The 114,274-nt window shown below is 52.6% G+C and carries 64 protein-coding genes (1 of these 64 only partly in view); 41 read left to right on the top strand and 23 right to left on the bottom strand.

The window, feature by feature from the left end; genetic code table 11:
- Nucleotides 1-304: 304 nt before the first annotated feature.
- Nucleotides 305-1,843, bottom strand: a complete 1,539-nt coding sequence (locus EG028_RS17750) for an acyl-CoA carboxylase subunit beta (RefSeq protein WP_120517707.1) — start codon at nucleotides 1,841-1,843, stop codon at nucleotides 305-307.
- A 23-nt stretch (nucleotides 1,844-1,866) separates the two neighbouring features.
- Nucleotides 1,867-2,322, bottom strand: a complete 456-nt coding sequence (locus EG028_RS17745) for a hypothetical protein (RefSeq protein ID WP_120517708.1) — start codon at nucleotides 2,320-2,322, stop codon at nucleotides 1,867-1,869.
- Nucleotides 2,323-2,432: 110 nt separating this feature from the next.
- Between EG028_RS17745 and EG028_RS17740 the strand changes: the two genes are divergently transcribed.
- From EG028_RS17740 to EG028_RS17725, 4 genes are all read left to right on the top strand, one after another.
- Nucleotides 2,433-3,410, top strand: a complete 978-nt coding sequence (locus tag EG028_RS17740; protein WP_120517709.1) for a LuxE/PaaK family acyltransferase — start codon at nucleotides 2,433-2,435, stop codon at nucleotides 3,408-3,410.
- A 53-nt stretch (nucleotides 3,411-3,463) separates the two neighbouring features.
- On the top strand, nucleotides 3,464-4,321 hold the full coding sequence (locus EG028_RS17735; protein ID WP_120517710.1) for a hypothetical protein: 858 nt from the start codon (nucleotides 3,464-3,466) through the stop codon (nucleotides 4,319-4,321).
- 665 nt (nucleotides 4,322-4,986) lie between these two features.
- Nucleotides 4,987-5,625 carry a YceI family protein gene (locus EG028_RS17730; protein ID WP_120517711.1) on the top strand — a complete coding sequence of 213 codons (639 nt, stop codon included), beginning with the start codon at nucleotides 4,987-4,989 and terminating at the stop codon, nucleotides 5,623-5,625.
- A 444-nt stretch (nucleotides 5,626-6,069) separates the two neighbouring features.
- Nucleotides 6,070-7,395 (top strand): DEAD/DEAH box helicase, encoded by a 1,326-nt coding sequence (locus EG028_RS17725; protein ID WP_120517712.1) that lies wholly within the window; start codon nucleotides 6,070-6,072, stop codon nucleotides 7,393-7,395.
- 222 nt (nucleotides 7,396-7,617) lie between these two features.
- Here EG028_RS17725 and EG028_RS17720 read toward each other — a convergent pair whose 3' ends face one another.
- Complete coding sequence (locus EG028_RS17720) at nucleotides 7,618-9,816, bottom strand: B12-binding domain-containing radical SAM protein (protein WP_120517906.1); 2,199 nt, start codon at nucleotides 9,814-9,816, stop codon at nucleotides 7,618-7,620.
- Between the two features lie 66 nt (nucleotides 9,817-9,882).
- Here EG028_RS17720 and EG028_RS17715 point away from each other — a divergent pair, with 66 nt between their 5' ends.
- Entirely contained in the window at nucleotides 9,883-11,907 is a 2,025-nt protein-coding gene (locus EG028_RS17715) for a TonB-dependent receptor (protein ID WP_120517713.1), read from the top strand.
- Between the two features lie 106 nt (nucleotides 11,908-12,013).
- Here the strand turns inward: EG028_RS17715 and EG028_RS17710 are convergent, their stop codons facing one another.
- The 3 genes from EG028_RS17710 to EG028_RS17700 form a co-directional block, all read right to left on the bottom strand.
- Entirely contained in the window at nucleotides 12,014-12,643 is a 630-nt protein-coding gene (locus tag EG028_RS17710) for a response regulator transcription factor (protein ID WP_120517714.1), read from the bottom strand.
- Nucleotides 12,644-12,731: 88 nt separating this feature from the next.
- Entirely contained in the window at nucleotides 12,732-15,683 is a 2,952-nt protein-coding gene (locus EG028_RS17705; RefSeq protein ID WP_123864707.1) for a sensor histidine kinase, read from the bottom strand.
- A gap of 96 nt (nucleotides 15,684-15,779) precedes the next feature.
- Nucleotides 15,780-17,687, bottom strand: a complete 1,908-nt coding sequence (locus EG028_RS17700; protein ID WP_120517716.1) for an AAA domain-containing protein — start codon at nucleotides 17,685-17,687, stop codon at nucleotides 15,780-15,782.
- Nucleotides 17,688-17,755: 68 nt separating this feature from the next.
- Here EG028_RS17700 and EG028_RS17695 point away from each other — a divergent pair, with 68 nt between their 5' ends.
- The 4 genes from EG028_RS17695 (at nucleotide 17,756) to EG028_RS17680 (ending at nucleotide 22,945) form a co-directional block, all read left to right on the top strand.
- Nucleotides 17,756-18,322, top strand: coding sequence for an RNA polymerase sigma factor (locus tag EG028_RS17695; protein ID WP_120517717.1), 567 nt, complete (start codon nucleotides 17,756-17,758; stop codon nucleotides 18,320-18,322).
- Between the two features lie 57 nt (nucleotides 18,323-18,379).
- The gene (locus EG028_RS17690; protein WP_120517718.1) at nucleotides 18,380-19,372 is read left to right on the top strand and encodes a FecR family protein; all 993 of its coding nucleotides are present in this window, start codon (nucleotides 18,380-18,382) and stop codon (nucleotides 19,370-19,372) included.
- An 82-nt stretch (nucleotides 19,373-19,454) separates the two neighbouring features.
- Nucleotides 19,455-22,076, top strand: a complete 2,622-nt coding sequence (locus EG028_RS17685) for a TonB-dependent receptor (protein WP_120517719.1) — start codon at nucleotides 19,455-19,457, stop codon at nucleotides 22,074-22,076.
- A gap of 2 nt (nucleotides 22,077-22,078) precedes the next feature.
- Nucleotides 22,079-22,945, top strand: a complete 867-nt coding sequence (locus tag EG028_RS17680; RefSeq protein ID WP_120517720.1) for a DUF4249 domain-containing protein — start codon at nucleotides 22,079-22,081, stop codon at nucleotides 22,943-22,945.
- A gap of 63 nt (nucleotides 22,946-23,008) precedes the next feature.
- Here EG028_RS17680 and EG028_RS17675 read toward each other — a convergent pair whose 3' ends face one another.
- Complete coding sequence (locus tag EG028_RS17675; protein ID WP_120517721.1) at nucleotides 23,009-23,392, bottom strand: VOC family protein; 384 nt, start codon at nucleotides 23,390-23,392, stop codon at nucleotides 23,009-23,011.
- Between the two features lie 206 nt (nucleotides 23,393-23,598).
- Here EG028_RS17675 and EG028_RS17670 point away from each other — a divergent pair, with 206 nt between their 5' ends.
- Nucleotides 23,599-24,432, top strand: a complete 834-nt coding sequence (locus EG028_RS17670; RefSeq protein WP_120517907.1) for a sugar phosphate isomerase/epimerase family protein — start codon at nucleotides 23,599-23,601, stop codon at nucleotides 24,430-24,432.
- Between the two features lie 48 nt (nucleotides 24,433-24,480).
- Here the strand turns inward: EG028_RS17670 and EG028_RS17665 are convergent, their stop codons facing one another.
- Together EG028_RS17665 and EG028_RS17660 are read right to left on the bottom strand one after the other, a co-directional pair.
- Entirely contained in the window at nucleotides 24,481-24,882 is a 402-nt protein-coding gene (locus EG028_RS17665) for a hypothetical protein (RefSeq protein ID WP_120517722.1), read from the bottom strand.
- A 37-nt stretch (nucleotides 24,883-24,919) separates the two neighbouring features.
- A complete protein-coding gene (locus EG028_RS17660; RefSeq protein ID WP_120517723.1) occupies nucleotides 24,920-25,486 on the bottom strand; it encodes a hypothetical protein in 567 nt (188 codons plus the stop codon).
- A gap of 114 nt (nucleotides 25,487-25,600) precedes the next feature.
- Here EG028_RS17660 and EG028_RS17655 point away from each other — a divergent pair, with 114 nt between their 5' ends.
- The 10 genes from EG028_RS17655 to EG028_RS17610 all read left to right on the top strand — a co-directional run bounded on the left by EG028_RS17655 (nucleotide 25,601) and on the right by EG028_RS17610 (nucleotide 60,676).
- Nucleotides 25,601-26,503, top strand: a complete 903-nt coding sequence (locus EG028_RS17655) for a glycoside hydrolase family 43 protein (RefSeq protein WP_120517724.1) — start codon at nucleotides 25,601-25,603, stop codon at nucleotides 26,501-26,503.
- 164 nt (nucleotides 26,504-26,667) lie between these two features.
- Nucleotides 26,668-27,603 carry a DNA alkylation repair protein gene (locus tag EG028_RS17650; protein ID WP_206614468.1) on the top strand — a complete coding sequence of 312 codons (936 nt, stop codon included), beginning with the start codon at nucleotides 26,668-26,670 and terminating at the stop codon, nucleotides 27,601-27,603.
- Between the two features lie 74 nt (nucleotides 27,604-27,677).
- The gene (locus EG028_RS17645) at nucleotides 27,678-28,199 is read left to right on the top strand and encodes a hypothetical protein (RefSeq protein WP_120517725.1); all 522 of its coding nucleotides are present in this window, start codon (nucleotides 27,678-27,680) and stop codon (nucleotides 28,197-28,199) included.
- Between the two features lie 129 nt (nucleotides 28,200-28,328).
- Nucleotides 28,329-28,622 (top strand): DUF1330 domain-containing protein, encoded by a 294-nt coding sequence (locus tag EG028_RS17640; RefSeq protein WP_120517726.1) that lies wholly within the window; start codon nucleotides 28,329-28,331, stop codon nucleotides 28,620-28,622.
- A gap of 388 nt (nucleotides 28,623-29,010) precedes the next feature.
- The gene (locus EG028_RS17635; protein WP_120517727.1) at nucleotides 29,011-31,698 is read left to right on the top strand and encodes a GH116 family glycosyl hydrolase; all 2,688 of its coding nucleotides are present in this window, start codon (nucleotides 29,011-29,013) and stop codon (nucleotides 31,696-31,698) included.
- Nucleotides 31,699-31,809: 111 nt separating this feature from the next.
- A complete protein-coding gene (locus EG028_RS17630) occupies nucleotides 31,810-32,364 on the top strand; it encodes a TetR/AcrR family transcriptional regulator (protein WP_120517728.1) in 555 nt (184 codons plus the stop codon).
- A gap of 12 nt (nucleotides 32,365-32,376) precedes the next feature.
- Nucleotides 32,377-33,618: a beta-ketoacyl-ACP synthase II gene (fabF, locus tag EG028_RS17625; protein ID WP_120517729.1), complete on the top strand. Its 1,242-nt coding sequence runs from the start codon at nucleotides 32,377-32,379 to the stop codon at nucleotides 33,616-33,618.
- A 527-nt stretch (nucleotides 33,619-34,145) separates the two neighbouring features.
- Complete coding sequence (locus EG028_RS17620; protein WP_185096823.1) at nucleotides 34,146-57,791, top strand: Calx-beta domain-containing protein; 23,646 nt, start codon at nucleotides 34,146-34,148, stop codon at nucleotides 57,789-57,791.
- 38 nt (nucleotides 57,792-57,829) lie between these two features.
- Nucleotides 57,830-58,831, top strand: a complete 1,002-nt coding sequence (locus EG028_RS17615) for a PorP/SprF family type IX secretion system membrane protein (protein WP_120517909.1) — start codon at nucleotides 57,830-57,832, stop codon at nucleotides 58,829-58,831.
- Nucleotides 58,832-58,849: 18 nt separating this feature from the next.
- Nucleotides 58,850-60,676, top strand: coding sequence for an OmpA family protein (locus EG028_RS17610; RefSeq protein ID WP_120517731.1), 1,827 nt, complete (start codon nucleotides 58,850-58,852; stop codon nucleotides 60,674-60,676).
- Nucleotides 60,677-60,802: 126 nt separating this feature from the next.
- On the opposite strand, the gene EG028_RS17605 is transcribed toward EG028_RS17610, so the two are convergent.
- The gene (locus EG028_RS17605) at nucleotides 60,803-61,285 is read right to left on the bottom strand and encodes an SRPBCC family protein (protein WP_120517732.1); all 483 of its coding nucleotides are present in this window, start codon (nucleotides 61,283-61,285) and stop codon (nucleotides 60,803-60,805) included.
- Nucleotides 61,286-61,380: 95 nt separating this feature from the next.
- Here EG028_RS17605 and EG028_RS17600 point away from each other — a divergent pair, with 95 nt between their 5' ends.
- The gene (locus EG028_RS17600) at nucleotides 61,381-62,634 is read left to right on the top strand and encodes a thioredoxin family protein (protein ID WP_162946553.1); all 1,254 of its coding nucleotides are present in this window, start codon (nucleotides 61,381-61,383) and stop codon (nucleotides 62,632-62,634) included.
- 1 nt (nucleotide 62,635) lies between these two features.
- Here the strand turns inward: EG028_RS17600 and EG028_RS17595 are convergent, their stop codons facing one another.
- Nucleotides 62,636-63,577 carry a DUF5996 family protein gene (locus tag EG028_RS17595; RefSeq protein ID WP_120517734.1) on the bottom strand — a complete coding sequence of 314 codons (942 nt, stop codon included), beginning with the start codon at nucleotides 63,575-63,577 and terminating at the stop codon, nucleotides 62,636-62,638.
- Nucleotides 63,578-63,738: 161 nt separating this feature from the next.
- Between EG028_RS17595 and EG028_RS17590 the strand changes: the two genes are divergently transcribed.
- From EG028_RS17590 to EG028_RS17575, 4 genes are all read left to right on the top strand, one after another.
- Entirely contained in the window at nucleotides 63,739-64,323 is a 585-nt protein-coding gene (locus EG028_RS17590) for an RNA polymerase sigma factor (RefSeq protein ID WP_120517735.1), read from the top strand.
- A gap of 86 nt (nucleotides 64,324-64,409) precedes the next feature.
- Nucleotides 64,410-65,540 (top strand): FecR family protein, encoded by a 1,131-nt coding sequence (locus EG028_RS17585; protein ID WP_120517736.1) that lies wholly within the window; start codon nucleotides 64,410-64,412, stop codon nucleotides 65,538-65,540.
- Between the two features lie 148 nt (nucleotides 65,541-65,688).
- Entirely contained in the window at nucleotides 65,689-69,069 is a 3,381-nt protein-coding gene (locus EG028_RS17580; protein WP_120517910.1) for a TonB-dependent receptor, read from the top strand.
- Between the two features lie 12 nt (nucleotides 69,070-69,081).
- Nucleotides 69,082-70,665: a RagB/SusD family nutrient uptake outer membrane protein gene (locus tag EG028_RS17575; RefSeq protein ID WP_120517737.1), complete on the top strand. Its 1,584-nt coding sequence runs from the start codon at nucleotides 69,082-69,084 to the stop codon at nucleotides 70,663-70,665.
- A gap of 182 nt (nucleotides 70,666-70,847) precedes the next feature.
- Here EG028_RS17575 and EG028_RS17570 read toward each other — a convergent pair whose 3' ends face one another.
- On the bottom strand, nucleotides 70,848-72,341 hold the full coding sequence (locus tag EG028_RS17570) for a glycoside hydrolase family 28 protein (RefSeq protein WP_120517911.1): 1,494 nt from the start codon (nucleotides 72,339-72,341) through the stop codon (nucleotides 70,848-70,850).
- A gap of 27 nt (nucleotides 72,342-72,368) precedes the next feature.
- Nucleotides 72,369-74,555 (bottom strand): alpha/beta hydrolase family protein, encoded by a 2,187-nt coding sequence (locus EG028_RS17565; protein ID WP_241559163.1) that lies wholly within the window; start codon nucleotides 74,553-74,555, stop codon nucleotides 72,369-72,371.
- Between the two features lie 1,027 nt (nucleotides 74,556-75,582).
- Between EG028_RS17565 and EG028_RS17560 the strand changes: the two genes are divergently transcribed.
- The 7 genes from EG028_RS17560 (at nucleotide 75,583) to EG028_RS17530 (ending at nucleotide 89,778) form a co-directional block, all read left to right on the top strand.
- Nucleotides 75,583-78,954 (top strand): SusC/RagA family TonB-linked outer membrane protein, encoded by a 3,372-nt coding sequence (locus tag EG028_RS17560; RefSeq protein ID WP_120517739.1) that lies wholly within the window; start codon nucleotides 75,583-75,585, stop codon nucleotides 78,952-78,954.
- A gap of 58 nt (nucleotides 78,955-79,012) precedes the next feature.
- Complete coding sequence (locus tag EG028_RS17555) at nucleotides 79,013-80,701, top strand: SusD/RagB family nutrient-binding outer membrane lipoprotein (RefSeq protein WP_120517740.1); 1,689 nt, start codon at nucleotides 79,013-79,015, stop codon at nucleotides 80,699-80,701.
- A gap of 85 nt (nucleotides 80,702-80,786) precedes the next feature.
- Nucleotides 80,787-81,344, top strand: a complete 558-nt coding sequence (locus tag EG028_RS17550) for a redoxin domain-containing protein (RefSeq protein WP_120517741.1) — start codon at nucleotides 80,787-80,789, stop codon at nucleotides 81,342-81,344.
- Between the two features lie 5 nt (nucleotides 81,345-81,349).
- Entirely contained in the window at nucleotides 81,350-82,645 is a 1,296-nt protein-coding gene (locus tag EG028_RS17545; RefSeq protein WP_206614469.1) for a c-type cytochrome, read from the top strand.
- 35 nt (nucleotides 82,646-82,680) lie between these two features.
- Nucleotides 82,681-83,898, top strand: coding sequence for an ROK family protein (locus EG028_RS17540; RefSeq protein ID WP_120517743.1), 1,218 nt, complete (start codon nucleotides 82,681-82,683; stop codon nucleotides 83,896-83,898).
- Between the two features lie 25 nt (nucleotides 83,899-83,923).
- Complete coding sequence (locus EG028_RS17535; RefSeq protein WP_120517744.1) at nucleotides 83,924-86,392, top strand: carboxylesterase family protein; 2,469 nt, start codon at nucleotides 83,924-83,926, stop codon at nucleotides 86,390-86,392.
- A gap of 347 nt (nucleotides 86,393-86,739) precedes the next feature.
- Nucleotides 86,740-89,778: a M60 family metallopeptidase gene (locus tag EG028_RS17530; RefSeq protein WP_162946554.1), complete on the top strand. Its 3,039-nt coding sequence runs from the start codon at nucleotides 86,740-86,742 to the stop codon at nucleotides 89,776-89,778.
- Nucleotides 89,779-89,903: 125 nt separating this feature from the next.
- Here EG028_RS17530 and EG028_RS17525 read toward each other — a convergent pair whose 3' ends face one another.
- Nucleotides 89,904-90,458 carry an RNA polymerase sigma factor gene (locus EG028_RS17525; protein ID WP_120517746.1) on the bottom strand — a complete coding sequence of 185 codons (555 nt, stop codon included), beginning with the start codon at nucleotides 90,456-90,458 and terminating at the stop codon, nucleotides 89,904-89,906.
- Nucleotides 90,459-90,628: 170 nt separating this feature from the next.
- Here EG028_RS17525 and EG028_RS17520 point away from each other — a divergent pair, with 170 nt between their 5' ends.
- From EG028_RS17520 to EG028_RS17505, 4 genes are all read left to right on the top strand, one after another.
- Nucleotides 90,629-91,603 (top strand): FecR family protein, encoded by a 975-nt coding sequence (locus EG028_RS17520; protein ID WP_120517747.1) that lies wholly within the window; start codon nucleotides 90,629-90,631, stop codon nucleotides 91,601-91,603.
- Nucleotides 91,604-91,691: 88 nt separating this feature from the next.
- A complete protein-coding gene (locus tag EG028_RS17515; protein ID WP_120517748.1) occupies nucleotides 91,692-95,048 on the top strand; it encodes a TonB-dependent receptor in 3,357 nt (1,118 codons plus the stop codon).
- A gap of 10 nt (nucleotides 95,049-95,058) precedes the next feature.
- Complete coding sequence (locus EG028_RS17510; RefSeq protein ID WP_120517749.1) at nucleotides 95,059-95,907, top strand: DUF4397 domain-containing protein; 849 nt, start codon at nucleotides 95,059-95,061, stop codon at nucleotides 95,905-95,907.
- Nucleotides 95,908-95,923: 16 nt separating this feature from the next.
- A complete protein-coding gene (locus tag EG028_RS17505) occupies nucleotides 95,924-97,519 on the top strand; it encodes a hypothetical protein (RefSeq protein ID WP_120517750.1) in 1,596 nt (531 codons plus the stop codon).
- A 340-nt stretch (nucleotides 97,520-97,859) separates the two neighbouring features.
- Here EG028_RS17505 and EG028_RS17500 read toward each other — a convergent pair whose 3' ends face one another.
- The 3 genes from EG028_RS17500 to EG028_RS17490 form a co-directional block, all read right to left on the bottom strand.
- Nucleotides 97,860-98,678 (bottom strand): hypothetical protein, encoded by an 819-nt coding sequence (locus EG028_RS17500; RefSeq protein ID WP_120517751.1) that lies wholly within the window; start codon nucleotides 98,676-98,678, stop codon nucleotides 97,860-97,862.
- Nucleotides 98,679-99,182: 504 nt separating this feature from the next.
- Nucleotides 99,183-100,019 carry an SRPBCC family protein gene (locus EG028_RS17495; RefSeq protein ID WP_120517752.1) on the bottom strand — a complete coding sequence of 279 codons (837 nt, stop codon included), beginning with the start codon at nucleotides 100,017-100,019 and terminating at the stop codon, nucleotides 99,183-99,185.
- Nucleotides 100,020-100,209: 190 nt separating this feature from the next.
- Nucleotides 100,210-100,806, bottom strand: a complete 597-nt coding sequence (locus tag EG028_RS17490; protein WP_120517753.1) for a 2OG-Fe(II) oxygenase — start codon at nucleotides 100,804-100,806, stop codon at nucleotides 100,210-100,212.
- A 171-nt stretch (nucleotides 100,807-100,977) separates the two neighbouring features.
- Between EG028_RS17490 and EG028_RS17485 the strand changes: the two genes are divergently transcribed.
- Together EG028_RS17485 and EG028_RS17480 are read left to right on the top strand one after the other, a co-directional pair.
- Nucleotides 100,978-102,192 (top strand): TlpA family protein disulfide reductase, encoded by a 1,215-nt coding sequence (locus EG028_RS17485; protein WP_120517754.1) that lies wholly within the window; start codon nucleotides 100,978-100,980, stop codon nucleotides 102,190-102,192.
- Between the two features lie 22 nt (nucleotides 102,193-102,214).
- Nucleotides 102,215-102,898 (top strand): hypothetical protein, encoded by a 684-nt coding sequence (locus tag EG028_RS17480; protein WP_123864706.1) that lies wholly within the window; start codon nucleotides 102,215-102,217, stop codon nucleotides 102,896-102,898.
- Here EG028_RS17480 and EG028_RS17475 read toward each other — a convergent pair.
- Both EG028_RS17475 and EG028_RS17470 read right to left on the bottom strand, forming a co-directional pair.
- The gene (locus EG028_RS17475; protein ID WP_120517756.1) at nucleotides 102,880-106,884 is read right to left on the bottom strand and encodes a chemotaxis protein CheB; all 4,005 of its coding nucleotides are present in this window, start codon (nucleotides 106,882-106,884) and stop codon (nucleotides 102,880-102,882) included. The genes EG028_RS17480 and EG028_RS17475 overlap by 19 nt on opposite strands.
- A 5-nt stretch (nucleotides 106,885-106,889) precedes the next feature.
- Nucleotides 106,890-107,342, bottom strand: a complete 453-nt coding sequence (locus EG028_RS17470) for a response regulator (RefSeq protein WP_120517757.1) — start codon at nucleotides 107,340-107,342, stop codon at nucleotides 106,890-106,892.
- A 359-nt stretch (nucleotides 107,343-107,701) separates the two neighbouring features.
- On the opposite strand from EG028_RS17470, the gene EG028_RS17465 reads away from it, so the two are divergent.
- Nucleotides 107,702-110,311 (top strand): DUF7133 domain-containing protein, encoded by a 2,610-nt coding sequence (locus EG028_RS17465; protein WP_120517758.1) that lies wholly within the window; start codon nucleotides 107,702-107,704, stop codon nucleotides 110,309-110,311.
- 332 nt (nucleotides 110,312-110,643) lie between these two features.
- On the opposite strand, the gene EG028_RS17460 is transcribed toward EG028_RS17465, so the two are convergent.
- Genes EG028_RS17460 through EG028_RS17450 form a run of 3 tightly spaced genes read right to left on the bottom strand, consistent with a single transcriptional unit; the run spans nucleotide 110,644 to nucleotide 112,027 of the window.
- Nucleotides 110,644-111,096 (bottom strand): DUF1569 domain-containing protein, encoded by a 453-nt coding sequence (locus tag EG028_RS17460; RefSeq protein WP_120517759.1) that lies wholly within the window; start codon nucleotides 111,094-111,096, stop codon nucleotides 110,644-110,646.
- On the bottom strand, nucleotides 111,093-111,515 hold the full coding sequence (locus tag EG028_RS17455) for a VOC family protein (protein ID WP_120517760.1): 423 nt from the start codon (nucleotides 111,513-111,515) through the stop codon (nucleotides 111,093-111,095). Before EG028_RS17455 ends, EG028_RS17460 begins: the two co-directional genes overlap by 4 nt.
- A 38-nt stretch (nucleotides 111,516-111,553) precedes the next feature.
- Entirely contained in the window at nucleotides 111,554-112,027 is a 474-nt protein-coding gene (locus EG028_RS17450; protein ID WP_120517761.1) for a helix-turn-helix domain-containing protein, read from the bottom strand.
- A 138-nt stretch (nucleotides 112,028-112,165) separates the two neighbouring features.
- On the opposite strand from EG028_RS17450, the gene EG028_RS17445 reads away from it, so the two are divergent.
- Nucleotides 112,166-113,704, top strand: a complete 1,539-nt coding sequence (locus EG028_RS17445) for an MFS transporter (RefSeq protein WP_120517762.1) — start codon at nucleotides 112,166-112,168, stop codon at nucleotides 113,702-113,704.
- 57 nt (nucleotides 113,705-113,761) lie between these two features.
- Nucleotides 113,762-114,070 (top strand): hypothetical protein, encoded by a 309-nt coding sequence (locus tag EG028_RS17440; RefSeq protein WP_123864705.1) that lies wholly within the window; start codon nucleotides 113,762-113,764, stop codon nucleotides 114,068-114,070.
- Nucleotides 114,071-114,208: 138 nt separating this feature from the next.
- On the opposite strand, the gene EG028_RS28090 is transcribed toward EG028_RS17440, so the two are convergent.
- Nucleotides 114,209-114,274, bottom strand: the 3' portion of a protein-coding gene (locus tag EG028_RS28090; protein ID WP_394364027.1) for a carbohydrate-binding protein. The gene runs 132 nt beyond the window's last position; the window shows 66 of its 198 coding nt (coding positions 133-198); its start codon lies off the right edge, out of view; its stop codon occupies nucleotides 114,209-114,211.

The raw sequence follows: 114,274 nt of genomic DNA, 5'->3' as shown, positions 1-114,274 counted from the left end.
TCTGGCGCTTATAGCAGTAGCCAATAAACTGATTAAACAAGCCTTTGCAATAGCCACTACCCATACAGTATATGATAAAAATTATCTAAATAATAGTTGTTTTTAAACACAGTTCATTGCGAGGAGCAGCAGGGGATTTGTGCAGGAGCCGCGACGAAGCAATCTCCATATATTGGAGTACGTCACCTCAATGAAGGAGATTGCTTCGTCGCCCACCCGCTTTAGCGCTGCTGCTCCTCGCAATGACGGGCTTTGCGCGTAAAAACAAAAAAGCCCCGGCATATCGCCGGGGCTTTTCTAAATATTATAACGGGATGTTCCCGTGTTTTTTCTTCGGCATGTTCACCACTTTATTCTCCAGCATCTTATACCCCCTGATGAGTTTTTCCCTGGTTTCTTCAGGGCTCACCACTTCGTCGATATATCCTTTTTCAGCTGCGAGGTAAGGATTAGCGAAACGTTCGGTATAGTCAGCCACGAGTTCGTTCATGCGGGCTTCTTTGTCCGTGGCGGTATCGATCTCTTTTTTGAAGATGATCTCCACGGCCCCTTTCGGCCCCATTACGGCGATCTCCGCCTGCGGGAAGGCAAAGTTCAGGTCCGCCCCGATGTGTTTGGAATTCATCACGCAGTATGCGCCGCCGTAAGCCTTACGGGTGGTCACGGTGATCTTGGGCACGGTGGCCTCGCTGAGGGCGAAAAGCAGTTTGGCGCCGTTTGTAATGATGCCGTTCCACTCCTGGTCCGTGCCGGGAAGGAAGCCGGGTACATCCACGAGTACGAGCAGCGGGATATTAAACGCGTCGCAGAAGCGGGTGAACCGCGCGCCTTTCACGGAAGCGTGAATGTCCAGCACGCCGGCCAGCACAGCGGGCTGATTGGCTACGATGCCGATGCTCCTGCCCGCGATACGCGCGAAACCTACGATGATATTGTCCGCAAAGTCTTTATGTACTTCCAGGAAACTGCCCGCATCCGTCAGTTCCGAGATCACCTCCTTCATATCGTAAGGCTGGTTCGGATTTTCGGGGATCATGTTATTGAGCGCGGGACGGCTTTCGTTGCCGCCTTCGTAAGGGTACACGGGAGCGGTATCTTCACAGTTCTGCGGCATGTAACTCAGCATCTCCTTGATGTTGCGGATGCACTCCACTTCATTGGCGCAGGCAAAATGCGTGACGCCGCTTTTGGTGGCGTGTGTATGCGCACCGCCGAGTGCTTCGCTGGTCACTTCTTCATGCGTAACGGTCTTTACCACGTTGGGGCCGGTTACGAACATATAGGAAGTGTTTTCCACCATCAGGATAAAGTCTGTAATAGCAGGGGAATACACGGCTCCGCCGGCGCAGGGCCCCATAATGGCGGATATTTGGGGGATCACGCCGGAAGCGCGGGTATTGCGGTAAAAGATGTCCGCATAACCGGCAAGGCTCACCACGCCTTCCTGGATGCGCGCACCGCCGCTGTCGTTCAGGCCCACGAGAGGTGCGCCGTTTTCCATGGCAAGGTCCATCACGCGGCAGATCTTGCGGGCATGCGGCTCGGAAAGGCTGCCGCCGTATACGGTGAAATCCTGGGAAAACACATACACCAGCCGGCCGTTCACGGTGCCATAACCGGTCACCACCCCGTCTCCGGGAAACTGCTCCTGGTCTGTGGTCATACCTTTATTGCGGTTGTGCACAAACATGCCCAGTTCTTCAAAAGAGCCCTCGTCCAGCAAAAGCGTTAATCTTTCACGGGCCGTCAGTTTACCTTTTTTGTGCTGGGAATCGATGCGTGCCTGTCCGCCGCCGAGCTGTGCTTCGGCGATCTTGGACTGTAGTTCCTGGATTTTGCTCATTATGTAAAAATACGGAAAGCGCCTTAATAGTGGATCGCCACTTTAGGCAGGCGGAGAGTATCGGATACGTTGCCCGCTTTGTCCACGATATACACCTTCAGCTGGCTGGTATCGGGATTGGTTACCGGGTTGGGATTGTTGCCGCGAAGGCGCAGGAAATTGCTTTGGTTCACATCGCTTACGATGAGGGTAAGCTCTGCTTTCAGCTTGGTGCCGCTATGGCTTTCCAGGCCGGGCATCAGCATGTAATCATATTTGGTGGAATCCTGGCGGTAAATGTCGGTTACGAAAAATTCGCCTTCCGTATCACCATCGCCATCCTGGAGGTCGAAAAGATAATGGATCTCGTTCACGTCCGTGGGAATGTCTTCCATCGTCACTGATTTGAACGTCAGGATCGGTCTTTTGCCGCTGTCCCCTTCTTTTTTGCAAGCGAAGAAACCAAAGGCTATAGCGGATAAAAGTATTATTTTCTTCATATAACAAACCTACATTAAAATGACCAAAAGGCAAAACACCCTGAATTATAAACGTCAGGACCGCCGGTTTGTTACATATACCTGCCGGTATTCGTAAATTTGCTCCCCAGATGAAGGACGCATTCGCAGACAGGATATTTTCAGCAAAGGACCCGATGGCCCTGGCACCCGAGCTTTTCCGCTACCAGTACGGGCAGAATGCCCTTTACCGGGCGTATGTGGACGCCCTGCGGGTAAACCCCGCCGGGGTGCATACCCCGGAGCAGATCCCCTTTTTGCCCATCCGCTTTTTTAAGACCCATCCCGTCGTGTGCGGGGAGTTTGAACCGGAAGCCGTATTTGAAAGCAGCGGCACCACGCAGACGCAGAACAGCCGGCACCTGGTGAAAGACACGGGCATCTATACACGCAGCTTTATGGACGCCTTCCGCCGCTTTTACGGCCCCGTGGAAGACTTTGTGGTACTGGGTCTGCTGCCTTCCTACCTGGAGCGGCGGCATTCCTCGCTGGTGTACATGGTGCAGGAGATGATCACCCGCAGCCATCACCCCGAAAGCGGTTTTTACCTGTACGAACACGATAAACTGGCCGATACCTTACTGGCCCTCGAAGCCCGCCGCCAGCCCGTGCTGCTCATCGGCGTCACCTTCGCCCTGCTGGATTTCGCGGAAGCTTTCCGCCTCGGCCTGCGCCATACCATCGTGATGGAAACCGGGGGCATGAAAGGCCGCCGGGAAGAATGGACGCGCGAAGAACTGCACGCCTTCCTCATGGAAAGACTGGGCGTGCCCGCCATCCACGCGGAATACGGCATGACCGAACTGCTCAGCCAGGCCTACTCCAAAGGCCAGGGCCGCTTCAGCTGCCCGCCCTGGATGAAGGTGCTGGTGCGGGACGAAAACGATCCTTTCGACCTTTCCGCCGCTTCCGCCTCCGGCGTGATCAACGTTATAGACCTCGCCAATATCCATTCCTGCGCCTTCATTGCCACGGACGACATCGGCCGGCTGCACGCGGACGGCAGCTTTGAAGTACTCGGCCGCCTGGATCACTCCGCGCTCCGCGGTTGCAGTTTAATGGTTAGCTAGTATGGCGTTTTAGAATAATATGTTTACCTTGCCGGGAGAATTCACCAGCACCTATGAAAAGACCTATCCTCCTGGCATTGGTAATGTTCCTCTGTATGCCGGCCCTTCACGCCCAGCTGCTCAAAAAACTGACCGGCAAAAAGAAACAGCCCGTGGAAACGGAAGAGGGCATAGACGACACTTTCCCGCAGGCGCGAAGCAGCTCCAAAAAAACAGCACCGGACCCTTCCCTGGTCATCGGCGGGGAAGAAGGCGTGGAAATAGATTCCTCCTATGAATACGACTGGGCCGTATACCAGGAAAGCGAGGCCTTCCAGGGCAGCCAGCGGGTGATAGACGGCGGGGAAGATATCGTGATCTATTACAGCAGCACCCAGGCGGCGTTCAGCATCCAGCTCAAAAGCCGGAGCACCGGCACCAAATATCATTTTTACGGGGACTTCGGGAAAGAATCGCAGCTGATGCTGGCCGGTGTGGGCGGCATTGCCAGCGGGGACAAAACGAAACTGCAACTGGACGGCATGGAGCCTGTGTATCCGGGCGAGATAGGGTACCTCAGCCAGCTGAAGCGGACGGGCAGTAAAAAAGTGATCGCAGGGGTGGCCTGCGAGGAATACGTGGCGCACAATCTCCGGCAGGATCCACGGGTGGTGAATACCAATCATTCCAAAGTAACCGCCTATGTATGGATACCGATGGACCCGCACGCCGTGTTCCCCGGGTACAGCCTGATGCCGGATCATTTTAAGATACAGATAGAACGGATGCGCATAGCAGGGTCCTACCCGCCGGTGGTGATGCCGCTGGAAATGTTCCTGGAATACGGTAACGGGGATAAGGTATTTACCCACACCACACACATCATCGTGAATGAAAGGAGGAAGGTGGAGCTGGGGGACATCAACAAATAAACATACCCTGTACGCTCACCCGGAGGGGCGTCTGAAGAGGCATTCTTTCATGGGGGATGCGGACAGACCTTCGTGTTAACTCGCATATTGATCAGCAAGATATTTGCAGCAATTAGCGAACTGTTTATATGAAAAAGTTATGGGTTTGCGTTGGTTTCTGCTGGTTTCACGGAATGGCCACAAAAGAAGGCGGAAGTAGCGCGACATATTTGTGGGGGTGTACGCAGTAAACAGTTTTTGGTATGATATGAATATAAAAAGATCGGGGCGTATAAACTATTTTATCTTAGCCGTTTTTTGCTTATATTTTAGAAGACGGCAAAAAGCCGGTATCCGAACCGGCCATTTGCACTTAAGCTGATCAAAAGGTTTCCGTTTTTAATGCTTTTAAAAGAAAAATAAGGGCGTTCCCGGGATGATACGTTCAGGGGCAAACGAATGGAAGGAAGGCCGGCCCCGCATGTTAAGATTGGCGGAAAAGAACATGCGGATTGACAGCTCTAAAGTATACGCTGAAGTGTAAAACTTATGTGAAATGTTTGTGAAGCAAATGCTAAAAATAACAGCCGCCTCCGGGTTAGTCCACTTATATTGTAGGGAATTAGGTAATTTGAGCCGGATTCATCAACTTACACGCACTATCAACATTTAAAACCAAACCACACATGCGACGTTTAGCCACTTTATTATTTATCAGCGGGGCCACCATCCTGATGTCCTTTGCCGTGCCCGCCAGTGAAAACCCTGTAAAGACCGCCGCACATGCCAAAACAGCTTATGCCGTTTACCAGGTAGACAACACACAGAGCAAACTGGCCTGGAGCGCCAAAAAGGTAACCGGTTCGCACGCCGGCGCCATCAACGTATCCGCCGGCCAGCTGGATATTGACAACAACGTATTAAAAGGAGGAAGTTTCACCCTGGATACCCGTACCATCACCGTTACCGATATCACCAATGCGGATATGAACGGCAAGCTGGTAGGCCACCTGAAAAGCGATGACTTTTTCTCTGTTGAAAAACATCCCAACGCTACATTCGTGATCACCAGCGCCACTTCCAAAGGCGGCGGCAATTACGATGTAACCGGCAACCTCACCATCAAAGGCATTACCAATCCCGTTTCTTTCCCTGCTACCGTAACCGTAGCCGGCGGCAAAGCCACCGCGAAAGCGACCGTAACGGTAGACCGTACCAAATTCGACATCAAGTACCGCTCTAAGAATTTCTTCGAAAACCTGGGAGATAAGGCCATTTATGATGACTTTACCCTGGACGTGACGCTGGTAGCCAACGCGAAATAAATTGGAAGGAACGGCCTTAAAACCGCTTTTTTACTGAAAAGGGGATCATACTCAATAACGTATGGTCCCCTTTTTCTTTGGGTTAAAATGAGAAAATAACACCAGTGCCCTCCCCCGAATACCCTTATTTCACCGCCATTCCCTACTAAATCACTAGGAAATAAGCCTCCCTCAGACCGGCCATGGGACTGCATTTGACTGGCAAGCCTACTGACATCCTACTGACATCCTTCGGTCATCCTTCGGTGGTGTTCGGTCGTGGCAAGGGTTTGAGGGTGTTTCACCGAAGGATGGCCGAAGGATTGCCGGAGGATCACCGAAGGATAAAGGGAAGTTGATGGTTGGCCACTGGTAGGATTTTCAGTTTTTAACCCTCTTTCCCGCCGCCGGGCCATATTCCGCCTAAATTGGCGTACTTTTGCGGCTTAATTCTACCGGCACAATATGACTTTCAACGATCTGAACCTTAACAAACCACTGCTTTCCGCCCTGCAGGACCTGCAGGTAACCACCCCCACCACCATCCAGCACAAGGTGTTTTCCGTGGTGATGAGCGGCCAGGATGTATGCGGCATCGCGCAGACGGGCACGGGCAAAACCTTTGCTTACCTGCTGCCCTGCCTGCGCCAGTGGGTGTTTACCAAAGACCGTTTCCCGCAGGTACTGATCGTAGTACCTACCCGTGAACTGGTGGTGCAGGTAGTGGAGTCCGTGAAAAAACTCACGACCTATATGAACGTGGAAGTAGCCGGTTTTTACGGCGGTACGAATATGAACCCGCAAATGGCCACCGCAGAAGGCAAGCTGGACGTAGTGGTAGCCACCCCGGGCCGCCTGGTGGACATCGTGCTGAGCGGCGCCCTCAAACTGAAGAATATCAAAAAACTGGTGATAGATGAAGTGGACGAAATGCTGAACCTCGGCTTTCGCACACAACTGAAAAACATCCTGGACCTGCTGCCGGTAAAACGGCAGAACCTCATGTTCTCCGCCACCATCACCCCCGAGGTGGAAGCCCTCATTACAGAGTTCTTCAACCATCCCGCCGTGATAGAAGCGGCGCCCGCCGGCTCACCGTTGACGAACATTGCGCAGAGCGTTTACCATGTGCCGAACTTCAACACCAAGGTGAACCTGCTGGAACTGATGCTGAAAGAGGAAACGGACATGAGCAAGGTGCTGCTGTTCGTAAGTACCAAACAACTGGCGGACCAGCTGTTTGAACGCCTGGAAGCGGATATGCCGGGCAAAGTAGGGGTGATACACTCGAACAAGGAACAGAATTACCGTTTTAACTCCGTAAACCAGTTCCAGGCGGGGAATTTCCGCCTGCTAATCGCAACGGACATTATTGCGCGCGGGCTGGATATTTCCGAAGTGACGCATGTGATCAATTTCGATATGCCGGAGCAGCCGGAAAGTTACGTGCACCGCATCGGCCGTACGGGCCGCCAGGACAAACGCGGCAACGCCATCAGTTTTGTGACGGAAAGTGAAATAGAACAGCTCGGGAAAGCGGAAGCGGTGATGAATTACAAAGTGCCGGTGGCGCCGTTGCCGGAGCACCTGGAGATCTCCACTGTGCTTACCAAAGCGGAGATACCGGAAGTGATCGTGCCGAACATTGTGCTGAAGAAACCCAAACGTGAATCAGGCGCGGCGTTCCACGAAAAGTCCGCGAAGAACCAGAAGGTGAACGTAAAGATCAGCCACAAGGATAAGATGATGAAAAAATACGGTAAACCGAAAAGTCGCGGTAAAAAGAAATAAGATAAGATCGTCATTGCGAGGAGCAGCAGGGGATTTTGTGCGGGAGCCGCGACGAAGCAATCTCCAAATATTGGAGTACGTCACTTCGGCGAAGGAGATTGCTTCGTCGCCCCACCCGCTTTAGCCCTGCTGCTCCTCGCAATGACGAATATTTCCGCATGACGAATATTCCCCACATGACGGATATTTCTCGCAATGACGAATATTCCTCGTAATGACGGATCATAGATTCAGCAGCCCGAATTTATACAGGTTATTCACCGGTTTGTTGTCCCAGAACAGCTCAAAGTCTTCCAGCCCCGCCGCCGCGTAATTGTCTTTTACTTCCTGTAAAGTGAGCGTTTTGGGCTGGCTCACGGACACTTTTTCCAGTATCCCCGCCAGCCAGAGGCCCTGCTGCTGGTCCACGCTGATATTGATCTTTTCTTTCCTGTTCTGGAAAGTGAGGGAAGTTACTTCCCAGGTATTGCCTTTTTTGCTTTTGGTATAGGTCTCCACCTGCGGCTTTTTGCCGAGCCATACGATCTTGGCGGTGGGTTTGGCGGAAGCGAGTTGGTCTTCCATCAATGCATTCACGATATAATCGGGGGCGATCTTTGTTTTGGGTACTTTGAACTCGAACCACTTCTGCAAAGGATCGTCCAGGCAGAGGCCGTGCATGTAGTTGAAGAGCGATTTTTTCAGACCGAAACTGAAGGTCTCGTGATCCGCGCCGGTTTCGTCTATATGCTGGAGGTCGTTGTTTGCAAAGGCGCCCATGGCTTCGGTTTCTTTTCTCACCTTAAACTTGGCCGGTTCCAGTCCCACGGGGCTGTGGGCGGTCATGGTGAAGAGATGCCAGAAGGCGGATTGAAGAATGCCTGCTTTGAACATCTGCCGCACCATTTCCAGCGAATCGATGGTTTCCTGCGCGGTCTGTGTGGGGAAGCCGAACATCAGGTAGGCGTGCACCATGATGCCTGCTTCTGTAAAATTGCGGTTCACCTGCGCTACCTGCGCCACGGTAATGCCTTTTTGTATCATCTCCAGCAGCCTGTCCGAGGCCACTTCCAGCCCGCCGCTCACGGCGATGCAGCCGGATTCTTTCAGCAGGAAGCAGAGGTCGCGGCTGAAACTTTTTTCGAAACGGATATTGGTCCACCAGCTCACGGTGAGTTTCCGCCGGATGATCTCCAGCGCCAGCGCGCGCATGAGCGCGGGAGGGGCGGCTTCGTCCACGAAATGGAAACCGGTTTCCCCGGTCTGTTTAATGATCTCTTCCATCCGGTCCACCAGCAGCGAAGCGGCTACGGGCTCGTAAAGGCGGATGTAATCCAGCGAGATGTCGCAGAAGGTGCATTTGCCCCAGTAACATCCGTGCGCCATGGTGAGTTTGTTCCAGCGGCCGTCGCTCCACATGCGGTGCATGGGGTTCACCACTTCTATCGCGGAAATATATTGATCTAAAAGGAAATCGCTGTAATCGGGCGTGCCTACCTGGCCTTGTTTGTAATCGGCGCAGCTTTGGTTGTTGAAGTAGGTCACTTCGCCGTTTACCAGTGTAAAAGTGCGCTTCAGATCCTGTTGCGTTTTAGCCCCGGTGATGTAGCCGTAAAGGTTCTCGATGGGGGCCTCGCCATCGTCCAGTGTGATAAAATCGTAAAATTCGAACACGCGCGGGTCCGTGAGCGAGCGTAGTTCGGTATTGGCAAAACCGCCACCCATAGCCACTTTTACCTGCGGGTAATGAGCTTTGATCCACTGGCCGCAGCGCAGGGAAGTGTACAGGTTTCCCGGGAACGGCACGGAAATGGCTACCATAGCTGGTTGTACCATGGCCATCCGTTCCGAGAGAATGCGGATGAGTATTTCGTCTATGTATGTGTAAGGCTGCTGAAGGGCGTCATACAGTTCGTCGAAACTGTTGGCGGAGCGGGCGAGTTTTTCAGCGTACCGGCTGAAACCGAAATGTTCGTCCACGCACTCCATGATCAGGTCGCTGAGGTCTTCCAGGTACATGGTGGCCAGGTGTTTGGCCTTGTCCTGGGTGCCCATGGAGCCGAATGCCCAGCCAAGGTCTTCCAGCTGCGCAAAACGGCCTGCTTCGGGCAGGAAGTCGCGTTTGCAGATACGGTGCGCCAGGGTGGGGTTGTGGCCCTGGAGGAAATGGATCACATCGTCTATGGTATGAATATAGTCGTCTTCCAGGGCAAGGATGCGGGAAATATTGTCGGAGAAGGTATCACCGCCCTGGTGGATACGTTCGAACAGCTGCTGTAAACCGTTTTTGGAGAAGAGCGCCACGGTCACCTCGATACCCAGGTCCGCCTGGAAAGCGGGGATGTTTTTGGTATTCAGGAAACCTTTCAGGTAGGCTGTGGCCGGGTAAGGCGTGTTCAGCTGTGTAAAAGGTGGTGTGATCAGGAAAACGGAAGCGCTCAAATCAATCAGTTTAAACAGCAAAAATATCACTAATTCATTAAACAGGGATTTCCTATTTTACGGACTATGTTTTCCATCCGAACCTTGACGGCCCTTTTTGCCCTGGCTTTTTCCCTACCGGTTGTGGCCCAGACCGATACTACCACGCTCGGCGGCATAACCGTGCATGGTTACTCACAACAGCGGGAGCTGGTGAAGGTGCCGGCGGCGGTGAGCCTTGTGCGTCCGCAGGACCTGCAGCGGCTCTCCGGCCAGTCTATCCTGCCCGCGCTCAATGCTTTGCCCGGTGTGAGGATGGAAGAACGTTCGCCCGGCAGTTACCGGCTCAATATCCGTGGCAGTTCACTGCGTTCGCCTTTTGGGGTCCGGAATGTGAAGACGTATTACAACGGGTTGCCTTTCACGGACCCGGGTGGCAATACTTACCTGAACCAGTTTGCGGTAGGCAGTTTTACAGATATGGAAATTCTGAAAGGCCCCGGCAGCAGTTTGTACGGAGCGGGCACCGGCGGCGTATTGCTGGCGGACAACGATTTTGGGGAAACGGACCATTTTACCGCGGGGTATACCGGCGGCAGCTATGGCAGCCATCTTGTGGCGGGAAGGGGCAATTGGGGAAATGAACAGTTCCGCCAGCAGGCGATGCTGAGCTGGCAGGAATCCAACGGTTACCGCGCGCAGACCTATATGCACCGCAGTGTGGCGGGCTGGGGCGGTCAGTGGAAACCCAATGACAAAGCAACATTTGAAGGCCATGTGCTGTTCGGCGATCTTTTTTATGAAACGCCTGGCGGGCTCACACTGGCGCAATACGAAGCAGATAAAAGACAGGCAAGGCCGGCAGGCGGGGGATTCCCGTCTGCCGCGCAGGCACATGCGGCCATTCACCAGCAGACGCTTTGGGGCGGGTTGCAGTTTGGTTATAGATGGAATGAACACTGGCAGCAAACTACCGGTGTGTACGGCGCATTCAGCACGCTGGAAAATCCCACGATCCGTAATTATGAAAAACGCAGGGAGCCGCATTTCGGTGGTAGAACAGTATTCACCTATGCCCGTTCCATCCTGCGCGTAACGGCGGGCGGAGAGATACAGCACGGCAATTTCTCCACGAAAGTATTTACGAATGCAGACGGTGAGCCGGGTACATTGCAGACAGACGATAAGATCAACAATACCCTATACTCGCTTTTCCTGCAACCGGAACTGCTGCTTCCGCATGGCTGGACCATCACGGCGGGCATCAGCATGAACAATACACGGACCGCATTTACCCGCGTATCCGAAACGCCGGTATTCAAATTCACCAGCCGGTATAAAAACGAATGGGCGCCAAGGTTTGCCGTGATGAAACAGATACATCCCTGGGCAAATGTGTACGCGGTGGTGTCTAAGGGGTTCAGCCCGCCCACCGTGGCGGAACTATTACCAAGCACCAGCGTGATCAACACCACTTTGCAGGCCGAGAAAGGCTGGAATTACGAAGCGGGTGTGCGGGGTGGTGGTAAAGGAGGATTCTGGTATGACGTGAACGTGTTCTGGTTCCGTTTGCAGGATGCCATTGTGCAGCGCAGGGATGCCTCAGGCGCGGATTACTTCGAAAACGCGGGTGCTACGACGCAGAAAGGATTTGAGGCGCTGTTGCAATACCGGTTCAATACATTGCTGGCGCTTCGCGGAGCCTATACCTATTACCATTTCCGCTACGACGAATTCCGCCAGCAGGATAAAGTATATGACGGCAACGTACTGCCAGGCACGCCTGCGAATACAGTGTCCGCAACTGCGGATTTCGGCTTTACGCCGGCCATTCACCTTTTTCTCACTTACCAGTATAACAGTGATACCTGGCTGAACGATGCGAATACAGACAAGGCAACTTCCTTTCACCTGCTGGGTATAAAGGCGCAATACACGTACTCACGGCAGAACAAATGGTGGGCGGAGATATTTGCCGGAGCTGAAAACCTGCTGGATGAAACCTATAGCCTTGGCAACGATATCAACGCGGCAGCCGGGCGTTATTACAATACCGCGCCCGGCCGCAACTTCTACGCTGGTTTCAGGATAGGGATAGATGGGAAAAAATAAACCGCATAAAATAACAAACCCGGACAAACTTTCATTTGCCCGGGCTGCACTTTGCTATACTAGGGAATATAGGACGTAATGCATGATTTCCGTTCATGCGTTATAGTTATGTGTGTTTTCTGTACTTGCCAGAGATCAACGCATGGCGGCTGTTCACTTCCAGTTTCTGGTAAATATTCTTGATATGCGTCTTGACTGTTTCCAGTGAAATATCCAGGCGAATAGCGGTTTCTTTGTTGGTAAGGCCTTCTTCTATGGCCTGGAGTATCTGTGATTCCCTCGGTGTGAGGTTCTCTTCCAGGTTTTCGGCGGACCTGGGATTAAAATAAGCCACTACTTTACGGGCTACTCCGGGAGACATGGGAGCGCCGCCGTCGCGGAGGCTTATCAGTCCTTCCCTGATCTTTTGCAGGGGAGTTTGTTTCAGCAGGTAACCGGTGGCCCCGGCGCAAAGGGCCTGGAATATCTTTTCAGGATCGTCGTATACCGTGAGCATCACTACCTGGCAGCGCGGGGCGCGGCGTTTGATGCGGTGGATGCCCTGGATGCCCGATTCGCCGGGCAGGCCGATGTCCGACAATACCATATCGAGATTCACCTGCCCGTCCCATGCTTCCATGAAGGCGGCTACGTCTCCCGCGCTGACGGCGCAGGTAAAGCCGGGCTGCCGTGAGAAGTAATCGGTCAAGGTATGCCTGATCTCTGCGTCGTCTTCCAGGATTCCCAGGTAAATCATGTTGTAAAGATGTATAATACGGTTGAAAGAAGCACTCCCTCTTTTGGGGGAGGGTGTATTATGAAAATGTTCCCCCGGCAAGTGCCGTTCACCAGGGTACGGAAAGCGTCACTTCAAAAGAACCCTGCCGCGCGCTGGTTTTTACTTCGCCTTTCATACGCCCCGCCCGCAGCTGCATATGATGCAGGCCCTGGCCGCCCTGATAGGTGCCTATGGAGCGCACCGGCTCCTCGCAGGGATTCTGTACCCGGAGTTCCAGCCGGTTGCCGAAGTGAAGGTCAATATTGATCTTCCCCGCTGAAGTATACCGCGCCGCGTTGTTCACCGCTTCCTTAAAAATGAGAAAAAAGTTCTGCCGCACCATCTGGCTGAGCGCGCGGTCCGCATACTCTCCTGACACCTGGAAGGTGCAGGAAAGTTCCAGCTCCTGCTGCAGCTTCATGACGTAGTCGCGCATACGGCTCACGAGGTCCGCCGCGGTGTCGAACCGGGCGTCTATGGACCATACCATATCGCTCATGGTGGTGAGCGCATCGCGACTGGTATCGGCTATTTTCTGAAGGGCGGAGGCATGTTCTTCTTTCATGCGCAGCAGGTCCGCCTGGAAATAAATACGCGTGAGCGAGCTGCCTACTTCGTCGTGAAGATCGCCGGCTATTTTGGTGCGCAGCTGTTGCTCCCGGAGCATTTGCCGCATGCGGTAGCTGTAAATGAGCCATACGGCGCCCGCTGCCAGCAGCAGGGCCAGCGTGCGGAACCACCAGGTCTGGTACCAGGCGGGGAACACGGTGAGCGGCATGGACAGCAGGGGATGTATGGCACTGCCCGGAGAGATGCGGGCGGCGAGCTGCACGAGGTATTGTCCCGGGTCAAGGCCGGCAAAACTGATCTCCGGCAGCCTTCCCAGTTCTTTCCATCCTTCTTCTCCGAGCCGGTAATAATATTGCAGCTGCCGCCACTCCTGGTCCGGCCCGCCAAAACGCAGGGAGAAATATTCCGTGCCTGGCGCTACTTCCAGGGAACTCATGGTTTTATAAGGAAGGGTATAATCCTGCGACTGCCCTTTGCGGCTGCTGGTGGTGAAGGCGGTGAAATACAGGGTGGGGAAGGCTTTGGTGGTATCCGCCGCCAGCAGCTGCCGTGGGTCGAATGCGGTGAAGCCGTTGATGGTGCCGAAATACATCCGGTCCCCGTCCTGCAGGGCTGCGGAGTGATTAAATTCGTTGGAAGGCAGCTTGTCCAGCCGGGTATAGTTGCGCACGGCATAAGTATCCGTCTGTACCAGGCTCAGGCCATAATCGGTGCCCGCCACTACCTGCCGCCCGGCTAACAGGATCGAATACACGGCATTGCCGGCGAGGCCGCCGGAGGTGTTCACCGTCGCTTCCAGCTTGCCTTTTTCATCCAATACCAGTATGCCGCGCCCGTTGGTGCCCGCCCAGATGCGGCCGTTCACTTCACTGAGACAATACACGCCGGTTTCCGGCTGGCCGGCCAGCGCTTTGTATACTTCACCCGCGGCGGCGTTGTATATAAAAAGCCCGGCGGTGGTGGCGATAAACTTCAGCGGACCTTTAGCAAGCACCTGGTACACCTTTGCGTTCATGATGCGCGCATGGTTGTAGAGCGCGGGCAGCGGCACAATATGGCCTTTGCGGATATTCAGCAGGAACAGGCCACTGTAGGTGCCTGCCCATACCAGCGAATCGTTTTCCCTGTAAAGGCTGGTGGTGTATTTTGCCTGCGACGCAAAGCCGCCGGCAGGAGCGCTTTGTAAGGGGGTAAGGCTACGGCGGGAGATGTTCAGCCACAGCAGCCCGTCGCCTTCAGAGGCGGCCAGCAGCGAATCTTTGCCCCAGGGTAACATAGTGTAAATAAAACGCGGCGCGATAGGCTGGGTACGGCCTGTCTTTTCATCCACAAGGGTGAGCCCGTCCCGGTAATTGCCGATGATCCAGGTGCTGTCCGTATGCCGGTAGATGCAGCGTACGCTGTAAGGCACCGTTTCGGAGGACACAGTGCCCATGTAGTTGTGAAAGGGCGTGTTGGCGGGTTCCAGCACGGCGATGCCTTTACTGAAACTGAAATAGGTCTTTTCGTCCCGGCCGGGGAACATCAACATGCCGGCATTGGTAAAATGCTGCATCACTTCAGGGTCTGTTTCCCGCGTCTGCCCCGTGACAGGGTTAAAGGCGACAAAACCGTATTTATTGACGTAGATGGCCACGTTGCCGTTTTTCATCCGGAAGAAGTTGATCTTCCGGTGAGCGGTGAGCGAATCGTTCACCGGGTGTTTCCACCGGGTGACAGCGCCGGTGGCCATATCGCCGATGTACACGCCGTTGTTCGCCACATTAAAGAACACTTTGCCGCTTTCATGGAAAAGCGCCCTTTCCACAATGGCGTCATCCAGCGCTACCGCCGGGAAGGTGCGGATGATCCGCTGCTGCCGCAGGATGACAAAGCGGCCGTTCACCAGTACCCAGAGTTCTCCTTTTACAGGCTCAGACAGGCCGCCCAGCTGCGCGTTGCTCCCGGGCATCAGTACATTGAAGTCCAGGGCTGGCACCAGCCTGCCTTCGCTGACGCGGTATAATACAGCAGAGTTGGAGATGATATAGATCGTGCCGTCCTGTCCTTCGCTGATGTATTTCACCACCAGGTTCTCCTTTGAATCGGGATGATATTGCCAGGAGGTAGACTTCCAGGTGTGAAGGTCTATCATGGTAAGCCCGTTGGGAGAGCCGGCCCAGATACGGTCCTGGCCGTCCGCCAGCAGGCAGCTGATGGCGTTGCTGATCAGCGCGGGTTTACTGAAGAGGTCGAAAGTAAGGAGGCGGTTGCCGTCGTAGCGGTGCAGGCCGCTGCTGGTGGTGAACCAGATCATCCCTTTGCGGTCTTCCGTTACATGCAGGATGTTCACATCGCGGAGGGATGCCGGCAGGTCCAGAAAACGGAACCGCAGGCCCTCGTGCGCAAACAGCAGGCACGGGCACAAACACAGGCAGCAGAATATCCAGGTACGGATCATAGTATGCATGGTTTGCTGAAAGCGTTCCGGGAATTCACGCGGCGTCTGGGAAGGCCGGTATAGGAGCGTCACCGCTTTCTATGAATAAAAATACGATTTAGCGCTCTAATTTTCCATGTATTCCCATGCGCTGCGGTAGGCGTCCCTCGCTTCGGCATAGGCGATAAAATCGGCGTAAAAGGGCAATTGCGAGAGCGTGGCGCTGTCGCCTATCACCACCAGCTTTTTCCGCGCCCTCGTCATAGCCACATTCATGCGACGCACGTCCGAGAGGAACCCGATCTTGTTTTCCGTATTGCTGCGCGTCATGCTGATGTATACGATATCGCGCTCCTGCCCCTGGAAACTGTCTATCGTATTCACGGAGATCTTGTCGCTGTATGCTTTCAGTACCGGCGAATGTTCCAGCTGTTCCTTCAGCAGGTAGATCTGTTCCTTGTAGGGCGAGATTACCGCGATGGTGGGGAAGTTCTCTTTCTGGTAATGCTGATGTAACACGCCCACCAGCTGTGTGAGGTGTTTAAAAAGGAATGCCGCTTCTTCGGGATTGCTGGTGCTGGTACCTTCTGTTTTTTCATCAAAGCCGCAACCGGCGGTGTCCACAAAAGCCAGCGGGCTTTCATCGGGGTGCAGCAGGTGGCTGGCCACGGAGGCGTGCGCCCTGAGCCTGTCTTTGTAAAAAATGGAAGAAGAATAACCCATGATCGTCTCATGCATACGGTATTGTTCTTCCAGCATTACGACGGCTTCGGGATAACGCGTGGAGCATTTCTCGAGCAGGGTGGTGCTGAGGCCTTTGCGCGCCGCTTCATCCGATTTGATGGTGGGGGACAGCTGGTGATGATCTCCCGCGAGCACTACTTTCTGTCCCTTGAGGATCGGGATCCAGCAGGCGGGCTCCAGGGCCTGGCCGGCTTCGTCTATCACCACCGTCTGGTACTGGCGGCCGCGCACGGTGTAATGGCTGGCGCCTACCAGTGTGGCGGCGACCACCTGCGCTTTGCTGATCACATCGTCTATGATATACTGTTCCGTGTTCTCTACAGACTTCATGATATTCCTGGATTCGGTGAACAGGGCTTTGCGTTGTTCCCTTTCGGACTTGCCGAAGCTGCGTTTGTATTTATGCGCCATGTCGCGGAAGTCATTGGCCTGTTTCTTCAGGCGTTTGATCTCTTTGATACTGGGATGCGCGGATATTTTGCTGTCCAGCGTAAGGGCGCTGAGCCTTTCGGATACGCGGGCGGGGTTGCCTACGCGCAGCACGTTCAGGCCTTCTTCGGAGAGTTTTTCGCTGAGCAGGTCCACCGCGGTATTGCTGGGCGCTACCACCAGCACCTGTTGCGGCTGCTGTGCGATCAGGGCTTTGATGGCCTGTACCAGCGTGGTGGTTTTGCCGGTGCCGGGAGGGCCATGTACAACGGCCACATCGTTGGCGGAGAGTATTTTTTGTACGGCTTCTTTTTGGGAAACGTTCAGGCGGGGATGTTCGAAAGCGGGGGTATCCGTATGAAAAGAGGGCGCCTGCGCGCCGGTGAGGATACGGACCAGCCTGCCTTCGTTTGGCTTCTCCGCCAGTGCGGCGGCCTGTTTGAGGGCGTTCTGCATTTCTTCGTAACTGTTGTCGTCAAAAAGCAGATCGATGCCCAGCTTGCCGCCGTCCGCCCAATCCGGCAGCTCGTCCGTGCGTAGGGTGAGCTTCAGGCGGTTGCCGCTTTGCCATGAAATGACGCCTTCCACATGGTCTTCTTTGGGATTATGATTGGAGAACAGCATGGCAGACGCGCCGAAACGCAGCTGGTGTACGATCTCCTGGTGGGTGGTGCGTTCCAGCTCCACGGTCAGGTAATCTCCCCGGCTCATTTCGGAGCCACGGATGGCAATCGGGTACCAGGTAAGCCCGTTGGCCCTTCTGGCGGTCACGGGGGAGGTTTCCGTAAGCTGGCGGTAGTTTTTTCTGTCTTCTTCCTTTTCTGTTTTCAGCAGGTCCTGCAGCCTTGCAAAATAATCCATCGGGCAAAGGTACGATTAATACTGCCAGCGTTTTACTAACTTCGGCGCCAACTGTTATCACCTTTTACATGACCTTAAACGGCCTGAAAAACATTCCTGATACCGACCTTTGGCAGCTGGCCAGGGAAGGAAACGTGCATGCTTACGGCGAGCTGTACGAGCGGCATTGGGAAGCATTGTACGAAGCCGCTTTCTGGCGTCTGTATGACAAGGACGCGGCAAAAGACATTGTGCAGGAGGTGTTTATTTATTGCTGGCGGAAAAGGGAACAGATAGCGATCAACGAATCCGTGGCGGCATACCTGCGCGCCGCCGTACGTTTTAAGGTGCTCAATTACCTGAAATCGGAAGACGCGAGGGAAAAATACCGCCTGCTGGCAGGGCGGGAATTGCCGCAGATCACTCACTCCACCGAAGAATCCATGGCCGGGGCGGACCTCCGGGCCAGTTACCGCCGCGAGCTGGAACGCCTGCCTGAAAAGATGCGGGAGGTGTTTATAGACAGCAGGGATCATGGCCTCAGTATCCAACAGATCGCGGAGAAACGCTCCATATCCCCGCAAACCGTTAAGAACCAGCTTTCCGGGGCGCTGAAAAAACTGCGTGAAGGGCTGGGGAACTTTTTTATAGAATAATTTTTTCCTCCGCATAGTACTTACCCATTTTAAGGATTGTCTATTACACAACAGCACATGAAAAGACCCGAAGAGCATATTCTGCAATCGCTGCTGGAGAAGCACGCGCTCGGCATTACCACCCCGGAGGAAAGGGCGGTACTGGAGGAATGGTATGCCGCTTTCCCTGAAAAGGGTGCGGTATGGCAGGATGCGGGCGAAAAAGCTGCGGTGAAAAGTGCGCTGAAGGCGGGGATATTTGATGTGATAACGGAGGAGAAGGGAACCGGAGCGGCAGAAGTGACGGAACTCCGGGTTGTAAAACCCCCGCGAAGTATTTACTGGCAGGCGGCCGCCGCGGTGCTGGTATTGCTGGCCACGGGTTTGTTTTTCCTGGCACGCACCGGTACCGAAAGGCCGGGCGGCTATGCGGAAGTAACAGCTCCCGCGGGCAAAGGGGTGATGAAAGTGCAATTGCCGGATCAGTCTGTGATGTGGCTGGAGCCCGGGAGTAAAGTACGTTACCGGCAGGACTTCGGGAACGCGGGCCGTGAAGTGGAGCTGACGGACGGGATGGTGTATTTCTCCGTTTTAACAGAAACGGAACATCCCTTTATCGTGAGCACGACACCGGGCATACAGGTGAGAGTATTGGGAACGGCCTTTACGGTAAAGGCTTACAGCGGGCTCAGGGACGTGCAGATAGCGGTGGAATCCGGCGCCGTGCAGGTGTCTGACAGTAGCGATAAAGTATTGGGCATCCTGAAAGCCGGCGAACAGATCGTATACGAAACCGAAACGCATAACACCCGCAAAACTGCAGGCCCGCGGGAAGACTGGCGAAACGGAAACCTTTTGCTGAACAATGTATCCTTTGCCGAAGTAGCGCGCATCCTGGAGAACCGGTATGGCCTGGAGGTGGAATATGACGAAACCATCATGGCGCCTTACCGTTTTAACCTGCACGCCGGCAGGCAGGCCACGGCGGAAGAAGTGCTGGAGATGCTGAAAGACATCAGCGGGCTGGAATACACGATCGTGAACGGCAAGGTGATCATCAAAGGACAATAATCATTCATTAATTTTTTATATACCATGAAAGGCCGCTGAAAAGCGGTGGGGGAAACCATGCCTGTACTTTTAAATCCGAACTATGCGTTATCGTTTAACCTCTTTATTATTACTCAGCTGGCTCTGGGCAACTGCCCAATCCAATCCGAAGCTCAGCATCAGCATTCCCGCCACCACGCTGGAAGCCGCGCTGAAACTGCTGGAGCAGGAAAGTAAGATCCCGTTATCCTACGAGTACACCCGCATAAAAAACATCAGCGTAAAAGCGCGCACTTACAAGGAAGTTCCGCTGGAGACGATTCTCAAAGATCTGCTGGAAGGAACGTCTCTTATTTATAAACGAAAGGCGGGTAACATCCTCATTGGCCCGCGCACAAAACTCAGCGGCACGCTCAGCGGATTTGTGGAAGACGCGGCTTCGGGGGAGAAACTGATCGGTGTATCGCTAACCGCGCCGCGTGAGCAGGCAGGTACCACCACGAACAATTACGGTTTTTACAGCCTGACGCTGCCAGGCGATTCCATACAGGTGCAGATCTCCTACATCGGTTATCAGCGGCTGGATACCGTCATAGCCCTTGGGGAAGACAAACGCGTGAATTTCCGCCTGCAAAGCGGCAGCAGGCAACTCGGAGAGATCACGATAAGGTCGGGGCGCACGCAGCGGATCCAGGAAACCTCGCAGATGAGCGCCATCAACCTGCCGGCCCGGCAGGTGCGTGCGCTTCCGCGGCTGCTGGGGGAGCCTGACCTGTTTAAGGCCTTGCAGATGCTGCCGGGCGTTAAACAGGGGACCGAAGCTACCAGCGCGCTATTGGTGCGCGGCGGCACACCGGACCAGAACCTCATCCTGCTGGATGGAGCGCCGCTGTATAATCCCATGCACCTGCTGGGCGTGTTCTCCACCTTTAATACCAGCATGCTGAAAGACGTAACGCTTTACAAAGGCGCATTCCCCGCGCGTTATGGCGGCAGGCTTTCATCCGTGGTGGACGTATCCACCAAAGACGGCGATATGAACCAAGTTCACGGCGATTTCTCCGTCGGGCTATTGTCCACCCAGCTAACGGTCGAAGGCCCCTTAAAAAAAGGCAAAACATCTTTCGTGGTATCCGGCCGCCGCTCTTACCCGGACCTGATCATCACGCCCATAGCCAAAAATGCAGCGGACGGCCCGGAGAAATTCAGCCTGTACTTTTATGACCTGAATGCCAAGCTGCATCACCAGTTTTCCGACAGGGACCAACTGTATTTCAGCTTTTACACGGGAAAGGACAGGCTGCGGATACTCGAAAAATACACCCCTACCGGCATCGACCCTTCGCAGGTATACAATATTTCAGACCTGGGCATGCAATGGGGCAACCTGACGGGCACACTGCGGTGGAACCACATCTATTCCCCGAAACTGTTTTCCAACACCATGCTGATCGGCAGCCGGTATAAGTTTAATACCAGCGTCTATTCGGAAGATAAGTACGGGAATGAGATCACTACCAACCTCCTGAAGCTGAATTCAGGCATACAGGACTACGGCGCAAAAACAGATTTTGATTACCGCCCCGCACCAGCACATTCCATAAAAATGGGCGCTGCGTATATGTTCCGCGTATTCACGCCGGGCACGCTGCGCACGCGGCAGACAGACAACAATGCCGTGACATTGGATTCCATGAACAACAACCGGAACATCCATGCATCGGAGATAGACCTGTACGCGGAGGACGACTGGGAAATAACCCGCCGCCTGAAGCTGAATGCAGGCCTGCACTGGAGCGCTTTTATGGTGCAGAACAGTTTTTATCACAGCCTGCAGCCACGCATCAGCATGCGTTATCTGCTGCCCTGGGACTGGGGCCTGAAAGCATCCTACACCCGCATGACGCAATACATCCACCTGCTGGCGAACAATTCCGTGTCGCTACCCACGGACCTTTGGGTGCCCGCTACCCAAAAGATCAAACCGCAGCAGGCGGACCAGTATGCGCTCGGGCTTTCACGTAATTTATTCGGCAACCGCTTCGAGTTCTCGGCGGAAGCCTATTACAAAAAGATGCACAACGTGATCGAATACCGCGAAGGGGCGGACTACCTGACCAGCAGCAAGGGCGATACCTGGCAGGAACAGGTGGCGTCCGGCACGGGAGAAGCGTATGGTTTGGAGCTGCTGCTACAGAGAAAAACCGGCAGGCTTACGGGCTGGCTTGGTTATACACTGGCATGGTCCGAAAGGAATGTTCCCGACGTGAACTTCGGAAGACCGTTCCCTTACAAATACGACCGCCGTCACGACCTGCACATTGTAGCGGCTTACAGGCTGCGGAAAAACATTGAACTGTCCGGTGCATGGACGTACCAGACGGCGGCACCTTTCACCATCCCCGTGGCGGAATATGAGGGAATAAGCGGGCCGTTGACGCCGGACGCCGGCAATATCAACAGGCCGCGCGTGGAACGTATCAACAGCCGGAACAATGTACGTATAGAAGCCTATCACCGGCTGGACCTCGGTATCAGTTTCATCAAAGAAAAAAAGAACGGCAATGTACGCACCTGGAACATCAGTGTGCTGAATGCTTACAACCAGCAGAACCCGTTCTTTTATTACGTGAATAAATATTCGGAGCACAGTTCCAGCGTTGAGCTGACGGGCGATGTGTTATTGCCTTTTATGCCCAGTTTTTCTTACAGCTTAAAATTCTGATCATGCGTTTGACTATTCTGATATTATTGGTGCTGGCGGCCAGCAGCTGCGAAAAAAAGATCACCATCCCCATCCCGGAGGAAGCGAACAAACTGGTGCTGAACCTGCTGATGAACAAAGACAGCATCATGGTGGCGAGAGTAACACTATCCGGCCGCCTCACGGGTAGCGGCGGTACCCGGGATACCCTCGATGCCACAGTCGGGCTGTATGAGGACGGTGTGTTCAGGGAAAATATGACCGCCTTCAGGATGAACGGCCTCAACTATTTTAAAAGCACTATCAAGGCAAAGCCCGGCGCGACATACCGCTGTACGGCCGCTGTGCCTGATTACGGGGAGGTGGAAGGCTCGGACAGGGTACCGGACAGCGTGAAGACAGGCGATATGAAACTGGCCGTTTCACCCGTGGACCAATCGTCCGGCAAACTGACGGTGACCGTGAAGCTGGAAGATGACCCGGCAGAGCGGAATTATTACCGCATCAGGCTGTTCACCCTCACGACCTATACAGACAACTCCGGGGAGGTTCGTACCGTTCTGACACAGCAATATTTTGAATCGGAGGAAACGGCGCTGGGGCTCTTTTCGGATCCCATACAGTCCGAATACTTTACAGATGATGCTTTGTATAACGGCCGTAGCCCGCGGTTTACGCTGAGGGCGACCTTTGGGATCTTAAATAACGATAAGGTTATGCTGGAAGTCACTTCGCTTACTTATCACAGTTACAACTACCTGCACAGTTTGTACCTTGCGCAGGACATAAACGAAGACCCTTTGTCTGAAAAAGTTATCGTATACAACAATATTCAAAACGGCCTGGGTATTGTGGGAGGCGTGGCGCAGAAAAGATATATACTCCATTAACCTTATTACAGTGTCTGACAGCAATTAAAAAAGAAGCCCTGTTTCCGGGGCTTCCTGCATTTGTTATTTTTCTGCTTCCTGCAATACGGAAAGGAAGTTGCCCGCGGGGTCTTTGAACCATGCTATCAGCGGCCCTTCGCCGCGGAATATTCCTTTTTCATCCGTTTTCAGTTCGCCTTCAAATTGTTCGAAACGAACGCCTTTTTTCGTGAGGCCGTCCACTGCCTGTTCGATGTCTTTTACCGGGAAGTTGAGAATAGTAAAAGTCGCGGGCTCGTGGTTCGGTTTCTCGTAAACCATGATGTTCGTGCCGCCGTTGATCTTAATGGCCAGTGTTCCCATGTCGCCATCTTCCACATTGAGGCCGAGCGTTTGCCCGTAGAACTGTTTTGCTTGTTTGATGTCATTCACGGAGAAACCGCTGAATGCCTTGGTGTCTTTAAACATAAGCCGGTTTTTTATTAAAGTTAAGCCCTTTTGCCGGGCCGGAGGAGGGGGTATTGCGGCAAATGTTATGGGGAAAATGGCCACGGCAGTGGGCTACGGCTGTTGTATAAAACAAGAGCCGCTTAAGATAATTACCGGCCGTCAATATTTTTAAGAAAAAAATCAGAAAAATGACCAACTTGGGTCACCATCAAATCAGTTATAATATGTCTTCAAGAAGGAGTTTCCTCCGGAATGCCGCACTGGGCGTGGCTGCAACCACGGTTTCGCCAGTCCTGGCCAGGGCGGGCTATACAACTAAAATGGCGCCTGAGAGTTTCCCTGTAGGGATGGCCGGCTATACCTTTGCCAAATTTGACCTGGAAAAGGCCATTGCCATGATGAAACGCGTGGGCATCAAATTCATCTCTGTAAAAGATATTCACCTGCCGCTGAACGCCAGCCCGGAAAAGATCAAAGAGGTGCTGGACCTGTTCGCCGCCGCGGAGATCAAAGTATATGCCGTAGGGGTGATCTATATGAAAACCGAAAAAGCGGTGGACGAAGCGTTTGAATATGCCAAACGCGTAGGCGTGCCCCTGATCGTGGGTGTGCCAAACCCGGAACTGCTGGATTATACCGAAAAGAAAGTGAAGGAGTATGATATCCGTATCGCGATTCACAACCATGGCCCGGAAGACAAACTCTACCCCGGCCCGAAAAACGTATACGATCTCATCAAAAGCCGCGATCCCCGCATGGGCATCTGCCTGGACATCGGGCATGCCATGAGGGCGGGAGAAGAGCCTGGTAAAGCTATCCGTGAATACAAAGGCCGTATTTTCGACCTGCACATCAAGGATGTGACTGAGGCATCCAACAAAGGCAAAGCAACGGAAATAGGCCGTGGCGTGATAGATTTTGCGGGCCTGGTGAAAGCTATGGAGAAAGTGAAATTTGCGGGTGTTGCGAGCATTGAGTATGAAAAAGACATGAACGATCCGTTGCCGGGCATTGCCGAATCGGCAGGCTTCTTCAGGGGCGTGATCAAAACCGTGTAGGAAAATAACTGTACTGCTGAAAAGCCCTTCCGGTTGCCGGGAGGGCTTTTATTTTTTGAGACGGCGCAGGGTGCCTTTCAGTACAAAATCTGCCCCCTCCGCCCGGGAAGAATATTCGTAGAAGTCTTCGCCCGTCCTGGTAATGGTGGTTTTCAGCACCATGGCTTTCTGTGCGGCCTGTACGGAATCAGGCTCCGCAGGCATGGAAGAGATATATCTCAGCTCGTATTCGCAGGGGCTGATCCATTTCACGGAAAGGGTGACCATTTTGCCACTGGTATGCTCTATTTCCTGCTGTATAGAATCTTTCCTGATGATGCTATAACGGCTCTGACCTTCGTGCTGGTACCAGAATTCACCGTTCCTGAACTGTTCACATTCATTTTGCTGCTGTTCTGGCGCGCTGTTGCAGGAGGCAAACAGGAGCATGGAAAATAAAAGATAACGCATAGGGATAATTATTCACCCCAAGATATAAATTTTTACATCAGGGATTGATAAATAACCGCAGGATATACGACACCTCGTACAACAGGAATGCAATCACCAGTATGCCGTGAAACCTTGGATTGTTCGTGAACATCGCTATTATACACAGTACAAAATGCACCGAATTGCGGATGGGGTATTCCGGGCCAAAATGCCGGTAATAATCCACACCCTTCATCAGCGTATCTATCACATCCAGCACAAAACTCGCCCCGAGCAACCCGAAGAACCATTTTTTCCGGGAATAAAAATAGTCCCGGAAACCCGTGTAGTCCTTGAGATCATCCGGGTACAGCAGTGCGCATATGACGTAGTACACGATAATGTAAATGATGATAAAAAAGTATTCGGGAAACATCCAGTGGGTGATGCGGGTAAGATGCCATTCCCACCACCAGAAATGCACCATCAGCAGGAATATGTAAAAAGACCAGGTAAAATGCACCCAGTAAAAAGGATTGCGGTCCGGGTGTTGTACCAGTTTGATGGCGCCGTTCAGCAGCTGCCTGATGCTGAGGCCCAGCAAGATGCCGAGGATCACTTTGATGTGCGCAAATGAATCCATGAAGCGGTTTTTGGGTGAGGGGATATATAAAAATAACGGATAATGGTTTAATTACAAAGGCGGTATGCGTATGGCTGTTACCGCCATGGCCTCTTTTTTGCGGGCCTGGTAAACATGAAACCGTATATCTCTCCCGGCAACCCGGTGATCAGGCACAAATACACGGCGGACCCCGCTGCCATCGTACATGAAGGCACCGTGTACCTGTACACCGGCCACGACGAAACGCCCGAAGGCGAATACAATTACCAGATGCACGATTGGTGTTGTTTTTCATCCACGGATATGGTGAACTGGAAAGAACACCCCGTACCCCTGCGCGCCGCTGATTTTGAATGGGTGAAACAAGGCGCCTGGGCCTCGCAGGTCATATCCCGCAACGGCCGTTTTTACTGGTATGTAGCGGTGGAACATAACACCATTCCCGGCAAAGCGATCGGTGTGGCGGTGGCGGACAGGCCGGAAGGGCCGTTTGAAGATGCGCGCGGCTCCGCCCTGGTGAGCAACGACATGACGCCCGGTGAAAGTGACAAGGATGACATTGATCCCTCCGTGATCATTGATACGGACGGGCAGGCTTATCTTTTCTGGGGCAATGGCCAGTGTTATTATGCCCGGCTGAAAGAAAACATGACCGAGCTGGACGGGCCCATCCGGAATATTGCCCTGCCCGAGTTTTCCGAAGGCACATGGATACATGAACGCGACGGCTGGTATTACCTGTTGTACGGCTACCAGTTCCCCGAAAAAGTGGCCTATGCCATGGGCAGGAGCATACATGGCCCCTGGGAATTCAAAGGTATTGTAAACGAGCTGGCGGGCAACTGCCAGACCAATTCCCCCGCTATCCTGGGCTATAAAGGCGCTACTTATTTTATCTATCACAACGGCGGCCTGCCCGGTGGTGACAGTTTCCGGCGCTCCGTGTGTATAGACCGGCTGTACTTTAATACAGACGGCACTATCAGGCGGGTGATCATGACATCCGAAGGCACGGGCCCTGCAAGGGAACAATAAATGAGATAAATCCCACTGTCTGAATCATACCGGGAGCAGTTTTACAGGATGATCGGATATCCGGGTAAATGATGTCGCAATAGCCCCTATGAAAGACGTAACAGCCCCCGGTGATCTGAGGAAGGAGGCATACATTTGTATTGCTTCACCCATATTTGCCTCAAATGAAAAAGACAACCGCCGGCGCTGCAAAATCCGCCACGAAGAAAACGGCTCCCGCCAAACCGGCGGTGAAGAAATCCGCCGCGAAGAAAATTACTCCCGCTAAGGCTGCCGTGAAAAAAGCCACTCCCGCTACTGCCAGCCCGAAGAAAACCGCTTCCGCGAGGTCGGACATTTCCGGGCTCCGGAAAACACCCGCGCCTCCGGCCATCCGCATACCGGATGTACCAAAGGAAGCCACGGCGGACAACTTTGTAAAAGCAATGCAGCCATACATTTCGCCCACAGAACGCGACAAACTGATGCGTTATTTCAAACAGGATGAAGGCGATCAGTTCATCGGCATCCGCATGGGCCAGCTGTTCGCCCTTGCCAAAGCTTTCATCGCCATGCCCCCGGCGGAGCTGGACAAACTGCTGCAAAGCCCCGTTCACGAAGTGCGCGCGGGCGCCCTCAGCATTATGGACAAACAGGGCCGCAATAATAAAACCCCCGAAAGCCGCCGCAAAGAACTTTACGACCTGTACCTCAAACGCCACGACCGCATCAATAACTGGGACCTGGTGGACCTTGCCGCCCAGTTTGTCATCGGCCGTTACCTCTTCGATAAACCCCGCGCCGTGCTGGCAAAACTGGCAAAATCAAAAAACGAGTGGGAGCGCCGCACCGCCATCACCGCTACCGCTTATTTTATCCGGCAGGGTGAAGTGGAGGACACCTTCAGAATTGCTGCGATGCTGGCGCATGACCGGCACGACCTGGTGCAGAAAGCTGTGGGCGGATGGATCAGGGAAGCGGGTAAAAGCCGCCACCGGCAGGAACTGCTGCTTTTCCTGGACCAGTACGCTGCTACCATGCCCAGGACCGCTTTACGGTATGCCATTGAACATTTGGGAGAAAAAGAACGGAAACATTACATGGGGCTCAAAGAAAAATAACCGGGAAGCAGGTGCCTGCTGACACAGGGTTGTCATGCACCCCCCTTTATTTTGTATCCTAATCTTTTTCATCTATGAGTATCAACCCCCAACGCCAGGAAGCAGGCGCCACGCCCCTGCCCGGCCAGCCAACATCATCCGCTTCGGATTTCGATTTTTTCACCGGCAACTGGAGCATCCGGAACCGGAAACTGAAAACCCGCCTGCAGCAATGCACTGAATGGGAAGAGTTTACAGCAACAGACACAGTTATTAAAGTCCTCAACGGCCTGGGCAATTTCGGCCAATGGGGCGCCCTCATCAACGATGAGCCGTTTGCCGGCCTCACCCTTCGTCTTTTTGACCCTCAAACCCGTCTCTGGAGCATTTATTGGTCGGACAGTAATACCGGCACGCTGGACACGCCTGTGCAGGGTTGTTTTAGCGGCGGCGTCGGCACCTTCTACGGCAAAGACGTCCTTCGCGGGCAGGAAGTAGACGTACGGTTCACCTGGGATGCTACAGACCCGCAGCATCCGGTGTGGAGCCAGGCATTTTCTGAAGATGGCGGGGAAAACTGGGAAACCAACTGGTATATGTATCACAGCAGGCTGTGATGCCCTTGTACGGAGAAAAGGCTGAGGTGTAACTTCAGCCTTTTTTTATGGCATCCTGAAAATAGCAGGTTTCCTTAAGCCATTGCGGGACGGTAAGGGTAGTTTTGAGGGAACATAAAACCATGTGTTATGACAGTCTATTATATCAATGCTTACGACATTACCGACCCTGAATTGTTCGCCCGGTACGCGCCCGGTGTACTGGCCTTACTGCGGAAATACGGCGCTGAAGTGCTCGCCTCCGATACGGAAGGCATTGCGGTGGAAGGAGCGCCCAGGAAAATGAACGCGATCATCCAATTCCCTTCGGAAGAAGCGGCCATGACCTGTTACAACGACCCGGAATACCAGCCGTTGAAAAGTATCCGCCAACGCGCTACCGCCAACTGTACGATGGTGCTGGTAAAAGCATTTCAGCATTAATGCCGGCGCGTAGTGCGGGCAGCGGCTCTTCGGCTGATTCCAGGAACTGCCGGTGGTTCCAGCCCCAGGACACCATGGCTCAATAAAGGTGGTGAGAAGCCTGAAACGGGACACCTGACAGGCATGTTATTTTATCATTTTATGCCGGTATATTGCCTGAAAGTTGCGGGTTAGAAGGATATATGCCTACATTGCCGCGTAATGACCGCAGGAGAAGGCTGCCAGTACGTTATGAGCCACGCTACAGGGATTTTGTTTGCCACGGGTGTAATGATCAGCCGGTTGTTTTTTCCGCGGAGTATGAATAAGCGTTAATTTACTTTTTATTGTTGCTGAACGGTGAACAGATCTTCCATTCACCATTCATCATAAAACCCGAACCGGCAATATGCACAGAAGAAAATTTATTACACAGACAGCGGTTTCAGCCGCCGGCCTGCTCAGCCTGCAAATGCCCGCATGGGCGAAAGGCTGGCTGCCGGGAGCGGAGCGGTATCCTTTGCACAACATTCCGGCGGATAAAAAACTGGATGCCGCATGGGTGAAGTCGCTCTACCAGCGGGGACTGCCTACCGCATACCTGAAAACCAAAAACGAGCTGAAGTATATCGGCATGCCAGCGGGCGGCCTGCACGCGGGTACCGTGTACCTCGGTGGCGACGGCAGGCTCTGGCTCTGGAGCGTGTACAACGATGAGCGCGAAGGCATTGACCCCAAAACGATATTGTGGAATGACGGCAGCAGTGAAAGAAAGATACGCAACCGCGACGGCGCTTCTTACGTTGAGCCCGCCATTGCGTCGAACAAGCGGGTGCTGGAGCAGGGCTTTGCCATCCAGGTGGAAGTGAACGGAAAAAAGATCATCAAAGAACTGAAGGAAGAAGACTGGGACGAGATCATTTTTGAAGCCACCTATCCGGTGGCGAATATCCGGTATATCAGCAAAGACTTTCCCCTTGAAGTGACGGTAAAAGCGGGCGGTATATTTATCCCGCTGGATGCGGACAATTCATCGCTTCCTGCTTCCATGTACGACATCAGCGTGCGCAACCGCGGCAGCGTGCCGGCGACGGTAACGGTGGCCGGCTGGCTGGAAAACGGGGCGAGAAAGATCACGGCAAAAGAAGGAGAAGGAAGCAGGCGCAATGCCATTGTTTCCGGAGACAAATACAGCGGCGTTTATTCGGATTTTAAGTATACGGCGCAACCGGAGAAAACCAAAGCAGACGACGGTTCCACCTGCATACTATACCTGGGCGCGGGAGGAAAGCCGGATACCAATGCCTCACCATGGCCGGTTACGCCCGCGTTTTTCACAACTCCCGGCAATGATGTGGCTACCGCGGATGTTTCAGAAAAGCTGACTGGCTCTGTTTGCGCGCCTGTCCAGACATTGGCCGCAGGCGGATCATTGCAGGCGAAGTATGCGCTGAGCTGGCATTTTAACCAGCCTTTTCCAAAACTGGAAGCAAAACTTAAGGATACAGGGAAAGGATATTATTACGGCACAAAGTTCACCAACGCGGCGGAAGCCGGTAAATATATTGCCGCGAACCCGCAACTGTGGGAACAAACACTGCGCTGGCACCAGACCTTTTACGATTCCACGCTGCCGCACTGGTTCCTCGAAAGAACATTTCTTAATATCGGCACACTTGCCACAGCCAACACCTACCGCTTTGGCAGCGGCCGTTTCTGGGGTTGGGAGGGCGTAAACGCGTGCGAAGGCACCTGTACGCACGTATGGCAATACGCGCAAACCATGGGCAGGATATTCCCTTCCCTGGAAAGGGACTGCAGGGAACGTACAGACCTGGGACTGGCCATGGAAGACAACGGCGGCATCATCTTCCGCGCGGAATATGAATCCCGCCCCGCGATAGACGGGCAGGCAGGCTCGATCCTCCGCATGTACCGCGAGCACCAGATGAGCGCGGACGATGGCTTCCTCCGCAGGAACTGGGAGAACACCAAAAAGGCAGTACGTTTTATGCTGGCCCAGGATAAGAACGGAGACGGCCTCACGGATACCCCGATGGAAAACACCCTGGATGCCGTATGGGAAGGTGAAATAGCATGGATCGCGGGCCTGTGTATCGCCGCGGCAAAAGCCGCCCAGCGTATGGCGGAAGAAATGAATGACAACGATTTTGCCGCGACCTGCAAAACATATGTGGACAAAGGCTGCCGCAATATGGACCAACTGTTTAACGGCGAATATTTTATTCACCGGCCGGATGCCGTGCAAGGCAGGAAAAAACTGGGCTCATACAACACCTGCCACATAGACCAGGTGTATGGCCAGAGCTGGGCCTGGCAGGCAGGCCTGGGCAGGCTGTGGGACAAAGAAAAAACACGCTCCGCGCTGCGCGCCCTTTGGAAATACAACTTTACACCCGACGTGGGGCCTTACATCAAAACGCATACGGGTGGCCGGCCCTATGCTGTGGAAGGGGAAGGTGGAATGATCATGAACACCAATCCGCATAACGAGTCCAAACCTTTCGGAGAAAACGTGACCTGGCAGCTGGGGTATTTCCACGAATGTATGTCCGGCTTCGAGCACCAGGTAGCAAGCCATATGATGGCGGAAGGCATGACGGACGAAGCGTTGGTGCTTACAAAAGCGATCCACGACCGGTATCACGGTGCCAAAAGAAATCCGTTCAACGAAATAGAATGCAGCGATCATTACGCCCGCGCGATGGCCAGTTACGGTACATTTATTTCCGCCTGCGGTTTTGAATATCACGGGCCGAAAGGTTATATCCGTTTTGCCCCTCAGCTGGGCAAAAATGCTGATTTTAAAGCGCCCTTCACTGTAGCGGAAGGATGGGGGACTTATGTCCGGAAAAAGGCCGGTAACCTGGCAATCCATACGCTTATCCTGAAGTACGGTTCCCTTCAACTGAATGAGATCAGCCTGGGTGCCGCCGCCGGTAAAACGGCCATCGTAAAACTCGGAGGTGCCATCGTAAAAGCCAGCCTGGAAAGGAACGAAGACGGCACCCGCCTGGTATTCCCTTCTTCCATCCGCATCCGTGAGAATGAAACTTTGCACATTACGATCGCCTGATCAAAAATGTATTAAAACATAAAAGACCGTCTCTCCCCTGGGGCGGTCTTTCTTTTATTTGTTTACTTACTACTAAGTAAGTAACTTTGCATCCGTTTTAATGTTTATCTTATGTCTGAAACAAAGGAGAAAATTGTATCCCTTGCGGACAAACTTATCCGGGTGAAAGGTTTTAACGCCTTTAGTTATAAGGATATATCAGATCCTTTACAGGTAAAGAACGCCGCCATTCACTATCATTTCCCGACAAAATCGGACCTGGGGATGGAGGTGCTGGACAAAGAACTGAGATCGCTGGAGGAGAATTCCGCCAAATGGAAAAAACTGCCGGAAGATGAACAGCTCATTAAATTCTGCGGCGTGTTCCGCAAACACTGCAACAATGGTAACGTGTGCCTGATGGGCTCGCTTGCGCCGGACTATGAGACCCTGAGCCCGGAAATGCAGCAAAAAGTACAGCAGATGGCTGCTACTATCCTGGAGTGGATGACGGGCTGCCTGGAGCAGGGGAGGAAACACAAACGTTTCCGGTTCAAAGGCGATGCGGGAGACAGGGCGTTGCTCGTGATCTCCAATCTCCAATCTTCCTTATTATTATCACGGGTGTTAGGCCCTTCGGCATTTAACCGGATCAGCCGGCAATTGCTGGAGGACCTTGGCGCATAAATAAATGATCGTATGAAAAGAGTTGTCATTACCGGTATGGGCGCTATCACGCCGCTTGGGAACAATGTTGCGACCTTCTGGGAAAACCTCGCGGCAGGTAAAAGCGGCGCAGCCACAATTACCCGTTTCGATGCGGGCAAGTTCAGGACCAGGTTTGCCTGCGAGCTGCGTGATTATGATCCCTCGCTGGCGCTGGATAAAGCGGAGCTTCGTAAAACGGACCCGTTCACACAATACGCGCTTTCGGCCGCGGCGGAAGCGATCACTGATTCCGGGCTGAACTTCGGTAGTATGAACCCTTTTGATACAGGCGTTATCTGGGGCTCGGGGCAGGGTGGTATGCAAACGTTCGAGGAGCAGGTGACGGAGTATGTGGAAGGCGGCTATAATCCCCGCTTCAGCCCTTACTTTGTACCGCGTCTTATCACGAACATGGCGTCCGGGATGATCTCTATCAAATATGGGCTGATGGGCATCAATTACACCACTGTGTCCGCATGTGCTACGTCGAACACGGCTATCATGGATGCGCTGAATTACATCCGCCTGGGCAAAGCCAAAGTAATGATCACCGGCGGTTCCGAAGCGCCGATCACACCTGCGTCCATCGGAGGTTTCTGTGCCATGAAAGCCATGTCTGTCAGGAACGATGATCCGGCCACGGCTTCAAGGCCTTTTGATAAGGCCCGCGACGGGTTTGTGATGGGAGAAGGTGCTGGCGCGTTGATACTGGAGGAATACGAACACGCCAAAGCAAGAGGGGCGAAAATATACGCGGAAGTAGCCGGCGCGGCTATGACAGCCGATGCTTATCATATGACTGCTACGCACCCCGAAGGGCTGGGCGCATTCCAGGCGATGAAATTTGCACTGGAAGATGCAGGGCTTAATACTGAAGACGTACATTATCTCAATGCGCACGCAACGTCCACTCCCGTGGGCGACCTGAGTGAAATAGCGGCCATCACCCGCGCCTTTGGTGAAAATCCTTCCCAGCTGCACATCAGCGCCACCAAATCCATGACAGGCCACCTGCTGGGTGCGGCAGGCGCTATCGAAGCGATCGCGGCGGTTAAAAGCATCACCGAAAGCCTTATTCCACCCACGATCAATACCACGGATCTTGATCCGCATATCCCGGTGGGTTTGCAGATCGTTTTGCAATCGGCTTATGAGAAGGAAGTGAAAGTGGCGATGAGCAATACATTCGGTTTTGGCGGGCACAATGGGATCGTGGTGTTCAGGGCCATATAACCCGGGTCTGGTATAAAAAATATTATAAGGGCTGCCACAAAAAGGCAACCCTTTTTGATTGTAGTATTAATCCTACAAGGTAGTAGGGGAATTTACTATAAGCAGGTAGTACCTATTGATTTACTTTTACACATACTGTTTCCGGGCGTGCGAAACCCCCGGGCGAATTGACCAGGACTTTAATCGTATCCTAACCATCTAACATTAACCTTTTCCTATGGGAGCTTTTTACCCGAAACCCGCTATGCGTATCCCGAATACCCGAACACTGCTACTATTACCTTCCATCACATTCCTTTTGAAATATCGTGTACGTGAATTGTACAGGACTGTATGGTGTATTAGTTACTTTAAGTAATACCATATCTGAATATGCATAACTAAGGTTCTCCCGGAGAGCCTTTCCTGGCAGGCTGCAGAGAAGAGCAGGCCGGGCACCCCTTCTTTACTCAAAGCTCAGTATCATGTTCCGCTTGAATGCACCCAATCCGAATGCGAGATCTTTCAGCAAAAGCTGTAAACGTTTCATGCTTTTACTGTTTGGCATTTCGATGACCGCCACCGCGATGGCAGACACCTTTCCCGTAACCAACACCAACGATGCCGGCCCCGGCTCTTTCCGGCAGGCTATCCTGGATGCGAATGCCGCGGGGGCAGGGCCTCATTCCATCGTATTTAATGTACATGGGCAGATCACGCTAAGCAGTGGTTTTCCTGCCATTACGGCGAATACGCTGACCATCGACGGGCAAAACAAGATCACACTGTTTTGTACCGGGAGCAACATTGCTGTCAATCCATTTGCGATCGATGCGGACAATACAACGGTCCGGAACTTTACGATACAGAATAACGGGGGCATCAATGTCGACATCTTTCCCAACCGGACCGGGATCACCATTGAGAACATCCGGTCGTTCAGTACCGTGGGCAACTTCCTGAATTCATTCATGCGGATGCGGGGGGCAACCACCGACCTGACGATAAAAAATATCTATTCAACGGATGTGGAGCCTACCGGCCCCAGTCCTCATATCGGGCGGGCTTTTTATTTTGAGGCGGGGATGCATACGAACCTGGTGATGGATAATATCCAGTTGAGCACCGCGGGAAATGCCCGCGGAGAGGAAGCTATCGTATTCCGCGATGCGTCGGTGAACGGGTGGACGCTGACGAACTCCAACATCAGCGGTTTCAGGAACGCTATTGTGCTGGACAATACTGCGGGCGCGGTGGAAACAGCCAACAACATCATGTTCCGTAATGTGACGATCGACTCACTTTACGGCGGCCTGTCTTTGGGTTTTTACAGCGATTTCGTGAACACCAATATAGAGCTGAACAGGTTTACAGTGGACATGTATGCCGTAGCCGGGCCTGACGGCGGGGATTATCCTATCCGCTTCGATAATACTACGAATGCTGTTACCCTCGATACGGTAAATATAAACGAGAACGACATTCACAACATCTGGTTCAACGGTGCAGCCACCAATATCACGATGAACCAGATGACGATGGGGAACGATAAGCCCGGGCTTCACCCGGGTTCCACCCATATCAGGTTCGAAACCACGGTAAACGGCTTTACCATCCGCAATTCTGTGTTGGACGGCGAGAAGATCGCCAATACGGATAAGACGGATTACGGGATATATTTTATCGGCGCTGCATCCAACGTCACTATCGACAACGTTTCTTTTAATCAATTTGAAAGCGACGGGATACTCGCAACCGGCGCGGCGACCAACTTCCAGCTGACCAATTCAAAGTTCACCAATAATAATGATGGAATTGAATTTGGTGGCAACTTCGCACGAAGCAATGTAGACATTATTAATTCTTCTTTTAGGGACAGCAAACGTTCCGGCATTGTGCTCAACGGCGCCAATGCCGTTTCTGATTTCGACCTGACGGGCGATACGGTGATCAACAACGCGAACCATGGCATCTGGTTCTATGGCGGAGCAGGCGTAACAGACGCGCAGGTGACCGGTTGCGTCGTATATGACAATGGCGGCGCAGGTATTAATAATGATGCGCCCAACAAGGTGATCATCACCAATAACTCCATTTATAATAATACCGGTATTGGCATTTCAAACCCCGCGGGCAACTGTACGTATACCGCCGCCACCAACCGGACGCCGGTGCTGGTATCGTCCACACCGCAGGGAGGCGGGCAGTACCAGTTGCAGCTCACCATACCGAATATAACGGCAGGCGCGCAATACACGATAGACATTTATGCCAACGATCCCGCTACCAGTAAAAAGAGCGGGCAATATTATGTTACGACCTTAACAGGCGTAACCGCAGGGACTTCCACGCATACCATTCCTTACAATGCCGGCCCGGGCGCAACAGGCCTGGGCTTCTGGACAGCTACTCTCCGCATACCCGCCAATAACTGCGGTACTTCGGAATTTGGCAACAGCATACCCATGACCTTTTCCGGCCCTGCCTGCGTGAACAGCGGCATTCTGGCATGGTACCGTGCGGACCAGGCGGTGAACGGCGTGAACTGGGGTGATATTTCCGGCAATGCCAATCATATGACCGTAGTGGGCGACCCGGATGGCACCACGAACCTGGTTAACTTCAATCCCGCTGTTTATTATGACGGCAACGACGCTCATCGCGTGCCCGCGGCAGCCGGCGTTACCGGCGCTTATACCCTGATGGGTATGGCTGAGCTGGAAGGGACACAGACCGGCCGTGTGTTCACCAGCTCTACCGGCAACAAGCTGTTCGGCTGGCATGCTAACATGGAGAACCAGCTGTTCGCAGAAGCCTGGCTGAATACAGGCGTGGCCATTAGTACCAAAGGCAGGATGTATTCTTTCCAGCGGGCCGCTACCGGCGCATATGAATTCAGGGGCAATGGCGCGGTGGTGAAAGCCGCCGCCGCTTCCGACGCAGGCGTATGGACGATGGATATAGGCGGTGCATTTAACAATGAGTTTTCAAAAGTGATGGTGCCGGAAGTATTCGTCTATAACCGCGACCTGCTGCCGGCGGAAGTACAACGCATAGAATCCTATATGGCGCTGAAATATGGCATTACGATCAATAACGGCGCCTCCGATTATATTACGAGCGACGGCACCGTGCAGGTATACACCGCCGCCGGCAACACGGGTTACGGCAGGCGTATCACCGGCATTGGCCGCGATGAATGCACTATGCTGAACCAGAAACAGTCGCTGAGCCAGGACACCGGTATTGTGACGATCGCGCTGGGCAATGCCATTGTGGCGTCTAACGCCGCGAATGCCAATACTTTCACGAACGACAAAGCCTTCCTGGTGTTCAGCGACAACGGCGGAACGCCTAATTATTTCACGGCGGTGACCGGCGTGAATGTAACGCGCCGCATGGGCCGTGTTTGGAAAGTGCAGAAAACCGCGGCCTGGAATAATACCCAGCAGGTAACCCTGAAACTGGATGGCGGATCGCAGGATAAGTACGTGCTCATCAGCACAGCTGCTGATTTCGGTACGATCACCCGGGAGCTGAAACTGAGCGGCAACGGGACGGTTACGCTTTCCAGCGCCGACCTGGCCGACGGCGTTTTCTTTACCTTCGGCAAGCAGCAGCGTTTCCCCGGCGGCGTATCTGCCGATTTGCAGTCATGGGTGAAAGCCGATGCGGGTGTGACGGCCATTGACGGCAGTGTCAGCAAATGGGAGGATCAGGCAGTGCAAAGGGAATGGCCCAAAGCCACTCCTGCGAGTATTATTGCCTGGCAGGCAAATTCCATTAACTATAACCCGACCCTTAATTTCGCGGGCAACAATTATTTTACGATCCCGAGCATTACAGCTTCGTATGCTGCGGGCGAGGTTTTCTCCGTGCAGTTCTCCAACCTGGCGGCTAATTCCGTCACCCCCAGCTTCCCGTTTGAATTCGGTGGTGATCCTGCCAATCTTACAGAACAGTTCTATCACTACAGTAACGGCTCGCACTATACGCACTTTGGTACAAACGCGCGGCCGGGCTTCCCCCTGGGCGCAATCAATATGCAGCGGGCGCATATATTAAATAACTGGAGCGCAACGGGCAACTGGGCGCTGAACTTCGACGGCAGAAATGTAGGCAGCAGCACTACTTTCCCTGTTACTTTCAGCAGGGGGGCTGGTATCAACTCAGCCATCGGGGCTGGGCACAACTCGGTATTCCAGGGCCGCATTTCCGAAGTGATCTTGTACAACAGGCGCCTGACTGATGACGAGCGTATTCGGGTGAACAGTTACCTGTCCCTGAAATATGCGCTGACCTTGCGGGACGCCGCAGGCGCCGCAACGGACTACATCGCCAGCAACGGCACCACCCGTATGTGGACCGCTACCAAGAGTGTCGGTTACGGCCAGCGCATCACCGGCATCGGCAGGGACGATAACGGTACTTTGCTCCAGAAGCAAAGCCGCTCCCAGCTTGATGGCGCTAATGTAAGCATTGCCGCAGGTTTGGGTTTCGCTCCTTCCAACAAAGAGAATCCTGCCAATATTGATAACGATCTTTCTTTCTTTACTTTCAGCGATAACGGGGGAGCAGACGCTTATACCACCGCTGTCAACGGCCTGGGCAAGATCACCCTACATACGGCGCGTATCTTTAAAATAGACCGTACCAACTGGGCGAAGAGCAATATCAGGCTGGCGCTGATGGGAGCGGATAACACGAAGTACCTGCTGGTGAGCAGTGATGCGACATTCGGTGCGGGTGACAATGTTTACCAGCTCGATGAAAGTGGCCTGGTGAACGTGGATAGCGACCTGCTGCCGGACGGCGCTTACTTTACTTTCGCCACCGCACAGGCGGCACCCGCTGGTGTTGCAGCCGGTTTGGAAGTATGGCTTCGCGCGGATGCCGGCATCACTGGCGGCAACAACGTTTCAAGCTGGAAAGAAATGAGTCCGTCCGGTCGTGTGTGGCCTAAAGGCTTTGCAGTTGTGTCAGAATGGAAACCGGCGTCTTTCAACTTCAATCCTGGCATAAACTTCCCCGGCAATAACTATTTCACACAGCCGCAGTTTGCAAATGTCATGACGGCGGGTGAAATATTCTCTGTACAGCTCTCTAACCTGGATAACGGCGTAACTACCCCGAACTATCCTTTTGAGTTTGGCGGCACTTATGCCAGCAGCCAGTCATCATATACATGGAGCCCCAATATTCACATTACATATTTCGGTTCCGCCACTGCGCGGCGCACCTTTACTTACCCTGCCGGGGTTAATGTGCGCAACCCGCATATGTTGAATATCTGGAGCGCCACCAACGACTGGGCGGCTGGTATTGATGGCAAGGTACTTGCAACGGCAAATGTTAATGCAGTGAGCTTTGCGTCGGTGCCGCTCACCAATTATATAGGAGCCGGCCACAATGCCGTTTTCAACGGGGCTATTCCCGAGGTGGTCATGTACTCCCGCAAGCTGAGCGCTGTGGAACGCCAGCAGGTACAATCCTACATAGCGCTCAGGTATGGCCTTACACTGGGCATCGATGTGCCCATGGACTACCTGGCCAGCGATGGCACCACTACCATGTGGCAGGCCGCTGAAGGCGGCGCCTACTCCCGCCGCGTCACCGGTATCGGCCGCGACGACAGGGGCATGCTGTATCAGAAGCAGTCCCTGAACTCGGAAACTGGTATCGTTACGATCGCTACCGGTCCTGCTGTTGCGGTATCCAATGCGGTGAATGCCACAGAGATCACCAATGATCTTTCTTTCCTCAGCTTCGGCGACGACAACGGTGCCCTCACTTACCTGACCCCGGTAACCGGTGTCAATACCATCAATCACCGGATGGCGCGCATTTTCAAAGCGCAGAAAACCAACTGGGCGGACCAGGATATTACCATCAAACTTGCCGGCGGTAATGCGCAAACCTACCTGCTGGTAAGTGCGGATGCGACCTTCGGAACAGGAGATGCGGCTTATGTAATGGATGAGGACGGCGCTGTTGCTATCAACAGCAACCTGTTGCCGGACAACGGTTACTTCACTTTCGCCAGGATGATCAAAGGGCCGAACGGCGTGAAAGACGGTATTACATTCTGGCTGCGCGCGGACGATGGAATGTCCAGCGGCAGCAAGTGGAGCGACTTCAGCAACTTTGGCAACGATGCCGCACAGGGCGTTGTAGCCGGTCAGCCCATCACCGATGCCCGCGGAATGAACTTCAATTACAGCCTCGTGTTCGACGGTACGGACGACTTCCTGGATATTACAACAACCCGCATCGATCCGTCTACCTCTACTATCTTCGCCGTTGCCAGCAGCTCAGCCTACGATGCCATCAGGGAGATCATCGGCTCCGGTGCGGTGGGTGGTGCCCAGGGAATGGAATTCCGGGCTACTAATGCCGCCAGATTGAATTTCCTGGAAAATTCAGCTGCAGTTGCCGGAGTAAACGGCCTGAACACTTTGCTGCCTAGTAAACCATATATATTCAGCGTTACCCAGACAAATGCTACCAACGGTGTCCGCATCTTTGAAAATCATGCACTTGATAACCAGGGTACTGTTAATTTAACACCCACTACCGCCAATCTTATTTCCATAGGTTCCCGCACTACAGCCGCCCGTGGGCTTTACTGGATGGGCAGCATGGGAGAGGTGATCGCATACGACCGCGTGCTTTCCGATGTGGAACGCCAGTCGGTAGATTCATACCTGGGGCTGAAATACGGCATCACGCTGAACAGCGGCGCCACCAATTACCTTGCCGCGGATGGCACTGTGTACTGGACAGCCGACGCAACTTACAAGTCCCGCATCACTGGCATCGGCAGGGATGATGCGACTAACCTGAACACTAAACAATCCCTCAGCGTAGACGATGGTTTTGTGACCATCTCCCTGGGCAACAATATTGCCATTACCAACGAGCAGAACACCAATGTCATCGCCAACGATGAATCCTTCTTTGTATTTGCAGACAACGGCCTGTCCGCCGCATCATACACCGACGTTGTGAGCGGCAGCAGCGTAACCCGCCGCCTGCCGCGCATCTGGAAGGTGGATAAGACCAACTGGGCGGATCAACTGATCACCCTGAAAGCAAATGCAACCGGCACGGACGTGCACCTCCTGATCAGCACCGATCCTACATTTGCTACCATCAACCAGGAACTGCCGCTGACCGCAGACAAGACCATCACCCTGAACACCAGCCTGATGCCGGATGGCATCTACTTTACCTTTGGCGCCCCCGCCAAATACCCGGGCGGTGTAACCAGCGCCACCATGGTATGGTTCCGGGCTGACGCCGGTACATCCGCGACTGCAGACAATATGCCGATAAGCCAGTGGAACGACTACAGCCCCAACGGCAACGTCGTGTCCCAGGTAACGCCGGCCAGCCAGCCGCAGTATCTGGACAATGCGGCCAGCAACCTGAACTTTAACCCCGTGGTGAGATTCAATGGCGGTACTCATGGTTTAACAGGTCCTTCCCTGCTGAAAAACGGCAGCTATAACGGGGCTGCTGCTTTCTTTGCGACTAACCAGACGGCGGCGGGAGCGACGGTGATCTTCACCGAGCCTACGGCCACCGGTACCCAGTTTACGCTGCATGCTACCTGGTCGGATAACTTTGTGTACTGGGATGCTCCCTACATCAGCAACCGCCTTTCGTATAACGCAGGAGTTGTCAATAACCAAACCATCCTCTGGACAACCACCAGCGACGTTACACTTCCGGCAAACAAGCAGGCTATTTACAAGAACGGCTTAAGCGTACTTACGGGTAATAACATCAGTACTTTTAGCGGAAGTAACAGTGCTTTCCAGCTTGGCCGGAACACGAACTCCTACAATGGCCGGATGGGCGACCTGATCGTGTATGCCAATGCGCTGACACTGCCCGAGCAGCAACGTATCAATACATATCTCGCCATCAAATACGGTATTACGCTGAATAACGGCGCGACGGATTACCTGGCCACCGACGGTACCACCAAAGTGTGGGACGCGGCAGCCAATACAACTTACAAGAACAACATCGCAGGTATAGGCCGTGATGACGCGGAAGACCTTTTACAGAAACAGAGCCGCAGCATAAATGCCGGCATGCAGCTGGCTATCGGCCTGGGCGGCCTCGCAGAGACTAACCTCGCCAACACGAACGGCTTTACAGCAGATAAAAATTATTTGACATGGGGCGACGATGCCGCCAGCACGCTGTTCAAAACAGCGATCACCGGCAATCCCGCTGTGAATTACCGCATGGCGCGCATCTGGAAAGTGCAGGAAACGGGCGCCGTAGGCAACGTACAGGTTGCAGTGCCTTATGATGCATTGCCCAACGCCGCCGGAACTTACCTGGTATTGAGCAGTGATGCTACCCTGGATGGAACAGACCAGTTCATCCCCGTAAGCGAGATCACGCTGAATGGTGTGAAACATTTTGCAGCCAGTGTGGATGTAACCAACGGGCAGTACTTTAGTTTCGCTTCCTCTATCAAAGCGCCGGGCGGCATAGTAGGAACCAGCCTGTGGCTGCGCGCCGACGCCGGTACTTCCAGCGCCACAAACAACACAGCCATCAGCGGCTGGACGGATTACGCATCAGAGCTGAACAACGCCACGGCAACCGTGGCAGCCGACCAACCACTGTACCTGAACAACACTGTAAACAATACTAACTTTAACCCTGTAGTGAATTTTGACGGTGCGGATTTCATGAGCCTGGATATCACCAAGCTGCCGATAGGCACCACTGCCAGAACATTCTTCAGTACCGGCAGCTCAACCATCACCACCGGCGGCAATAAGTTTACCCTCGCATACGGCGCCGGATCTACCAACGTAGGTTCTGGTCTTGCGATTGTAGGCGGGAACGGAACAGCTAATTTTGTGGGATGGGCCAATGACGTGACAAGTCCTGCCGGTAACTGGCAACCAGGTGTGTTCAATGAAATGGTGGGCGTATGGGCAGGTAATGGCGGTAATGCCACCCTTTACAGCAAGATGAAAGTGTTAGGCGGGCCGGTGGCCAAGGCATGGAATACAGGCAACGTTGCCGCCGGTATAGGCGCCTGGCCATGGGATCGTACCCAGGCCTGGAACGGTACGATGGGGGATATTATCGTATATCCCACTGCGTTAACAGCCCCTGAACTGCAGCGTGTATCCACTTACCTGGCCATCAAGTATGGCTATACGATGGACCAGACCGTAGCTACGGATTACCTGGCAACAGACGGCACAACCAAAGTATGGGATGCCACAGCTAACGTTACGTATAAAAACAACATCACCGGCATCGGCCGCGACGATGTGGAAGGGCTTTCGCAGAAGCAGTCCCGAAGCATCAACACGGGCTTCCAGCCCATAGTGGGCCTCGGCGGCATTGCGGCAGGCAACCTGTCCAACGCCAACAACTTTACCGCTGATAAAACATATTTAGTATGGGGCGACGACGGTGCATCCACCGCCTTCGCTACCGGCCTTACCACCAAGCCCGGCGTTACCGCCCGCATGACCAGGATATGGAAAGTGCAGGAAACCGGCACGGTAGGTAATGTACAGATCGCTATTCCCGCATCTGTCGTTTCTTCCACCGTTTCTTCCCCGCAGCTGGTGGTGAGCAATGATGAAACCATTGATGGAAGCGACCAGTACAGCGCGCTTTCACGGACCACTATCGATGGTGTGGATTATTACGCTGTGACTGTTGACCTGAACAATGCCCAACACTTCACCTTTGCCGCACTGGTAACCGCACCGGGCGGCGTACTGGGCGATATATTATGGGTGAAGGCAGACATTGGTGTGCAGGCGGACGCCAGCAACAACGTAGAGCAATGGATCGACCAGAGCGGCAGCAATAATGTTGTTACCGAGCTGCGCGCATCCACGCTCGCGCATACCGATCCGATCACACCTACGGCTGCGATCACCCTGGTGCCGAACGCTATCAACTTCAACCCGTCCGTAGATTTCACCGGTGCAGTGAACAGGTCGCTGAAAGGTAATGCGCTGGCGGACTGGAATAGTACTCAGACCACTGTATTTGGCGTAAGCGTGGTAGAAGGAGCTATGGGGAATGCATCATCAGGCACAATGGGCGGCATATTCAGCGGATTGGCTGATTGGACTGCTAATGATGGTGGTGCAGCCGGTATGGGTCTTTATGCCAACGCTACTAATTATATTCTTGACGGAGCCGGTTGTACTCCCGCCTCTGCCGCCTTCCCAACAGGTGTGCCGTCGATAGGGCGTGGTATTTACACTGTACCTGGTAATGGCCTTAATTCCCAACTTGCCATTAACGGGAGAACAGTGGTGGCCGCCGGTACGAACTGTTTGGGTTATGCCACTACTTTCTTTGAAGTAGGCGGCCGCACCGCAGGCAGCGCTGTATACGATCCCCGCATCTTCAACGGAAAGATCCCTGAAGTGATCGTTTACCGGTCCGCTCTTACCCCGGATAACAGCATAAAGATTGAATCTTATCTCGGCATCAAATACGGCCTCACGCTGGATCAGACGGCGCCTACCAGCTACCTGGCTTCAGACGCTGTGCCTTTCTGGACGGCTGCCAATAACGGCGCTTACAAGATCAATATCTTCGGTATCGGCCGCGACGATGCTTCCGCACTGGTGCAGAAGCAATCCCGCAGCGTGAACGCGGGCAACATCCTCACCGTAGGCCTTCGCTCGATCGCTACTACCAATGCAGAGAATATCAATACTTTCACAGCAGACAAGAGCTTCGTCATGCTGGCCGGCAACAGCGCAGCTATGACCGTTTCCAGCACGGACCTGCCGGTGGGCAGCTGTATCGCTGAACGCCTCACGCAGGAATGGAAAGCGCAGCTCACCAATTACGATATCGCTTCACATCCCCTCAGCCTCCAGATCGATCTGAACGGCATCACCGTAGTGGGCGACGCGGCGGAAGACTTCAAGATCATGATCGACCAGGACGGCGATGGCAACTTCGCTACCGGGGCCGTTACTGAAGTACCTGCAACAGGCTTCAGCGGCGGCATTGTCAGCTTCGACAACGTGACCGCGCTGACCAACGGCGCGGTGTTCACCCTCATTACCCATCATCCCGAACGCACCGCCAACCTGGTGCCGGATGCGACAGTAAGAACAGTGGCAGCCACCTGTATCGAAGACGGCACACTTTATTTCATCGATCCTTCCGATCCCAATAAATACATCGCATCCATCGCCCTTAACGGCAACACCATGGACGTGTCCCAGCTTTCCGCTTTGATAGACGTGAACAGGAATACGGCTACCGAACTGGGCCAGAACGTGGGTGCCGATTATGGCACACAGCTGATGCGCAGGTTGGTAAATATTACATACACCGGCGCGGATCTTACCCTGAACGGTGGAATAACGCTTCGCCTGTTCTGGGATCCTGCTGAAAGGAACCATGCGGAAACAGCACTGGGCACTACGCGCGGCGTAACGGGTGTTCAAAGATGGACATGGTTCAAGCATACCGGTGATATTACCGGCACCCTGGCCGATCTGGCTCCACAAGGACTGGCAAACATCACCGAACTGATCCCCGCGGCCACCGGCCAGCAGGACGGCGTTGAATACGTAGAGTTCAACAACATTCAGAACTTCTCCACCTTCGGCGCCCTGACGGCTGTAAATTCGGTGCTGGCGATCCAGAAAGTGCAGGATGGAACGGAAGGGACACAGAATGGTTCTTTCAGCATCAGCCTGCCCGCCGGCGTTACAGCCACGGAGGATATCACAGTGAACTACACCGTAACAGGAACTGCTATTAACGGAACCGACTATACGAGCCTGACCGGCACTGTAACTTTCCCCAGTGGCAGCAACAGCATTACGCTGCCTGTGACAGTGGACGATGACAACATAATAGAAATAACAGAAGATGTAACCGTTACCCTGGTCGGGGCTACCGGTGTGACCACTGCCAGCCCTTATAATATCAGCAGCACAGCGGCCAGCGCCGCCGCAACTATCGCGGACAACGACGCGAACGACCCTGCAAAAACAGTGGTGGGTGTAACCAACGGCGGCAACGCAACAGAACCCGCGACTAACGGGGCATTTACTATCAGTCTGCCTGCGGGCGTGACTTCTTCCGAAGCCATTACCGTGAATTATACGGTTGCCGGCACGGCTACACCCGGTGCGGATTATACTGCGCTGACAGCCAGCGTGGTGATACCGGCCGGAGACAACAGCGTATCGGTACCGGTCGTTGTGGGCAATGACCAGCTGATGGAAAACGTAGAGACCGTGATCCTGACGATAACGGGCGGTTCTTCAACCAACTTCACACTTACCCCCAGCACTACCGCGGGTAATGCCACTGTGAATATCAATGATGACGAGAGCGAGCCTGCCAACCGTGTGCTGAGCGTAATCAATACTGGCAATGCGGTGGAAGGAAACCCGACCGGTACCAACGGGAGCTTCAGCATCAATCTGCCTGCGGGCATCATCCCTACTGAAGACATTACGGTGAACTATACTATTGGCGGTACAGCCACCGGTACGGATTATACCGCAATCACCGGTACGATAGTAATACCGGCCGGCCAAAATGGCGTTACGGTACCTGTAACCGTTACCAACGATTTCTTGATCGAGAATACTGAAACGGTAATGCTGACTGTCAACAGTGGAACCAGCGGCAGCTTCAACTTTACTGCTTCTGCAACAGCGAAAACCGCTACTGTAGATATTGCGGACGATGACAACACACCGGCTAACCGGACGTTAAGCGCCGTATTCGTACGGGACGCGACTGAAGGAGGCGCTGGCGCCGCCGGATCTTTCAGAATTAATTTCCAGCTTCCAACGGGAATCAGGGTTGACGAAAGCGTCACGGTAAATTATACGATAGGCGGTACAGCAGTGAATGGCACCGATTACCGGAATTTAACAGTCCCGGTTCCACTCAGTGGGACAGTCACTTTCACAGGAACAGGAGGTGGCGGCGCTGTGCCCGGGCTGGCAATAGACGACCAGATCATAGAAGGCACAGAAACCGTAGTGATCACCATCACCACTGCTTATTCGCCCAGCTTTACCTTTACCGCAGACCCGGCTGCAAGTAGTGCCACGGCGAACATCTTCGACAATGACAACACAGCGGCCAACAGGACGCTCAGCATTACTAAAGCAGGCGACGCGGCCGAACCGACAACAAACAATCTTTTCAATATTAACCTGCCCGCCGGTGTAACAGCTACCGAAGCCATTACGGTGAATTATACGATCGCCGGCACCGCCATTGCGGGCACGGATTACGCCGCCCTTGGCACAGTTACCATTCCTGCCGGTGTAAACGGCGCCACCCTGCCTGTAAATGTTGTGGATGACGCCATCATCGAACAGACAGAGACGGTAGCGATAACCCTTACCGGCGGCACTTCTACCAGCTTCGCCTTCACTGCCAGCACTACAGCGGGCACGGCAACGATGGATATCACCGATAACGACGATACCCCCGCTAACCGCGTGCTGAGCATTGTAAAAACCGCCGATGCGGTCGAACCTACTACGAACGGCGGTTTCAGGGTGAGCCTGCCGACAGGCATACTGGCCTCCGAAGACATCACTGTAAATTATACCATCGGTGGTACAGCTACTGCGGGAGCAGATTATACAGTCCTGGGCGGAACGGTCACCATTCCTGCCGGCTCCAATGCGGCAAGCATACCTGTGAACGTGATCAATGAAACCCTCATTGAGAATACAGAATCCGTGGTTGCCACGATCTCCGGCGGCACTTCATTCAGCTTCAACTTCACTGCAAGCACCACCAATAATGTTGCCACGGTGAATATCGCGGACGATGACAATACGCCAGCCAACATGGTACTGGGCATTACAAAAGAAACAGATGCGGCAGAACCGAATGTGGACGGCAGCTTTAAGGTCAGCTTACCTGGCGGCCTGATACCTTCTGCGGATATCACCGTGAGCTATACCGTTGCAGGCACCGCCACAAGCGGCGATGACTATGTGGCCCTTTCCGGTACCGCTACGATTCCCGCCGGGCAGAGCAGTGCAACGATACCGCTGGAGGTTACAGATGAACTGGTGATAGAGAATACGGAAACCGTAACACTGACACTGACAGGCGGAACCTCTCCTGGTTTTGCTTATACCGTCAGCAGCAGCAACGGCAGCGCTACGGCCAATATTGCAGACAACGATAACAATACAACGAACAACGTGCTGAGCGTGGTGAAAACCACCGACGCGGCAGAACCAGGCACCAACGGCTTGTTCACCATCAGCCTGCCCGCTAATGTGACCTCCGTTGAACCGATCACGGTAACTTATACGGTGGCTGGCACAGCCGGTATCAACACGGACTATACGGCACTCAGCGGTTCAGTGATAATACCGGCCGGCGATAACAGTGTGACAGTGCCTGTGTCCGTACTGCCTGACCAGATCATTGAAAACATCGAAACAGTGATACTTACGCTCACTGGCGGCACCAGTGCCAGCTTCAATTTTGCGGCATCTGCGACCAATAAAACAGCTACCGTGGATATCACGGATGACGAAAATACTGCGACAAACCGTATGGTAAGTGTAGTAAAATCGAGCGACGGAGCTGAAGGCAGCAGCTCCTTCTTTGGGTTCCGTTTACGCCTGCCCGCAGGGATCACCAGTTCCGAGAACATAACAGTCAACTATACGGTAACCGGTACCGCGGTAAAGGGCGCCGACTATAATGGCCTAAGCACAGCACACTTCAGTGGTACGGCAACGATAGTGGCGGGGACAATTTCAGCCATAACCGGTACCGTGGTAGACGACCAGATCATTGAGGGTACCGAGACAGTGGTAATTACGCTCAACAGCGTCAGCTCGCCCAGCTTTGCCTTCACCATTGACCCTGCTGCAGGCAACGCTACAGCAAACATTACCGATAACGACAACACAACGGCCAACAGAACGCTCAGCGTTACCAAAGCCGGCGATGCGGCCGAACCATCAACAAACAATGTATTCAATATCAACCTGCCGGCCGGCATAACGGCAACCGAGGACATTACCGTTAATTACACCATTGGCGGTACGGCCACCGCGGGCGCCGATTATGTGGCCCTGGGCGGTACGGCTACCATCGCGGCAGGCCAGAACGGCGTGAGCGTACCGGTAACGGTAAGCGACGATCAGCTGATCGAAAATACCGAGACCGTAATACTGACCATCACCAATGGCTCGTCTACCAGCTTCGCCTTTACAGCGGGAGCGGCGAACGTGGCCACTATGGACATTGCCGATAACGAGAATACAGCGGCCAACCGCATCCTGAGTGTAACGAAAGGAGCGGATGGCTCAGAACCGTCTACCAACGGCAGCTTCACGATCAGCCTGCCCACCGGCATCCTGACATCGGAAGCCATCACGGTGAACTATACGATCGGTGGTACAGCTACCGCCGGCAGCGATTATGTGACCCTGGGCGGTACGGCTACCATTGCCGCCGGCCAGAACAGCGTAAGCGTACCGGTAACAGTTAGCAACGACCAGCTGATAGAAAATACAGAAACCGTTATACTGACCTTAACCAACGGCAGCTCCACCAGCTTCGCCTTCACCGCCAGCACTACGGCAGGCAATGCCCTGGTGAACATTGCGGATGAAGACGCCACACCGTCCAACCTCCTGCTGAGCGTGGCGAAAACAGCGGATGCCGCTGAACCTTCCACCAATGGCAGCTTCACCATCAGCCTGCCCACAGGCGTACTGGCGTCCGAAGCGATCACCGTCAATTATTCGACGGGCGGTACAGCCATAGGTGGCACTGATTACGGCTTGCTGAACGGCACAGCTATTATTCCTGTCGGCCAGAACGGCGTGACCATACCGGTAACGGTTATTAACGACCAGCTGATCGAAAACACGGAAACGGTGACAGTTACAGTGACCAGCGGCTCGTCAGCCAGCTTCAGCTACCTGCCCAACACTGCGAACGCAACCGCATCAGCGGATATCGCCGATGATGAAAATACAGCGGCCAACCGCGTGATTAGTGCGGCAGCAACCGGCGACGGAGAAGAACCAGGCACTAACGGCAGCTTCAGTCTCAGCCTGCCCACCGGCATCCTGACCTCAGAAGCCATCACCGTGAACTATACCATTAGCGGTACAGCCACCAGCGGCGCAGATTACGTAGCCCTGAGCGGAACGGCCCTCATACCGGCCGGCCAGAATGCAGTGAGCGTAACAGTGCCGGTAAGCGACGATCAGCTGATCGAAATTGACGAGACCGTAATACTGACGGTGACCAACGGCAGCTCCACGAGCTTCGCCTTCACGGCAAGCACCACGAATGCAGCCGCAACCGTCAACATTACCGATAATGATAACACAGCGGCGAACCGTACACTGAGCGTAACGAAAACAACGGACGGTGAAGAGCCGTCTGTCAATGGCGCCTTCAGCATCAGTCTGCCCTCCGGCATCCTGACATCAGAAGCCGTTACGGTGAATTACACGGTTGCAGGTACAGCTACAGTCGGCAGCGACTATACAACACTGAGCGGCACGGCCATCATACCGGCCGGTCAGAACAGCGTAAGCGTACCGGTACCGGTGACTGACGACCAGCTGATAGAAGCTACCGAAAATGTGATACTGACGGCCACCGGCGGCAGCTCTGCCAGCTTCACCTTCACTGCTGGCACCAATGCAGCCGCAACTGTCAACATCACAGACAATGATAACAATGCAGCGAACCGCGTACTGAGTGTGACGAAAACAGCGGATGCAGCAGAACCTGGTACTAACGGCAGCTTCAGCATCAGCCTGCCCACCGGCATCCTGACATCGCAGGCCATTACCGTGAACTATACGATCGGCGGTACAGCCACTGCGGGCAGTGACTATACAGCGCTGAGCGGAACGGCGACCATACCGGTTGGCCAGAATGCAGTAAACATACCTGTACCGGTGATGGACGACCAGCTGATAGAAGCCATAGAAACCGTGGTATTGACGGTGACCCACGGCAGCACGGACAGTTTTACGTTTGCAGCCAGCGCTACCAATGCCAGCGCCGCTGTAAATATTACGGACAATGACAACAGCGATGCGAACCGTGTGCTGAGCATCACTAAAACCCAGGACGGCACAGAGCCGGGCACTAACGGCGCCTTCAGCATCAGCCTGCCTGCGGGTATAAGAGCATCGGAGAACATCACGGTTACCTATACCATCGCGGGCTCAGCCACCGGCGGGGCCGACTATGCAGCGCTGAGCGGTACGGTTACCCTCCTTGCCGGCCAGAACGCGGTGGCATTGCCTGTAAATGTGCTGGGCGACCAGCTGCTTGAGAGCACAGAAGGCGTAGAAGCCACGCTTTTAGGCGGCACTTCAGCCAGCTTCGTATTCTCTCCGAGCACTACCAACGGCACCGCTACTGTAAACATAGCAGACGGAGGAAATACAGCGGCCAACCGTGTACTGAGCGTTACAAAAACCGGTGACGGCGCGGAACCTGGCACTAACGGCAGCTTCAGCATCAGCCTGCCCACCGGCATCCTGACCTCAGAAGCCATCACCGTGAACTACACCATTAGCGGTACAGCCACCAGCGGCACAGATTACGTAGCCCTGAGCGGAACGGCCATCATACCGGCCGGCCAGAATGCAGTGAGCGTAACAGTGCCAGTAAGCGACGACCAGCTGATCGAAAATACCGAGACCGTAATACTGACGGTGACCAACGGCAGCTCCACGAGCTTCGCCTTCACGGCAAGCACCACGAATGCAGCCGCAACCGTCAACATTACCGATAATGATAACACAGCGGCGAACCGCACGCTGATCGTAACGAAAACCGTGGATGGCGAAGAACCGGGCACTAACGGTTCCTTCAGCATCAGCCTGCCCACCGGCATCCTGACGGCTGAAGCCGTAACGGTGAACTATACGATTGCGGGCACTGCTACCGCCGGAAGCGACTACACAACACTGAGTGGCACGGCCATCATACCGGCTGGTCAGAACAGCGTAAGCGTACCGGTGACAGTGACCAACGACCAGCTGATCGAAAACACCGAGACCGTGATACTGACGGCCACCAACGGCAGCTCTGCGAGCTTCGCCTTCACGGCAAGCACCACCAATGCAGCCGCAACCGTCAACATCCTGGACGATGACAGCAATGCGGCGAACCGCACACTGATCGTAACCAAAACAACGGATGCATTTGAACCGTCTACCAACGGCGGCTTCAGCATCAGCCTGCCCGCAGGCGTTGTGCCCACAGAGGATATCACGGTTACCTATACAATAAGCGGCACAGCCACTGGCGGCAGCGATTATGCTGCGCTCACCGGCACCGCAGTGATACCGGCAGGCCAAACCAGTGTAAGCGTGCCTGTAACAGTGACTGACGATCAGACGATCGAAGGAACAGAAACAGTGATATTGACGCTGGGCAACGGCACTTCGTCCAGCTTCACTTATACACCTGGTACCACCGCTAACAGCGCAACCGTGGATATCACAGACGATGATGATACCGCGGCCAACCTGGAGCTTTCCATCAGCAACGCCGGCGATGCCGCGGAACCCGGCACCAACGGCGCCTTTATGGTAAGCCTGCCTACCGGCGTCATTTCAGCGAACCCGATTACGGTGACCTATTCGATAGGTGCAGGCACAGCCACGCCGGGCACGGATTATCAGGCCATTACCGGCACGGTGACCATCCCCGCCGGCCAAAACGGCGTAAGCTTGCCGGTATCGGTTATAGATAACCTGGTCATAGAACCTGATGAAACAGTGATGATGAACATCAGCGGAGGCAGCGATGCGAAGTTCACCTATACGGCAGCTTCCGGCACAGCATCAGCCATCGTGAACATTGCCGATAATGATTACACCGGCAACAGGAACGTGGTGCTCATCACCAAAGTATCCGACGCGATAGAAGGAGGTACCAACGGGCAGTACAGGATCTCCCTGCAGCCTGGTGTGACCGTTTCCGAGGATGTGGTAGTAAACTTCAGCCTCTCCGGCACAGCCACTGCGCCTGCGGATTATACGATGTTAGGGCTTTCGGCCGGCAACATTGTAATACCTGCGGGAGCCAATGAAGTGTATATCGACGTGGACGCCGGTAACGACGGCATCATTGAAGGGCCTGAAACAGTAATATTGACACTTACAAACGCTGCGTCTACCAGCTATCCATTCACCATCGACCCATCCGGCAGCAGCGCCACCGTGTCTATCATAGATGCCAATGCCGCCAGCAGCACACCAGTGCAGGTATTAACAGGCACCAATGCAGCAGAACCTGCAACCAACGGTACCTTTACAGTTAAACTGGCAGGCGTGGCCCTATCCGCACAGCCTATAACAGTTGGCTACAGGTTGTCGGGCACGGCGGTAACAGGTCTGGACTTCCAGTCGCTGGGCACGATCACGATCCCCGCCAATACCAACAGCATCACCGTAAACCTGAATGTGCTGGACGACCAGATCATCGAACCCACGGAAACGATGGTGTTCACCCTGCTGTCCGGCAGCTCGACAGACGGAGGCGGCAACGCATTTATCTACCCGCCTGATCCGGCTAATGGCGGCATCACGGTGAATATCGCGGATAACGACGCCACCGGCGCCAACCAGGTGCTGAAGGTGGTGAAAACAACCGATGCCGCAGAACCGGGCAGCAAAGGCAATTACACCGTAAGCCTGCCAACAGGTTATACATCCAGCACTAACATCACATTGTCTTATACAATGGCAGGCATTGCCATCCGCAATACTGATTATTCAGTGTTTACCATTACGCTGCCGGCTTACTCCAACAGTGTGACCATTCCGCTGAACGTTGTGGACGACAAGATCATAGAGAACACGGAAACGGCTATACTGAACCTCAGCGGCGGAACAGACGGCAACTCCTTCACGTATTCCGCCGATCCGGCCGCGAACGGGGCCGTGCTGAACATCGCAGACGATGACAATACAGCGGCCAATACTGTACTGCTGGTGACAAATACAGCCAATGCAGCAGAACCGGCCACCAATGGCTCATTCAGGATCAACCTGCCAGCGGGGGTATCCAGTTCTGAAGATATCACTGTCAGCTTCACGACAACAGGTACCGCCGCCAACGGCACAGACTATGTTGATCCTGGCACCACGGTGGTGATACCGGCCGGTCAGAACGGCGTAAGCGTACCGATAACTGTCATTGACGAACTGGTGATAGAGAACACTGAAACAGTGGTGCTGACCGCAACAGGTGGAAGCAGCGCCAGCTTCAGCTTCACCCCGGCAACCGGCAACGCGGCCGCCACCGTGAACCTTGCAGATAATGACAACACGACGGCGAACCTGGCGCTGAGCATCACCCAATCAGCGGATGGAGCAGAACCGTCCACCGCAGGCGGCTTCACCGTAAGCCTGCCAGCCGGTGTAACGGCGGCAGAACCGATAATGGTTACCTATACAGTTCAGGGCACAGCCACCAGCGGCGGCGACTATGTTACCCTGAGCGGCAGCGTTGTATTGCCTGCCGGAGACAATAGCGTTGCAATACCGGTTACCGTGAACAACGACCTGGTGATAGAAGGAACCGAAACAGTAGTGACAACGCTTACCGGCGGCACATCAGCCAGCTTCACGCTCGCCCCCGACGGCGCAGCCAATACAGCTACCGTAAACATCGCAGACGATGATAACATACCCGCAAACCAGGTGCTTACCGCCACTAAAACGGCGGACGGTGCAGAACCGGGCACAGGCGGAGCATTCAGCATCAACCTGCCTGCGAACATCACCGCAGCAGAGCCCATTACCGTGAACTATTCCATCAGCGGTACCGCCACTACCAACAGCGATTATGTTGCATTGAGCGGCACCGCTGTGATCCCTGTGGGACAAAACGCGGTAAGCGTAGCAGTGAATGTGCAGGATGACCAGGTGATCGAAAATGTGGAAACGGTGGTCATGACCCTTACAAACGGAGCATCTGCCGGCTTTACCTATACGGCTAACGCTGCGGCTGCAACCGTGAATATTACGGACAATGACAACACGCCGGCCAATACCACGCTGATAGCCGTAAGAACCATGGATGGCGCAGAGCCTGGCACTAACGGTCAATTCACTATCAACCTCCCTGCCGGGGTAACGGCGGCGGAAGATATCACGGTAAATTATACGACCGCAGGCACGGCAGGTAACGGCGCCGACTACACGGCCCTTGCCGGTACTGCCGTAATTCCAGCGGGAACAGGCGCTGTCAGCGTTCCGGTAGTAGTAATTGATGACCAGATCGTAGAAACCACCGAAACGGTTATCATCACACCAACAGGTGGGAATTCAACCAGTTTTACATTCACCGCAAATGGCAATGCTACCGTAGCCATCGCAGATAACGACAACACGCCTGTGAACATGACGCTGGATATTGTGAAAACTGCCGATGCCGCAGAACCGGCAACAGGCGGCGCATTCCGCATCAATCTCCCGGCGGGCATCCTGGTAGCTGAAGACGTGACTGTGAGCTACACCGTTTCAGGCACCGCTTCCGGGGATGACTATGTGCTGTTAAGCGGCACAGCAGTTATCCCTGCAGGCCAGCCCGGGGTGAACGTACCGGTTGCCGTTAAAGACGACCAGATCATCGAGATCACTGAAACAGTAATTGTGACAGTAACAGGCGGCGCTTCAGCGAACTTCACACTGACAGCGGGCAGCAACAATGGTACAGCTACCGTGGACATCCTGGATAATGAGAGTACCGTGCCTGCAAACATGGCGCTGACTGTCACGAAAGGAGCCGATGGAGCCGAACCGTCAACAAACGGCAGCTTCACTGTAGCCCTGCCTGCAAATATTGTTTCATCAGAAGAGATACTGGTGAACTATACCATAAACGGCACCGCAGGTCAGGGTGCTGACTATACTCCGCTGAGCGGATGGGTATTGATACCCGCCGGTCAGAATAGTGTCAGCATACCCGTAAATGTACTGGATGACAATATCCTGGAGAATACAGAAACCGTAATCGTAACACTCACACACGGCAGTTCTTCCAGCTTCGCATATACAGCCGGAGGCAACGCTACGGTAAACATCACGAACGATGACAACACACCGGCAAACATGACGCTCCGTATTACCAAGACAAGGGACGGTGCAGAACCAGGCACCGGCGGAGCCTTCAGTATCGGCCTGCCTGACGGCATCGCAACATCTGAAGACATCCAGGTAACATACACTATAGCCGGAAGTGCGGCTGCGGGTACTGACTACGAGGCGCTGAGCGGTACGGTGACCATACCGGCCGGCCAGAACAGCGTAAGTGTTCCCGTGAATGTAACAGATGACCAGGTGATTGAGCCGCTGGAAACGGTAATACTCACCCTCACCGGCGGAACCAGTACCAGCTTCAGCTTCCCGGGTACGGCCAGTGCCACGGTGAATATTGCAGACGATGAAGGCATACCGGCCAACCTCGTGCTGAATGTAGCCAACAGCGGCGATGCGGCAGAACCGGCCACGGACGGCAGCTTTATCATCAGCCTGCCGGGTGGCATCACTTCATCCGCGGACATTACTGTGAACTACACCGTCGGCGGCATTGCCACAGCAGGTACAGACTACAGCGCACTGAGTGGTTCCGTGATAATTCCTGCCGGTCAGAACAGCGTTGCGGTACCGGTGATAGTAACGGACGATCAACTGATAGAAGGGGATGAGACTGTCATCCTGACCATAACAGGTGGCACCACCACCGGCCTTACGCTCACACCGGGCATGAACGGCTCCGCGACCATGAATATTGCAGACGATGACATCGCCAACCTGAACCTGGTGGTGGCTGCCAGCACGCCTGCCGCTTCAGAGCCCGCCACATCGGGTGTATTCACCATCAGCCTGGAAAGCGGCAAGATACCCGTAGCTGATATTACCGTGAATTATACCATCGCCGGCACTGCTACGGGAGCTGATTACACAGCGCTCAACGGTACTGTTGTGATCCCCGCGGGCAGCAGCAGCGTCACCGTTCCAGTGAACGTTCAGGACGACGATCTCATAGAACCGGCTGAGACAGTTATTCTGACCCTCAGTGGTGGAGCATCATCCAGCATCACCTACACCGTAGGTACTGCGAATGCCGGCACCGTGACCATTTCGGATGATGACAATACAAACCTGGGCCTGGCGATAACCGCCAGTATACCTGATGCGACAGAGCCTACCGTAAACGGTGAGTTCACGATCAGCCTCGCAGGCGGCAAACGCACACAGGAAGCTATCACCATCCAATACATGATCGGCGGATCGGCTTCGCCGGATGCGGATTACAGGGCCATCAGCGGCACCATCACCATTCCCGCGGGCGCTGGCAGTGTAACCGTTCCTGTTACTGTCCAGGACGATGATGAAATAGAACAACCGGAAACCGTACAACTCATAATCACCGGCGGCCAATCCGCCAGCTACACCTATATACCAGGTGCCGTGGCCGATGCTACTGTAACCATCACGGATACGGACAGGCTGAGGGGAGACCTCGTGGTGACCAAAACTATCGTGTCACCAGCCACAGGCCCTTACCGCATGGGTCAGAACCTGACCTACCGCATCACGGTGAGGAACGCAGGCAACATAGCGGTTCCCGGCGTAAGAGCTGAAGACCGCCTGCCCGTGCAGCTGGATGTGCCCACGCATACTTCCGCTGAAAGAGGCCAGGTAACCGTAACGCCGGCCACCAAGCTGGTAGAATGGAACATCGGGGACCTGATGCCGGGAGCTACTGTTCAGATGACGCTTACTTCCCGTGTAGTAGAAGGTGGCCCGCTGGTGAACGAAGCATCCGCTTACAGCGCCACCATGCCTGATGCTGATTCTTCCAACAACATCGCATCGGCCAGCACGGCGATAGAAGGCTTCGATCTTTCATTCCCGAACGTGATCACGCCGAACGGCGATGGCAAGAACGAACGGCTGATCATCGGCGGGCTTGAAAAATACCCCGGCTCACGCATCCAGGTATTCAACCGCTGGGGCGGACAGGTATACCGGTCCAACGACTACCGCAACGACTGGAATGGTTCTGACCTGAATGAAAGCACTTATTACTATATCCTGGAAGTGAAAAGACCGGATGGCATTAAAACGTATAAAGGATGGGTGTTAATCGTACGGTAATGACAACAATATTCTCTGCTGATCTTAAAAATAACAAGATGCAAACAATACTCAGGGCAGTGATAACGGTTTTGCTCCTCATTCCGGGAGCCTGCGCAGTGGCGCAACAGAACATACAATTCAGCCAGTATGTTTTTAACGGGCTCAGTGTGAACCCGGCTTATGCGGGATACAAGGAAGACCTTTACCTGAATGCCACATACCGTCACCAGTGGGCGGGCTTTCCGGGGGCGCCGCGTACGGGCGGTGTATCCCTCGATGGTGTAACGCCCGCCAGCGAAGGCAGGGTAGGGCTGGGCGGACAGGTATTGTTCGACCAGCTGGGGCCGCAGGAAGCACTGTCCTTCTACGGTTCTTATTCCTACCGCATCCCGCTGGATGAGGAAAATACAAAACGCCTCTGCATCGGTATCGGCGGTGGCGTCACACAATATTCCATCGACGGTTCCGCATTGCAGTATGTGGACAACGATGACGTGGCGATCCCTACCGGCAAAACCAGCACCTGGGTGCCCGATGCGCGTTTCGGCGTTTATTATTATACATCCAGGTTTTATGCGGGCGTTTCGGTGATGGACCTTTTTTCACTGTATTCGGACGCTTCGCGGTATAACTGGAAGGGGAACAATTATTCCACTATCCGCAAAACGCAGCACTTGTACGTTACGGCAGGCACGGTGTTCCCGCTGGGAGAAAAACTTCAGCTCAAACCTTCTTTCCTCGTGAAGGAAGATTTCAAGGGGCCTACCAGCCTGGACCTGAACGCATTCCTGCTGATCGGCGATAAGCTGTGGGTGGGCGGTTCATACCGCACCAACGTGAACATCTGGAAAAAGACCGAACTGCAGCGTGATCTCCAGGAACAGAACGCCGCCAGCGCGATGGTGGAATTTTATGCGACAAAACAATTGCGCATAGGTTATTCCTACGATCTGAACGTAAACAAGATGGCGGGTTACCAGGGCGGTTCACATGAAATATCCCTGGGGTTTTTATTCCCGTCCAGGAAGTACACGATACAGAATCCCCGGTATTTTTAAACCTATTACTCAGGAAGTATGATGCGACGTAGTTTAACCTTTATCATCGCCATAACGTTTGCCGGCGGCTTGTATGCGCAGGAACAGAAAAGTGTGCTGCAACTGGCCGAAGAGGCATATGCGCGGGAAGAATATGCGGTAGCGGGTGCACTTTATCAGCGCCAGGCCCGTGGCAAAGAAAATAAAACGCCGGTGGCATTGCTCATGAAGATGGCGCACAGTTACCAGGAGATCGGTTATTTCAAAGAAGCGGCGGTTTTTTACCGGCAGATCATCGCGCGGCCGGATCATCCCGCGGCGGCTTATTTCTCTTATGGAGAAACGTTGCGGCAGCTGGAGCAATACAATTCCGCCAGGCAGCAATATGCCCTGTTTTCCACCGCGAATGCGGACAGTCTGAAGCTGAAAGAAATAGCGCTGCGTGGCTGCGACAGCGCCGCTGTATGGATACGACAACCTGCTCCCGTCCAGCTAACGCCGCTGAAGGAACTGAATACCCCCGGATCCGATCTGGTGAGCGGCGTAATCAAACAAGGGTTGTTGCTGATGTCCAACGGGTACCGGCAGCTTCCGATGAACGGCAGCTCCGAAACACATCCGCAGACGGACAGGCGCACACAGCAGCCTTATTACAAGGCCTACGTTTACCAGCAGTACACACAAGGCAATGCCACCATGTATCTCGAAGAACTGGCGCCAAATTCCCTCGGTAAATATGATTATCATATCGGTCCTGTTTGTATGAACAGGACAGAAGACACGCTTTACGCCACCATCAACATCCAGGGGAAAAACGTTCCTTTCACGGGCAAAGGGCCGTCCAACGGGGTGCGTCAGCTCCAGGTCTACCAGTCTGTCAAAACAGGCGGCAAATGGAACCAGCTTACGCTGCTTCCGGGCATCAATGTGGCGGGATATTCTTCCAGTCATGCGGTGCTGAACACAGGCGGCAATATTTTATATTTTGTATCAGACCGGCCCGGCGGCTTCGGGCAGGCGGACCTCTGGTATTGCGAAAAACAGGCGGATGGCAACTGGGGCGTGCCTGTAAACTGCGGGAATAAAATAAATACGGTTGCGGCGGAAACATTCCCCACGGTGAACGAGGAAGGCATCCTGTATTTCTCCAGTAAGGGTTATGCGGGCTTTGGCGGATACGATATCTACCGGGTAAAAGGGGAGAAGGCCGACTGGGAAACGCCGGAGAATATGAAAGCGCCTTTTAATTCCGGTGCGGATGATATCGGGCTGATCCTGAAACGGAATGGTTATGAAGGTTACATAGCGTCCAACAAAGCCGGCGGCATGGGCAGCGACGATATTTATGCGTTCGCCGATGCTGGTTATATCAACAGGGTGAATCATACGGCGCCAACTCCGGTAATAGACCATAACAGGCCGCCCGTGAAAGATATGAATGTGCCTTCCACGGGTACCGGCCAGCACGGCCCCTCGAAGAGGCCGCTTACGGCTGAAGAGGAAGAAGACAAACGCAGGCTTGAACAACTGAAATTCCTCTTCGATTATAACAGCGCAAGACTGCTCCCGGAATCACGCCAGCTGCTGGACAAAGTAGCGGATGTACTGAAGCGGCATCCCGACTGGAAGATCGTGATCTCGTCGTTTGCAGACAGCCGTGGGGAAGACCAGTACAACACGGATCTGTCGGCACTGCGTTGTTTTGCGGCGATAGATTACTTAAGCCGTAAAGGAATAGGCCCCAAACGCCTTTATTACAGTAATATGGGTGAGCAGAGCCCGGTGAACGGGTGTAAGGATGGAGTGCCTTGCAGCGAAAAGGAATACCGGCAGAACAGGCGTTCAGAACTGACAGTGATATGGTAAAATCAAACTGATTTTAAAAGGGTATTACCGGAATAACGGTGTTAAAGAATACTGTTATTCCCTCAAACGTATATCTCAACTTTGGCAAATGTGCAAATAAAAAGGAGCCGGAATTTTTTCCGGCTTTTATTTTTCCTCCATAAATGCCGCCAGGTTTTTCAACGAGGAAGCAATGCCCTGCTGATGATCTTCTTCTTTAATCCCTTCCGGCACATCTTCACAAACGATGGAAACTTCCGTACCGCCTTCCACCGGCGTGAAGGAGGTGATCACCTTCATTTCACCCGCAAAAGCAGGATCATCGGATTCAAATTCCACTACTTCCACAATTCTTTTGTTGGGAACCAGCTCTTCAAACCTGCCCTGGAATATATCCGCATCCTCGGTGGTTTTGCCGCGTGTTGTACCGTCTTTATCATTATATCTGAAAGACATCCGGAATATGCCGCCTTCCCGCGGTTCAAACCGGTATATCTCGGCGCTCATACCCTCCGGAGGCCTCCAGGCGGCAATGGCTTCAGGATCCAGGAATGCCTGGTAGATAGTCTGCGGGGAGGCTTTGATCACCCTTGAGCCTGCATCTGTCCGTTTGCCTGATGTGGTTTTCATGGTGTTTGTTTTTGCAGTTTTATCCTCAAAAAACCGGCCAAAGGAGCCGGCTGTATCAGGTGGCTTGGCTTTTTGCAGTGCATTTGGTATTTTTAATGATGCGCTCTATCATTACCCTTATTTTCTTTTTCACCTGCTTCTCCACAGCAGCCATGGCTAATGCCACACCAACACAAGGCATGCAGTTTTTTGAAGGCACCTGGGCGGAACTGCTGCAGGCCGCACAAAAACAGGGAAAACTCATCTTTGTGGATGTATACACGACCTGGTGCCCTCCCTGTAAACAGATGGATAAAGAAGTATTCCCGCTGAAGGAAGTAGGAGATAAATACAATTCAAAGTTCCTCAACTACCGGCTGAATGCGGAAAAAGGTGAAGGTATAAAACTGGCCGGCCAGTTTGCCGTAAAAGCCTACCCGACCTATCTCTACCTGGATGCGCAGGGCTCGCTGCTGCACCGTGCGGTGGGCTTTCAGTCACCAGGGGCGCTGGCGGGGCATGCGGATAAAATTTTATCATCCGGTACGGCAGGCAGTTCTATCAGTTCCTTCGAAAACGAATTTAAAAACGGCAAACGTGATCCCGCTTTCCTGCGGGATTACCTCAAACAGTTGGCTTCGCTGGAGCTTGACAACAACGCTGTACTGAACGCCTACCTGGAAGTAATGCCGGCCAGCCAACTGGCTAAGCCGGAAGGCCTGCTGTACCTCAGCGAATACATTTTCAGCGCCCGCGCCAACGCCCTGGTATTTGTAATGGCAAATTACCCGGCGCTCAGCCCGGAACAAAAGAAAACAATCGCCGCCCGCCTGTATTCAAAAGTGTTGTACACCGCCGCTGGCCCTGCATGGAAAGAAGGACGGCCCGCTGAAATGAAACAGCTCATTGCTTATATGGACATGTTGGCGCCGGACCTGCCCGTACAACAGCAGGACGGTATCAACAAAATGCGGATACTGTATTACGGCATGGTAAAGGATGTGGCACGGTTGAAAGAAACCGGTTACAAAAGAGTCGGCAGCCTGATGGCTATCCCGCTGGATTCCATCCGCAGGGAAGATGCGCGGTTGTATGTGCAGGTGATGAAACCTTTCCTCACCGGGGAGCAGGATAGTACAAAGACCCCTGGTTTCCAGGAAGAAAAACAATATGTCATCAACCAGTATTCGCGCAAAGTAGCCGTCGTATTATATGAAGGGGCCGGTGCTTTTGCCACTTCACTGGAGCCCGGAGACCCCGCACTGGCGGATGCCCTGAAATGGGCGGAGCGTGTAAAAGAACTCATGCCGCCGAACCCCCAGCTGGACGCGTTGGTGGAGAAATTACGCAAGTTGGCCGCTCAGCCGTAACTCAGCGGAAACAACCATATTCCGTTTCAAAAGAAGACAGATCGCATTCCAGCGCCTGCCGGTCCCATTGGCTGGTATTGGCTGCCGCTTCGTAGGTGGATTGCAGGAAAGCCATCAGTGTATCTTCCGGGTGGGCGGACTGTTGCACAACTTCATATGGCATCAGGAATTCCCCCATTTCTTTACTGTAAAAAGCGCCTTCCTGCTGTAACGGCTGTTCCCCAAAATCCGGTGCTGCGGGGTATGCGTAGGCGTAAAAGGCCGCGTGCGGGTATTGATCGCTGCCGGGCCAGAAACCGCAGGAGCTTACTTCTTTTGAATATGATTCCTGCATCACTTTGGCCGGCATATTGGGCACAGTGCCCTGGTGCAGCGGTGCATCCCGGCCGGAAAAACGGGTCACGGCAAGGTCGAATCCGCCCCAGAAAAAATGTACCGGGCTGCACTTGCCGGTAAACCCGGCGCGGAAACGGGTGAGGACGCTGTGCACATTCACCAGCGCCTGCCAGTAAGCCTCCATATGTGTTGGGTCATAAGTGTGATGAATGCGGTCCTGGGCAAAAGGGATCGCATTTTCTATTTCGCTGGGCACACCGTAAATACTCACGTCAATATCCAGCAGCTTTATTTTTTCAAACACGGCATGGTAAAAATCCGCAACAGCCATGGCTTTCAGCTCTAAAGTCTCCTGCCTGCCGCCATTGGTGACTATATGCAACTGGTGATGCACAAAATCAAAATCTATCTGGAAAATACCATGCTGATAAGGCATACTGCCGGTGCTGAGGCCGGTGGGGCTGACGTACAGCGTTACATGCCAGGAATGGTTCAGCCAGGGCATTTTCCTCAGCCTGATCTTGCCGGCGATCTGCGTCCAGAGGTGAACGGTGGCGAGGGTATCTTTTAATTGTGTGTACTCCAGTACAGGCCATTTGTTTTGCATAGCTTAAATTGTATGATATTTAACAAACAACCTTAGCGGTATGTTCGGGCAAAACAACGGTAATTGTGGCAGGCAACGAATTAGGATGAAATGAACCAAAACAATTTTTTAATATTGTAATCACTTTACCGTCAGTCAAGGACAGTTTTATCAACCACATTATGGATCACGCATACAGCCAACTATCAGACATGGAACTGGCGGGCTTGCTGAAGTCCGGGGACCAGTCTGCCTTTGCTCAGATATATGAGCGTTACTGGCGGGTCATATACGGGCACGTATACAAGATGCTGCTGGATGAGGAAGAAGCCAAAGATGTGATCCAGGAAGTATTCAGCGAAATATGGATCAAACGCGAACAGCAATATTCCAACCTCGCGGGTTATCTATATGTATCGGCCAGGCATAAAGTGATCAATCTTATCAGGAAAAACAAATTCCACGGCGCTTACCTGGATACCCTCGGCCGTTTTGCCAGCGATAGCAGCACCGCCACCCTCGAGCAACTGGACGAAAAAGACCTGGCAGCCGCCATAGAACGGGAAATACAGGCTCTTCCGCCCAGGATGAAAGAAATATTCGAACTCAGCCGCAAAGAAAATCTCAGCTATAAAGAAATAGCCGGGCGCCTCGGCATATCTGATAAAACAGTAAAAAAACAAATGCATAAATCCCTGCAACAGATACGGCTGAATCTGAAAGATGCAGGGGCGGTGGTTGTCGTTCTGCTTGCCTCCATGCGTTAGCGATAAATTTTTTTCATCCGGATACTACCTTCCTTCTTTCCGAACGTCTTATTATTAAAGCAGCCTCCGGGCATAATACCAATACTGTGAACCGACAACAGGCAGAAGAACTTTTGACAAGATACACCCAGGGTACGGCCAGCGCTTCTGAACGGGCCATGGTGGAGCATTGGTACGAATCCGAGGCCGCCGGGAAAAAGCTGGCGGACGACCATGTGTTTGAACACCTGGACGCTGAGATCTGGGCCGGAACCCTGCAAAAGGCGGGCATAGCCCGCCCCGTGGTACACCGCAGACTCTTTACGGCATACCGGGCAGCGGCTGCCGCGGCCATACTGTTGTTGATTTCGGGCGCGCTGGTATTTTATCTGAAAGATCAGAAAGCCGTACCGGTTCCACCCGCCGCAATCGCGCAGCAGGATATTCAGCCGGGCGGAAACAAAGCGGTGCTCACCCTCAGCAACGGCGCTTCCATATCCCTCACGGACGCCGCGGAAGGAGAGCTGGCGAAACAAGGGGATAGCCGCATCTCCAAAACTAAGGAAGGACAGTTGATGTACGAGCCCGGCGGAGGGCCTGCGGGCGCGGAAGCCGGCAAACGTAATACGATCAGCACGCCACGCGGCGGGCAATACCGTGTGGACCTGCCAGATGGCACCCGCGTTTGGCTAAATGCCGCTTCGGCACTCACTTTCCCACCTTCTTTCGCGGGACTGAACGACCGCAGCGTAACACTTTCCGGGGAAGCGTATTTTGAAGTGGCCAAAGACGCGGGCAAACCGTTTAAAGTGATCAGCAACGGCCATACGGTGGAAGTACTGGGCACCCATTTTAACGTGAATGCCTACAATGATGAACCGGATGTCAAAACCACCCTGCTGAAAGGCGCCGTGAAAGTAAACGGCAGCCTGCTGAAGCCAGGCCAGCAGTCAGTATTACATGAGGGGAAGATCAGCATAAGGAACGCCGAAACAGAGATGGAGACCGCCTGGAAAAACGGTGAGTTTATTTTTAACGGGCAGGATTTTAAAACAGTGATGCGGATGGTCTCCCGCTGGTACGACGTGGATGTGGTGTATGAATACGATCCCGCACCGTTCCGCATCGGGGGAGAAGTGTCCCGTGGCCGGAGTATTACGGAAGTGCTGAAAATGCTGGAAGTAACAGGAGGAGTTAAATTCAAGATAGAAGACAGGAAAATTAAAGTGATCAGATAAGCCAGGAGTATTACCAATAGGCCCCGGCATGAGAAGGCCTTTCACACGAAGGGGGGGCATTTATCAACTAAAATACCGCAATTGAATGTTCAAAAAAATTACCGCGAAAGGTAAGCGGCCCTGTTATGCCTTTACGTTTCCGCTTGTTATGAAATTTGCCCTGGCGCTGTTGCTCGCCGTGGCGCTACAGGCCACTGCCGCCAATGGTTATGCGCAGAACATTACCATCAACGAAAAAAATGCGCCGCTGGAAAAAATACTAAAGCTCATCCGCGCGCAGAGCGGCTACGATTTTATGTATGATAAAGACCTTATCAGCAAGATCGAGAAGATCGACCTCCAGGTAAAAAATGTAACGGTACAGCAGGCCATGCAGAAATGTCTCGCCGGTCTTCCGCTGAGCTTTTACATAGACGACCGGATGATCATTATCAAAAAGAAAGAAACGCCCGTTCAGCAGGCGGCGGACAGTACCATCACCGGGCGTGTGGTGGATGACAAAAACGGTGAAGCCGTGATTGGCGCTTCCGTGATGGTGAAAGGCTCTGGCAGCCGTGCGGTGACCGATCAGAACGGCAACTTTAAAATCGCTGCTGCAAAAGGCGCGGTGATCGTGATCAGTTTTATCGGGTACGAAAAAAAAGAAACGATCGTGAACGGGCCGGAAGTAGTGGTGAAGATATCTCCCTCCACTGAATCTATGCGGGAAGTAGTAGTGACCGGTTACGGCGAAGTACGGCGCAGGGACCTCACCGGTTCCATCGCATCCGTGAAAATGGCGGACTTTCATAAAGCGCCGGTGCGCTCATTTGAAGAGGCGCTGGCGGGCCGGGTGGCCGGCGTACAGGTCAGCTCCGTGGACGGACAGCCGGGGGCGGATATGAAAGTGGTGATCAGGGGAAATAATTCCGTTACACAGGACAACTCGCCGTTGTACGTGATAGACGGCTTCCCGATGGAAAGCTCAGACAATAATGCGATCAATCCCGCCGAGATTACCAGCATCGAAATATTAAAGGACGCCTCCGCTACGGCGATCTACGGTGCAAGGGGTGCAAACGGCGTCGTGATCATCACCACTAGGAAAGGCCGCGAAGGCCCGCCGGTGATCACTTACAACGGCTACTACGGCATCCAGCAAAATATCCGCCGGATGGACCTCCTGGATCCCTACGAGTTCGTAAAATACCAGGTGGAGCGGGACAGTTCGCTGGCCAACCCCGCTTATCTCGCGAACGGCAAAAGCATAGAAAGTTACCGCAATGTACCCGGCCTGGACCTGCAGGACGAGATCTTCAGGGTACAGCCCATGCAGAACCATTTTATTTCCATCAGCGGCGGCACCAAAACAACAAAATATTCCATCTCCGGTTCTTACCTCAACCAGGACGGGGTGATCGTAAATACCGGCTACGACCGCTTCCAGGGCCGCATGAACCTCGAGCAGGCTATCAATGACCATTTCAGGATAGGCGTGAATGCAAACCTCAGCCACCTGGAAAAATTTGGCACTATGCCCGCGGTGGGCAGGGAAACAGTTTTTTCTACCAACCTGATGTACAGCGTATGGGGATACAGGCCGGTACCCGGCAACTCCGGCTCCACGCTGATAGACGAAGAGGTGGACGATGTGGTGAACGGCCTGGCGGACATGCGGTTCAACCCGCTTTATTCCGTAAAAAACGAGCACCGGAAGACGATTTCGGACGTCACCCTGGTAAACGCTTACGCGGAATACATGTTCGGGAAATATGTCACCCTCCGCGTTACCGGCGGCATGACAAAAGAGAAGATCAAAACAGAAGCATTTAACAACAGCAAAACCGCCCAGGGCAGCCCGATGACACAATCCGGGAAAAACTACGGCGTGAATGGCTCCGTGAACTTCCTGGAGAGGAACAGTTACCTGAATGAGAACACACTTACTTTCAACAAGGCGCTGAACAGCTCTCACCGCCTCAATGCCGTGGCGGGCTTTACCGTGCAGAGCAATAAAAGCTCGCTGGGCGGCTACGCGGCCAATATGGTGCCGAACGAGGCACTGGGCATAGCGGGGCTGCGCGAAGGCACACCCGTGACGGTAAATTCCGGCGCGTCTTCGTCCGCGCTGGCCTCGTTTCTCGGCAGGGTCAATTATACTTTCCGCGACAAATATTTGCTGACGGCATCTTTCCGCGCGGATGGCTCTTCCCGTTTCTCAGACGGCAACAAGTGGGGCTTTTTTCCATCCGGCTCCGTGGCCTGGAGGATCAACGAGGAGGATTTTATGAAGCCGCTGGCGTTTATTTCCAATGCGAAGCTGCGGGTGAGTTATGGTGTAACGGGCAACAACCGGGTGTCTGACTTTGCGTACCTCTCCGCCATTACGCTTCCCGCAGCCACTGCTTACAGTTTTAACAACCAGCCGGTGAAAGCCGCCATCCTTTCCGAACTGGGCACGCAAAGCCTGAGATGGGAAAGCACGCGGCAGACGGATGTAGGGCTTGACCTCGGTTTCTTCAACCAGCGCCTGACACTGGAAACAGATATTTATAAAAAAGTAACGTCCGACCTGCTGCTGGACGCCAAAGTGCCCACATCCATCGGATTTACCAATGCTTTTAAAAATATCGGCGAAGTGCAGAACGCGGGTGTGGAATTTACGTTGAACGGCGAAATCCTGGATAAAACGGCATTTAAATGGAATGCGGGTTTCAACATTTCGTTCAACAGGAATAAAGTGCTGCAGCTGGCGGAAGGGCAGCAGGAGTTGTTGTCCATCCTCCTCTGGAACCTTGATTTCAGTAAGGTGCCGTTGTACACCGCCGAAGTTGGCGGGCCTATTGCGCAGTATTATGGTTATTTATGGGAAGGCAATTACCAGTACAACGATTTTAACGAAACCAGCCCCGGGGTATATGTACTGAAAGACGGTGTGCCCACATATCATACGAACCGCGCCACTACCCGGCCCGGCGATATAAAGTACAGGGATTACAACGGGGACGGTAAGGTGAACAGTGAGGACCGTACCGTGATCGGCAATCCCAACCCGGATTATACGGGCGGGTTTACCAACAATTTTTCATGGAAAGGATTTGACCTGAATGTGTTTTTCCAGTTCGCCGCCGGGCAGGAGATATTTAACGCGAACCGCATCATTTTTGAAGGCGGCGGCAGGATGCATCAGAACATGTTTGCCACCTACAAAGACCGCTGGACGCCCGAAAACCAGAACAATACCTATTTCCGGACAAACGGGTATGGCCCGACGGACTTCGGGTATTCCTCGCGCGTGGTGGAAGACGGCTCATATCTCCGGCTGAAAACCGTGGCACTGGGTTACAACTTCCCGGCTCAGCTTCTCAAAAGCATTAAGATCAGCAGCCTCCGGATCTACGCATCCGCGCAGAACCTGCTCACCTGGACGAAATACAGCGGCTTCGATCCCGAGGTATCCGCCTATGATTCCGCGCTCACGCCCGGGTTCGACTATTCCGTTTATCCACGCGCCAGAACCATCACCTTTGGCCTTAACATGACATTATAAAAGAAGCTCAACATGAAAAAAACAATCGTCCTGTTAATTACGATCATCATGCTGGCGGGCACTTCCTGTAAAAAGTTCCTGGCCACAAAGCCGGAGGATTTTACTTCACCTGAACAATATTACAGCACGGAAAAGGAGCTGAACGAAGCGCTTGCCGGCGTGTACAATGCGCTGGCCGCCGATGCCACCTACGGCCTGTATCTTTCCCTGTTCCTTGCCCACGGCAGCGATGAGGCATTTTATAAACAGTCCACCACCACCGCCAATGCGATGGCTTACGATCACAATACGGCAGACACATACGTGGATGCAGCCTGGCGCGATCTGTACAAAGGCATCAATCGCGCCAATTACCTGTTGGCAGGTATCAACCGGCCTGTAATGGACGAAGCCGCCCGGAACGTGATCAAAGGCGAAGCGCTTTTCCTGCGCGCGTTCATGTATTTTCAGCTGGTATCCATGTGGGGCGATGTGCCGCTGCTGCTGGAACCCACTATAGACAGCCGGAATACGGACAATCCCCGGACGCCTTCCAAACAGGTGTTTGAGCAGGTACTCAGCGATATGACCGCCGCAAAAGACCTGGTGAACAGCTATAGTGTGAACGGTAATCCCGTGCATGTATCCAAAACCGCGATCATGGGCATGCTCGCAAGGGTATGCCTGAAAATGGCCGGCGAACCGCTGAAAGACGAAAGCAAATACACCGATGCCCGCGCATGGGCGGACAGTGTGATACAATCCGGCATACACCGCCTGCATATCGATTACAAACAGGTGTTCATCAACGAGACGGCGGACCTGTACGACACACAGTACAACGAAACGCTCTGGGAGATCGAGTTTTACGGCAACAGCGCCAGCACGCTCAAAATGGGTGGCCGGTTTGTGAACTATGCCTCTACGCTCAACCGTGATAATGTGGCCGGGTACGCTTATGAAAGGATCGGCGCGACCGGCACGCTTTACAAAATGTACGCCCCCGGCGATCTGCGCCGCGACTGGAACATTGCGCCCTTCAGCTTCCGCGGAAGCAGCGGTACGGAAGAAGTGCCCAAAGCCGCCACGGACATCTACAGCAGGAGCTGCGGCAAATGGCGGCGGAAATATGAGACCGTACTGCCGAGGAGTACCGATTACGGCCCTACGAATTTCCCGGTGCTGCGTTATTCCGATGTATTGCTGATGTTCGCGGAGGCGGATAATGAAATCAACAACGGGCCATCCGCCGCGGCTTATGATGCCATCAATCTTGTGCGGAGAAGAGGATATGGCAAACTGCTGCCGGATGCCACCAATATAACGGAAGCGGATCTGTCCGGCCTTGGCCATGAAGATTTCCGCAAAGTTCTGCAGCAGGAGAGGGCCAGGGAACTGGCTTTTGAAGCCCTCCGTAAACACGACCTGATCCGCTGGGGCATCTTTATACCGGTGATGAAAGCCGTAGGAGCGGATCACGGGCAGAACGCACCCACCAACCTGAGATACGCAACTCGGGGGTATAATAATGTGGCGGAGAAACATAATCTATTGCCCATACCCAGCCTGGAAATGTCGCTGAACAAAGCGATGGAGCAAAATCCATTGTGGAAATAGATCAACTCCGGAGCTGACATACCGATAGAGGAAGAGCTTGCAATGGCTCTTCCTTTTTTGTTGCCAGTAACGGGTACACCACAACAAAAAATCACCCGGGAAAGAATTCCCGGGTGTACCCTAAATAATGCAATTTATATTCTCATTGTTACGATTGCAGTAAGAATTAATCGGAAGAAATGCTATTCGTTTGTTTTCATCACTTCCTTTTCCCATCCCGCCGGGGCCTCTACAGCCACATGACGCACATCTTTTCCGATAAAAAAGAACGCCTCCCCGGAGTTCGGGATCCTTGCCACACGGCTTATCTGCAAGCCAGCCACATCCTCCGCCATCACGGGCGGGCGCGGGTCTGAAGAATCTGAGCCCAGCATAAGACCATTTACCTGCACATTTTTCGCGTGCCTGATAAAAAGACCGGAGGAAGGAAGTTCTTTCCAGGCAGTGGGTTGCGGGTAACCCTTTTCATCTTCCTTCACGTCCCTGATATCTTTGATATACCCGCCGGGCTGAAGGCCGCCTTTGTTGAAGAACTGGATATTGGAAAGGGAGATATTCTCAACGTAGTGACCGGGTATAGCGGTAATGGATGAACAATAGTTGCCGGTGGCGTAAGCCGTTACGTTGCTGATCACGATATTTTTCATGGTGCCCACGGGCGGGGCAGGTGCTGCCGCGGTGTGTTTCCTGGCACGGTTGCCGAGCCTTACAAACAAGGGGCAGTCTGTGCCGCTGATGGTAACATTGCTGATGCTGATGCCTTCCATGGTGCCGCCGTCCACTATTTCAAGGGAAAGGCCGGCAATGCCCCGGGCGGTGCCGTAGATAGGCGGATGAGCGTTTCGGCTCGGTTTGATCACGCAGTTGGAAATAGCAATATTCCTGAAGCCGCCGGTGGATTCGGTGCCGGCTTTGATCGCATTGCAAAAGCTGGATACGATGCAGTTGGTGATCACCAGGTCTTCCGTTGCGGCCGCGCCCGTGCTTTTTATTACAATGGCGTCATCGTCCGTATCAAAAACGGAATTGGATAATATAAACCTCCTGCACCCGTCTATATCGATGCCGTCGTTGTTCCGGTTCGCATGATTGTAAACATTTATCCTGTCCACCGTCACATCTTCGCAATCCAGGTAATGCTGGTTCCATACAGCGGAGTTTAGCATTCGTACCTGTTCAACCCTTACGTTGCGGCAGGAGATCAAAAGGATGTTTCGCGGCCTGCCGTCCATATCGCTTCCCAGTTTGTTTTTCGGATTGCCGGGATGCCTGGCGCCGTTCCCGTCTATTGTGCCGGGACCTGTAATGGCGATGTTGGCCGCTTCGTTTGCATAGATCAGCGCGCGCCAGCCACCGGGGTCTTTCTGGGAGCGGTAACGCGGCTGCGGCTGTACCGGGAAGTCTTCCTGCGCGCCGCTTGCCAGCAGGGTAGCTCCCATTTGAAGATGTAATTCCACGTTGTCTTTCAGAATAAGTGTGCCTGAATTAAAAACACCCGCGGGAATAATTACCCTGCCTCCTCCTTTGGAATGGCAATGCTGAATGGTCTTGTTGATAGCAGCGGTATTCATCGTGCCTGCACCGGGCTTTGCGCCGAAATCGGTAACGAGGTAGTCATTCGCGGCGGCCTGTAAGGTGAATAAACACAACCATGCCCCTATTATATTTTTCATCATGATCCGGAGATTTAATCGTTTCATTTGCTAATCTTTCAGCCACCATAAAAGGGCGTCCTGTAAGTTTTCCACGGGGCCGGAAGGGATGATTCTCAGCTGGTCTTCCGCTTGCCGGGTACTATACATTGTTTGGATAAAGGTGAGGTCTTCCGTTCCGCCTTGTTGTTCCCCGCCGGTCCCATCGGTGGGGCCGGTGATGAGCAGCCTGCGTGGAGCCAGGCTGGCGGCGAGATCGGGGAGATCGTACACGCCCGCCGATCCGGCCACGGCGTTTTGTATAAAGCCCGGTTGATAGATGCGGCCGGACAGGATGGAAAACCAGGAAACGCAGGGGGATACCAGCGCAATACGTGTGATTTCTTTGCTAAATGCGGCGGCGTGCAGCATTACCGGGGCCATTTCTTTTTGCGCGAAACCATAGACTTCTTTTACACCATAGGTTTTCACCAGCAGCTTTGCCAGCTTTGTTACGTCGGCCGCGCGGATGCCTGTAATGCTTCTGCCGGTCTGGATAGAGGCGAACCAGAGGTTGTAAGAAATGCTATCGATATAGGAATCGCCTCTAAAGGCCCCGGGGCCGGTTTCGCCGGTGCCAGCCATATCGGGCGCGAGCACGGTAAAACCTTGTTTCACCAGTGTTTCCATTTTCCCGCCGGCCGCCGCATCCGCGGCTTTACCGGAAGGATGCAGGTAGATAATGGCTTTGTTGTTTGTATTCGCCGGCTTCAGTAGCAGGTAAGGGATCACATAATCGCCTTCGCCTTTAATGAATGTTTTTTCAATGACATATCCCTCTTTTTGCAGGCGACCGGTGAATACGGGAGCGCCGTCAGTTGTCGGAGTACGGTAGCCGGACAGCTTCCTGGCGGATTCCAGCATCGCGGGAAGGTATGTTGTAGTTTGTTTGCGGGCGGCTTGCAGGGCTGCGTGTTTTGCCTGCGCTGCTTTGAGGTTGAGGCTGTAGATGGTTTCTCCTTTCAGCGATGTGCTGATCTGCCCCGTTTCCGTTACCTGCAGCTCTTCAGCGCTTAAGGGCTGGATCTCCTCGTCTGTCACGGTGCCGGGATGATGGAGGTGTTTCCGGAGAAATGTGTACAGCGCTTCCCGGTTCTTTTTGGTGGAGGCATGCGGGGCATCGTCCGTCACCATCAGGAAGTTATCTTTTTTATCATAAGCGGAATAGGCGGCGGATACCTCCCCTGCGGTTTCCTCAGCGCCCTGGATGGAAAACATATCCCTTGTGGTAGTGATCATCAGGCAGGGTTTAGGCGCGCGTACCGTCAGTAGGTCGCCCATGTCCAGGCCGCGTGAGATGCCGCCCGGGAAATTCTGTTCAGCATCCTGCGGACCGATGGACTGGTAAAGGCGTGTGAAACTGGTGATGTAATTTTCAGGCGCGGAAACGCTGATCCTGTCATCAAACGCGGCGATGTAAGCGCATTGCGTACCGCCGCCGGAACGGCCAGTGATGCCAATACGTGCCGGGTCCACCTCTTTTCGCGTCAGCAGGAAATCCACCGCCCTGATGCCGTCCCAGATCATGTACATCGCCAGGGTCTGGCCCGTTATAAACACCTGTGCGCCGGGGTAGGAGTGTTCGTTAGACGGCCATTTGTGTCGGGACTTTCCGGCCGCCGCATCATAATACTCCAGCCGTTCCCCCTGCCCGATGGGGTCGAAGGCAAACACCACAAAACCTTTTTTGACGAGGTTGAGGATGACACGTTGGTAAGCGGGTGAACGGTAGCCGGTAGCGGAGTGGCCGCTGCAATACAGGATAGCGGGCGCTTTGGAGCCTTTTTTTAAGTTGCCCGGAACAAATAAAGAACCGGTGACATACAAACCGGGCTGCGATTCATAAATGATGTTTTCCACGCGGTAGTCATCCTTTTGCCGTACGGAGGTTACGCGCGGATGTAACGGCGTTTTCTCCGGGAAAGCCCCCACCGCTTCACCCAGCGTCTGCCGCAGCCATTGTTGCCGCTGCTGCCACTGCGGGAGCGAATGCAGGCTGGCTATAGTAGCGGCGCGTTTTTCAAGATATCCGAAAGCTTCCGCCGCCAGGTGATGATAGAGGGAATTCGGGGCGTCGCTATACAGCATCCAGTTGCGGATCACGTCCAGTTCCTGCTGGGCCCTGGCCCCGGTGGCGGCAAACAGTCCAATCAAACAGGAGAATAAAGCCCTGCCGCAAAAGCCGGTCATTGATTTCATAATATTCATATCATTTAAGCTCCATAACAGGAGCGGTATGTTCATAACGGGACGTCAGATTCAGGCCGCCGCTTCCACGGCCCGTGCCGGATATCAGGAAGCCTCTCATAATGAGACAAACGAAAGGATACGAAGTAGTATTGAAGGGGAAGTTTTTTCAGGCCTGGGGTTCGAATCCGGGGAAGGCTGGCCGGGATAGAGGCATAATCAGCGGTATGAAGGTGGAAAGGAGCGCGTGGTAAAGTGATGTTTTTTGTATTAAATGTTTGACATTTAACTTGTTATGGAGCATTTTGAAGGCTACTCTCCATGATTCATTACGTGTAATATGAACTTGTCAAGCGGTAATTTCCCATAAATGATTGTTAAAATTCTTTCTTACTTTTTATTTTTTTTCAAAAGTATTTCCTACTTTCGTAAAAGTATACCGTGAAAGCGATCTGTCATTTAGTATTTAATCAGCACTTTTTAAGCACTATGCCTTCCCCGATTACAAGATCAGCGGGCATTTATCCACGAATTTTCGAGCATTTTTAATCAGTAGTCAAACCAAAGATCGAATTGCCAGTAGTCAGTTAATGTAAAAAATTTCGCTAATGCCTTCCACCTGACGGGGCTTCAGCCAAACTTTATCTATCATTTTTCAGAGCATTATTTTATAGTCAAATCAAAATCAAATTTGCAAGCAATCAGTTAATGTAGCAATCAATACCAGTGCCTTTGTTAGACATGGTTACAGGCTGGTTTTGTCCACGACGTTTATTTCATAATCAAACCAAATTCAAGATTGTCAGCAGATCGGTTTATGCCAGATCAAACGCTATGCCTATACCGGCATGTTTAATCTAAGATGAATTTCTGCCAGTTTACATTTCATCGTCAATGCAATTAAAACTGCAGGAGGGATTCGTATGCGCGGCAATTAGAGCTGTCGCGCGTCGTTGTCCGGGATTAACAGGCATGCTCGTCTGCTGCTATTTTTTCTGAAAGTTTATATTTCATAGTCAAACCAAAAATCAAAATTGCGATGCGAACATCTCATGCATTTCTCATGCTGACGTTGCTGCTATTCGGCATTACGTCGTCCCTATCAGCACAACAAAAGCCGACAGTCGGCGGCTCGATTGTGGATAGTAAGTCAGCCCCGGTAATAGCTGCCAATATTGTAGAAAAGGGCACAAAGAACCGGGCTCTTTCAGACGCGGAAGGGTTTTACCGTATATCGGTTTCTCCCGGCGCCACGCTGGTGATTTCCTGTATCGGGTTTGCTACCAAAGAAGTGGTGGTAGGCACCGGCACTACGCTCAATGTAACGCTCCAGGACGACCAGAGAGCGCTGAACGAAGTAGTGGTAACCGGTTTTGGTGAAAGCAGGGCTAAAAGGAACTTAGGATATTCCGTTACCCAGGTTTCGGGTGACGATATCAGGAGGACTGCAGCCGTAAACCCTATTTCCGCATTACAAGGCATGGTGCCCGGTTTGCAGGTGACCCCGAACTCCGGCGGCCCGCAGGCTTCCACGAGGTTCCTTATCAGGGGCAGTGCAAACCTGGATCCTTATGGCAACCAGCCGCTCGTAGTGATAGATGAAATTGTGATGGACGAACAGGTGATCCTCCCCAACCGCGGCGGCGAGCAGGATTTCGGTAACATCCTGAAAGACATCAACCCGGATGACATCGAATCCATCTCCGTATTAAAAGGCGGTGCGGTAACGGCGCTGTACGGCAGCCGCGCATCAAACGGTGTGATCCTCATCAAAACCAAAAAAGGTTTCTCTCAAAAGGGCCTGGGCGTGTCTTTCACCCAGACGCTGATGTTTGAAAGAGCATATAAAACTGTGGACCTGCAGGACCGTTTCGGCTCGGGGTATCATGCAAACGACTGGACGAAACTGGGCGGCGACAGCCTTGCCATCAACACGGACAGTTATTACCTGAGCTTCGGCCCCGAAATGAAAGGCCAGATGTTCAGGGACATCACCGGTCTCTACCGCCGCAACGACGTCGGTTACAACGATGTGCTGGATATGTATGAAACTGGTATCAACCGTAATACCAATGTTGGTATTTCAGGCGGTAACGACAAAACGACTTTCCGTTTTTCATACTCCAACCTCGGTGCATCTTCCGCTACACCCAACAATGACCTGAACAGGAACAGCTTCAATTTCAGGGCTACACACCGCCCCGTTAAAGCCGTACTGCTTGATATCAATACCGCTTACACGCAAAGTAAGACGAAGAACCCGGCACTGCTGGGTGGCAACAGCCTGCTGTACAGAAGCAGCTACGGCGTTCCCCGGAACTATGATATCAACTACTGGATGGACAATTACATCGATCCCGTTAACGGCGGTTATACCAACCGCGACGAATCCGGTGCATCTAATGCTTTCTGGTACATGTACCAGAACCAATACGAACAAAAAGAAAACAACCTGCGCGGAAGCCTCAACCTGAGAGCGGACCTGACCAACTGGTTGCGTTTGGATGGTAGTGCATCTGTCAATACTTTTGAAACTAACTATACTGCTAAGATCAGGGGCACAAGCGCCGGCTTTGCAAACGGTGAATACCGGGTGAACAACAACAGTGTAAAACAATACCGTTACAGAGGCGCGCTGAACTACATCAAGAGCATCGGTAAGTTCGACCTGCTGGTACAAGGCGGCGGTGAACTGAACCAGTCCAGCCAGGTTGGCACGGAAGCCAGGACCAACGGATTCATCACACCCGATGTGTTCCGTCTTTCCAATACAAAAGAAAGACCTGTACTGGTGGAAAACAAACCTATGAAGATGCAGAATGCTTCCTTGTTTTTCCAGAGCAGCATCGGCTTCAAAGATTACCTGACGCTTAACATTTATGGCCGTAATGACTGGAACAGTACACTGGTGTACAATGATGGTCACGGTGAATATTCCTACTTCTATCCCGGCGCGGATCTCGCGTTTGTATTCACCGATCTGTTCAAACTACCCAAAGCGGTTGAATTCGGTAAACTGCGCGTTTCTTATGTGGAAGCGGGTGGTGGTACCACTCCTTACAGGACCAGCACCGGATCTTTTGCGGCATACGGAGCTTACCAGGATGCATATGGTGGAACGATCCTCAGATATGGCTTCTCTAATAACTCCCTGCCCAACCAGAACCTGGTGCCCGTGCGCAACGCCAAGATCGAGGCGGGGCTGGAATTCAAACTGTTCGGCAACAGGCTGGGCGGTGACATCACTGTTTACCAGCAGGATTCCAAAAACCAGATCCAGGACTTTACCATTCCCATTGTATCAGGCGGTAATACTGCATTGATCAACGAAGGTAAAGTAAGGAACAAAGGCGTGGAACTGCAGTTGTACGGTACGCCCCTCAAGATCAACGACTTCTCCTGGGATGTGATGTTTAACTACGCGCGTAACAAAAACAGCGTGCTTTCCCTGCCTTTCAATTCCAAAGCAGCACTGCTTGACGGTAACGACGGCATTTACTCAGTAGCTTATGTTGGCGGAGACTATGGCAGCATCCGGTCCAACTACGGGTATGCTTCTTACCAGGCCAAAGGCGCAGGCGGTGCAAATGTGAACAGCCCGCTGAATGGTATGCCGGTGATTGGTTTTGGCGCAACAAGAGGCGCATTGGGCGGTCCTGTAATGTATTACCTGAGAGCAGGTACCTACAATCCTTCCGTTGGCGGCGAATCAGACCCTGTGGTAGGTTCTACCATGCCTGACTTCCTCGGTAGCATCCGCAATACTTTCAACTACAAAAGACTTGCCCTCAGCGTATTCCTTGACGCTAAGATTGGCGGTGACGTGTATTCTACTACTTATGGTTACGGTTCTCAATACGGTCAGCTGGCGCACACGCTGAACGGACGTACGGCAGACCTCGGCGGTCTTGAATACCAGAGCAATACCAACTACAACGGCCAGGGCCCCGGAAAACGTAACGACGGCATCCTGCCGGTAGGTGTATTTGCTGACGGTACGGTAATTCCGGCCAGCGCAAGCGCCGACGGCCAGGAGCACAACGTAGGCGGTATGACGGTGGCTGATGCCTATTCCAAAGGCTGGGTAAAACCCGTAATGGCATCTGATTATTACGACCACACTTATGGCTGGGCAAACGGTATCAGGCAGGCAAGCGTGTTCGAATCTTCCTGGGTATCTGTGCGCGAAGTATCGCTGAGCTATGATCTTCCGACGAATATTGCGAACAAACTGAAACTGAACAACCTTCGCGCTTCCGTGATAGGACGCAACCTGTTTTTCCTGTACAACAACGCTCCCGATCATGTGAATCCTGACAACCTGAGTTCTACCAGCGCTGGTGCGTTTGTCGAAAACGGTGGTACACCTTATTTCAGGCAGTTTGGATTTTCACTGAACGCAAATTTCTAGGAACAACAGGAAAAGCATTACTGTAAACAATAACAACCAGATTATATAAAATATTTTTATGAGGAAGATATTATTACAAGCCGGCGCGCTGGCAATTTTAGCAACTTCCTGCAGCCGCGAAAAGTATGCGGAGTTGAACACGGACCCGGATGTATTAACGAATATCCAGGTAGATCCGAAAAACTTGTTCCCGACAGCTGCAATAGCCATTCATGGAAACGACTTTGAAGCATATTATGATATTCACCGTAATATCCAGTACTGGATCGGCGCCTGGGTGCCGCTCGGTGGCAACGGTGCGGTAATCACGCGGTTCAAAACGCCGATTTCCGCATCAGGCAATCCTTATTGCTTCGAAAACCTGTACTCCAGGGAAACAATGGGAGCAGGTGGCGCGATGAAGGAACTGAGGAATATCATCAGCAAAATGCCAGCCGATAAACAAGGGGAATATGCGCATATGGGCGCCATTTCCCATATCCCGATGGTACTCGCCGCTTTCCAGATATCCGATATCACGGGCAGCATTGCTTATTCCGAAGCCTTCCAGGCCAGGTATACCAGCCCCCCGATGCTGACGCCGAAATATGATCCGCAGGAACAACTGTTCGCAGCACTGGATGCGGAATTAAAAGCTGCTGTGGCTGAGCTGAAAAAGCCCATCGCAGGTGAAGCAAAAAGACTGGGAGGTTCCGACCTCTGGTTTCACGGCGTAGGCGACGAACCCACCAACTGGATCAAAGCTGCAAACTCCCTGAGGATGCGTATTGCCATGCGCCAGCTGAAAAGAAAACCCAATGAAGCCAAAGCGATCATCCTTGACGTGCTGGCCGATAACGTAGGCCCTATCGACAGCAGGGCAGCCAACTGGGTGTTCAAAGGCGGTATCGGTGTTGCCAACGGTGGCAACTATGGTCTTGCTGCCGGTCTTTCCGGTCAGAAAGCCTCTATTGATTTTATGTACAAAACCACCGATCCCCGTATCAGGAACCTGTATCGTAAAGTAGCGCTCACGCAGGCGGACTTTAATACGTACAAAGCCAACGGCACCATTGCCGCCGGCGAAGTATACCAGGAATACCGTGGCCGTTACACCAGCCCGGAAGCGGTAGGCGAAGCGGATAAAAGGTTCTACTTCAACTACATTTTCGGCAGCACCGCTTATGTTTCCTACATCCAGGACCAGCTGTTCAATTCCGCGGTAAGCTCCGGCAGGGTAAACTACCCGGTGATCACTTATGCGGACGTTTGTTTTATGAGAGCTGAGCTGGCTGCAAGAGGCGTGACCACTGAAGATGCAAAACTCTGGTATGAAAGAGGGATTGAAGCTTCCCTGGCCGATTACGACCAGTGGGGTAAAGATGCGAATGTAACAGGTTATACTGCGCTGGAGCCCGCTGAAGTGACCGCTTACAAAAACCAGGCGGATATCGTTTACAACCCGGCGAAAGGTATCGAGCAGATCTGTATCCAGCAGTATTTCCAGCTGTACAGGAACCCGATGGAGTGCTGGGCGCATATCAAAAGGACCGGTTATCCCAGCCAAACCGGTGTGGTGTTCCAGGCCGAAAAGATCAGGAGCGGCGGTACGGAAGCGATCATGCCCAGGAGATGGAGCATTTTTGTGCCCCCGATCACGGATTTCAACTACGAAAACAGGAAACAATCCGTTCTGGATATGCAGAAAGATCCCGAATTCGGCGATCTGACGGATATCACCGGAAGGGTTTGGTGGGATAAGAAATAAATTATCTTAGCAGTACCATACAGTGAATTCAGGCTGGCCCTAATACGGCCGGTTTGAATTCACTGTAATTTTAAAGCTGTTTTTCATGAAGTTATTTTTTGTTATACTCAGCTGTCTTTTTTCTCTCGCAGCGCACGCACAGCATGCCCTCAGGGACATCAAAATAAAAACCATTGACGGGAAACCGCTTTCCCTGGCCAATAACGGAAAACTGACGGCCTTTGTATTCCTTTCCCCGGACTGCCCCCTCAGCCGCAACTATACCCTTGTTCTCAACGATATTCAACAAAGCCGGAAGGATGCCCTGCAGATCGTAGGCGTTTTTCCCGATGCCGGCTACAGTGACAATGAAATAAAAGCGTTTAAACATAAATACGCGGTGGATTTTGTGCTGGTGAACGATAAAAACAAAACACTGATCAATTATACCCGGGCCACTATCACGCCCGAGGTTTTTTTGTATGACAGCAACGGCGGCCTTCTCTACAAAGGCGCCATAGATGACTGGGTGGTGAGTTTAGGCAGGAAAAAGCGCCAGGCGGACCGGCATTACCTCCGGGACGCGATAGACAATTCCTTACAACATAAAAATATCAGCCCCGCTGAAACCAAAGCAATCGGGTGCTTTATCAGTACTAAATGACCCATATGCGCAGACTGTTATTCACCTTATTATTCGCCTGTGCATTTGTACACCTCCGCGGGCAAACTTACCATGATGTGGAGCCCATCCTGCTGAATAAATGCGGCACCTGCCACCGGCCGGGTGAAGCGGGCCCGTTCCCGCTGCTGCGGTACGAGGATTTTACCAAACGGCTCAATTTCCTGAAGGAAGTGATCTCCACAGGATATATGCCGCCCTGGCGCGCGGATACCGCGTATTCCTGTTTTGCCAACCAGCGTGGGCTCACGGCGGACGAAAAAACGAAAATACTGGCCTGGATAGACAACAATGCGCCAAAGGGAAAAGCGCCCAAAACCAAAATAACCGCCGCCCCGACCGATAAACAAACCCCGGGAAGAGCACCGGACCTGGTGTTGAAGTCCAAAGGCACTTTTCTTGTCAAGGGGGATAACCACGAAAGGTTCATTGAATTTAAGGTCCCCTTTGAGCTTCCCGCCGAAAAAAGCATTGAGGCCGTGGAATTTGTGACGAACAACCGGAAGATCATACATCACATCAATTATGGATTTTATAATGTGCCCGATGCCGCAATAGACCTGAACGAAGGCATCAGCACCATCAATACGGACGAAGATCCCGGGAACAGGAGCGCGTTTGACCGCTACAAACAGCAGATGGTCTATTATACCGGCTGGATACCCGGGGCCTCCACCGAATATTACCCGAAAGAATTTGGCTGGATGCTGCCGCGCAGGGGCGTGGCACTGTTCACCGTACACTATGCGGCCATTGCCGCCAATGAGGAATCTGTCGTGGGCGTAAACCTGTATTTTAAAGACGCCCCTGTAAAAAGACCGGTACGTATCATCAGCCTGGGCTCCGGCGGCGTGGGCGAGCGGGACATCGATCCCATCTTTATGATCCCGCCGAATGAGGTCAGGACCTTCGAGCTGAAGATGAAAACGCCGGAAGAACAATCCCTTTTATATGTCTGGCCGCACATGCACTTCCTGGGGAAATCCTTCGAGGCATTTGTGGTGACGCCCTCCGCCGATACCATCCGGCTGATCAAAATACCGCAGTGGGACTTCCGCTGGCAGGAACTGTACCGGTTCAAAAGACCGGTCAGGATCCCCCGCGGCTCCATCATCCACATGAGAGGTACGTACGACAACACGAAAAACAACCCGCTAAACCCGCATAACCCGCCTGAGTACGTCTTTTCACGGGGAAGTATGAAGTCGGACGACGAGATGTTTACATTACTGCTTATTTATTCGAAGTATATTGCGGGCGATGAGCTGATTGAGCTGGAATGATATGTTTTTGTAACACAGTATAGCGATTTGTGCATATGGTAAATAAAAGTTATTATAAAACACTGGCCTTAAAAGAGTTTTACTTTTCCGGCAAGCTGTCGTCCACGGACCTCAGCGAGCGGATGGGAAAAAGCATTCCGCATGTGATGAAGGTGATAGACACCCTGATCGCGGACGGTGTGATCGTGGAATCCGGCTATGCCCCCTCCAGCGGCGGCAGGCGCCCGGTGATATACGCGCCCAAACCCGGCGCCATTTATATCCTGGCCGTAGCCATGGACCAGATGTTTACCCGCATTACCCTGATGGACATTGAAAACAACCCCGTTACACCCGTAAAGGAGTTTGAATTGCCGCTGACCAACAACCCCGATGCTATCGTGCAGCTGGCGGAAAAAATGGCCGAGGTGATCCGGGAATCCGGTATAGACCGGGAAAAGGTTGTGGGAGCGGGTATCGGGATGCCCGGTTTTGTGGATTTTAAGAATGGGGTGAACTACTCGTTCCTGAATGCGGGCAATAAGACCATCACGGAATACCTGACAGACGAATTAAATATCCCCGTATACATCGATAACGATTCCAGCCTCATCGCCCTGGCGGAATTCCGCTTTGGGGCGGCCCGGCAGAAGAAAAACGCGGTGGTGGTGAATATTGGCTGGGGCATAGGCCTGGGCATGATATTAAACGGAGAACTGTTCCGCGGGCACGACGGCTTTGCGGGCGAGTTCAGCCACATCCCCATTTTTAATAACAACAAACTGTGTAGCTGCGGCAAAAGCGGCTGCCTGGAAACGGAGGCTTCCCTGCTGGTGGTGATCGAAAAAGCGGCGAAAGGGCTTAAGGACGGCCGCCCCTCCGCATTGGGCAAAAATTTCCCGAGCGGCCACGGAGACACGGATTGGGACGCGATCGTAAAAGCGGCGCTGAAAGGAGACCGTTTTGTGATAGAGCTCCTGTCCCACACCGGTTATGATATCGGCAAAGCGGTGGCCATCCTGATCCACCTCATGAACCCGGAATCTGTGGTACTGAGCGGGCGCGGCACGCTGGCCGGAAAGGTATGGGAAGCACCGGTGCAGCAGGCGCTGAACGAACACAGCATTCCCCGCCTGGCCGCCAATACCAAACTCGCCATTTCCACCCTGGGCTACCAGGCGGAACTGATCGGGGCCGTGGCGCTGGTGATGGAAAATAAAGTGAAAGAATACAAGACCACCCGTAAAAATATAAAGGAGAAAGAACTCTCCTGACCTCATTTTCCAATTTATTCCTTACATGAACAAGATTACTTACGCATTGCTGGTCGTACTGACCAGCCTTCAGCTCCCTGTGTTTTCGCAGGATACCTGGCACTTCAAAAACGGCCTGGTCGTGACCAGTCCTCAGCGTTACGGCCGCGAAGCCATTTATACCGATCTGCTTGCTTACCGCCTCTATACTCATCAGCTGAAAACGCCGGTGGACGGGGCAGTGTTTGAGAAAGGCGAGGATGGCCAGCCGCAAACCTGGCAGGCCGTTACCGCGGATAGCGCAAACCGCCTCTTCCGCCGCGGCGGACGGGGAGGAGCGGGCCGGGGCATCAATTTCGGGCGGGGCGGATATTTTTATCTCACTTACCAGTCGGACAAAGCGCAGCCCGCGCTCCTGAACATCAAAGGGAACAGCGGCCTGTATTTTAACGGCGAGCCGCATACCGGCGACCCTTACAGCTCGGGCTGGTTGTATATCCCGGTGCAGCTGAAAAAAGGGCTGAATGAAATTTATGTGCGCGGCGTGTTCATCACCGCCAGCCTGAGTTTCCCCGGCAAACCGGTGCAACTGGTCACCGAAGATCCCACCATGCCCGCTATCGTGATCGGTGAAAAAAATGACGCGTTGCAGGGAGCTGTGGTGGTCATCAACCATACCTCCAAAGAATTAAAAGGCCTGCAATTCCGCACCAGCCACCAGGGCAAAGAACTTACAACGGACATACCCGCCATCCCGGCGAAATCATCCCGTAAGGTGCCTTTTTCCTTTGACGCCAGTACCGTGAGCGCCGAGGGCAAAACGTCCTGCGCCATTGCTGTGACGGACAAAGGCAAAACCCTGGATGAATCCAAAATAGAAGTGGAGGCCGTAATGGCCACCGGCAAATACAGCAGCACGTTCATCAGCCAGATAGACGGCAGCCTCCAGTATTTCGCGGTAACGCCGCAGGTGAACGGCCCGCAGAAAGGCTCCGCGCTTTTCCTTTCCGTGCATGGCGCGGGCGTGGAAGCCATCGGGCAGGCAAGAGCTTATCAGCACAAAGACTGGGGCACACTGGTAGCCGCTACGAACCGCCGCCCCCGGGGATTTAATTGGGAAGACTGGGGCAGGCTGGATGCATTGGAAGTATTGAATATCGCGCGTAACCGGTTTCAGCCGGACCCTCAGCATATTTATCTCACCGGCCATTCCATGGGTGGCCATGGTACCTGGTTCCTCGGCGCCACCTACCCGGATAAATGGGCCGGCATTGCGCCCAGCGCCGGGTATCCTACCCTGAAAGGGTATGGCTCGGCGGACGGCCTGATACCGGACAGCAGCAATTCCCCGATGGAACAGATGCTGCTGCGCTCCGGCAACCAGAGCGATGTGATCAAACTGGTGCAGAATTACAAACCGCTGGGCGTGTATATATTCCATGGCGACGCGGACCGCACCGTATCTGTAAACTATGCGCGGCAGATGCGTGAGCTGCTGGGTAAATTCCATCCTGATTTCAGCTACAATGAATATCCCGGCGGCGAACACTGGTTTGGCGATATCAGCGTGGACTGGAAGCCCCTCTTCGACTTTTTTAAATGGCATAGCCGCCCGGTGGACACTGCCGTGCGCAGCATAGATTTCACCACCTCCAATCCCGGCATTTCCGCTTCTTTCCGCTGGGCTTCCGTACAGCAGCAATTGCATCCTTTGCAATACAGCCGCATCAAACTGGACAGGAACAGGACCGCCAGGACCATCACCGGCACTACGGAAAACGTACGCCTGCTCCGCCTCGACCTCGCTGATTTTGACGCGGGCACGGATGTGAAGGTCAATATCGATGGAACGGAGATCGCCGGCAAGGCAGGAGCGCAGTTGTATATTTTGAATAACAGCGGCAAATGGGCCGTTCATCAGGCATCGCCGCTTTCCGAAAAAGGCCCGCACCGTTATGGTACATTAAAAGATGCGTTTAACTACCGCATGATCTTCGTGTACAGCACGGGCGGCACCAAAGAAGAAAACGAATGGAGTTTTAATAAAGCGCGTTATGACGCCGAAACCTGGTACTATCGTGGCAATGGCGCGGTAGACATTATTGCGGACAAAGATTATACGGCGGAGAAATACAAAGACAGGGGCGTGATCGTTTACGGGAACAAAAGCACGAACAAAGCGTGGAACCTGCTGCTGAACGATTGCCCGATACAGGTGGAGCGGAACAAAGTGACCGCGGGCGGCAAGCAATGGACGGGAGAAGATCTCAGCACCTGTTTCGTATGGCCGCTGAAAGGCTCTGATATGGCCTCTGTAGCCGTAATAAGCGGCAGCGGGCTTGCCGGCATGAAAGCTGCGTATGCGAATCAGTATTTCGCGGGCGCCAGCGGTTTCCCGGACTTCATGATCTACAGCGCCAAAATGCTGGCCACCGGCGTGGACGAAGTGAAGATGGCCGGTTTTTACGACAATGAATGGAAACTCAGTGATGCGGAAATGATACAGGTGAACTAAGAATATTTACGATTGAATAAAATGAGGGTGTCTCCAACAGGTGAGACGCCCTCTTTCGTTTGACGAAGTTGGGAAGGATCAATCCTAAGGGATTGTATAACAGTAGCAACAAGAAAACACCATCAGGAAATTTTGACGGAATAATTTTATTGCCTAAATTCAGTCAAAATTATCCTGAGAACCAAAGTCGCAAACCCGAGAATTGATTTGTATGAAAGCAGCTGTTAGCCTTTACTCTTACTCACGATAGTTTACAGAACACATGCGGGATGATCCCTGAACTGGTTGCGTATTGCGAATAGTGCCATCTATGCATGTCTATTAATCGAGCACCTAATCAGTTAACCATGAAATATTTTAACACGCTACTCTTTGTAATGGGAATCAGTATTCCCGCAACTGCCCAGTACCATGCAGCTCCAGTTTTCGTTACATCTGTCAGGCCGGCCCAGCCAGGAGCTGAGCCGGGAAAATGCATCGATGGGGATACCACCACGGTATACCATTCCAACTGGAGCCTCAATGCAATGCCGGACACGGTGGATTTTTATTTTTCCAACATCAGCGACATCAACAGGATCGCCTATGTGCCCCGGCCTACGGGCCTGAATGGCGTCTGGCGAACGGTGGAGCTGTATTACCGTAAAGCAGACTCTCCTTTTGTAAAAGTAAGGGATCTGTCCTGGGCCAACGAAAATACCACGAAGGTCATAGACCTCACCGGGAGCGAACTGGATGAGCCCGCATATGTCCGGTTCATTGTCAAGACGGCCACCGGTAATTTTTCCAGCTGCGGGGAAATGAGATTCTGGACAACCGTAGAGCCCACGCTGGCTATCGACTGTGAGAACCCGGCAAACGGTCTTTCCAGCCTGATGGATACCAAAGTATCCGTTGCCAGTGTGGCCGTAAATCCCCCGGCCAACAGCGCCGGAGAGGCTATCGGCTTAACGGTGGATAACAACAAAAGTACTTTCTACCATTCGTCCTGGGCCGGAGGCGGATTCCCGATAGAAATGACTTATAATTTTTCCGGGAATAACCGCATCGATTACATTGTGTATACGCCACGGCAGGACGGTGGCGGCAACGGGCATTTCGGGAATATGGAAGTGTGGTATAAAGCCACGCCCGGATCGGCCGCGGTGAAAGTGAAGGATGCCCAGCTGGGCTTCAGCGGCACGCCTTCCCGGATCACACTGTCTTCGCCGCTCGTTAATCCGGCTACGGTGATCATCAAAGTGCTGAGCGGGCAGGGCAACTTTGCCAGCTGTGCGGAAATGGAATTCTTTACCAAAAACACCGCATCAACCAGTATATACAGCCATATGTTCGACAGTTTGTATGCCGTGCTCAAACCCGGTGTGACACAGGCGCAGATAGACACCATGTCTATGCCGTTCTTCAAAACGCTGGCGCAATGTATTTTCAACCAGAGTTACCGGAAAAAATTCCGGCTGCAGCACTACCAGGTGTACCCGGTAGTGAGCACTACAGCCGCCACGTTAAAAACATCCACCTATAATTCATTCGAAAATCCCACCGGTATCGCATTCAAGGCAAATACCAAAGCGGTGCTGTTCGTAGGCCCCACAAACGGCTTTACGCCCTCCCTGCGGGTGACGGACCTGGCGTTGGGGACCAACATTACAGATCATACGTACATCCTCCAGGAAGGGCTGAATGTGATCGATATTACGGCAGACGGGCTGGGGTATATCAACTATTACAGCAACGATTCGTCGCGGCTGCCGATCGCCATCCATATTGCCACCGGTAGGGTAAACGGCGTTTATGACCCGCTGACGGATACAGATGCGGACTGGTTCGAATACCTGACCAACGGGATCTATCCCAGTCTCGACATCAAAGGCCGGTACATGCACATGAATTATCATAAAGCCGCGCTGGTGGGCAATACCCTGCAAAGCGGCGTGGCGCTGGCGGCGGCGTATGATTCGATCGTGAAAACGGAGTACCAGCTGATGGGCCTGTTCAAATATAACCGGGTGCCTAAAAACCATATGTTCGCTTACTCCGCCTATAGTGGCGGTTGGTATGCCGGCGGCTGGGGCGCGCATTTCGACCTCACCTGGGGCGAAGCGGGCCTTTGCACGGCACAGGGCGTACTGGCGGACCCCTGGGGGATTGCGCATGAATTCGGCCATGTGAACCAGGTACGGCCCGGCTTCAAATGGACGGGCACTACAGAAGTGACTAACAATCTCTATTCCACCTGGTGCCAGTACACCATGGGCAGTGCTTATCCTTCCGCCACAAGGCTCGAAGGAGAGACCATATCAGTAGATGGCGTAAGGCCCGGCATCATCGGCGGGCGTATAAATGGCGCCATTTTATATGGGGCTGTTCAGAAAAAGCCGATCATGGGCAATGGAGATGTGTTCAGGACGCTGGTGCCGTTCTGGCAACTCGAATTGTACTACCAGTCTGCCGGCGCCAGCAAAAATCTCCCCACGCTGCAACAACGGCTGGCCGGAACACCCGCTCCCGGCGGCGGACAGCCGGATGTGGCTTTCTGGCTGGGCGATATGCTGGAGAAAGTACGGCTCACCAACGAAGCCGGTCTCAGCGACGGGCAGCTGATCCTGAACTGCGTGAGCAACATCTGTGATGTGGTGAAAGAAGACCTGACCGACTTCTTTGTCAAAGCAGGCCTGCTCGTACCGATCGATGAAGTAGTGAATGACTATACATCGAAACGGATTACCATTACACAACAACAGGTAGATTCCACGATCACCGCCATCCAGGCGAAAGGGTATTCCCAGCCGGTGTCCTCCGTGATCAACTATCTTTCCGCTAACAGCGTAAACATTTACCTGCAAATGGAACCTGTTACCGGCACGGCAGGAGTGGGCGCCACGTACAGCAACAACGTGGTGACGGTAGATCCCGCGCAGTGGCAGCACGCAGTGGCATTTGAAACCTATAAGAACGATACGCTCATCGATGTGGCCATTGCGGGCACCGGCAGCAGCAATAATTCACTGACGAAGGTGCAGTTCCCTGATACAGCCACCACCGTATATGCAGTGGGGTACGATGGAGAACGGAAGCTGGTATATCCCGCCAGTGCGCCGTTAATCCGCAAGGTTAACCCGGCGGCGGCAACATCCGCCGGCAAATCCAGCGCGCTCGTATTCCCGAATCCTGCTTCCTCTTACGTGCAGGTAGTACTCAGCGGCACATCAAAAGCGGTTGTTACGATCAGGCTGACGGACATGACCGGCAACATTATCCAGCAGCAAAAAGCAAGGGATGGGGAAACGGCAAGGGTAGACCTGAGCCGCGTAACCCCGGGCATGTACCTGTTGCAGATCGTAAAAGGGTTTGTGGTGGAAACGAAGAAGATCGTCAAACAATAAAGCGGTACATCCGTAGAACGTACGGGCGTATGCCGCGTACGATATGAAAAGGAACAGGAAAGGGTTGTAAGTATAAGCTTACAGCCCTTTTTTATTGTGACGGTTGATCAATGATGCAGCGGGGCCTACTGCGAGGATGACAGGTACACGAGCAGCAGCGTGAGCGCATAGCTGTCGTCCTTCATGACCTTCAATTCAGACCGCAGGAATTTTAAAGCCCGGTTCATCTGCTTTTCTATAGTGCCGCCGGAGATGCCCAGGTGAGCTTCAATTTGTTTGTAACTCATGGCCTGCTCCTTGTGCATCCTGAATATCTGCTGCTGCTGAGGGGGAAGCCTCCTGATAGCGGATTGTATCTGCTGGTATTGTTCTTTGGCCAGCAGCCGGTTTTCACTGGAAAGATCCCATTCTTCCACGGGAAGGGTGTTGTGCACTTTTTCAACAATGCGGTTCCGCTTCAGTTCGTTGAGGAAGATATTGCGGGAATATTTCCTGAGGAGCGGGAATATTTTTTCATCGTTTTCAATATGATCCAGGTTTTCCCAGATCCTGATATACACCTGCTGTACAATATCCGCAGTGGTATGCCTGTCGTTGCACAGGTGATAGATGGCCCCGCTTAGTCTGGTATGCGTCTGATGAATGATGTTTCTCAGTCTTTTCTCTTTTTCAGTGAACATCCCCGGGAGTTTGGCCAAAAGTAGAACGCCATCCTGTATCCCTGTTCATTATTTTATTGTTAACCCGGATTCGATTATGAACAAATTGTTAAGCCCGGAAACCGGGTACAGGATAAACCGGCGATGATTGTGTATGATATGTCCGCTAATATTTTTTGAACCAATTATTCATGAACAGGGAAACAATCAACCGGTATTTTGAGAACCGCTGTACGGAAGATGAAATAAAAGCTATACGGGAATGGATAGACCAGCACGGGGAGCAGTGGTACGACCGTTATTTCGGGGAGCATTATGAGCAGGAGAACGGCATTGTGTCCCCGGAGGCGGACGAGGCAATGTTCCGGCAGGTATTGCGGGCTGTAAAACCCGTGCAGACGCGGTATGTTTTCCTGCGCCGCTGGGTGGCCGCCGCGGCCTGTGTGCTGCTGCTGGTGGGGGGCGCCTGGTTTGTTTTACAACAGGGGAAAAAAGATGCCGGGCACGCAGGCGTTCAGGTTGCATGGGTGGCCGTTTCCAATACGGATAAAACCGCGAAAGAAATTGTATTGCCGGATAGCAGCCGGGTGTATTTAAATACCGGTTCAACGCTCCGGTACCAACAGGGATTTACGCAGGAAGAAAGAGCAGTGGAGCTGTCCGGCGAGGCTTTTTTTGAAGTGACGCACGACCGGGAGCGCCCCTTTATGGTAAAAGCGGGAGACGCCTCCACGCTGGTATATGGTACTGCCTTTAACGTGCAGGCCTATCCGACGGAAGGCCATGTGGCCATTTCCCTTAAAAGGGGAAAAATAGGCATCCGCAATAAAGACGCTGCCGCTCCGGGTGAAAAGATACTGGCGCCAGGACAGTTGTGGTTGTACAACAAGGGGATCAGGCAACCGGAAATTATCAGCATCCCGCCCGGGCAGGTGGGCGGCTGGATGAACGGCAGCCTGTCTTTTTACAATACACCGGTCAAGGACGTATTCATCCAACTGGAAAGAAAGTTCGGCGTACGTTTTTCTTACACGGCCGGCATACAGACGGAGAATACTTTCACCGCCTTTTTTCCAAACGCTTCATTGGAGCAGGTGCTGAGCCACCTGGCATTTACGGGGGAACTGCAATTTAAACGGCAGGATAACATCATCTATGTAAAGTAACGATCAGCCTTCATAATTAATAAATGTCAACGATCATCACCGGTGTAATACCGCCGGGGTGGAGAACTATTGCCTGAAAAAAATCTATATGGACTTTATCTACACAACACGTACCATGCTGGTATTCCTGGTGATCCTGCTGGGGGCGTCATTCAGAGGGGCCGCGCAGCAGCGGCCTATTGCCATAGACCTTTCCAATACCACGCTGCTGGAGGTGGTCAATCAATTGCAACGGCAGACGCCGGCCATACATTTTTCCTTCCAGCCTTCTGTTTTTGAAAAAGTAAAAGTAAACAGGATATCCCTCAGGGCGTCTACCCTTGAAGAGGCGCTTGCACAGCTGAAAAAACAGCATAACGTGGATTACAGGATAGACGGGGAAACGGCCGCTTTAAAATATACAGGCGCGGCAGCTCCCGTGGCGGAGAAAAAAACTCCCCCGGCGCCCGGTACGATCCGTGGGCGCGTGGTGGATTTTGAAACGGCGCAACCGTTGCCCGGTGCTACGGTACGAATTGTGGAAAGGAATACAGGCATGTCTGCGGATGAAAAAGGTTTCTACCAGTTCAGCCTTCCCGTGGGCACTTATACGCTGGAAGTTTCCTTCATCAGTTATGCCGCTTCCACCCAACGGGTAACAGTAGTGGCCGGTAAGGAAAGCACCTACGACATCAAGCTGCAAGGCAACAATACACTGGGCGGAGTAGAAGTAAAAAGCCGGAAGAGGCTGAGCAAGCTGCCCGTGGCATTTACCAGTGAAAAACAACTGCTGGCGGAAGTGAAGATGTCGCGTTCGGTGCTTTCGGGCATCTCCAACGAGCAGATCACCAAACTGGCGGACCGTAATGCCGCCGAGGTGGTGAAGCGTATTGCCGGGGTGTCCGTTGTGGATGATAAATTCATCGTCGTGCGGGGCATGAACCAGCGGTACAACCTCACTTATCTGAACCAGAACGTGGCGCCTTCCACCGAGCTGTATAGCCGGGCCTTTGCCTACGATATGCTGCCTACGCCCATCATAGACCGTATCGTTGTATACAAGTCCCCCGCGGCGGAACTGCTGGGCGATTATGCGGGCGGTGCGGTGCGGGTGTACACAAAAAACACTTCGCCGGTGCGCGCACTGAATGTAGGGATACAGGTGAATTACCGGGAAGGCACCACCTTCAGGGATATGAACGGCTACAAAGGCGGCAGGGCCGACTGGCTGGGCTTCGATGACGGTACGCGCCGGATGCCGGATATTCCCGGTTTCCGGGAAACGGGCGGGAAGCAGATGATGACGCAGGAACAGCTTGTGAACAGCTTCACAGACACCTGGCAATACGGGCGCTTACAAGCCCTGCCGGACATGCAGGTGTTCGTGAACTATTTCGACAACTGGCAGCTGTTCGGCAAACGCCTGTACAGCATGAGCGCGCTCACCTATACCAATGAGTACCGGCATTTCGTGCAGGCGCAATCTTTCCGTGGCGCGGGCGGATATGCCACTTCCGATGAGACCCATGGGCCGGTGACGCTGATCACTTCATCCGCCTTCAACGACCAGAGCACGCAGATCACCAAGCTGAACCTGGTGCAGAATTTCACCTTCCGGTTCAACGACCGGCACAAACTGGAATTCAACAACTTCCTGCTGAACGATGCGAGGGACAATACGATCGTGAACACCAGCTTCGATAAGATAACCGGTTACCGCGGCATCCCTACCGGGAAGATGAACACGTTCTTTTACCAGCAGCGGTTCCTGTACAACGGGAACCTGGGCGGGGAGCACGGGCTGCGCGGCAATATGGCCCAGCACCTCCGCTGGAACATCGGTTACTCCCGCAGCCTCCAGGACGTACCCGATCTGCGGGTGACGAACTTCGGGCACAACGAAGAGGTGGATATCCCGGAAGCCTACCGCTGGACTGCTTTTTACCGGGATATGGACAACATCTATTTCGGCCTGATGAGCCGCCTGTTCATCAAAAACACAGAGAACGTCTATAATGTTTCGATGGATTACCGCATTCACCCCATGCCGGGTGTGGAAGTGAAAGCAGGTACCTACCAGCTGTACCGCACCTGGGAGATGGACCGTCGTTTCTTCAAGGTATTGCCGGGCAATTTCACCGGCAATGAAACGGACCAGGTGCTGCAGAACGGGGGGCCTCCCGCTTTCCAGAACTACGGGGACCTTATCCGGTTCCGCGAGCAGGATCTTTCATGGATATGGAACGCGCGTAATTTCCCGGGTGATGGCACGGGCCTCAAATTGTTTGATGTTTCCAGCCCGCTGGACCAGTATCTCGCTTCCGAGCAGAACAACAGCGGGTATGTACAGGGTGAATGGGCGCCCCTGGGCGGGAAGATCATCCTCAATGCCGGCCTGCGCGTAGAGTATAACTCACAGCGGGTAGCCGGCGCCGCATCCCGTTCGATACTGGAAAGCGGGCAGGCTGCGGGCGATATCTATTATCCCGTGCCCGTGGACCTCAGCAGTACGGACTGGCTGCCTTCCGTCAATTTTAATTACCGGCCGGACAGTGCCTGGGTACTCCGCGCCAGCTATGGCCGCACAGTGAACCGCCCGGAATTCCGTGAGATCGCTCCCTTCACGGACATCGATTTTATTACGCGTGAGCGGATCGTGGGCAATCCCGGTTTGCAGCGCAGTACGATCGATAACTACGATCTGCGCCTGGAACTGTATCCCCGCCGTCACCCCAATGAGACGATCAGCATCGGGGCGTTTTACAAACGCATCCATCAGCCTATAGAACGGCTGCGTTTTGAAACGGAATGGGAAGATGCGCTGATGCCGCAGATCAGTTTTGCCAATTCTGCCAGCGCCAATGTGTACGGCCTGGAACTGGACGTGCGGAAGTCGCTCGCGTTCATCCCGGGCAACCTGTTCCGTAACCTGTCGGTGATCGCAAATGGCGCGCTTATCAAAAGCGAGGTGATGAATGACAGGGACCGCGGCAGGCCGTTGCAAGGGCAGGCTCCTTATGTGGTGAATGCGGGGCTGTATTACGAAAACCCGGGATGGGGCACCAAACTGGGCTTTATCTACAACATTACCGGCTCCAGCATATATGCTATCTCCACCGCCAGTGCGGAAGAAGTGAAAGCGATATTGCAAAAGGGAGCCACCACCCCTGAAGAAACGGTGAAGCTGCAAAGCTCCTCCAGCCTGATAGAGGTGGGGCGCCACCTGTTGGATATTTCTTTTACCCAGCGCCTGTACCGCAGTCTGCAAATGCGTGTCACCGTGCAGAACCTGCTCGGCCAGCCCTACCGCCTGGCTGAAGACGCTACCTGGGATTATAACTACGACAAACCCATTCGCCGCGTACCCCGCAATGACGCAGTTTACCCGGCTTATGAGGGCGATAACGATATGATGCGGTATAATCCCGGCCGCTATTACAACATCACATTTACCTACGCATTTTAAGCACCGGACCATGAAAAAAACAAACAGCAAAAAATATATACGCGGGAAATTCCTGGCATTCGGCATACTCCTGTTCACCGCCTGCGAAAAGACCCCCGAAATTTTGCAGCCGGAAGACAGCAGGCTGTCTTTCTACAATACCTCGCAGCACCTGGAAAACGCGATGAGAACAGTATATGGAAGCGCCCCGCTTTCCCTGGATGGCAGCAGTGTGCGGGAAGATGAGGCGGACATCCGGTTCGACTACATCACCTTGGGCGAATGGGGACAGGTAATGTTCCCGGTTGCCACCGTCAACGGTACCTTCGACCGTTCATTCCCCTGGATGTCTTTCCTGTCCGTTAGCCCGGGCCGGCATTCGGTTGGTTTCCACAGCCCGGATTCATTGCATAGCCTGCTAACCGAAACGGAGATTGAAACCCGTACCGGCGCGAGAAGCTGCCTGTTCCTGGCGGATAGCCTGGGCGTTTATCAAACCCTTTTCCTCGTGGACGAAAGCCGTGCCGCGGCGCGGGAAGCCCGTATCCGCGTAACGCATCTGAGCCCGGACGCGGGCCCTGTGGAACTATGGGTGAACGGGCAGCAGCTGGATATGCCCGGCGCCCTGCAATACCGGAACACTACGGCCTTTATCAGCTGGGACATCCCGGAAAACCAGGCGGACACGTTATTGCGTCTGCAGGTCCGCTCCACGGGAACGGATATACTGGGCAGGGCTAATCTCAGTATCAAACCTGGAGAGACGGGGCATATCATCATTTACGGGTATTACAACGGGGCCAGCTACGAAGATCCCGCGACGGGAGAAACCGTGACCATCAGCCCTGATTTTAAAGTAAGAAGACTTAAATACAACTAATCTCATTTTCATCAACATGAAAACAATCGCTACATACCGTTTATCCCTGTGCTTCCTGCTACTTTTATCATTTGCCGCCGGTTGCCGGAAGGTGAGCGACCGGCTGGATCTGATGACCGAAGGGCTCAGCGCGGTGGCGGCTCCCGCTACCGTACTGGTGGGCGACTCGCTGACCATTGTGGGCAGGATCCATCTGAGCGCATCGCCCACCGTGAGCCTCGGCGGGGTGCCGGCCGTCTATAAACAGGTGGCGCCGGAAAACACCCCGGATGTTCCATACACCGTTGAAGCGCTGCGTTTCGAGGTGACCGCGGAAATGGGGGAGGGCCGCCAGCCGCTGGAGATCCGTTTGGGTGAACACGTACAGGTGCTGTACGTGAATGTGCTTGCCAAACCGGTATTTGATGGTTCCAGGCCGGATACCACACTGGTGATGGAGGAAATTTTTGGCGGGAACATTACGGATTTTACAACACGGTACGCTAATGCCTATACGTTTAATGCAGGGGAAGGAAATGATTATTTTCCCGGCCGTTCCGTTACCGCGGACGGCGTGATCTACCTGCAATCGGCGATGGATATTTACCGGATCGAAAACGGGCAGGTGCAGACCCTGCTGAAGACGGGAGATGCCCTGCTGATAGACGGGCAGGAGGTGCATGTGAAGGAATTCCTGCCGGGCCCGTTCGCCAGTATAGGCTACGCTTTTTCCGGGATGGCGGTGAGTGCGGACAACAGCACCATGTACCTGTCTGTTTATACAGATATGACCGGGCATGAAGATTTTACAGGCGCCTGGTTATTATTGAAGACAACGCCGGACCTGGACCACTTCGAGGTTATCAACCGTACCTGGTATAAGCTGGATGGGTTTGCCACGTTTTTCTTCCCCGAGGACTTTTTGGACAATGGCCCGATAGAAAATACCCAGCTGATCGCCGGGGATCTTTTTGTGGACGCACAGCAGCGGTTGCTTTTTTCCAACCAGGGAGTATATGCCGCCCGGCTGGAACAGAACGGCCGTATTGCCAAGATTGCGGATGAAGAGGACAATGCATACTATACGCCGGATGGCTCAACGGCCTTCTTCATCACCCAGGCCGGCCTGACGAAGTTTGACCTGGATGCCATGGAGCCGCTGGCTGTTGTGCCGCTGTCTTATGCGAACTGGAACTTTGTATCGTTCGAGGAGAACCCGGACTGGCGGTTTCCCAATAACCTGGGACCGCTGAACCTGGGAGGCGGGTCATTCCTGGCATTGCCGGGCGGGCAGCTGCTGTGTAACCCGCTGTCCAGCAGTCAGCCGAGCATCGGGGCCATTAACCCTGAAAACACGAGCGTATACACCTTTGCGGGGATAGAGAAGGGGTTTGTGGGAGACAATCTGCCGGGAGGCCATACGTTGTTCGATGTGCAATACCACCTCTCCGGGCAGGCCAGGTATGTGAATTTCTGCCAATACTACAATAACACCGATTTTATCGGCAATTGCAAGTTCCTCGGCATGGACGGGCAGAACAATATTTACCTCATGCGGGCAGGTGAGCGGTCCAGGTTAGGAAGACTCGGTGTTGTAATGCCGCCGGTGATCTACCGCCTGGGAAAGCCATGATACATAGCGGGCAGCTATGGGATGGATATAGGATCGTTACAGGGAAGGTACAGAATAGGTGGACTTGCTGCGGAGATGGTGTGGAAATGAGTTGGAGATCATGTTAAAGAGGTTGCGTACGGCTTTTTACCGGATGTGCGGCATGTTCCGGTGATCAAAACGGTACATGAGGTCCTGAAAAGGGGTGTTTTTGAAGAGAAAAATGTGGTGCCAGGTAAGTGAAGCGTGGAGAAGATGCATGTTTGAAGGGAAAATGAAGTGAACAGGCATAAGGGGGCTGCTGGCATTGGGCTGCCGGGTATGAAGATCACAGGTATATTTATCATTGTGGCGGTCATTTTTATTCCCGTTGCGGTGAATGGATGATCATACCCGGCAGGCAGGGTATTGGATGGTTGTGGTATTGAACCTGCATTGCATCCCAGGAGTAAGTGATAGCCCGGGGCTCCTGTTGCGGTGGCAACACAGCGATCACTTCAGCGGCTGTGTATTTCCTGTTTTGTAGCTGGTACATGCGGCCGTTCTCCATCCGCAGGGAGATTACTTCCAGTAGCACACAGCTTATTGCGTCGGGTTGCGCGGGTACTTGTAGCGTAAATGCATCCGAGGGCCTGCCTGCTTCCAGCAAAACGGGTTCTGATGTTATCGCGTCAGCGGCTGTGCAACCATGGTGGATGTTTACTACCACTGCCTTAATGCTGAGGTGCGTGGCCTGGGGGTTACTGTTAAATGTTTCCATGGCGGGTATGCTCACGGTGATGATGCCATCGTTGTCCCGGGAAATATCCGGGGTGACGGTGAGCAGCCTGGATAACCCGGCGTGCGGGGTGAGGCAGAAGCCCGTTAATCCCTGGGTATGTCTTGGAATAAACCGTTTGGTACGGTGCAGGTCATCTTCTCTCAGCACGCCCAGCAGGGCTTTATTCAGCCGGTTTACCAGCGTGCTTTCATGAGGGATGTCCGTTAGCCCGGTGAGGGCATGGCGCATGGCGGCGCCCAGTTTGCTGGCTTTGCCGAACTGTCGGCTGCTGGCTTTGCTACGCGGGCTTTGGCGTACCTGCTCCGGCATGGTGCGCAGGTGGTATTTGCCGCCCACGCGGTAACCGATGACGTTGCCCAGCCGTCCTGTGAATTTTAATATGCCTGTTTGTGTTCCCATAAAAAGTGTTTTTGACTAAAGATAAGTCAATGGGAACTGGTCTTTCCGGGGGACAATTTGCCAGATACGAACGCCGGTATAAGCGGGTTTAGATATCTTTTAAGCGTGGTCGAACCGGGATTAGTGAATATCTAATGTCTGTTCGACCGGTGTTGAATGTTTTCGAAAAATGAGTATTAATCCTTTTTCAGCCAGTGGGTGATGCAGTGGTGTATAGAAATAAAATACTCTGTACTGAAAGTGCAGAGGTTTGGAATCCGGACTTCGGTGCTGATCCTCCACATGAGTGCCCCAGGCTGGCCCAAAGCCCGTCATTGCCAGGAGCAATAGGGCTAGGGACAATCCCGTCATTGCGAGGAGCAGCAGCGCTAAGGTGAGTAGGGCGACGAAGCAATCTCCTGCATCGGATGGAAGTACTCCAGGATATGGAGATTGCTTCGTCGCGGCTCCTGCACAAATCCTCCGCTGCTCCTCGCAATGACGGCCTTTTCACAATGACGTACGTTATTTTCTTTTCTCCGCAAGGTCTTTGATGATAACAATTGCCTTCTCCCACATATCCGTATGGAAGGGGATATCCCTTTTAGAAAGCAGCCCGGCGCGGATGTGTAAGGTATGGCTGCCGTCCGGATGGGGTTCCAGCCTGAACTGTTCGGCATAATCGCCCAAAGGCGTACCGGCGGGCGGGCGAATGTCATCGTAATAACGTATGTGCAGGGATGCCTCCGGCTGGATCGTTTCCACGATGCCGTTTGCGCCGATGTTCCCGGCTGTGTCTTTCCAGATGACGGTGGAGCCGGTGTTCCAGTTTGTTTCAACGGTGGCGCCACCGCCAAACGCCAGGCCCCACTGGTTGTCCGGGTGGAGCAGGATGTCCCAGATAATATGGGCCGGGGCATTGATCCGGGCGGATTTTTTAATATCGCCTTTCTCCAGAAAGTTGCGCAGTGAATCGCCGAGGATGGCATTCCAGCCTGTTGTAAAGTCTGCCTTGTCAAAATCCGGGTGCGTGAAAGTATCGGTGCCGGAATGGGTCAGTTTCAGGCGGGTGCTGTCTTGTTCCGCTTTAAAAAGCTCGAAAGTGACCAGCGATTCCCCGGTATACCCATCGTACCGCCAGGTGTAGGACAGTTTTTCAGGCTTCCGTGCTTCCACTACCACACATTCGTGCCTGAAAACAATCCCTTCGTTTTCACCTGTGAAATGAAAACGGAAACCTGGTTCAGGTTTAAAATCAGACACATCAAAATACCATTCCTTCATCTGTTCCTTATTGGTGAGGGCTTCCCAGACTTTCTCCACCGGAGCCCGGTAGGTGCGTTCAATTACGAGTAATGACATGACACGGTTATTTTTGGTTAGAAACAACTGTTAGCCATAACGGCTTTCTTATGTAAATATAAGTGTAACCAATTGGTTACGAAAAATTATTTTGAGATGGATCGTTACGGATTGTTGTTGAATAGGCCGGGCGCGGTCTTGAAGTTGGTATCGGGAGAGTGGCCGCGGGTCATATACCGGAATGGTGGAGTTAATCCTTTTTCAGCCAGCCGGTAATGCTCATCCTGGGTTTGTTGGCCACCAGCACTTCATGCTCCAGCTCACTGCTTTTAAAAAATACAGTTTTACCCCCGGTAGGGTCTATTTCCTGCGATGCGGCTCCCGCGTGGTGGATGGACAATTGTCCGCCGTCTCCGGCGATCCAGTCTGTGTTCAGGTAAATGATCATGGAGTATTGCCGGCTCTGGTTGTTGCGGAACTGATCCAGGTGTTTTTTGTAGAAGCTGCCTGTTTCATACAGGGCATAGTGGAATTCATAACCTGTGATGCCGGTATAACAGGAGCTGTTCAGGTAAAGTATAAAAGCGTCCATCACAGTAAAAAAAGCGTTTTCATGTATGTTGTCATGGGCTTTGTCCAGCCAGTAGATCATATCGCTGCGGACGGCTTTGTTGTGCGCTACCAGTTCGTTGTTGCCAGTACCGGCGGCCCGCATCTGGTGCCCGTCGTAAAGACCGGTCAGGTTGTTCCTGAGATCGCCTGCCAGTTGGGCGCTCAGGAAATTTTCAGCAATACCTACTTTATTTTCAATGAAACTGTTGATGAGCGTCTCGAAGACTTGTTGCACCTGTTGGAGGATTATAGGGACAGAATTATCCGTATTCCGGTGAAGGTAAGCTTAATTGGGGTGGGAAGGGGGATAAGGGCATGAATTATAAAACTTTTACATTAAATTTAGCAACGATAGTTTGTATTGATATAGCATTTTCTCAACGGACAACCAAAACGTACAGTAAACATGAAAATTTACGGCAGAAACCTATTGATAAGCTGGCTGTTGATCCTTCCGGTCTTCGCCATAGCGCAGGAACGGGATATTAGTGTCAGTCTTGCGCTGAACGAAATCAACCAGTCCAGGGGTACCGGAAGGGAAATCGTTACGCTGAAGGAGGTACAGATATGGTGCGCCGGGAAAAAACCGGACAGCGTCCTGTGGGCGGTACGCTATGGTTCAAAAGGGGAAACGGAATGCGGAGAGGTTCCCGCCTTACAGGTATTGACAAGGAGGACAGGAAAGAGCGGGCTGGAGGTCTGCATCCTGCAACGTTATAATCCCTTTCTGAAAAAAGAGATGGTACATAGCTACGTGTACGATTCACTGAAAAAATGGAAGAAAAGCAATTACCCGGAGAGCGCCGTGCCGCGGACCGTAATAGACCTGCCTTTTTGTAACGGTAAGCAGACTGTCTTCTTCCCATCCGAGATGTATTTTTATCCATTTAATACAGGGGTATCCTATCCGGATTCCTGTCTGAACGAGATGCCGCTTGGTGTATCCCTGGGTAAGAGCGGGGTGGTGAAAATGGGAGACGACAGTATTTTTTTATTAAAACGGTACTATACCGCTCCTGACCATACCATATCCATGAAGGTAAAAGAAAACGGGGTGTTGCAGCAGGACCTGGTGACAATGACAACCCGGCTTGTTTATAAAAACATTTACAGGTGGGCGGATACCCTGGTGATAGGGGAAAAGTTGTATAAGGTAGACAGCATTAGCGGAGACTGGCAGACCGTCTATATGCGGCAGCTGAAGGAAAAGCGGCTGACGCTGAAAATGCCGGAAAAATATATGCGGCAGCTGGAGCCGTACTTCAAAAACGCGGAAGAATACCTGTTATTGGATTTCTGGGGCACCTGGTGCAAACCCTGCATAGCGGGTATGCCCGATTTGAGAGCGCTGCATGATAAAGTAAAGACCAAAGTCCCGTTCGTCAGCGTGTGTTTTGACGACCCGGAGAAATATGCCAGAGCGGAGGAGATCTTCCGGGAAAACAAGCTCACGTGGCCGCAGATATTCTGCAATATGAAAGACAGGAAGTATACGATGGTGGGGGAATTGTCGGTGACGACATTCCCGACCTATATGCTGGTCAGTAAAAGCGGGGAGATCTTTTTTAGTGCGAGTTCCGGCGGGTTTGATGAATTGAGCGGGATACTGCAAGGGAAGTGAGATAAATTGCAAAATATTCCCGTTGCTGCCAGTAAAAGGAATGCCTGCATTCAGGCATACACAATACAACCTATACATGATAAAACCTATGCGAAATGTGTTAATAATATTTGTGATCTGCTTTGCAGCCTGTCAATCACCGGGTGAAAGGCAGGATTCAACGGCAAAGGTGCCTGAACAGGAGATATTTACTGCATCAAAAATTGAGCCCCTGTTCGGAGGACTAATGGACAGTCTCAGTTGTAATTTTGTGCTCCACATAATAAAGGATACAGCATTGTTGGATTTTTACAAAAAAAGCCGTGAAGACTTCCTGAAGGATAGTATAGTTTACTTTAACGCGGTGGCTTCTTTTTTTAATGCGGACCGGCAGATCCTCGAGAAACTTTTATTGTTTCAGGGGGATTCCGCCAAATGTAACTGGGTATCTTCACCCAGTCCGTATTCTTCTACAATACGGGCCTGGGAAATAAATTTAAGAAATGAAGAGGGCGTAAAAGTGTTGATATATGATTACATCATGCACCATTGCGACGGGAGGAAAAAGATCACTACATCCCCCGGGCTGATTGAAGATATAATTGAAACCTTTACGTTAAAGGATATGAAAAGCTGGATTGCAGCCAATAAAAACAAGCCGTTAAAAGTGCTTTGCACGAAACTGCAGGATGAAATAGCAAAACAATTTTATTCCGAAGGCAAATAGATGTCGAAGGTCGCGCCTTTACCCAGCTGGCTGGTGGCGATAATAATACCATTGTGGTTCTCCACTATTTTTTTGACGATGGCCAGGCCGATACCCGTTCCTTCGTATTCTTCCTTGCCATGGAGTTTCTGGAATACTTCGAAAATACGTTCACTAAATTGGGGCTCAAAGCCAATGCCGTTATCTTTTACAACGATATGGCAGTACCGCTGTTTTGGAAAGAGCCGGGTGTTCTTTAGTTTGTTGCCCGACGCGATCTTCCCTTTAACAACTATGTGTGGGGGCGCTTCGGCATTGGAGAACTTGAGCGCGTTACTCAGCAGATTGTATATTACCTGGTAAAACTGGAAAGGGATGACCCTGGGCACACAAACCCCGGTGACCTCTATGACGGCATTTTTTCTCTCGATATCTTCTTTTAAATCCGTCTTTACTTCTTCTACGACTTTATCAAGATAAACGTTTTCATAGGTACGGTCAGCGGCATTGGCACGGGAGTAGGTCAGTAAATCTTCGAGAAGTTTCTGCATACGGCTGGCAGCGGAATTCATACGCTGTAAATAGTCTTTTCCGCTATCGGAAAGGTTCTGTTTTTCTTTTTCGAGAATAAGGGCTGAAAATGCCTGTATTTTTCGTAATGGCTCCTGCAAGTCGTGGCTGGAGATGTATGTAAATGATTTAAGTTCGTGATTTACTGCTTCAAGCGCCTGGTTCTTTTCCTCCAGGCTTGTATTGTTCCTTTCAAGTGCCAGTTCATATTTAATCTTGGTTAATTCCAGCTCAGCACGCCTGGCAACAATTTCTAAAATGGATGTTACTGTTTCCGGGTCTTTGATCTTCTGCTGGTGCATGATTGCAATTAGTCCCATGGCCTTTCCCTCTACGTCCAGCAAGGGGTAGCCTAAATACCCTTCCACTTTTAACCGGGTAAGCATCTGGTCTTCCGGGAAGGTTTGCCTGCATTGTTCGGGATATGCACGTACTGCTCCGTTTATTACCTGTTCGGCGGGACCATGAAGCAACGGAAATTTTATATTTTTCGTGAGCTTGCCAAATGATGTAATGGCAATAGTTTGGATAACAGGTTCATGGGTGTTTGTATCTTCAGTTTTTCCAACCAAAACGTAATCCAGTCCTGTAAATTCAGCGATGAATAATGCAAGTGAGTTAAAAAACTTATTATGAATCCTGTAAATGGCAAACTCATCGGAAAACTCCGTCAGGAATCTTTTGTTGTACCCGGAAACCGAAATCTCCTCTTCTTTTTGCAGCAGGGTTTTATCGGCTTCTTTCCGTTTATTTGTTTCCTTCAGTACAGACTCTTCTAATTCACGGGTATATAATTTACTTTCCTCAATATTTTTATAAAGGAGCGCCTTTTCCCTTTCCTGTTGCTGTAAAATTTCCGTAACATCCGCAATGGCCAGGAGAATAAGCTGCTCGCGGTGATTTTTCTGTATAATCCGATTGGCGTTGAGTAACATTATTCTTTTTCCGATACCGGGAAAAGTATGGGTGATTTCAACATTGCTGAGGCGGGTGCTTTTTGTAATGATGTCTTCCAGCAATGCCCGGAGACGGGGGATATCCCATTGTTTATCTCCCACCTCATAAAACAGGGCGTCCAGAGCCGTTTGTTTGTTGATATTAAATGTTTTATAAAATGTGTTGTTGGCGGACCTGATACGGAGATTGGTGTCAAGAATGACTATTGGCTCGTGAATAGTAGAAATGATAGCTTCCGAATATTCATAAGACTCCATCAGTAATTCATTGCGGGTCTGCAATTCCTGGTTGGCAACGATCAGTTCTTCATTAGCTGAATCGATCTCTTCTTTGGATGTTTCCAGTTCTTCATTCAGGGTCTGTAATTCTTCATTGTTGGAAACCACCTCTTCGTTGACGCTTTGCAATTCTTCGGTAATTGTTTCCTGTTCCTGCGCATAAGCAAGCATATCTGCACGCACGATGGCCAGTTCGGTTTCCAGTTTCTTTATTCTGCGGTCTTTTGCCAGCGAAGTGCTTTTTCCTGTCTTATCGTCCGTTGCAATTATTTCAACCGTTTTTTGTTCTGAAAAAAGTACGAGTAAAAAAGGCTCTTCTCCCTCTATCTGAAGAGGGGCTACCACAATACTGAACAATCTTAGTGAGCCATTGACCTTCATTTCAATGTTTTCCTTACGGGCAGCCTGTTTCGTTCTGATTGCCTTTTGGATGGCGATGCGCAGCTCAAAGGCAATTTCGGGACGTGTCAGCTTTAGGATATTCAGGGTGGCTTTTCCGGATGAGTGGGTCAGGTATAGATCCGTTGCGCCCCGAAACTCGAGGATCTGCTGGTCATAATTGATCACGACGCTTGCGGGCAAATATTGCGTCAGTAAAATTCTATCTATAGCGCTTCCCAGAGCATGCGTTTGATCGGGAGTGGCCTTAATTGTTTTGACAGGTATGTTTTTGGCGCCAGGCTTGCCTTTTAGAAATTGCGGCATAAGGTCCGGCTGCAGGCGTGCAACTGAATTTTTCTTAACCGAATAGAGTTTGTATTTCTGGTTGGTGGTAGAAAAAAGCTGGTCAGATGTGCCGATAGTCTCTGATTTTCCCAGCATGAGATATCCTTGTGGCTGTAATGCATAATGAAAGGTGGTAATGACTTTTCTTTGCGCGGGCAGGTCGAGGTAGATCAGCATATTGCAGCAGCTTATAAAATCTACCCGGGAAAATGGTGGATCGCTTAATACGTTATGTGGGGAGAATGCGCATATATCACGTACTGCTTTAGCAATACGGTATTTAGTACCCGATTTTGTAAAGAAACGTTGCAGGCGTTGGGGTGAAACAGATTTGATCTCTTCTGCCTGGTACTCACCAATACGCGCCTTGGCGATAGCCTGCGCACTCAGGTCTGTAGCAAAGATCTGAACCGGTATTTGGCTGGATTTTTTTCCTTGTATTTCCAATAAAATCATGGCAATGGAATACGCTTCTTCTCCTGTAGAGCAGGCGGTCACCCATATGCGCAGTGTCTCTCCGTCCTTTTTATTATTATGCAGCCTGGGTAACAGGGTGTTCTTTAAATACAGGCAGGCATCCGGGTCTCTAAAAAAGCTGGTGACATTGATGAGCATATCCTGGTATAATATCGATGCTTCATCACTTTTCTCTTCCACCAGTTTTGCGTATTCCTTCAGTGTTTTTATATTGTATAACATCATCCTGCGCAGGATACGCCTTTTGATGGTACTCATTTTGTAGTGGCTGAAATCCACCCCCATTCTTTCGTATAAAATTGTAAATATGCTCTTCAAATGCGGATTGTTGTTGTCAATCACATCTTCTTTGCCGGTGTTCGCTATTTTTTGCTTTGGGTTATCATATTTGCTGATGCGGTTCAATTCCCGCGCAATGTCTTTGGGCGCCAGGATAAAATCCACTACACCGGCGGAAATTGCGGACTTGGGCATGCCGTTGAATTTAGCGGAACTGTCCTGTGCAAAGGTGAGCCCTCCGGCAGCTTTGATAGCCCCCAATCCTAGTGAGCCATCGTTGGCATTACCGCTGAGGATGACGCCAATGACCCCTCCGGGGTGCTTTTCCGCAAGGGAGCCGAAAAAAACATCAACAGGTAAATTAACGGACCGGTCTTTTTTGCGGCGTGTTAATTTTATGTGCCCGTCCGTTACCGTCATTTCTTTATCTGGTGGTATCACATAAAAATGATCCGGTTCAATCAATAACTTGTCTGTTGCTTCCTGTACGGTTATTTTAGTAGACCTGGATAAAAGGGCGGTGAGCATGCTTTTATGGTCCGGGCTGAGATGTTGTACGTAGACGAATGCCATGCCTGTGTCCGGCGCGAGGTTCGTTATTAGTGCTGTGGCCGCTTCCAATCCGCCCGCGGAGGCGCCTATACCAACAATAAGGAAAGGTTTTTGAGATCTTTTCTTATCAGTATCTTTCTTTTTAACCGTGGCTGGCGTAGATCTCATTGTTTTTATTTTATATTACCTGTCAGTACAAAGTTTTCTTTTGAAGGCTGTACTGAATTATCTTCCGCTACGGCCGTCAATGCCAGGTAAAGTAATTTTGTGAGCTGTTCAAATTTATTGGGCTTCCTGATATACAGGTATGCCCCGTCTTGATGAAGTTTATTCACGATCTCCGGCTCTAAAGAGGTAGAGAAGATAATAACAGGCAATTGTTTTAATTTTTCACTGCTTTTTATTTCAACCAGGCACTCGAAGCCATTTTTACGTGGCATATTAAGATCCAGGAAGAGGACGTCGGGGAGCGGACTTTCTTTATTAAGCAATTGCATAAGCTGTTCTCCATGGTATACGGTCACCAGTTGTGTGGGCAAAGACAACTCTTCCAATGCCTCCTTAAACAGAAGGCAATCATCTTTATCGTCATCTGCCAGTATTACAGAAAGGTGATTGTCATTCATGATTACAGTTGTTTATTTGGTTAATTCCTCTTACAAAAAAAACTGCATAGCGCGCATTCAGTTGAAAATGATGATAAGGGCTTCCTCTCGCGTGGGAAAAATAGTGCCACTATTTGGTATGAGTTGTTAAAGGTATGAAAATGAGGGCGTATTATATTGAATTACCCCATGTTTCGCCTGGTAACAGGTTTAAATTAGCAAGGATTTTAGATTGTGGAAATAAATACACAGGATGTATGCCTGCATTCAGTCGTTTTTTTACTTATAAAATATTTCTGCCGCGGAAATATTTTTTTTCTAAATTGACCGGCTCTTTGATAAGCATATGGGTTACCATATTAAATTAACTGTACATACAAATGATCAAATTTTCACTGACGCTGTTTTATTCCGTCACAGTATTTATGGGCGCAAAACATTTTCTGAAAGAAGCGCCATCCACTGCTACATACCCGCCAGAATTAACGATCTCAAGATTTTCAGGTCCGGACGTAACGCCCAGTCCCGCTTGCCTGGCGGTGGCACCCACCGGCGAAGTGTTTGTAGGCGTGGATATGATCGGCTCGCTGGGGAAAGACCCCGGTAAAGGCCGGATACTCAAGCTGATCGATAAGGACAACGACGGCACCATGGACCAGCATATCGACTTTGCAGAGGTGGACAACCCCCGCGGCATCATGGTGCTGGGCAGCAAGGTGTATGTGTTGCACACCACATTCTCCAAAGAAACCGGTAAAGCTACAGGCATGGCCCTGGTAGTGTTTGAAGATAAAGACGGGGATGGAAAAGCGGACGGCGCACCCCAGCCGCTCATCGAAAATCTCAGCAATACCAAATACATCCAGGAGCGGGGAACCGATCACGCCACCAATGGCATCAGGATGGGTATCGACGGCTGGATCTATATTGCCGTGGGCGATTTTGGATTTCATAACGCCACGGACCGGTCCGGCAAAAAACTGACCATGCTGGGTGGAGGGATCGTAAGGGTGCGCCCGGACGGTACCGAAATGGAAATATATACCCATGGCACGCGCAATGTATATGATGTGGCCATTGATCCTTATATGAATGTGTTCACCCGGGAAAACACCAATGACGGCGGCGGATGGAACGTGCGGTTTTCGCACCATATCCAGACCGGCGAATATGGTTACCCGGTATTGTTCCAGCATTTTACAGATGAGATACTGCCGGCTCTTGTGGATGTAGGCGGTGGCTCCGGTACCGGCGCCCTGTACATGGCAGAGCCCAACTGGCCCGCGAAATTCAACAATGTGCCCATGATGGCGGATTGGGGCAGGAGCATGTTGTACATCCACCGGGTAACGCCCGATGGGCCTACCTTCACCCAGAAAGAAGAAGAATTCCTGGCGATCCCGCAGATCACGGACCTGGATGTGGACGGCTCCGGCAGGCTTTTCCTGTCGGCATGGGATGGCGCGGGTTATTCCGGCAGCCCCAGCAAAGGATATGTGATCAGGGCGGTGCCGAAAGACTGGACCTACCAGGCTTTTCCCGAGCTGGCCAAGGCTTCGGTGGAGGAACTGGCGCAACTGCTGAAATCGGGTAGCGCGGTGACGCGTTTATACGCTTCCCAGGAACTGATCGCGCGCAATGATCAGCAGGCAAATGCCGCCGCACTGGCCATTGCTTCTGATGCGCAGCTGCCCTTGTATACCCGTGTGGCCGCTATTTACACGTATGCGCAGGCAGCCGGAAAAGATGGTATCCCCGAATTGACGGCCCTTACAAAAGACGCCGCCGTGAAGGAACATGCATTACGTGCGTTGGCGGACCGTAAAGACGTCCTCAAAGATGTGCCTGCGGAACCTTTCCTGGAAGCCCTTACAGATACTTCCACACGCGTACGCGCCGCCGCGATCATCGCGCTGGGCCGTTCCGGCAAAACTGAAGTGGCCACCGCTTTGTTACAAACCAAAGTACCCGCTTCATTTGTGGAGCCCGCCAAAGATGTGGAAGGGCCTCATGCCACGCCCAATTCCGCGATAGTACTGCCGCACCTGGCCGTTCAGGCGCTGGTGAACCTGCACGCGGTGGATGCCGCTGTGGCGAACATCAATGGTGCAAATTCAGCCCTCGCGCTGTGGGCATTACGTTATATGCACGATCAGAAAGCAGTGAGCGGCCTGATCGGTGCTTACGGGCAGTCCAAAGACGAAAAACTGAAAAAACAGATACTGGCCACACTGGCGCGTTTGTACAAAAAAGAAGATACCTACGATGCGTCATGGTGGTGGGGCACCCGGCCGGATTCGCATGGCCCTTATTATAAAGCCGTGCTCTGGGAAGGATCGAAAACCATCGAGGCATTCCTGAAAAAGGAAGCGCTGAAAGTTCCCGCCAAAAAACAGTATTTCAGGGACCTGGACGCCCGCAACAGGATGGAGATCGCGGCTTTCGCACCGGTGAAGAAAGCGGAACCCGTTGTGGCAAAGGAATCTAAAATAGACCTTGATAAAATAAAAAGTAAAAAGGGCCAGGTGGGTAAATCTTCCATCGAAGACGTATTGCTGGCCATTAATAAATTAAAGGGAGACCCGGGCAAAGGCAAACTCCTGTTTACCAGCCAGGGTTGTGTGGCCTGCCACAGTGTCAATAAAGGCGAGAAGATGAAAGGGCCTTTTATGGGCCAGGTAGGCTCTATCATGAACCGCGAGCAGATCACGGAATCCATCCTCAAGCCGAACGCCTCTATTTCACAGGGTTTCGCTACGGTGACGATCACCGCGAAGGGGAACAAATCCTACATGGGATTTGTGACGGAAGAAACCGCGGCTAAAGTGGTGTTGAGAGATATCGGCGGCAACGTATACACCGTTAAGACCAGCGATATCCTTTCCCGCAAGGAAATGAAAACATCCATGATGCCGGCGGGGCTGGCGAATGCACTGTCTTACGAAGAGCTTGCATCGCTGGTTACTTTCCTTTCCCAGCAGAAGAAATAACGGCATAGACGGAAGAAATAAGTATGCAAAACCCGCTCTAAGAGCGGGTTTTGTTATTGGTCCCAGTCGTTAGTTAAAACTATGCATTTTAGTGCAAGGGCTTTAGTAATGCGGGAAGATCTAACACAGAACTGGCGTTGTTTGGTGCGTCATTGTGAAAAGGTCGTCATTGCGAGGAGCCGCGGGGGATTTGTGCGGGCGCTGCGACGAAGCAATCTCCAGATATTTGGCGTACATCCATTCGATGCAGGAGATTGCTTCGTCGCCCCACCCACTTTAGCGCTGCTACTCCTCGCAATGACGGGATTTGGGCCTTTCTTTTATCCATCCCCTTACACCCCAAACTGTCTTAAATGATGATCCACATGTTTGTAAGCAAAGACCCCGATCTGCTCCTTTGTCATCTTCCCGAAAAAATCATGAATGAATCCTTCATTGGAAAAATGCGCGTAATCCGCGATCAGGCCCTTCAGGATATCCCTTTGGACCGCTACGTCCCCGGCCTTTTCCTTTATGGTGAAGGCTTTGCCGGCGGGCATCCCCTTTTTCATGGGTGTATCGTCCCTGGTATTGCTTTTAAGCGCCATTTTCCCGAAGATCTTCCCCAGGAATTCCTGCCGGAGATCTGAATGTTGCTTGCCCTGTACCCAGGCATTCCAGGTGTTGCAGTGTTTTATCATCTGGTAAACATTCATTTTACCCCATTGGGCCTGGCTGCTTTCCCCCAATGAATTGATCCTGTTGGTCAGCTCGTCTCTGACGGCTTTGTCGAAGATGGTTTTCATACGGTCATCTGGTCTATGGGCTGCAAAGAAAAATAGTTCCCGGAATCATCCTTGAATAGCGCCTCTGTTCCATAAAACTCTTTGGTGGGTGATTTGATGAACTCCACGCCTTTGGCTTTGAGTTCTTCATAAGTGGCGTGGATATCTTTGCAGGTGAGAACGCCGCAGCCAAAAACGCCCTTTTTAATAAGCGCTATCAATGCATCGGCCGTTTCCTGGGGAAACATTTTGCTGACGGTGACAGGGAACAGAACGATCTGGAGATCGGGCTGATCAGGAGGGGAAACGGTTAGCCACCGGGTGTCCGGTCCCATCGGGATATCATCTACCAGCCTGAAGCCAAGTTTATTTACGTAAAAATCCAGCGCCCTGTCCTGGTCCAGGACGTGGATGTTCGTAATGCTCATTTTCGTTATCATTATCCGCCTTTTTGGTTAAGGCAAATGTCGGGTGAGAATTACAAACCGGCCTCTTCAAAATTGCTATTTTCATTCCAGCCGTGCATATATGCATAACAACCGGGAACAAAAGCTAAAGGGGCCTGGCTGATTTTGGCCTGTAACTGTTGCTGGCTGGCCTGGTATTGGAGCGGGGAGACACCCGTTATTTTTTTGAAAAGGGTGCTGAAGGAAGTGGGGCTGGTAAATCCAACTGAAAAACAGGTATCACTGACGGACTGGCCGGCCCGCAGCAATTCCCGGGCTTTTTCGATCCGTACGGAAACAAGGTACTGGTGGGGTGTTTTTCCATATGCGGAACTGAAAAGCCGTATAAAGTGGAATTTTGAAAAACAGGCTTCGTCGGATATGTTGTCCAGTTCTATTTTATTGCTGTAATTGTTGTCAATGAACAGTTTCGCCCGGACTACCCGCTGGTAGAGGTATATCTTCGGGTATTGTTCATCTTTCACCTGGTCCTTAATTACTTGCATATCTTGTAGGTTTTGACAAAAATGGGCTGTCTGTCTGTATTAAGGTAATAAATTACAGGTATATAGACAAGACTAAAGCCGTTTCCACAACGGAACATTTCGTACCTCCGGCGCGTTAATTCAGTAACTTCAGATACTATGGCAACAGTCGCACTCAAAAGCGCAGCGGGCAGATGGCTGATGATCCCCGTCATACTGGCCTCTGCTATGGCTTTTATAGATTCCACGGCATTAAATGTTGTATTACCGTCCCTTCAGCAGGACCTGGATGCATCCGGGGCAGAGCTTTTCTGGATATTAAACGCTTACCTGCTCATGCTGGCCGCGCTGATATTGATCGGCGGCACGATGGGCGACAGGCTGGGCCGTAAAAAGGTGTTTATGGCCGGTATATTCGTCTTTATCCTGGGCTCTGCAGCCTGTGGGCTGGCCGGCAGCGCTGGCCTGCTGATCGCCTTCAGGATCATCCAGGGCATAGGCGGCGCGTTTATGATACCGGGCAGTTTGTCGCTCTTGTCTTCTTCCATTCATGAAAAAGAAAGAGGCAGGGCCATTGGTACCTGGTCCGCCGTCACCACGCTGGTGACGATGGGCGGGCCTGTACTGGGCGGTGCATTGGCCGATGCGGGCCTTTGGCGGTATATATTTTTTATCAATGTACCGATAGGCATTATCGCATTGCTGCTGCTCTGGGGAAAAGTAAAAGAAAACCTCGATAACAGTACTCCGCAGCGGCCGGACTTTGCGGGCGCAATACTGATCGCCCTCGGGCTGGCCGTGTTGACATTTGGTTTTCTGCGTATGCCGGAGCTGGGATTCCGCCACCCGCAGGTATATCTCTCCCTGGTAGCCGGGGTATTGTTGCTCGTTGCCTTTGTCGTGGCGGAAAAGAAAAGCCCTTACCCGATGATGCCGCTGAACCTGTTTGCCAACTTAACCTTCAGCGGCGCGAACCTGCTCACGTTTTTCCTGTATGCGGGCCTGGGCGCGGGAATGTTGTTCCTTTCGCTGAACCTGGTACAGGTGCAGGGTTACAATCAACTGCAATCGGGGCTTACATTTTTGCCTTTTACGGTGCTCATGATCGTGATTGCCCGTTTCGCGGGCAGTCTTGCGGACAAATACGGACCGCGGCTGTTCCTGGTGGCCGGCCCTTGTATCGCGGGCATTGGTTTGCTGATGTTGTCCTTTGTAAAACAAACAGATGGCCCGGCCAGCTACTGGACCACCTTTTTCCCTGGCATTGCGGTACTGGGGCTGGGTATGTCTTTCACCGTTGCACCGCTTACGGCCACCGTTATGACCGCATTGAGCGATCGCCTGTCGGGTACCGCATCCGGGATCAACAATGCCATTACGAGGATAGCGGGGGTATTTGCTAATGCCATCTTCGGGGCGCTGGCGGTGTTGTTGTTTGCCGCTTCGCTGCAAAGAGATATCCAGTCGTTGCCGGTGAGCGAAAAGGAAAGACAGGAGATCGTGGCTCAGGCGGTAAACCTTGGCAATGCAAAAGCGCCGGCGGCCATTGGCGCCGGTCACAGAGAGGCGGTAATGAAAGCTTATCACCTGGGTTTTATTGACGCCTATGGAAAAATCATGCGGATATCCGGCATGCTCGGCATATTGGGCGGGCTGATGGCTTTGGTTTTTATCAGGCCGAAGGCGCGGGAGAAGTAAAAAAATGCGACATAAAGAAGACCCCGCAGGACGGGGAGTCCACCCCCTTTTCCATGCATGAAACTTACCAGCTTTCTCCTTCTCGCCATTTGTTTACATGTATCAGCCAGCATATTTTTGCAATCTATGGTCTCAGAGTTGACAATGGGCGTGATCTCCATCACGACCCGCAACGGGGGCGGCAAATTGACCGTCAACTTCAGCAGCACCGCATTCCTCACCGCCAAACCAGACGCAGATCATCTGAACCTGCTCAACTCCTGGCAGATGGTGGACATGCAGCAGGAGCTGTTTAACTTAGGGGCCCCACTTATGACGACGCATCAGACGCGCAGTCCAACTCAAAACCGTGGAAGCGTTTTATAACTAAGAGCTCCGCCTGATTTGACCAAGCGGAGCTTGACAAAATCTTCAATAATTTAAGGAACTCGAACGGGCAAAGCCAGATGGAAAACCTGCACCAGGAATCTAGCAATATCTGGCATCCACCTTACAGTGACATTATCAGCTGCAAGCTCCCTGGTCCTCCCAGACAAGAGATATGCCTGGCATCTCTCCTTGAGTCCACCA

The sequence above is a fragment of the Chitinophaga barathri genome, assembly GCF_003807585.1.
Lineage (GTDB): Bacteria > Bacteroidota > Bacteroidia > Chitinophagales > Chitinophagaceae > Chitinophaga > Chitinophaga barathri.
The sequence above is the reverse complement of the archived record's forward strand: the minus strand, read 5'-3'. Positions and strand labels throughout refer to the sequence as shown.

Excerpts from the sequence above, each read along its gene's own strand:
- EG028_RS17750 (WP_120517707.1), bottom strand. The coding sequence starts at position 1,843 with ATGAGCAAAATCCAGGAACTACAGTCCAAGATCGCCGAAGCACAGCTC.
- EG028_RS17745 (WP_120517708.1), bottom strand. The coding sequence starts at position 2,322 with ATGAAGAAAATAATACTTTTATCCGCTATAGCCTTTGGTTTCTTCGCT.
- EG028_RS17740 (WP_120517709.1), top strand. The coding sequence starts at position 2,433 with ATGAAGGACGCATTCGCAGACAGGATATTTTCAGCAAAGGACCCGATG.
- EG028_RS17735 (WP_120517710.1), top strand. The coding sequence starts at position 3,464 with ATGAAAAGACCTATCCTCCTGGCATTGGTAATGTTCCTCTGTATGCCG.
- EG028_RS17730 (WP_120517711.1), top strand. The coding sequence starts at position 4,987 with ATGCGACGTTTAGCCACTTTATTATTTATCAGCGGGGCCACCATCCTG.
- EG028_RS17725 (WP_120517712.1), top strand. The coding sequence starts at position 6,070 with ATGACTTTCAACGATCTGAACCTTAACAAACCACTGCTTTCCGCCCTG.
- EG028_RS17715 (WP_120517713.1), top strand. The coding sequence starts at position 9,883 with ATGTTTTCCATCCGAACCTTGACGGCCCTTTTTGCCCTGGCTTTTTCC.
- EG028_RS17710 (WP_120517714.1), bottom strand. The coding sequence starts at position 12,643 with ATGATTTACCTGGGAATCCTGGAAGACGACGCAGAGATCAGGCATACC.
- EG028_RS17705 (WP_123864707.1), bottom strand. The coding sequence starts at position 15,683 with ATGCATACTATGATCCGTACCTGGATATTCTGCTGCCTGTGTTTGTGC.
- EG028_RS17700 (WP_120517716.1), bottom strand. The coding sequence starts at position 17,687 with ATGGATTATTTTGCAAGGCTGCAGGACCTGCTGAAAACAGAAAAGGAA.
- EG028_RS17695 (WP_120517717.1), top strand. The coding sequence starts at position 17,756 with ATGACCTTAAACGGCCTGAAAAACATTCCTGATACCGACCTTTGGCAG.
- EG028_RS17690 (WP_120517718.1), top strand. The coding sequence starts at position 18,380 with ATGAAAAGACCCGAAGAGCATATTCTGCAATCGCTGCTGGAGAAGCAC.
- EG028_RS17685 (WP_120517719.1), top strand. The coding sequence starts at position 19,455 with ATGCGTTATCGTTTAACCTCTTTATTATTACTCAGCTGGCTCTGGGCA.
- EG028_RS17680 (WP_120517720.1), top strand. The coding sequence starts at position 22,079 with ATGCGTTTGACTATTCTGATATTATTGGTGCTGGCGGCCAGCAGCTGC.
- EG028_RS17675 (WP_120517721.1), bottom strand. The coding sequence starts at position 23,392 with ATGTTTAAAGACACCAAGGCATTCAGCGGTTTCTCCGTGAATGACATC.
- EG028_RS17670 (WP_120517907.1), top strand. The coding sequence starts at position 23,599 with ATGTCTTCAAGAAGGAGTTTCCTCCGGAATGCCGCACTGGGCGTGGCT.
- EG028_RS17665 (WP_120517722.1), bottom strand. The coding sequence starts at position 24,882 with ATGCGTTATCTTTTATTTTCCATGCTCCTGTTTGCCTCCTGCAACAGC.
- EG028_RS17660 (WP_120517723.1), bottom strand. The coding sequence starts at position 25,486 with ATGGATTCATTTGCGCACATCAAAGTGATCCTCGGCATCTTGCTGGGC.
- EG028_RS17655 (WP_120517724.1), top strand. The coding sequence starts at position 25,601 with ATGAAACCGTATATCTCTCCCGGCAACCCGGTGATCAGGCACAAATAC.
- EG028_RS17650 (WP_206614468.1), top strand. The coding sequence starts at position 26,668 with ATGAAAAAGACAACCGCCGGCGCTGCAAAATCCGCCACGAAGAAAACG.
- EG028_RS17645 (WP_120517725.1), top strand. The coding sequence starts at position 27,678 with ATGAGTATCAACCCCCAACGCCAGGAAGCAGGCGCCACGCCCCTGCCC.
- EG028_RS17640 (WP_120517726.1), top strand. The coding sequence starts at position 28,329 with ATGACAGTCTATTATATCAATGCTTACGACATTACCGACCCTGAATTG.
- EG028_RS17635 (WP_120517727.1), top strand. The coding sequence starts at position 29,011 with ATGCACAGAAGAAAATTTATTACACAGACAGCGGTTTCAGCCGCCGGC.
- EG028_RS17630 (WP_120517728.1), top strand. The coding sequence starts at position 31,810 with ATGTCTGAAACAAAGGAGAAAATTGTATCCCTTGCGGACAAACTTATC.
- fabF (WP_120517729.1), top strand. The coding sequence starts at position 32,377 with ATGAAAAGAGTTGTCATTACCGGTATGGGCGCTATCACGCCGCTTGGG.
- EG028_RS17620 (WP_185096823.1), top strand. The coding sequence starts at position 34,146 with ATGCTTTTACTGTTTGGCATTTCGATGACCGCCACCGCGATGGCAGAC.
- EG028_RS17615 (WP_120517909.1), top strand. The coding sequence starts at position 57,830 with ATGCAAACAATACTCAGGGCAGTGATAACGGTTTTGCTCCTCATTCCG.
- EG028_RS17610 (WP_120517731.1), top strand. The coding sequence starts at position 58,850 with ATGATGCGACGTAGTTTAACCTTTATCATCGCCATAACGTTTGCCGGC.
- EG028_RS17605 (WP_120517732.1), bottom strand. The coding sequence starts at position 61,285 with ATGAAAACCACATCAGGCAAACGGACAGATGCAGGCTCAAGGGTGATC.
- EG028_RS17600 (WP_162946553.1), top strand. The coding sequence starts at position 61,381 with ATGATGCGCTCTATCATTACCCTTATTTTCTTTTTCACCTGCTTCTCC.
- EG028_RS17595 (WP_120517734.1), bottom strand. The coding sequence starts at position 63,577 with ATGCAAAACAAATGGCCTGTACTGGAGTACACACAATTAAAAGATACC.
- EG028_RS17590 (WP_120517735.1), top strand. The coding sequence starts at position 63,739 with ATGGATCACGCATACAGCCAACTATCAGACATGGAACTGGCGGGCTTG.
- EG028_RS17580 (WP_120517910.1), top strand. The coding sequence starts at position 65,689 with ATGAAATTTGCCCTGGCGCTGTTGCTCGCCGTGGCGCTACAGGCCACT.
- EG028_RS17575 (WP_120517737.1), top strand. The coding sequence starts at position 69,082 with ATGAAAAAAACAATCGTCCTGTTAATTACGATCATCATGCTGGCGGGC.
- EG028_RS17570 (WP_120517911.1), bottom strand. The coding sequence starts at position 72,341 with ATGATGAAAAATATAATAGGGGCATGGTTGTGTTTATTCACCTTACAG.
- EG028_RS17565 (WP_241559163.1), bottom strand. The coding sequence starts at position 74,555 with ATGAAATCAATGACCGGCTTTTGCGGCAGGGCTTTATTCTCCTGTTTG.
- EG028_RS17560 (WP_120517739.1), top strand. The coding sequence starts at position 75,583 with ATGCGAACATCTCATGCATTTCTCATGCTGACGTTGCTGCTATTCGGC.
- EG028_RS17555 (WP_120517740.1), top strand. The coding sequence starts at position 79,013 with ATGAGGAAGATATTATTACAAGCCGGCGCGCTGGCAATTTTAGCAACT.
- EG028_RS17550 (WP_120517741.1), top strand. The coding sequence starts at position 80,787 with ATGAAGTTATTTTTTGTTATACTCAGCTGTCTTTTTTCTCTCGCAGCG.
- EG028_RS17545 (WP_206614469.1), top strand. The coding sequence starts at position 81,350 with ATGCGCAGACTGTTATTCACCTTATTATTCGCCTGTGCATTTGTACAC.
- EG028_RS17540 (WP_120517743.1), top strand. The coding sequence starts at position 82,681 with ATGGTAAATAAAAGTTATTATAAAACACTGGCCTTAAAAGAGTTTTAC.
- EG028_RS17535 (WP_120517744.1), top strand. The coding sequence starts at position 83,924 with ATGAACAAGATTACTTACGCATTGCTGGTCGTACTGACCAGCCTTCAG.
- EG028_RS17530 (WP_162946554.1), top strand. The coding sequence starts at position 86,740 with ATGAAATATTTTAACACGCTACTCTTTGTAATGGGAATCAGTATTCCC.
- EG028_RS17525 (WP_120517746.1), bottom strand. The coding sequence starts at position 90,458 with ATGTTCACTGAAAAAGAGAAAAGACTGAGAAACATCATTCATCAGACG.
- EG028_RS17520 (WP_120517747.1), top strand. The coding sequence starts at position 90,629 with ATGAACAGGGAAACAATCAACCGGTATTTTGAGAACCGCTGTACGGAA.
- EG028_RS17515 (WP_120517748.1), top strand. The coding sequence starts at position 91,692 with ATGGACTTTATCTACACAACACGTACCATGCTGGTATTCCTGGTGATC.
- EG028_RS17510 (WP_120517749.1), top strand. The coding sequence starts at position 95,059 with ATGAAAAAAACAAACAGCAAAAAATATATACGCGGGAAATTCCTGGCA.
- EG028_RS17505 (WP_120517750.1), top strand. The coding sequence starts at position 95,924 with ATGAAAACAATCGCTACATACCGTTTATCCCTGTGCTTCCTGCTACTT.
- EG028_RS17500 (WP_120517751.1), bottom strand. The coding sequence starts at position 98,678 with ATGGGAACACAAACAGGCATATTAAAATTCACAGGACGGCTGGGCAAC.
- EG028_RS17495 (WP_120517752.1), bottom strand. The coding sequence starts at position 100,019 with ATGTCATTACTCGTAATTGAACGCACCTACCGGGCTCCGGTGGAGAAA.
- EG028_RS17485 (WP_120517754.1), top strand. The coding sequence starts at position 100,978 with ATGAAAATTTACGGCAGAAACCTATTGATAAGCTGGCTGTTGATCCTT.
- EG028_RS17475 (WP_120517756.1), bottom strand. The coding sequence starts at position 106,884 with ATGAGATCTACGCCAGCCACGGTTAAAAAGAAAGATACTGATAAGAAA.
- EG028_RS17470 (WP_120517757.1), bottom strand. The coding sequence starts at position 107,342 with ATGAATGACAATCACCTTTCTGTAATACTGGCAGATGACGATAAAGAT.
- EG028_RS17465 (WP_120517758.1), top strand. The coding sequence starts at position 107,702 with ATGATCAAATTTTCACTGACGCTGTTTTATTCCGTCACAGTATTTATG.
- EG028_RS17460 (WP_120517759.1), bottom strand. The coding sequence starts at position 111,096 with ATGAAAACCATCTTCGACAAAGCCGTCAGAGACGAGCTGACCAACAGG.
- EG028_RS17455 (WP_120517760.1), bottom strand. The coding sequence starts at position 111,515 with ATGATAACGAAAATGAGCATTACGAACATCCACGTCCTGGACCAGGAC.
- EG028_RS17450 (WP_120517761.1), bottom strand. The coding sequence starts at position 112,027 with ATGCAAGTAATTAAGGACCAGGTGAAAGATGAACAATACCCGAAGATA.
- EG028_RS17445 (WP_120517762.1), top strand. The coding sequence starts at position 112,166 with ATGGCAACAGTCGCACTCAAAAGCGCAGCGGGCAGATGGCTGATGATC.
- EG028_RS17440 (WP_123864705.1), top strand. The coding sequence starts at position 113,762 with ATGAAACTTACCAGCTTTCTCCTTCTCGCCATTTGTTTACATGTATCA.